The sequence below is a fragment of the Ciceribacter sp. L1K22 genome (genome assembly GCF_017599385.1).
Taxonomy (GTDB): Bacteria; Pseudomonadota; Alphaproteobacteria; order Rhizobiales; family Rhizobiaceae; genus Allorhizobium.
The window spans coordinates 1190200-1295034 of the sequence record NZ_JAGFPK010000001.1; the positions used below are offsets into that span (position 1 = coordinate 1190200).

At 62.7% G+C, this 104835-nt stretch carries 135 protein-coding genes and 2 pseudogenes (1 of these 137 only partly in view); 73 read left to right on the forward strand and 64 right to left on the reverse strand.

From position 1 onward, the window contains the following. Both J5J09_RS05820 and J5J09_RS05825 read left to right on the forward strand, forming a co-directional pair. Window positions 1–3: the 3' portion of a L,D-transpeptidase gene (locus J5J09_RS05820; RefSeq protein ID WP_208548737.1), read on the forward strand. It extends 798 nt beyond the left edge of the window; the window shows 3 of its 801 coding nt (coding positions 799–801); its start codon lies beyond the left edge, outside the window; the stop codon is at window positions 1–3. A gap of 185 nt (window positions 4–188) precedes the next feature. Continuing rightward, entirely contained in the window at window positions 189–914 is a 726-nt protein-coding gene (locus J5J09_RS05825) for a L,D-transpeptidase (RefSeq protein WP_208548738.1), read from the forward strand. Here J5J09_RS05825 and J5J09_RS05830 read toward each other — a convergent pair. Beyond that, window positions 898–1371 (reverse strand): MarR family transcriptional regulator, encoded by a 474-nt coding sequence (locus tag J5J09_RS05830; protein WP_208548739.1) that lies wholly within the window; start codon window positions 1369–1371, stop codon window positions 898–900. The two genes, J5J09_RS05825 and J5J09_RS05830, sit on opposite strands and share 17 nt — an antisense overlap. Before the next feature lie 129 nt (window positions 1372–1500). Here J5J09_RS05830 and J5J09_RS05835 point away from each other — a divergent pair, with 129 nt between their 5' ends. The 3 genes from J5J09_RS05835 to J5J09_RS05845 all read left to right on the forward strand — a co-directional run bounded on the left by J5J09_RS05835 (window position 1501) and on the right by J5J09_RS05845 (window position 3138). After that, entirely contained in the window at window positions 1501–1923 is a 423-nt protein-coding gene (locus tag J5J09_RS05835; RefSeq protein WP_208548740.1) for an organic hydroperoxide resistance protein, read from the forward strand. A 107-nt stretch (window positions 1924–2030) separates the two neighbouring features. Further along, on the forward strand, window positions 2031–2414 hold the full coding sequence (locus tag J5J09_RS05840) for an MbcA/ParS/Xre antitoxin family protein (RefSeq protein ID WP_208548741.1): 384 nt from the start codon (window positions 2031–2033) through the stop codon (window positions 2412–2414). Continuing rightward, on the forward strand, window positions 2374–3138 hold the full coding sequence (locus tag J5J09_RS05845; protein WP_208548742.1) for an RES family NAD+ phosphorylase: 765 nt from the start codon (window positions 2374–2376) through the stop codon (window positions 3136–3138). Before J5J09_RS05840 ends, J5J09_RS05845 begins: the two co-directional genes overlap by 41 nt. An 86-nt stretch (window positions 3139–3224) precedes the next feature. Here the strand turns inward: J5J09_RS05845 and J5J09_RS05850 are convergent, their stop codons facing one another. Beyond that, window positions 3225–3701, reverse strand: a complete 477-nt coding sequence (locus J5J09_RS05850) for a MarR family transcriptional regulator (protein ID WP_208548743.1) — start codon at window positions 3699–3701, stop codon at window positions 3225–3227. 59 nt (window positions 3702–3760) lie between these two features. Between J5J09_RS05850 and J5J09_RS05855 the strand changes: the two genes are divergently transcribed. The 4 genes from J5J09_RS05855 to J5J09_RS05870 all read left to right on the forward strand — a co-directional run bounded on the left by J5J09_RS05855 (window position 3761) and on the right by J5J09_RS05870 (window position 6460). After that, window positions 3761–4489, forward strand: coding sequence for a thioredoxin family protein (locus tag J5J09_RS05855; protein WP_208548744.1), 729 nt, complete (start codon window positions 3761–3763; stop codon window positions 4487–4489). Between the two features lie 25 nt (window positions 4490–4514). Next, window positions 4515–5003, forward strand: coding sequence for a DUF1579 domain-containing protein (locus J5J09_RS05860; protein WP_208548745.1), 489 nt, complete (start codon window positions 4515–4517; stop codon window positions 5001–5003). Between the two features lie 34 nt (window positions 5004–5037). Continuing rightward, window positions 5038–5814, forward strand: coding sequence for a VOC family protein (locus J5J09_RS05865; protein ID WP_208548746.1), 777 nt, complete (start codon window positions 5038–5040; stop codon window positions 5812–5814). Between the two features lie 151 nt (window positions 5815–5965). Beyond that, the gene (locus J5J09_RS05870) at window positions 5966–6460 is read left to right on the forward strand and encodes a histidine kinase (RefSeq protein ID WP_208548747.1); all 495 of its coding nucleotides are present in this window, start codon (window positions 5966–5968) and stop codon (window positions 6458–6460) included. Between the two features lie 79 nt (window positions 6461–6539). Here J5J09_RS05870 and J5J09_RS05875 read toward each other — a convergent pair whose 3' ends face one another. From J5J09_RS05875 to J5J09_RS05910, 8 genes are all read right to left on the reverse strand, one after another. Then, window positions 6540–6794 carry a hypothetical protein gene (locus tag J5J09_RS05875; RefSeq protein ID WP_208548748.1) on the reverse strand — a complete coding sequence of 85 codons (255 nt, stop codon included), beginning with the start codon at window positions 6792–6794 and terminating at the stop codon, window positions 6540–6542. 116 nt (window positions 6795–6910) lie between these two features. Further along, window positions 6911–7144: a 30S ribosomal protein S21 gene (rpsU, locus tag J5J09_RS05880; RefSeq protein ID WP_208548749.1), complete on the reverse strand. Its 234-nt coding sequence runs from the start codon at window positions 7142–7144 to the stop codon at window positions 6911–6913. Between the two features lie 157 nt (window positions 7145–7301). Next, window positions 7302–7511 (reverse strand): cold-shock protein, encoded by a 210-nt coding sequence (locus tag J5J09_RS05885; protein WP_208548750.1) that lies wholly within the window; start codon window positions 7509–7511, stop codon window positions 7302–7304. 268 nt (window positions 7512–7779) lie between these two features. Continuing rightward, window positions 7780–8208 carry a PACE efflux transporter gene (locus J5J09_RS05890; RefSeq protein ID WP_208548751.1) on the reverse strand — a complete coding sequence of 143 codons (429 nt, stop codon included), beginning with the start codon at window positions 8206–8208 and terminating at the stop codon, window positions 7780–7782. 135 nt (window positions 8209–8343) lie between these two features. Continuing rightward, window positions 8344–8652 carry a BrnA antitoxin family protein gene (locus J5J09_RS05895; protein ID WP_208548752.1) on the reverse strand — a complete coding sequence of 103 codons (309 nt, stop codon included), beginning with the start codon at window positions 8650–8652 and terminating at the stop codon, window positions 8344–8346. After that, a complete protein-coding gene (locus tag J5J09_RS05900) occupies window positions 8649–8897 on the reverse strand; it encodes a BrnT family toxin (RefSeq protein WP_208548753.1) in 249 nt (82 codons plus the stop codon). The genes J5J09_RS05895 and J5J09_RS05900 overlap by 4 nt, the downstream gene beginning before the upstream one ends. A 66-nt stretch (window positions 8898–8963) precedes the next feature. Then, the gene (locus J5J09_RS05905; RefSeq protein WP_208548754.1) at window positions 8964–9284 is read right to left on the reverse strand and encodes a YnfA family protein; all 321 of its coding nucleotides are present in this window, start codon (window positions 9282–9284) and stop codon (window positions 8964–8966) included. Between the two features lie 30 nt (window positions 9285–9314). Then, a complete protein-coding gene (locus J5J09_RS05910; protein WP_208553129.1) occupies window positions 9315–10874 on the reverse strand; it encodes a helicase HerA-like C-terminal domain-containing protein in 1560 nt (519 codons plus the stop codon). A 237-nt stretch (window positions 10875–11111) separates the two neighbouring features. On the opposite strand from J5J09_RS05910, the gene J5J09_RS05915 reads away from it, so the two are divergent. After that, window positions 11112–11501 (forward strand): hypothetical protein, encoded by a 390-nt coding sequence (locus J5J09_RS05915; protein ID WP_208548755.1) that lies wholly within the window; start codon window positions 11112–11114, stop codon window positions 11499–11501. 74 nt (window positions 11502–11575) lie between these two features. Here the strand turns inward: J5J09_RS05915 and J5J09_RS05920 are convergent, their stop codons facing one another. Genes J5J09_RS05920 through J5J09_RS05930 form a run of 3 tightly spaced genes read right to left on the reverse strand, consistent with a single transcriptional unit; the run spans window position 11576 to window position 14208 of the window. Beyond that, window positions 11576–12346: an NAD(P)-binding domain-containing protein gene (locus J5J09_RS05920; protein WP_208548756.1), complete on the reverse strand. Its 771-nt coding sequence runs from the start codon at window positions 12344–12346 to the stop codon at window positions 11576–11578. 42 nt (window positions 12347–12388) lie between these two features. Beyond that, window positions 12389–13729 (reverse strand): GAF domain-containing protein, encoded by a 1341-nt coding sequence (locus tag J5J09_RS05925; protein WP_208548757.1) that lies wholly within the window; start codon window positions 13727–13729, stop codon window positions 12389–12391. After that, window positions 13726–14208: a hypothetical protein gene (locus tag J5J09_RS05930; protein WP_208548758.1), complete on the reverse strand. Its 483-nt coding sequence runs from the start codon at window positions 14206–14208 to the stop codon at window positions 13726–13728. The genes J5J09_RS05925 and J5J09_RS05930 overlap by 4 nt, the downstream gene beginning before the upstream one ends. A gap of 161 nt (window positions 14209–14369) precedes the next feature. Here J5J09_RS05930 and J5J09_RS05935 point away from each other — a divergent pair, with 161 nt between their 5' ends. Further along, complete coding sequence (locus J5J09_RS05935; protein WP_208548759.1) at window positions 14370–15077, forward strand: hypothetical protein; 708 nt, start codon at window positions 14370–14372, stop codon at window positions 15075–15077. 276 nt (window positions 15078–15353) lie between these two features. Here the strand turns inward: J5J09_RS05935 and tam are convergent, their stop codons facing one another. Then, a complete protein-coding gene (gene tam, locus J5J09_RS05940) occupies window positions 15354–16127 on the reverse strand; it encodes a trans-aconitate 2-methyltransferase (RefSeq protein ID WP_208548760.1) in 774 nt (257 codons plus the stop codon). 1 nt (window position 16128) lies between these two features. Next, window positions 16129–16791, reverse strand: a complete 663-nt coding sequence (locus tag J5J09_RS05945) for a haloacid dehalogenase type II (RefSeq protein ID WP_208548761.1) — start codon at window positions 16789–16791, stop codon at window positions 16129–16131. A 267-nt stretch (window positions 16792–17058) separates the two neighbouring features. Here J5J09_RS05945 and J5J09_RS05950 point away from each other — a divergent pair, with 267 nt between their 5' ends. The 4 genes from J5J09_RS05950 (at window position 17059) to J5J09_RS05965 (ending at window position 20876) form a co-directional block, all read left to right on the forward strand. Continuing rightward, entirely contained in the window at window positions 17059–17940 is an 882-nt protein-coding gene (locus tag J5J09_RS05950) for a branched-chain amino acid aminotransferase (protein WP_208548762.1), read from the forward strand. An 82-nt stretch (window positions 17941–18022) separates the two neighbouring features. Further along, entirely contained in the window at window positions 18023–19303 is a 1281-nt protein-coding gene (locus J5J09_RS05955; RefSeq protein ID WP_208548763.1) for a hypothetical protein, read from the forward strand. Between the two features lie 83 nt (window positions 19304–19386). Then, on the forward strand, window positions 19387–20562 hold the full coding sequence (locus tag J5J09_RS05960; RefSeq protein WP_208548764.1) for an MFS transporter: 1176 nt from the start codon (window positions 19387–19389) through the stop codon (window positions 20560–20562). A gap of 5 nt (window positions 20563–20567) precedes the next feature. Next, window positions 20568–20876 carry a YkgJ family cysteine cluster protein gene (locus J5J09_RS05965; RefSeq protein WP_208548765.1) on the forward strand — a complete coding sequence of 103 codons (309 nt, stop codon included), beginning with the start codon at window positions 20568–20570 and terminating at the stop codon, window positions 20874–20876. Window positions 20877–20884: 8 nt separating this feature from the next. Here J5J09_RS05965 and J5J09_RS05970 read toward each other — a convergent pair whose 3' ends face one another. After that, window positions 20885–21202: a hypothetical protein gene (locus J5J09_RS05970; RefSeq protein ID WP_208548766.1), complete on the reverse strand. Its 318-nt coding sequence runs from the start codon at window positions 21200–21202 to the stop codon at window positions 20885–20887. Here J5J09_RS05970 and J5J09_RS05975 point away from each other — a divergent pair. Together J5J09_RS05975 and J5J09_RS05980 are read left to right on the forward strand one after the other, a co-directional pair. Then, window positions 21201–21404: a hypothetical protein gene (locus J5J09_RS05975; protein ID WP_208548767.1), complete on the forward strand. Its 204-nt coding sequence runs from the start codon at window positions 21201–21203 to the stop codon at window positions 21402–21404. The two genes, J5J09_RS05970 and J5J09_RS05975, sit on opposite strands and share 2 nt — an antisense overlap. A 4-nt stretch (window positions 21405–21408) precedes the next feature. Continuing rightward, window positions 21409–22011, forward strand: coding sequence for a superoxide dismutase (locus tag J5J09_RS05980; RefSeq protein ID WP_208548768.1), 603 nt, complete (start codon window positions 21409–21411; stop codon window positions 22009–22011). A 249-nt stretch (window positions 22012–22260) separates the two neighbouring features. Here the strand turns inward: J5J09_RS05980 and J5J09_RS05985 are convergent, their stop codons facing one another. The 4 genes from J5J09_RS05985 to J5J09_RS06000 form a co-directional block, all read right to left on the reverse strand. Further along, window positions 22261–23484, reverse strand: coding sequence for an MFS transporter (locus J5J09_RS05985; RefSeq protein WP_208548769.1), 1224 nt, complete (start codon window positions 23482–23484; stop codon window positions 22261–22263). Window positions 23485–23660: 176 nt separating this feature from the next. Then, window positions 23661–24047, reverse strand: coding sequence for a type II toxin-antitoxin system VapC family toxin (locus tag J5J09_RS05990; protein WP_208548770.1), 387 nt, complete (start codon window positions 24045–24047; stop codon window positions 23661–23663). Further along, window positions 24047–24301 carry a type II toxin-antitoxin system VapB family antitoxin gene (locus tag J5J09_RS05995; protein WP_208548771.1) on the reverse strand — a complete coding sequence of 85 codons (255 nt, stop codon included), beginning with the start codon at window positions 24299–24301 and terminating at the stop codon, window positions 24047–24049. Before J5J09_RS05995 ends, J5J09_RS05990 begins: the two co-directional genes overlap by 1 nt. An 86-nt stretch (window positions 24302–24387) precedes the next feature. Next, window positions 24388–24942, reverse strand: a complete 555-nt coding sequence (locus J5J09_RS06000) for an NADPH-dependent FMN reductase (protein ID WP_208548772.1) — start codon at window positions 24940–24942, stop codon at window positions 24388–24390. A gap of 266 nt (window positions 24943–25208) precedes the next feature. Between J5J09_RS06000 and J5J09_RS06005 the strand changes: the two genes are divergently transcribed. Next, window positions 25209–25772: an NADPH-dependent FMN reductase gene (locus J5J09_RS06005; protein WP_208548773.1), complete on the forward strand. Its 564-nt coding sequence runs from the start codon at window positions 25209–25211 to the stop codon at window positions 25770–25772. Window positions 25773–25835: 63 nt separating this feature from the next. Here the strand turns inward: J5J09_RS06005 and J5J09_RS06010 are convergent, their stop codons facing one another. Further along, window positions 25836–26441, reverse strand: a complete 606-nt coding sequence (locus J5J09_RS06010) for an alpha/beta hydrolase (RefSeq protein WP_208548774.1) — start codon at window positions 26439–26441, stop codon at window positions 25836–25838. A 246-nt stretch (window positions 26442–26687) separates the two neighbouring features. After that, a complete protein-coding gene (locus tag J5J09_RS06015; RefSeq protein WP_208548775.1) occupies window positions 26688–27620 on the reverse strand; it encodes a VOC family protein in 933 nt (310 codons plus the stop codon). 124 nt (window positions 27621–27744) lie between these two features. Between J5J09_RS06015 and J5J09_RS06020 the strand changes: the two genes are divergently transcribed. Then, window positions 27745–28647: a LysR family transcriptional regulator gene (locus J5J09_RS06020; protein WP_208548776.1), complete on the forward strand. Its 903-nt coding sequence runs from the start codon at window positions 27745–27747 to the stop codon at window positions 28645–28647. A gap of 41 nt (window positions 28648–28688) precedes the next feature. On the opposite strand, the gene J5J09_RS06025 is transcribed toward J5J09_RS06020, so the two are convergent. From J5J09_RS06025 to J5J09_RS06035, 3 genes are all read right to left on the reverse strand, one after another. Further along, window positions 28689–29192: a hypothetical protein gene (locus J5J09_RS06025; protein ID WP_208548777.1), complete on the reverse strand. Its 504-nt coding sequence runs from the start codon at window positions 29190–29192 to the stop codon at window positions 28689–28691. 30 nt (window positions 29193–29222) lie between these two features. Next, a complete protein-coding gene (locus J5J09_RS06030; RefSeq protein WP_208548778.1) occupies window positions 29223–29861 on the reverse strand; it encodes a hypothetical protein in 639 nt (212 codons plus the stop codon). 409 nt (window positions 29862–30270) lie between these two features. Continuing rightward, entirely contained in the window at window positions 30271–30435 is a 165-nt protein-coding gene (locus J5J09_RS06035) for a hypothetical protein (protein ID WP_208548779.1), read from the reverse strand. Between the two features lie 259 nt (window positions 30436–30694). Here J5J09_RS06035 and J5J09_RS06040 point away from each other — a divergent pair, with 259 nt between their 5' ends. Continuing rightward, a complete protein-coding gene (locus tag J5J09_RS06040; protein ID WP_208548780.1) occupies window positions 30695–31180 on the forward strand; it encodes a hypothetical protein in 486 nt (161 codons plus the stop codon). A gap of 161 nt (window positions 31181–31341) precedes the next feature. On the opposite strand, the gene J5J09_RS06045 is transcribed toward J5J09_RS06040, so the two are convergent. The 3 genes from J5J09_RS06045 to J5J09_RS06055 all read right to left on the reverse strand — a co-directional run bounded on the left by J5J09_RS06045 (window position 31342) and on the right by J5J09_RS06055 (window position 33227). Beyond that, window positions 31342–32139, reverse strand: coding sequence for an SDR family oxidoreductase (locus tag J5J09_RS06045; protein WP_208548781.1), 798 nt, complete (start codon window positions 32137–32139; stop codon window positions 31342–31344). A gap of 156 nt (window positions 32140–32295) precedes the next feature. Then, window positions 32296–32832 carry an SRPBCC family protein gene (locus J5J09_RS06050; RefSeq protein WP_208548782.1) on the reverse strand — a complete coding sequence of 179 codons (537 nt, stop codon included), beginning with the start codon at window positions 32830–32832 and terminating at the stop codon, window positions 32296–32298. Further along, on the reverse strand, window positions 32832–33227 hold the full coding sequence (locus J5J09_RS06055) for a metalloregulator ArsR/SmtB family transcription factor (protein WP_208553131.1): 396 nt from the start codon (window positions 33225–33227) through the stop codon (window positions 32832–32834). Before J5J09_RS06055 ends, J5J09_RS06050 begins: the two co-directional genes overlap by 1 nt. Before the next feature lie 147 nt (window positions 33228–33374). Here J5J09_RS06055 and J5J09_RS06060 point away from each other — a divergent pair, with 147 nt between their 5' ends. Continuing rightward, complete coding sequence (locus J5J09_RS06060; protein WP_208548783.1) at window positions 33375–33767, forward strand: GFA family protein; 393 nt, start codon at window positions 33375–33377, stop codon at window positions 33765–33767. 6 nt (window positions 33768–33773) lie between these two features. Here the strand turns inward: J5J09_RS06060 and J5J09_RS06065 are convergent, their stop codons facing one another. Both J5J09_RS06065 and J5J09_RS06070 read right to left on the reverse strand, forming a co-directional pair. Further along, window positions 33774–35693: a glycosyl transferase gene (locus tag J5J09_RS06065; RefSeq protein WP_208548784.1), complete on the reverse strand. Its 1920-nt coding sequence runs from the start codon at window positions 35691–35693 to the stop codon at window positions 33774–33776. Window positions 35694–35771: 78 nt separating this feature from the next. Next, window positions 35772–36569: a type II CAAX endopeptidase family protein gene (locus J5J09_RS06070; protein ID WP_208548785.1), complete on the reverse strand. Its 798-nt coding sequence runs from the start codon at window positions 36567–36569 to the stop codon at window positions 35772–35774. A 139-nt stretch (window positions 36570–36708) separates the two neighbouring features. On the opposite strand from J5J09_RS06070, the gene J5J09_RS06075 reads away from it, so the two are divergent. Together J5J09_RS06075 and J5J09_RS06080 are read left to right on the forward strand one after the other, a co-directional pair. Beyond that, window positions 36709–37554 (forward strand): metallophosphoesterase, encoded by an 846-nt coding sequence (locus tag J5J09_RS06075; RefSeq protein ID WP_208548786.1) that lies wholly within the window; start codon window positions 36709–36711, stop codon window positions 37552–37554. 95 nt (window positions 37555–37649) lie between these two features. Next, on the forward strand, window positions 37650–38444 hold the full coding sequence (locus tag J5J09_RS06080) for a class I SAM-dependent methyltransferase (RefSeq protein ID WP_208548787.1): 795 nt from the start codon (window positions 37650–37652) through the stop codon (window positions 38442–38444). Window positions 38445–38468: 24 nt separating this feature from the next. Here J5J09_RS06080 and J5J09_RS06085 read toward each other — a convergent pair whose 3' ends face one another. Then, window positions 38469–39158 (reverse strand): YafY family protein, encoded by a 690-nt coding sequence (locus J5J09_RS06085; protein WP_208548788.1) that lies wholly within the window; start codon window positions 39156–39158, stop codon window positions 38469–38471. Between the two features lie 120 nt (window positions 39159–39278). On the opposite strand from J5J09_RS06085, the gene J5J09_RS06090 reads away from it, so the two are divergent. The 5 genes from J5J09_RS06090 to J5J09_RS06110 all read left to right on the forward strand — a co-directional run bounded on the left by J5J09_RS06090 (window position 39279) and on the right by J5J09_RS06110 (window position 42418). Beyond that, on the forward strand, window positions 39279–39917 hold the full coding sequence (locus J5J09_RS06090) for a LysE family translocator (protein WP_208548789.1): 639 nt from the start codon (window positions 39279–39281) through the stop codon (window positions 39915–39917). Between the two features lie 151 nt (window positions 39918–40068). After that, the gene (locus J5J09_RS06095) at window positions 40069–40512 is read left to right on the forward strand and encodes a cytochrome c (RefSeq protein WP_208548790.1); all 444 of its coding nucleotides are present in this window, start codon (window positions 40069–40071) and stop codon (window positions 40510–40512) included. Between the two features lie 84 nt (window positions 40513–40596). After that, a complete protein-coding gene (locus J5J09_RS06100) occupies window positions 40597–41514 on the forward strand; it encodes a cytochrome c (RefSeq protein ID WP_208548791.1) in 918 nt (305 codons plus the stop codon). Between the two features lie 179 nt (window positions 41515–41693). Beyond that, window positions 41694–42116, forward strand: a complete 423-nt coding sequence (locus J5J09_RS06105) for a VOC family protein (RefSeq protein ID WP_208548792.1) — start codon at window positions 41694–41696, stop codon at window positions 42114–42116. Between the two features lie 77 nt (window positions 42117–42193). Beyond that, complete coding sequence (locus tag J5J09_RS06110) at window positions 42194–42418, forward strand: hypothetical protein (protein WP_208548793.1); 225 nt, start codon at window positions 42194–42196, stop codon at window positions 42416–42418. A gap of 12 nt (window positions 42419–42430) precedes the next feature. Here J5J09_RS06110 and J5J09_RS06115 read toward each other — a convergent pair whose 3' ends face one another. Both J5J09_RS06115 and J5J09_RS06120 read right to left on the reverse strand, forming a co-directional pair. Next, window positions 42431–42997: a DJ-1/PfpI family protein gene (locus tag J5J09_RS06115; protein ID WP_208548794.1), complete on the reverse strand. Its 567-nt coding sequence runs from the start codon at window positions 42995–42997 to the stop codon at window positions 42431–42433. A 20-nt stretch (window positions 42998–43017) separates the two neighbouring features. Further along, window positions 43018–43506, reverse strand: a complete 489-nt coding sequence (locus tag J5J09_RS06120) for a GNAT family N-acetyltransferase (protein ID WP_208548795.1) — start codon at window positions 43504–43506, stop codon at window positions 43018–43020. 245 nt (window positions 43507–43751) lie between these two features. On the opposite strand from J5J09_RS06120, the gene J5J09_RS06125 reads away from it, so the two are divergent. After that, complete coding sequence (locus J5J09_RS06125) at window positions 43752–45290, forward strand: cryptochrome/photolyase family protein (RefSeq protein ID WP_208548796.1); 1539 nt, start codon at window positions 43752–43754, stop codon at window positions 45288–45290. Window positions 45291–45298: 8 nt separating this feature from the next. Here the strand turns inward: J5J09_RS06125 and J5J09_RS06130 are convergent, their stop codons facing one another. The 4 genes from J5J09_RS06130 to J5J09_RS06145 all read right to left on the reverse strand — a co-directional run bounded on the left by J5J09_RS06130 (window position 45299) and on the right by J5J09_RS06145 (window position 47303). Next, window positions 45299–45757, reverse strand: coding sequence for a cupin domain-containing protein (locus J5J09_RS06130; RefSeq protein ID WP_208548797.1), 459 nt, complete (start codon window positions 45755–45757; stop codon window positions 45299–45301). Between the two features lie 4 nt (window positions 45758–45761). Beyond that, window positions 45762–46175: a helix-turn-helix domain-containing protein gene (locus J5J09_RS06135; protein ID WP_208548798.1), complete on the reverse strand. Its 414-nt coding sequence runs from the start codon at window positions 46173–46175 to the stop codon at window positions 45762–45764. 137 nt (window positions 46176–46312) lie between these two features. After that, window positions 46313–46606, reverse strand: coding sequence for a hypothetical protein (locus J5J09_RS06140; RefSeq protein ID WP_208548799.1), 294 nt, complete (start codon window positions 46604–46606; stop codon window positions 46313–46315). A 172-nt stretch (window positions 46607–46778) separates the two neighbouring features. Further along, window positions 46779–47303, reverse strand: coding sequence for a DUF1697 domain-containing protein (locus J5J09_RS06145; RefSeq protein WP_208548800.1), 525 nt, complete (start codon window positions 47301–47303; stop codon window positions 46779–46781). Window positions 47304–47543: 240 nt separating this feature from the next. On the opposite strand from J5J09_RS06145, the gene J5J09_RS06150 reads away from it, so the two are divergent. Next, window positions 47544–48161 carry a glutathione S-transferase N-terminal domain-containing protein gene (locus J5J09_RS06150; protein WP_208548801.1) on the forward strand — a complete coding sequence of 206 codons (618 nt, stop codon included), beginning with the start codon at window positions 47544–47546 and terminating at the stop codon, window positions 48159–48161. A 39-nt stretch (window positions 48162–48200) separates the two neighbouring features. On the opposite strand, the gene J5J09_RS06155 is transcribed toward J5J09_RS06150, so the two are convergent. From J5J09_RS06155 to J5J09_RS06170, 4 genes are all read right to left on the reverse strand, one after another. Continuing rightward, on the reverse strand, window positions 48201–48500 hold the full coding sequence (locus J5J09_RS06155; RefSeq protein ID WP_208548802.1) for an addiction module antidote protein: 300 nt from the start codon (window positions 48498–48500) through the stop codon (window positions 48201–48203). A 1-nt stretch (window position 48501) separates the two neighbouring features. Next, window positions 48502–48876 carry a type II toxin-antitoxin system RelE/ParE family toxin gene (locus J5J09_RS06160; protein ID WP_348646421.1) on the reverse strand — a complete coding sequence of 125 codons (375 nt, stop codon included), beginning with the start codon at window positions 48874–48876 and terminating at the stop codon, window positions 48502–48504. Next, the gene (locus J5J09_RS06165; RefSeq protein ID WP_208548803.1) at window positions 48842–50950 is read right to left on the reverse strand and encodes a S9 family peptidase; all 2109 of its coding nucleotides are present in this window, start codon (window positions 50948–50950) and stop codon (window positions 48842–48844) included. Before J5J09_RS06165 ends, J5J09_RS06160 begins: the two co-directional genes overlap by 35 nt. Before the next feature lie 197 nt (window positions 50951–51147). Then, window positions 51148–51393, reverse strand: coding sequence for a hypothetical protein (locus J5J09_RS06170; RefSeq protein WP_208548804.1), 246 nt, complete (start codon window positions 51391–51393; stop codon window positions 51148–51150). A gap of 115 nt (window positions 51394–51508) precedes the next feature. Between J5J09_RS06170 and J5J09_RS06175 the strand changes: the two genes are divergently transcribed. Both J5J09_RS06175 and J5J09_RS06180 read left to right on the forward strand, forming a co-directional pair. Then, window positions 51509–51910 (forward strand): DUF930 domain-containing protein, encoded by a 402-nt coding sequence (locus J5J09_RS06175; protein ID WP_208548805.1) that lies wholly within the window; start codon window positions 51509–51511, stop codon window positions 51908–51910. A gap of 308 nt (window positions 51911–52218) precedes the next feature. After that, on the forward strand, window positions 52219–54006 hold the full coding sequence (locus J5J09_RS06180; protein WP_208548806.1) for an SLC13 family permease: 1788 nt from the start codon (window positions 52219–52221) through the stop codon (window positions 54004–54006). A gap of 70 nt (window positions 54007–54076) precedes the next feature. Here the strand turns inward: J5J09_RS06180 and J5J09_RS06185 are convergent, their stop codons facing one another. Together J5J09_RS06185 and J5J09_RS06190 are read right to left on the reverse strand one after the other, a co-directional pair. Next, on the reverse strand, window positions 54077–55366 hold the full coding sequence (locus J5J09_RS06185) for an FAD/NAD(P)-binding oxidoreductase (protein ID WP_208548807.1): 1290 nt from the start codon (window positions 55364–55366) through the stop codon (window positions 54077–54079). 111 nt (window positions 55367–55477) lie between these two features. Then, complete coding sequence (locus J5J09_RS06190; protein WP_246745792.1) at window positions 55478–56371, reverse strand: VOC family protein; 894 nt, start codon at window positions 56369–56371, stop codon at window positions 55478–55480. Between the two features lie 184 nt (window positions 56372–56555). Here J5J09_RS06190 and J5J09_RS06195 point away from each other — a divergent pair, with 184 nt between their 5' ends. The 6 genes from J5J09_RS06195 (at window position 56556) to J5J09_RS06220 (ending at window position 61965) form a co-directional block, all read left to right on the forward strand. Then, window positions 56556–56966 (forward strand): universal stress protein, encoded by a 411-nt coding sequence (locus J5J09_RS06195; protein ID WP_208548808.1) that lies wholly within the window; start codon window positions 56556–56558, stop codon window positions 56964–56966. 47 nt (window positions 56967–57013) lie between these two features. Next, window positions 57014–57334, forward strand: coding sequence for a TraR/DksA C4-type zinc finger protein (locus J5J09_RS06200; protein WP_208548809.1), 321 nt, complete (start codon window positions 57014–57016; stop codon window positions 57332–57334). 153 nt (window positions 57335–57487) lie between these two features. Beyond that, the gene (locus J5J09_RS06205) at window positions 57488–58408 is read left to right on the forward strand and encodes a metal-dependent hydrolase (RefSeq protein WP_208548810.1); all 921 of its coding nucleotides are present in this window, start codon (window positions 57488–57490) and stop codon (window positions 58406–58408) included. Window positions 58409–58422: 14 nt separating this feature from the next. Further along, on the forward strand, window positions 58423–59244 hold the full coding sequence (locus tag J5J09_RS06210) for a class I SAM-dependent methyltransferase (protein ID WP_208548811.1): 822 nt from the start codon (window positions 58423–58425) through the stop codon (window positions 59242–59244). A 118-nt stretch (window positions 59245–59362) separates the two neighbouring features. After that, window positions 59363–61663, forward strand: a complete 2301-nt coding sequence (locus tag J5J09_RS06215) for an FdhF/YdeP family oxidoreductase (protein ID WP_208548812.1) — start codon at window positions 59363–59365, stop codon at window positions 61661–61663. Further along, a complete protein-coding gene (locus J5J09_RS06220; protein ID WP_208548813.1) occupies window positions 61660–61965 on the forward strand; it encodes a hypothetical protein in 306 nt (101 codons plus the stop codon). Before J5J09_RS06215 ends, J5J09_RS06220 begins: the two co-directional genes overlap by 4 nt. Here J5J09_RS06220 and J5J09_RS06225 read toward each other — a convergent pair. After that, window positions 61949–62839: a LysR family transcriptional regulator gene (locus J5J09_RS06225; RefSeq protein WP_208548814.1), complete on the reverse strand. Its 891-nt coding sequence runs from the start codon at window positions 62837–62839 to the stop codon at window positions 61949–61951. The two genes, J5J09_RS06220 and J5J09_RS06225, sit on opposite strands and share 17 nt — an antisense overlap. 107 nt (window positions 62840–62946) lie before the next feature. Here J5J09_RS06225 and J5J09_RS06230 point away from each other — a divergent pair, with 107 nt between their 5' ends. Then, a complete protein-coding gene (locus J5J09_RS06230; protein ID WP_208548815.1) occupies window positions 62947–63672 on the forward strand; it encodes an SDR family oxidoreductase in 726 nt (241 codons plus the stop codon). 26 nt (window positions 63673–63698) lie between these two features. Continuing rightward, window positions 63699–64058, forward strand: coding sequence for an Atu4866 domain-containing protein (locus J5J09_RS06235; RefSeq protein WP_246745793.1), 360 nt, complete (start codon window positions 63699–63701; stop codon window positions 64056–64058). Between the two features lie 76 nt (window positions 64059–64134). On the opposite strand, the gene J5J09_RS06240 is transcribed toward J5J09_RS06235, so the two are convergent. Further along, on the reverse strand, window positions 64135–65067 hold the full coding sequence (locus tag J5J09_RS06240) for an MYG1 family protein (RefSeq protein ID WP_208548816.1): 933 nt from the start codon (window positions 65065–65067) through the stop codon (window positions 64135–64137). Between the two features lie 113 nt (window positions 65068–65180). Beyond that, window positions 65181–65663 carry a transcription elongation factor GreA gene (gene greA, locus J5J09_RS06245; RefSeq protein ID WP_208548817.1) on the reverse strand — a complete coding sequence of 161 codons (483 nt, stop codon included), beginning with the start codon at window positions 65661–65663 and terminating at the stop codon, window positions 65181–65183. 141 nt (window positions 65664–65804) lie between these two features. Between greA and J5J09_RS06250 the strand changes: the two genes are divergently transcribed. Both J5J09_RS06250 and J5J09_RS06255 read left to right on the forward strand, forming a co-directional pair. Continuing rightward, window positions 65805–66212 (forward strand): GNAT family N-acetyltransferase, encoded by a 408-nt coding sequence (locus J5J09_RS06250; protein ID WP_208548818.1) that lies wholly within the window; start codon window positions 65805–65807, stop codon window positions 66210–66212. A 152-nt stretch (window positions 66213–66364) separates the two neighbouring features. Beyond that, window positions 66365–66997 carry a hypothetical protein gene (locus tag J5J09_RS06255; RefSeq protein WP_208548819.1) on the forward strand — a complete coding sequence of 211 codons (633 nt, stop codon included), beginning with the start codon at window positions 66365–66367 and terminating at the stop codon, window positions 66995–66997. Window positions 66998–67054: 57 nt separating this feature from the next. Here J5J09_RS06255 and J5J09_RS06260 read toward each other — a convergent pair whose 3' ends face one another. Further along, on the reverse strand, window positions 67055–67540 hold the full coding sequence (locus J5J09_RS06260; protein ID WP_208548820.1) for a YetF domain-containing protein: 486 nt from the start codon (window positions 67538–67540) through the stop codon (window positions 67055–67057). A gap of 224 nt (window positions 67541–67764) precedes the next feature. Here J5J09_RS06260 and J5J09_RS06265 point away from each other — a divergent pair, with 224 nt between their 5' ends. Further along, window positions 67765–68415: a pyridoxamine 5'-phosphate oxidase family protein gene (locus J5J09_RS06265; RefSeq protein WP_208548821.1), complete on the forward strand. Its 651-nt coding sequence runs from the start codon at window positions 67765–67767 to the stop codon at window positions 68413–68415. 27 nt (window positions 68416–68442) lie between these two features. Here the strand turns inward: J5J09_RS06265 and J5J09_RS06270 are convergent, their stop codons facing one another. Beyond that, window positions 68443–69330 carry a LysR family transcriptional regulator gene (locus J5J09_RS06270; protein ID WP_208548822.1) on the reverse strand — a complete coding sequence of 296 codons (888 nt, stop codon included), beginning with the start codon at window positions 69328–69330 and terminating at the stop codon, window positions 68443–68445. Between the two features lie 204 nt (window positions 69331–69534). Here J5J09_RS06270 and J5J09_RS06275 point away from each other — a divergent pair, with 204 nt between their 5' ends. Then, complete coding sequence (locus tag J5J09_RS06275) at window positions 69535–70401, forward strand: NmrA/HSCARG family protein (RefSeq protein WP_208548823.1); 867 nt, start codon at window positions 69535–69537, stop codon at window positions 70399–70401. 82 nt (window positions 70402–70483) lie between these two features. On the opposite strand, the gene J5J09_RS22995 is transcribed toward J5J09_RS06275, so the two are convergent. Then, a complete protein-coding gene (locus J5J09_RS22995) occupies window positions 70484–71080 on the reverse strand; it encodes an MAPEG family protein (protein ID WP_348646422.1) in 597 nt (198 codons plus the stop codon). On the opposite strand from J5J09_RS22995, the gene J5J09_RS06285 reads away from it, so the two are divergent. Continuing rightward, window positions 71079–71735, forward strand: coding sequence for a hemolysin III family protein (locus tag J5J09_RS06285; protein WP_208548824.1), 657 nt, complete (start codon window positions 71079–71081; stop codon window positions 71733–71735). The two genes, J5J09_RS22995 and J5J09_RS06285, sit on opposite strands and share 2 nt — an antisense overlap. A gap of 10 nt (window positions 71736–71745) precedes the next feature. Here J5J09_RS06285 and J5J09_RS06290 read toward each other — a convergent pair whose 3' ends face one another. Beyond that, window positions 71746–72261: a hypothetical protein gene (locus tag J5J09_RS06290; protein ID WP_208548825.1), complete on the reverse strand. Its 516-nt coding sequence runs from the start codon at window positions 72259–72261 to the stop codon at window positions 71746–71748. A 132-nt stretch (window positions 72262–72393) separates the two neighbouring features. Between J5J09_RS06290 and J5J09_RS06295 the strand changes: the two genes are divergently transcribed. Next, window positions 72394–72894, forward strand: coding sequence for a GNAT family N-acetyltransferase (locus J5J09_RS06295; RefSeq protein ID WP_208548826.1), 501 nt, complete (start codon window positions 72394–72396; stop codon window positions 72892–72894). Window positions 72895–72898: 4 nt separating this feature from the next. Here the strand turns inward: J5J09_RS06295 and J5J09_RS06300 are convergent, their stop codons facing one another. Both J5J09_RS06300 and J5J09_RS06305 read right to left on the reverse strand, forming a co-directional pair. Beyond that, window positions 72899–73489, reverse strand: a complete 591-nt coding sequence (locus J5J09_RS06300; protein WP_208548827.1) for a hypothetical protein — start codon at window positions 73487–73489, stop codon at window positions 72899–72901. A 120-nt stretch (window positions 73490–73609) separates the two neighbouring features. Continuing rightward, complete coding sequence (locus J5J09_RS06305; RefSeq protein WP_208548828.1) at window positions 73610–74347, reverse strand: hypothetical protein; 738 nt, start codon at window positions 74345–74347, stop codon at window positions 73610–73612. Window positions 74348–74489: 142 nt separating this feature from the next. On the opposite strand from J5J09_RS06305, the gene J5J09_RS06310 reads away from it, so the two are divergent. Further along, window positions 74490–75551, forward strand: coding sequence for an AraC family transcriptional regulator (locus J5J09_RS06310; RefSeq protein ID WP_208548829.1), 1062 nt, complete (start codon window positions 74490–74492; stop codon window positions 75549–75551). Here the strand turns inward: J5J09_RS06310 and J5J09_RS06315 are convergent. Next, window positions 75533–75766 (reverse strand): hypothetical protein, encoded by a 234-nt coding sequence (locus J5J09_RS06315; RefSeq protein ID WP_208548830.1) that lies wholly within the window; start codon window positions 75764–75766, stop codon window positions 75533–75535. The two genes, J5J09_RS06310 and J5J09_RS06315, sit on opposite strands and share 19 nt — an antisense overlap. A 220-nt stretch (window positions 75767–75986) precedes the next feature. Between J5J09_RS06315 and J5J09_RS06320 the strand changes: the two genes are divergently transcribed. Next, window positions 75987–76244 (forward strand): hypothetical protein, encoded by a 258-nt coding sequence (locus tag J5J09_RS06320; RefSeq protein ID WP_208548831.1) that lies wholly within the window; start codon window positions 75987–75989, stop codon window positions 76242–76244. A gap of 126 nt (window positions 76245–76370) precedes the next feature. Here J5J09_RS06320 and msrB read toward each other — a convergent pair whose 3' ends face one another. After that, window positions 76371–76778 carry a peptide-methionine (R)-S-oxide reductase MsrB gene (gene msrB, locus J5J09_RS06325; RefSeq protein ID WP_208548832.1) on the reverse strand — a complete coding sequence of 136 codons (408 nt, stop codon included), beginning with the start codon at window positions 76776–76778 and terminating at the stop codon, window positions 76371–76373. Between the two features lie 60 nt (window positions 76779–76838). Continuing rightward, entirely contained in the window at window positions 76839–77279 is a 441-nt protein-coding gene (locus J5J09_RS06330) for a helix-turn-helix domain-containing protein (protein ID WP_208548833.1), read from the reverse strand. Window positions 77280–77363: 84 nt separating this feature from the next. Between J5J09_RS06330 and J5J09_RS06335 the strand changes: the two genes are divergently transcribed. The 11 genes from J5J09_RS06335 (at window position 77364) to J5J09_RS06385 (ending at window position 86206) form a co-directional block, all read left to right on the forward strand. Beyond that, complete coding sequence (locus J5J09_RS06335; protein WP_208548834.1) at window positions 77364–77771, forward strand: hypothetical protein; 408 nt, start codon at window positions 77364–77366, stop codon at window positions 77769–77771. A 147-nt stretch (window positions 77772–77918) separates the two neighbouring features. Continuing rightward, window positions 77919–80318: a putative monovalent cation/H+ antiporter subunit A gene (locus J5J09_RS06340; protein WP_208548835.1), complete on the forward strand. Its 2400-nt coding sequence runs from the start codon at window positions 77919–77921 to the stop codon at window positions 80316–80318. Further along, a complete protein-coding gene (locus tag J5J09_RS06345) occupies window positions 80315–80734 on the forward strand; it encodes a Na+/H+ antiporter subunit B (protein WP_208548836.1) in 420 nt (139 codons plus the stop codon). The genes J5J09_RS06340 and J5J09_RS06345 overlap by 4 nt, the downstream gene beginning before the upstream one ends. Beyond that, window positions 80734–81111: a Na+/H+ antiporter subunit C gene (locus tag J5J09_RS06350; protein ID WP_208548837.1), complete on the forward strand. Its 378-nt coding sequence runs from the start codon at window positions 80734–80736 to the stop codon at window positions 81109–81111. Before J5J09_RS06345 ends, J5J09_RS06350 begins: the two co-directional genes overlap by 1 nt. 81 nt (window positions 81112–81192) lie before the next feature. Continuing rightward, window positions 81193–82752 carry a Na+/H+ antiporter subunit D gene (locus J5J09_RS06355; RefSeq protein WP_208548838.1) on the forward strand — a complete coding sequence of 520 codons (1560 nt, stop codon included), beginning with the start codon at window positions 81193–81195 and terminating at the stop codon, window positions 82750–82752. Then, window positions 82749–83222, forward strand: a complete 474-nt coding sequence (locus tag J5J09_RS06360) for a Na+/H+ antiporter subunit E (protein WP_208548839.1) — start codon at window positions 82749–82751, stop codon at window positions 83220–83222. The genes J5J09_RS06355 and J5J09_RS06360 overlap by 4 nt, the downstream gene beginning before the upstream one ends. Next, entirely contained in the window at window positions 83222–83575 is a 354-nt protein-coding gene (locus J5J09_RS06365) for a cation:proton antiporter (protein ID WP_208553147.1), read from the forward strand. Before J5J09_RS06360 ends, J5J09_RS06365 begins: the two co-directional genes overlap by 1 nt. Beyond that, window positions 83572–83934, forward strand: coding sequence for a monovalent cation/H(+) antiporter subunit G (gene mnhG, locus J5J09_RS06370; RefSeq protein ID WP_208548840.1), 363 nt, complete (start codon window positions 83572–83574; stop codon window positions 83932–83934). Before J5J09_RS06365 ends, mnhG begins: the two co-directional genes overlap by 4 nt. 437 nt (window positions 83935–84371) lie before the next feature. After that, window positions 84372–84800, forward strand: a complete 429-nt coding sequence (locus J5J09_RS06375; protein WP_208548841.1) for a MucR family transcriptional regulator — start codon at window positions 84372–84374, stop codon at window positions 84798–84800. 201 nt (window positions 84801–85001) lie between these two features. Further along, window positions 85002–85391 (forward strand): helix-turn-helix domain-containing protein, encoded by a 390-nt coding sequence (locus tag J5J09_RS22790; RefSeq protein ID WP_246745794.1) that lies wholly within the window; start codon window positions 85002–85004, stop codon window positions 85389–85391. Continuing rightward, complete coding sequence (locus J5J09_RS06385) at window positions 85388–86206, forward strand: DUF6456 domain-containing protein (protein ID WP_208548842.1); 819 nt, start codon at window positions 85388–85390, stop codon at window positions 86204–86206. Before J5J09_RS22790 ends, J5J09_RS06385 begins: the two co-directional genes overlap by 4 nt. Here the strand turns inward: J5J09_RS06385 and J5J09_RS06390 are convergent. Then, window positions 86203–86631, reverse strand: a complete 429-nt coding sequence (locus J5J09_RS06390; RefSeq protein ID WP_208548843.1) for a SufE family protein — start codon at window positions 86629–86631, stop codon at window positions 86203–86205. The genes J5J09_RS06385 and J5J09_RS06390 overlap by 4 nt on opposite strands. Window positions 86632–86957: 326 nt before the next feature. Then, window positions 86958–87278: pseudogene (locus tag J5J09_RS06395) on the reverse strand (DUF5330 domain-containing protein); the annotation flags it as partial. Between the two features lie 437 nt (window positions 87279–87715). Here J5J09_RS06395 and J5J09_RS06400 point away from each other — a divergent pair. The 3 genes from J5J09_RS06400 to J5J09_RS06410 all read left to right on the forward strand — a co-directional run bounded on the left by J5J09_RS06400 (window position 87716) and on the right by J5J09_RS06410 (window position 91759). Continuing rightward, window positions 87716–89290: a HAMP domain-containing sensor histidine kinase gene (locus J5J09_RS06400; protein ID WP_348646423.1), complete on the forward strand. Its 1575-nt coding sequence runs from the start codon at window positions 87716–87718 to the stop codon at window positions 89288–89290. Continuing rightward, window positions 89265–90182: a peptidoglycan-binding domain-containing protein gene (locus J5J09_RS06405; RefSeq protein ID WP_208548846.1), complete on the forward strand. Its 918-nt coding sequence runs from the start codon at window positions 89265–89267 to the stop codon at window positions 90180–90182. The genes J5J09_RS06400 and J5J09_RS06405 overlap by 26 nt, the downstream gene beginning before the upstream one ends. Window positions 90183–90289: 107 nt before the next feature. Then, the gene (locus tag J5J09_RS06410; RefSeq protein ID WP_208548847.1) at window positions 90290–91759 is read left to right on the forward strand and encodes a methyl-accepting chemotaxis protein; all 1470 of its coding nucleotides are present in this window, start codon (window positions 90290–90292) and stop codon (window positions 91757–91759) included. 3 nt (window positions 91760–91762) lie between these two features. On the opposite strand, the gene J5J09_RS06415 is transcribed toward J5J09_RS06410, so the two are convergent. Both J5J09_RS06415 and J5J09_RS06420 read right to left on the reverse strand, forming a co-directional pair. After that, window positions 91763–92050, reverse strand: a complete 288-nt coding sequence (locus tag J5J09_RS06415; RefSeq protein ID WP_208548848.1) for a hypothetical protein — start codon at window positions 92048–92050, stop codon at window positions 91763–91765. Window positions 92051–92127: 77 nt separating this feature from the next. Beyond that, a complete protein-coding gene (locus J5J09_RS06420) occupies window positions 92128–92469 on the reverse strand; it encodes a DUF1491 family protein (RefSeq protein WP_208548849.1) in 342 nt (113 codons plus the stop codon). A gap of 83 nt (window positions 92470–92552) precedes the next feature. Here J5J09_RS06420 and J5J09_RS06425 point away from each other — a divergent pair, with 83 nt between their 5' ends. The 5 genes from J5J09_RS06425 (at window position 92553) to dmeF (ending at window position 95438) form a co-directional block, all read left to right on the forward strand. After that, on the forward strand, window positions 92553–92903 hold the full coding sequence (locus J5J09_RS06425) for a DUF1778 domain-containing protein (RefSeq protein ID WP_208548850.1): 351 nt from the start codon (window positions 92553–92555) through the stop codon (window positions 92901–92903). Next, entirely contained in the window at window positions 92891–93412 is a 522-nt protein-coding gene (locus J5J09_RS06430) for a GNAT family N-acetyltransferase (protein ID WP_208548851.1), read from the forward strand. The genes J5J09_RS06425 and J5J09_RS06430 overlap by 13 nt, the downstream gene beginning before the upstream one ends. A gap of 98 nt (window positions 93413–93510) precedes the next feature. Beyond that, window positions 93511–94137 (forward strand): FMN-binding negative transcriptional regulator, encoded by a 627-nt coding sequence (locus tag J5J09_RS06435; protein ID WP_208548852.1) that lies wholly within the window; start codon window positions 93511–93513, stop codon window positions 94135–94137. A gap of 60 nt (window positions 94138–94197) precedes the next feature. After that, window positions 94198–94476 (forward strand): metal/formaldehyde-sensitive transcriptional repressor, encoded by a 279-nt coding sequence (locus tag J5J09_RS06440; RefSeq protein WP_208548853.1) that lies wholly within the window; start codon window positions 94198–94200, stop codon window positions 94474–94476. After that, window positions 94473–95438: a CDF family Co(II)/Ni(II) efflux transporter DmeF gene (dmeF, locus tag J5J09_RS06445; RefSeq protein WP_208548854.1), complete on the forward strand. Its 966-nt coding sequence runs from the start codon at window positions 94473–94475 to the stop codon at window positions 95436–95438. Before J5J09_RS06440 ends, dmeF begins: the two co-directional genes overlap by 4 nt. Window positions 95439–95444: 6 nt before the next feature. On the opposite strand, the gene J5J09_RS06450 is transcribed toward dmeF, so the two are convergent. Next, complete coding sequence (locus J5J09_RS06450; protein ID WP_208548855.1) at window positions 95445–96347, reverse strand: LysR family transcriptional regulator; 903 nt, start codon at window positions 96345–96347, stop codon at window positions 95445–95447. A gap of 115 nt (window positions 96348–96462) precedes the next feature. Between J5J09_RS06450 and J5J09_RS06455 the strand changes: the two genes are divergently transcribed. From J5J09_RS06455 to J5J09_RS06470, 4 genes and pseudogenes are all read left to right on the forward strand, one after another. Continuing rightward, a complete protein-coding gene (locus J5J09_RS06455; protein WP_208548856.1) occupies window positions 96463–96861 on the forward strand; it encodes a cupin domain-containing protein in 399 nt (132 codons plus the stop codon). A gap of 75 nt (window positions 96862–96936) precedes the next feature. Beyond that, window positions 96937–97989, forward strand: a complete 1053-nt coding sequence (locus J5J09_RS06460) for an NAD(P)-dependent alcohol dehydrogenase (protein WP_208548857.1) — start codon at window positions 96937–96939, stop codon at window positions 97987–97989. 162 nt (window positions 97990–98151) lie between these two features. After that, window positions 98152–98793, forward strand: a complete 642-nt coding sequence (locus tag J5J09_RS06465) for a glutathione S-transferase family protein (protein ID WP_208548858.1) — start codon at window positions 98152–98154, stop codon at window positions 98791–98793. A 110-nt stretch (window positions 98794–98903) separates the two neighbouring features. Beyond that, a pseudogene (locus tag J5J09_RS06470) lies at window positions 98904–99540 on the forward strand (AAA family ATPase). A 13-nt stretch (window positions 99541–99553) separates the two neighbouring features. Here J5J09_RS06470 and J5J09_RS06475 read toward each other — a convergent pair. Together J5J09_RS06475 and J5J09_RS06480 are read right to left on the reverse strand one after the other, a co-directional pair. Next, entirely contained in the window at window positions 99554–99949 is a 396-nt protein-coding gene (locus J5J09_RS06475; protein WP_208548859.1) for a rhodanese-like domain-containing protein, read from the reverse strand. Between the two features lie 32 nt (window positions 99950–99981). Beyond that, window positions 99982–100176 carry a hypothetical protein gene (locus tag J5J09_RS06480; RefSeq protein WP_208548860.1) on the reverse strand — a complete coding sequence of 65 codons (195 nt, stop codon included), beginning with the start codon at window positions 100174–100176 and terminating at the stop codon, window positions 99982–99984. A gap of 104 nt (window positions 100177–100280) precedes the next feature. On the opposite strand from J5J09_RS06480, the gene J5J09_RS06485 reads away from it, so the two are divergent. Both J5J09_RS06485 and J5J09_RS06490 read left to right on the forward strand, forming a co-directional pair. Then, complete coding sequence (locus tag J5J09_RS06485) at window positions 100281–101156, forward strand: LysR substrate-binding domain-containing protein (protein WP_208548861.1); 876 nt, start codon at window positions 100281–100283, stop codon at window positions 101154–101156. A gap of 247 nt (window positions 101157–101403) precedes the next feature. Beyond that, window positions 101404–103014: a BCCT family transporter gene (locus tag J5J09_RS06490; protein WP_348646476.1), complete on the forward strand. Its 1611-nt coding sequence runs from the start codon at window positions 101404–101406 to the stop codon at window positions 103012–103014. A 225-nt stretch (window positions 103015–103239) separates the two neighbouring features. Here J5J09_RS06490 and J5J09_RS06495 read toward each other — a convergent pair whose 3' ends face one another. Next, window positions 103240–104466, reverse strand: a complete 1227-nt coding sequence (locus tag J5J09_RS06495; protein WP_208548862.1) for a DUF6596 domain-containing protein — start codon at window positions 104464–104466, stop codon at window positions 103240–103242. Further along, on the reverse strand, window positions 104463–104819 hold the full coding sequence (locus J5J09_RS06500; protein WP_208548863.1) for a YciI family protein: 357 nt from the start codon (window positions 104817–104819) through the stop codon (window positions 104463–104465). The genes J5J09_RS06495 and J5J09_RS06500 overlap by 4 nt, the downstream gene beginning before the upstream one ends. Window positions 104820–104835: the final 16 nt, after the last annotated feature.

Genomic DNA, 104835 nt, shown 5'->3' on the forward strand with positions numbered 1-104835 from the left:
TAGCGACTTCCCTCCGCTGATACGGAATCTTCACGGACACGCGCCATGATCGCCGTGGCGATGCCTGTTGCAAGTTTGCCACCGTCCTGCTGCATTGCGGAAAGGGGCGATGGCGGGGCGGAACATTGCCATAATTGCGGCATTTATGATTTCACGCCTTCCGGTTTTCACGAGGTTCCCCCAAGCCCATGACGTCGTCCTTTTCTTCTTCGCGCCGCAGCTTTTTGTCTCTGTCCGCCGTCGGTGCCGCCAGCCTGCTGGCCGGCTGCGCATCATCCTATCCATCGCGCGGTCCGGTGCAGACGACGATCACCTATCGTGACGGCATGCCGCGCCCAGCTCCGCTTGCCGGCGGTCGCTCGCCGGAACTCGACGCGATGTATGGCGAGACCTTCGATGGCGGTTATGTCATTCCGGCCGTGCCCTATCAGCGCATCGAGCCCCGTTTCTATCGCCAGCGGGTTGTGGATCCGACGGGCGAGCGTCCCGGCACGATCGTCGTGGATACGCCGCGCCGCTTCCTCTATCTCGTCGAGCCGGGCGGCACGGCGATGCGTTACGGCGTCGGCATTGGCCGTCAGGGCTTTTCCTGGAGGGGCGAGGGTGTGATCCAGTGGCGGCAGAAGTGGCCGAAGTGGACACCGCCCACGGAAATGATCGCGCGACAGCCCGAGCTTGCGAAATACTCGGCGGAAAACGGCGGCATGTCGCCAGGCTTGAACAATCCGCTGGGCGCCCGTGCGCTCTATATTTTCCAGGGCGGCGAAGACACGCTCTACCGTCTGCACGGCTCGCCGGAATGGAATTCGATCGGCAAGGCGGTCTCGTCCGGCTGCGTGCGCCTGATGAACCAGGATATCATCGATCTCTATGATCGCGTGCCGAACAAGGCCCGCATCATCGTTCGCCAGTAGCGAGCCCGGCATTCTCGAGGTTGCTCGTCAGCGCTTTCAGCCTCTCGCGCAACTCCACGAGTTCGCCGACGGGGCAGCCGGCTGCGGCGCCGATTGCCTGCATGATCCGCGCTGATTCCGGCTGCAATGCCCGGCCTCCCTCGGTCAAGGTCACGAGGACCTGCCGTTCGTCGTCGGCGGCGCGCCGCTTCTCTATCCGTCCGGCCTGTTCCAGGCGCTTCAGAAGCGGCGAGAGCGTGCCGGAGTCGAGGCCGAGCTTCTCGCCGATCTCCTTTACCGTCAGTCCGTCCTTTTCCCAGAGCGTCATCATCACGAGATACTGCGGGTACGTGAGGCCCAGCGGCTCAAGCAGAGGCTTGTAGGTTCGGTTGAAGGCATGTGCCGCCCCGTAGATGGCGAAGCACACCTGCTGGTCCAGCGTCACCTTGGTGTCGGGGCACTTCTGGTTGTCGGTCATGTCGATCTCCGCATTCCTCGTATTGTTGCAATTCAAGTGGCTCGGCGCAATCGTTCAAAAAATATATTGCGCACAATTTAATTTTGCATTATGTAATTTAAATCATCACCGCAAACAAGGAGTTCAGCAATGCCGATTCTCTATACTGCTCATGGTCACGCCACCGGCGGCCGCTCCGGCCATGGTGCCAGCGACAATGGTGTTCTCGACGTCACGCTCACGACGCCGAAGGAACTCGGCGGCGACGGCGCCACCGGCACCAATCCCGAACAGCTTTTCGCCGTCGGCTATTCGGCGTGCTTCCTCGGTGCCCTGAAGTTTGTCGCCGGCAAGGAAAAGGTGAAGATCCCCGAAGATGCCAAGGTTCATGCCGATGTCGGCATCGGTCCGCGCGACGACGGTCAGGGCTTCGGGATCGAAGTGAAGATCTCTGTCGAAATTCCGGGTCTGGAACGCGAGCTGGTGGAACGTCTCGCGGCTGCCGCCCACATCGTCTGCCCGTACAGCCATGTCATGCGCACCTCGACCGAAGTTCCGGTCACGGTGCTCTGATCTCTCCTTGATCCACCGCCCGAAGGCCGGCTTCCGAGCCGGCCTTTACCTTGATCTTGTCTGTGGATGATTTTTTCCCTATATTCTTTCTCAGGAAAGGATTAGTCATGCTTCATTCAGCAGATCAGGTGAGAATTCCGGCAACGGAAGGCGCGACGGTCACCAAGGCCGTTGTCTCGGCGGCGGACAGGCTGGGCCTTTCGGCACGGCAACTCTCAGCCGTTATCGGTGTATCGGAAGCCACCGTCTCGCGCATGAAGCGGCTGGACTTCCTGCTGGAGCGCGGCACCAAGCCTTTCGAGCTGGCCCTGCTTTTCATCCGCCTGTTCCGTTCGCTGGATGCCGTGACCGGTGGCGATGAGGCGGTCGCCAAAGCCTGGCTGCGCGGCTCCAATACCGCTTTGGCTGCAGCACCGCTCGATAAAATCTCCTCCATAACCGGCCTGGTCGATGTCCTTGGATACCTGGACGCCCGCCGCGCTCTCGTCTGAAGCGCATCCGCTGGCTGGTGCGTTCTGGCGGCTCGTCGAGGCGCAGCATCAGGTCTCGACCATGAAACTCGTCGACAGCGTCGAGGAGCAATCCCTGCTGGAAACCTTGCTGGAGGAGACCAAACCGTCGGTCCCGCCGGAATGTGCAGGCCTCGATTACCTGCTCGCCACGCCGTTCCGTTATGGCTCGGTCTATCCGCACGGCTCCCGATTCCGGAAGGCAGGGCGGACCCCGGGTGTCTTTTACGCCGCCGCTGCCGTCGAGACCGCGCTGGCCGAAATGATCTTCTATCGCCTTCTCTTCTATGCGGAGTCGCCCTCCACTCCTTTGCCGGCCAATGCCGCGGAGTACACGGCGTTTTCGGCGTCGGTCGACACCAAGAGGGCGATCGACCTGACGCTGGCGCCCCTGAACAGGGATGCGGCCCACTGGCACCATCCGACAGACTACACCGCTTGTCAGGCGCTCGCCGACGCCGCACGGGACGCGGATATCGAGGCGATCCCCTACCAGTCGGTTCGCGATCCACGCGGTGGGCGAAATCTCGCGCTATTGACGGCGAAGGGCTTTGCCGCGCCAGAGCCGGTCGAACGCCAGACCTGGCGCATCCGTCTTGGTTCGGCATCGGTTCAGGCCCTGTGCGAGTTTCCGCGCCGGCTCGTGGGTTTCTCCGTCAGCGAGATGGTTTCCGGAGATGCCCGCCTGTCCAGGCGGTTCGTATAAAAAAAAGCCTTCTCTCCACCCTCGACGGATCGAGAGCGGAGAGAAGGTGCCGGCCGGCGATGCGAATTTCGGATGTTGCTCAGGCGTCAGGCGGCGCGGGGGCGGGTAAGTTCAGGTGCGCCGAGCTCGAGAAGATCGCGGCGAAGGGAGTCCGGATTTCCCGACGACAGCTCGGCTTCGATTTCCCTGTGCGTGTCGGTCCAGATCGGCAGCGCCGCCGACAGCACCGCCATTCCTGCGCTCGTCAGCTTGAGCAGTTTCCCGCGACGATCTTCCGGATCGGGATCTACCGCCACCCAGCCCCGGCTCGTCAGCGGTTTCAACGCTGCCGTCAGTGTCGTGCGATCCATCGCCAGAAGTCGCGCAACCGGCGCCATGGATGGCGGCTTCGGGCGGTTCAGCGACATCATCAGTGAGAATTGCTGGTTGGTCAGCCCCAGACTCTTCAGCGCGACATCGAACCGACGCGCCAGCACCCGTGCCGCCCGCTGCGCATGCAGGCACAGGCAGGTGTCCTTCACATGGATCGTCGTCGAATAGGGAATCATCGGCTGATTTGACATGCCTCAAATATGTTGATATCAACGTAAATGTCAAGCGCAAAGAAATGAGGAGGAAGGCCATGAATGCTGTGGTTTCGAGGGAGGAGTGGCTGGAGGCGCGCAAGGTGCTTCTTGCCCGCGAGAAAGAGGTCACGCGTCTGCGTGATCGCGTGAGAGCCGAGCGGCTGGAACTGCCCTGGGTGAGGGTTGAGAAGGACTATATGTTTGATACGCCGCAGGGGCGGCGGTCGCTTTCCGATCTCTTCGACGGCCGTAGCCAATTGCTCGTCTATCATTTCATGTTCGGGCCGGATTGGGATGCCGGATGTCCCGGATGTTCGTTCTTCGCCGATCATGTTGACGGCATGCTGCCGCACCTCAACAATCACGACGTGACGCTGCTGACGGTATCGCGTGCGCCGCTCGATAAGATCGAGGCCTACAAGCGCCGCATGAACTGGCATTTCCCCTGGGTTTCCTCCTATGGCAGCGACTTCAATTTTGACTACCACGTCTCCTTCACGCCCGAGCAGCTGGCCTCCGGTTCGGTCGATTACAATTTTCGCCAGACGCCGCGCGAGCAGGCGCATGACGAGCTGCCGGGCATGTCCGCCTTCTATCGGAACGAAATGGGCGAGATCTTCCATACCTACTCGCAGTATGCACGGGGAGGGGAGGAGGCTCTCGGCGCGCTCATGATGCTCGACCATACGCCTCTTGGCCGCAACGAGACGGGTACGCTGAGCTTCGTGAAGCGCAAGGACGAGTACGAGGTGAAGCCCCAGGCGGCGTCGTGCTGCCACTCATGACAATGTTCTGGGAGCAAAGACTATGATGGAATCGTCGAAACCCCGCGCCGAGCATCGTTTTCTCGAGCGCCTCGTTGGCGACTGGCTCGTGACCTCGACCAACACCCAGCCGGATTACGATCCGGGTGATCCGAAAAAGCGCTGGACGGAAAACGTACGATCGATTGGTGGTCTCTGGTTCATCGCCGAGGGTGGTGGATGCATGCCGGACGGTGAGCGTGCCACCATGATCATGACCCTCGGATACGATCCATCGGCTGGCCAGTATGTCGGAAGCTGGATCGGGTCGATGATGGACAAGTTCTGGATCTACCGCGGCTGGGTGGAGGCCGACGGCCAGACCCTCACGCTCGAAGCTGAGGGCCCGGATTTCGACGACTCGTCGAAGACCTGCGTTTATCGGGATGTCATCAGCTTCCTTGATGATGATCGCCGCACCTTTTCGGGCAGCGTCCGCAAAGAGGACGGTAGTTTCCAGACTTTCATGACGAGTGAAATGAAGAGGGTACGCTGAGGCCGCTCGAACGAATAATAACGGAGATACGCCAATGCACGGCAGTTTTATCTGGCATGAGTTGATGACCCCCGACCCCGAAGGAGCGAAGGCTTTTTATTGCGAGCTGATCGGTTGGGGAACCGAGGAAACGCAGATGCCCGGCTTCACCTATACCAGCTTCACCCTGCCGGGCTTTTCCTCCGGCGTTGCAGGCATGATGCCGCTGATGCCGGATATGAAGGAACAGGTCGTTCCGCCGAACTGGACTGGCTACATCGCCGTTGACGACGTCGATGCGATGGTCACCGACTATGAAAAGGCTGGAGGCACCATCTGTCGCCCGGCGGAAGACATTCCAGGCATCGGCCGTTTCGCGGTGGTTGCCGACCCGCAAGGCGCGGTCGTCTGCATCATGACGCCGCAGATGCCGGAGGGCGGAACCGGCGAATGGCCGCAGCCGGGAAGCGTTGGCACGGTCGGCTGGAACGAGTTGATGGCCGGCGACTGGGAAAAGGCCTGGGACTTCTATTCCGCGCGCTTCGGCTGGGAAAAGGACATGGCGGTCGATATGGATGCCATGGGCATCTACCAGACCTTCAAGCTCGGTGACCGCGGCATTGGCGGCATGATGACCAAGCGTCCTGAAATGCCGATGCCTTATTGGGGATTCTACTTTATCGTCCCCGCGATCGATGCGGCTGTGGCAAAGGTCGAGAAACTCGGCGGCAACGTCCTCATGGGACCGCATCAGGTTCCGGGTGGATCATGGATCGCCGCATGCCAGGACCCGCAGGGAGCCTATTTCAACCTGACATCAGGGTCGCGCTAAAAAGGAGAAGGGGCCGGTGGCGACGCCGGCCCGACTTTGTTTGGGTTGATAGGCTGATTCATATCGGGATGGCTCGATTTTCTAATGGATTCCGCTAGAGCTTGGTGCGCGACGAAGCCTCGTCGCTTGTTTTCAACTCTGGGGACACTCCGTGAAATCGATCCTCCTTGCCGCCATGCTGGCTTTCGCGCTGCCGGTATCCGGCTTTGCCGCAACCCTGAATCTTCCCTCCGACGACGCGCCGGTCGCGACCGTTACCATTCCCGACAAATGGTCTCCGACCGAGATCGACCACGGCATCGAGGCCGTATCCGAAGACGAGGCCGTCTACATTTCCTTTGAGGTCGCCGACGAAAAGTCGATGGACAAGATCATCGAGGATATCTTCGCTTTCCTCGAGGACAACGGCGTCACCGTCGATCCCAAGTCTCAAGGCGAGAGCGACAACGAGATCAACGGCATGAAGGTCTCGACGATCGAATGGGAAGGCGAGGACGAGAGCGGCGCGATCAACGTCGGCGTGACGATCTTTGCTCCGACGCCCGGCAAGATCGTGATCATGACCTACTGGGGCAACAAGGAAGAGCAGGAAAAGCATCTCGACGATTTCGTCGCGATTCTCGCCTCCGTAAAGCCCGCGAAATAGTCACGGCCAAACCGCGGTGTCCGGCGACTGGCCGGGCATCGCTTCAAGCCGCTTGAAAAAAACTTGCTTCAGCCCTGGATTACCGCTGGCTGCGGCTGCGTGCGACAGTCCGCCGGACCGGCGTCTTGCGCACCTTCTTTTCTTCGGCGGCTGGGGCTTCCGCCTCAAGCTTCAGTCGTGCAGCGCGAAGTGCTTCCGTCTTCCGTTCACGCTCCGCCGCTTCGGCATTGATGATCGACCAGGCTGCATCGTCTGTTGCCGCTGCTTTGTCACGGGGCGAAACGCGCGTCGGCTTGGCTTTTGTTTCGATCTCGGTTTCCGTGGAAATCGTCATTCCGCTTTCTCCTGTCGTTCCGAGGTTCCGGGAGGCGCATCCGCCTCGAACCGGATTGTCATGCTGTCGGCACCCGATCGGCAAAGCCGAGATGCGGGACCGTCAGTCGTGGCACCTTAGCGGCTGGCGCTCTTGCGCGGGCTCGGCAGCAGGCCTTCGCGCTGCATCTTCTTGCGAGCCAGCTTGCGCTGACGGCGGATCGCCTCGGACTTTTCCCGAGCCCGACGCTCGGACGGCTTCTCGTACGACGAGCGCGCCTTCATCTCGCGGAACACACCCTCGCGCTGCAGCTTCTTCTTCAGAACCCGCATGGCCTGTTCAATATTGTTGTCTCTGACGAGGACCTGCATCTTCGTCCTTTCCGGGGAAATCCCCTTGTCTCGATCTTTGGGAACGCGGCGGGGGGCGCCGCACGAAACAAAAAGGTCGGGCGTTACCCCGACCTCTCCAATGTCACTCTAGCCTTCGCTGCCAGTACATCCGTGGTCAGCAGTGGCGAATGACAAATTAAGCCGCGCGGAGGTTGTCCGCAGAGCTCTTGCCCGAACGCTTGTCCTGGACGATGTCGTACGAAATCTTCTGGCCTTCGACGAGCTGGCGCATGCCTGCACGCTCAACGGCAGAGATGTGAACGAATACGTCGGTAGAACCTTCGTCCGGCTGAATGAAACCAAAACCCTTGGTCGTGTTAAACCACTTTACGGTACCAGTCTGCATAACGATCTCCTTTCAATCGTTTGTAGTGCACCGGAAGAGACATTCTCCCGGCAAGATCGACGTTGAAGGAAATCTGACGGAGCGTTCTGGACGCGTAGGCAAAGGTCGCAACAAATCTTCGATGACCCAAAGATAGTCGCTTTGGCTTCCAAAAGCAAGGAAACGGGGTGATATATTTCAGTTGGTTCGAAGCGGCGTGGCTTCCCGCTCGCGACCCCACACTGTCATCATCCCGTCGGTGACCAGCGGGATTGGGTAGGTGGCTTGCCTAGGTGTGTCGTGGGCGAGCCGATTCCGGCAGGCCGAAAATCCGGTCGAAGCCAAGGTTGAAGATATAGGTGTAGGCCAGGAAATAGAGCAGCAGGCCGGCATTTGTAACAAAAGCCTCCCGTACCGGAACGCCGAGCGCCAGAACCAGCACCGGGGTGAGCACGATGGTCAGGCCGCTTTCAAACAGCAGGGCGTGCACCACCCTGCGCTTCGTCGACCGTCCCTTCACCGGATTGCCGCTCTCCCACCACTCGAAGAGTGTCGTGAACACGAAATTCCAGGCCATCGCGACTGCCGAAGACGCCACGGCGGCGACGCCGGCCGATAGACCCTGATGCCCCAATGCCATGAGGATCAGCCCGCTCGACAGGATGGCAAGGCCCTCATACGTGATGACATAGATGATGCGGCGGAGGACGGGAGACATGAGCGGCCGGGGTTGGAATGGGGGCGGCAGGTTTCTGTTCCCGCCATCGGAGATCGGACGATGGAAGCTGGAGATGAAGGTGTCCAGTTTTTTCTCGGACGCCGTCTATCTTCGCATCACCTCGAATCGCGGAACTTACAGCCCCACCGCCTTGCGCAGCGCCTCGTTGATCCGCGACTGCCAGCCTTCACCGGTGGCCTTGAAACGCTCGACCACCTCGGCGTCAAGCCGGATGCTGATCGCCCGTTTGGGATTGTCCGATTTCGGCCGACCGAGCTTTCGGTCGATCTTCTCCGCCAGATCGGGAAACACCTCGCGGAACGGCCGCGCTTGCGCGAGCTGTTCATCGGTTGCTTCCGGGTTGTCGGAGACGTCGTCCCAATCTGTACGGCTGTATCCGCGCCCCTCCTGAAATGCGCTCAGGATTTCCTTACTTCGAGTCATGGAAGCAATCTCCTTTCCGTCGCCTTGGCCGGTCGCATTGAAATCACAGAAAGTCCTTCCGTTCCCAATCGAGCGAAGATCACCGTTATTGTTCCGTCAGCAAGGCGTCCTATCGCCTGAAACCGGCTCCGCTTTGCGGCAATAACGACCGCGCTCTCGAAGAACGTCAGTGTCAGGTCCGCGAAGTCGAGGCCATGTTTGTCGATATTCGCGAGCCGCTTCGGCTCGTCCCAGACGATTTCCATAATTTATGTATATACGGAAAATTTGCAAGACCTACCGTCAAAGGGTGGGGCTTTCACTGGGCAAGATCAACCGCGGGATGGCAGCAGTATGATCGAAGCGCCCACCAGGCAGATCAGCGCGCCGCCGATATCGAACCGGTCGGGCCGCTGGCCCTCCGCCAGCCACAGCCACGCGAGGGACATGACTATGTAGATCCCGCCATATGCCGCATAGGCGCGGCCGGCAGCTTCGGCCGGAACAAGGGTCAGCAGGTAGGCGAACAGCGCCAGCGACGCCACGCCGGGCATGATCCACCACGCGGACCTATCCAGCCTGAGCCAGGCCCAGAAGGCGAAGCAGCCTGCGATTTCGGCCAGAGCGGCAGCGCCGTAGATGAGGTAGACCATTCCTCTCCCTTCGTGAGGCGGCCGGTTGGCCTAGCGCCTCAGGCTACCCAGAATGCCACGCACGATCGCTCGTCCGAGCGAATTGGCGACGGAACGGGCGGCGCTCTTCATGGCAGCCTCCACCACCGTCTCGCGCTGGTAGGATCGTCTGGTGGAGGTTTTCGAACTCGGCTGAGATGGCCCCTCGTCGTTGCCGAAGCCGGGCAGGGTCCAGCGACCGGCAGCACTGTCGTCTTTGCTGGCCTTTTCCTCGGCCGCGCGTTTGGCCGCCTCTGCTTCAGCAGCTTTTTGAGCGCGCTGCGTGAGGATTTCAAAAGCTGATTCCCTGTCGACATCCTTGTCGTACTGGCCGGCGACGGGGCTGACATTCATGACCGATTGCCGTTCGGCATCGGTGATCGGGCCCACACGGCCCGCCGGCGGGCGGATCAGCGTACGCTCGACCATTGAGGGCACGCCCTTGCTCTCCAGCGTCGAGACCAACGCCTCGCCGATGCCGAGCGTGGTGATGGCCGTGGCACAGTCGAAGGCGGGGTTGGGACGGAATGTGTCGGCAGCCGTTCTCACCGCCTTCTGCTCGCGCGGGGTATAGGCGCGCAGGGCGTGCTGCACGCGATTGCCCAACTGCGCGAGAATGGTTTCCGGAACGTCGAGCGGGTTCTGCGTGACGAAATAGACGCCGACGCCCTTGGAGCGGATCAGCCGGACCACCTGCTCGACCCGCTCGATCAGTACCTTCGGCGCATCGTTGAACAGAAGATGCGCCTCGTCGAAAATGAAGACGAGCTTCGGCTTGTCGGGATCGCCGACTTCCGGCAGTTCCTCGAACAGTTCCGACAGCAGCCAGAGCAGGAAGGTCGCATAAAGCCGCGGGTTCATCATCAGCTTGTCGGCGGCGAGCACCGAAACGGCGCCGCGCCCATCCGGTGTGGTTCGCATGATGTCGGTGATCGACAGCGCCGGCTCGCCGAAGAACTGTTCCGCCCCCTGTTGCTCCAGCACCAGCAGTCCTCGCTGCAGCGAGCCGACGGAAGCCTTGGAAATCAGTCCAAACTGCCCGGAAAGCTCGCTTGCATGTTCGGCCATGTAGTTGAGCAGGGCCTGGAGGTCTTTCAGGTCGAGAAGCGCCAGTCCACCCTGGTCGGCGATCTTGAAGGCGATGTTGAGCACACCCTCCTGCGCTTCGGAGGCATCCATCAGCCGTGCGAGCAGCAACGGCCCCATCTCCGCGATCGTGGTGCGAACGCGGTGTCCCTTTTCGCCGAACAGGTCCCAGAAGATGACCGGGAACTCCTGCGGCTGCCATTCCGTGAGGCCGATCTGCTGCGCGCGCGCGGTGATCCAGTCTTTGGGTTCGCCCATCGCCGCGATGCCGGAAAGATCGCCCTTGATGTCGGCGCAGAACACCGGCACGCCGGCGTTCGAGAAACTCTCGGCCAGGCCCTGCAGCGTCACGGTCTTGCCCGTGCCGGTGGCGCCTGTCACGATCCCGTGGCGGTTGGCGTATTTGAGGTCGAGATATTCGCCCTTGTTCAGGCTTTCGTCCGGATTGCGGCTGGTGCCGAGAAAGATCTTGCCGTCGACGAGCATCTGGTCCCGGTCCTCCTGGACGTTTGTAGGCGGCGCCGCGTCGTTTTGGCGCCAACTCCATCTTTTCATTGAATCATCGTAGTGCTCTTATAAGGATTGTGTAAACCACCGATAACAACAGCCGCGTCCATTCACGGGCTGTGGGGATTGCCTGTGGCGAACGTGGTGGCGGCTTGTCGCGACCGGGAAAATCAATTACGTTGACGTTAACGTCAAATAATGCGCCAGGAGGGCCCAATGAACGAACTCGTCACCCGCATCGCCAACAATGTCGGCCTTGAACCCGAAGTCGCCGAAAAGGCGTTGGGCATGATGCTTGGCTTCCTTCAGCGCGAGGCCGCCGACGGTCCGGTCGCCAAGATGATCGAATCGCTTCCCGGCGCTATCGACCTCGTTGCCAAGCACAACGGCGAAGGCTCCGGCTCCGGTCTTCTCGGCGGCCTGATGAGCGCGATCGGCGGCGGCGGCATCATGGGCCTCGGCCAGCAGTTGATGTCCCAGGGTCTCGGCATGGGCGAAATCACCGCGCTCGCCAAGGAAACGATTGCCGCTGCGCGCGAATATGCCGGTTCGGACGTCGTCGACGAAGTCGTCGCCTCGGTTCCTGGTCTCAGCCAGTTCGTCTGATTTTTATTGCATCGAATGAAAGGCCGCCGGGGCTAACACCCTGGCGGTTTTTTGCGGTCTGTCCCGGTTGCAGTCTACTGGAGCTCCGACCGTGAAAACTGTCGCACCGAGTCCAGCGCCTTTGCGATCTGGTCGAACCAGCCGTTTTCCCTAAGATGACGGCGCGTGCGCTCGTTCAGCCCGCCTTTGGTTTCGTGCTCGTCCGCCAGCCCGAGAAGCGGTTCTGTCGACACCAACCCGGTTTCCGCAAGGCCTGAAAGCATCGACCGCACGTAAAGGTTCGCCGCCTCCTCCGAAACACCCTTGCCGCCGAGCCAGGTGACGAGGCTTTCCTGCATTTCGAAGTAGGTGGACATGAAGCCGCTCGCGCTGCCCATGGCGACGAGTTCGTCTTCAGAATGTGGTATGACGACGTCGCCCAACGGCGCGATCAGTCGCTCGATGTCAGGCACCGCGGGGAAATGCACGACCGGTCCCTTGCGGGTGGCGATGGCGGGCAGGGGTAACACGCGGCAGACGGTCGAGGAGGGTGCGATACCGCCAAGTTCGGGAAGCCTCAGCCCCGTTATGAACGAGCAGACGATCTGACCGGGCCGGAAGCGAACATCCTGCAATGCTTCTTCTACCTGTGCCGGGCGCACGCCGAGAAACACGATGTCGCTCTCCTCGGACACCTCGGCATTTGACCGCGCGCGTGTCACCGTTTCGAACCGGTCGGCGAGACTCAGCGAGAGATCTTCCGACCGCGGCGATACCAGTATGGGATTGCGGTGGCCGGCAGCCAGAAGTCCCTCGATAAAGTAGGTCGAGATCGCGCCCGTCCCGATGAAGCCAAGTCGTCTCATGCATGTCTCTCTGTTTGCGCAGTCGATCGTGCTGCGCTGTTCCTAGGTGTCGACCACCTGCAGCTCCGGCAGACCGTCGACCTCCAGCCGCATCCGACCGCGCTCCGGGCGGGTCAATCGAATCGGCCCACCCTTCTCGTCCAGCCGGCGGCGTAGCAGGATGAGGCGTGTCTCGAGATTGTCCTTGAAATCCGGTAGCTGCAGGCTTTTGTCGCGCCGTATCTCCCGGTTCAGGAAGTCCTGGCGCCCGCTTGTCGAGTACTGTTCCAGCATGTGCCAGAGCAGCCGCCCCGGCACGCCGCGGATCAGATACTCGCCATCCACGAAAAGCGATGCATCGCGGGGATAGAAGCGGAGTGCCACAACGCTCTTGCCGCCCGCATGGATCGGTGCCGACGGCGCGGCGTGTCCCGTCTCCGGCTCTTGGCGCTCCCGTTCGTTCATGGCGTAGGAAAGCGAGAGCGCGAGCTGCGCGGCAATCACCCGCAAGGATTGCTCGTCGGCGTGGCGGAAGGTGAAGGCCTTCTCGGATTCGGTAAACAAGACGCCGATCAGCCTGCCTTGCGCCGACATCGGCACGGCGAGCTGGCTCAGCGGAGCAGGGAGCGCCGGCAGCGGGATATGCACGCCTCCCTCGGATCCGGACATGGCCCGAACCGCCGCCACGTAGCGGCGTCCTCGACTGAAATCGGTCACCCTGACAGGTTCCATGGCCTTCGCCGCCAGACCGATTACCCCATCGCCGAAGGCGATTTCCGACCCGAAGCCGAACTGTTCGTAACCCCGGCTGGCGATTGTCGTCAGCCGCGAGCGGCTCTCGTCAGGCACCAGCACCATGCTGTGGCGGAAGCCGAAGAGTTCCTCCAGTCCTTCCAGCGCGCAGTCGAGCAGCTTTTCCGGATCGCTTTCCTCGCTCAGGCATTGGGTCAGCCTCGCGGTCTGGGAGATGTGATCACGGCCCGCCTCCAGTTGTGAGGGAAGTTCCAGCGGATGAGCCGCCGGCACCGGCCGGCAGTCCTCGACCCGATAGATATCGACCGCCTTCAGCTTCATGACATGGCTCATGCCTTGCTCAAGCAGCGCCAGATGGCGTTCCACCTGATTGAAGATGCGCCCGCTGTCTTCGGAACCGGAAAAGACGAGATCGAGGATATGCTGCTGGCCGGTTAGGCCGTCGACGACCATGACCGTCGCCAGCCCGTTCGCCGCGACGTTGTCGGCTGTCTTGGAAAAGAACTGGTTCGAGAGCGCGACATGCTGCTCGTCCACATAATAGACGTGGGAGAGGTAGGAGACGTTCGGCACGCCATACCGGTCGGTCGTCGCGATGATCGAGGGAATGACACCCTCAAAGCTGTCGCGAATGGTTGAAAGCGGAATCATGCCGCCGCTTCTCCTCTCGCGTTGATTTTCTGGCCTGCGCCGGGACCCGGGGTCTGCCGGAATATGTCGAGTGGACGGAAGGTCACGACGACGAGATCGCGATCGCTGAGCGTGCTGGAAAGCTGCAGCCGGCTGACGCCGACCGAGGTCATCAGCTCCAGCTGCTCGCGGACATAGCGTGCGCCCCATTCGCTTTCGGCGCTGTCGGCCGGGTGTGTCTCGGTAATCACGCCTTTGATCTGGTAGGCGTGATATGTCTCCGGATTGACATAGGTGGTCGCGACCGGCAGGCCAGCGCGGGCGTTTGCCACCGCGCGCGGCCACTGGCTTGACGAGACGAGGACGGAGACGAGCCCCGTGGCCGCGTCAAATCGGGCTCCGGAACCGCGTCCGATCATCGGTCGATGTGCTTCGTCGCGTGTGGCAAACAGCATCATCACCCTGCCTTCGATGAAGGCCACAATATCGGATGAGAGCAATTCGATTCTCCCGGAACAACTTTAAATACTTAGGAAGCTTTTAGCAGAAGCGCGAGACGATTAGGAAGCATTTAGGAAGCGTGCGCCACACAACAGGTCTATTCAGCCGCCGATCGCTGGCCGTCAACGGGACGGCTGCAACCGAAAAAGGCAGCAAGACCATGACCCATCACATATCGCTTACCGACATACCGGATCTCAACGGTCGCTATGACCTCTATGGCGCCGTTCACAAAGGTCTCCGAAAGGCCGGATGTGACCTCCTGTGTCGCCTCGGCTCGACCGACTTCGACAACGCGGACGAATGCGAGGCTGTGCTCGGCGACCTCAGGACCTACCTGATGCTTGCCGCCTCCCATGTGGTCCACGAGGACGACAATATCCATACTGTCCTGCAGGGCCGGGGTGTTTCGACGGGAACCGTCGACGACCAGCACGATGAGCATCGGGAAGCCTTCGCCGATCTCGAGAAGCTCGCCGTTTGCGTCAGCAGGGCGATCCCGATTGCAAGGCGTGCCGCTGGGCGCAAGCTCTATCTCGCCTTCGCGGCCTACATCGCAGAAGACCTCGCCCACATGCACGAGGAAGAGACGCAGACGGCGCCTATGCTGTGGCAGCATTTTTCCGACGCCGATCTCGCGGCTGTCGAAATGCGGATCGTCAGCTCCATGTCGCCGGAAAAGAACATGGCCTTCATGCGCATCATGATCCCGGCGATGAATCCCGCGGAGAGAGCGGCCTTGCTTGGCGCCATGCGCAAAGGTGCCCCTCCGGAAGTCTTCGAGGCTGTCATGGATTTTGCCGTCCGTCCGTCCCTGCCGCCCAAGGCCGTGGACGATCTGGTCGACCGCCTGAAGCTTGCGGCGTAAGCGATCATGAGACTGCTTGCCATTTTGCCGTTCTTGCCTGCAGCGCGCGGGTTGGTCGCCAAAGGACCCCATCTGCGGCCGAGGACCGACGAGCCTCCAGTTGGGGGTCCCGTGACCCGCACATCGCCGGTCTCTCCTGCAAGAGGCTTGCCGCTCCGCATCCGCCGCCCCGTCAGGGCGTCCGGGCTCTGATCAAGCCCAATATCTTGAAGGACTGATCCCCCGCAGTCTTTCCGCTCGTCTCCGACATTCCCCGATGTCGGGGACGTTGCCCTTTCAGCGCCTGATAGCCACGATGAAAAGCCGGGGAAATTTGAGCAGAGAACGTCCGTCCGCTATGGGAGGATAGGCCTTCGCGATGCGTGCGGAATAGTCGGCGAGAAAGCCCGCCTCGTGTTCCGCTCCGGCCGCCTGGAGATACGGACGAAGGCCCGTGCCCTTGACCCATTCGACGATCGCCTGCGGGTTCGCCATCGGGTGATAGTAGATGGTGTGCCAGACATCCACCCGGGAGGAGACAGGCGTCAGCGCATCCATGTATTCAGCCGGCGAGGGCAGGTGGGCCCGCCGGATGCGCCCGCCGGCAAAGGCTGCGGACCACGGCCCGGCCAGGCCCGTCTCTTCCATGGCGAGGTGGCTCGGCTCTCCAAGATTGTCAGGCATCTGGATTGCCAGCACGCCACCCGGTTTCAGCTCCTTCATCAGGCGGACGAGCAGGCCGAGGTGATCGGGCAGCCATTGGAAGACGGCATTGGCATATAGAAGGTCCGGCGGTTCCGGCGGCAGCCAGGTCGACAGGTCCGCTTTGTCGAACCCGGCATCCGGTAGCCGCTTCCGCGCCTTCTCCAGCATGTCGTCATCGCTGTCGAGGCCCCGCACAGCTTCGGCACCGAACCGGTCCACCAGCAGTTCCGTCGAATTGCCCGGACCGCCGCCCATGTCCCAGACGACCTCGGCGTCGCCAAGCGGCACCTGTGCAAGGAGATCGCGGGCGGGCCGCGTCCTCTCGTCTTCGAACTTCAGATACTGCGCCGCCGACCATCCAGGCATGTCAGGCGCGCTCCGGCAGGCTGTCGAGCGATGGCAGGATCAGGTCCGGCGGCAGGTCGCGGTATTCGTCGGGCATGCCGGTGCGGTTGATCCAGACGGTGCGGAAGCCGAACTTCCTTGCACCCGCAATGTCCCAGCGGTTCGATGACTGGAAGGAGACAGCGCTTGGATAAACGCGATAGCTCGTCGCCACCAGATCGTAGACAGCGGGTGCCGTCTTGTAGGTTCTCAGATCATCCACCGAAAACACGTCGTCGATCACGGCGTCCAACGCCGCGTTCTTGACTGCGGCCGCCAGCATGCTCGGCGAGCCGTTGGAGAGGATCGCGATCCGTGCGCCGCGCGCCTTCAACCCGCGCAGCACCGCCGGCACTTCCGGATAGCAGTCTAGCACCCAATAGGCTTTCAGCAGATCGGCCCTGAGGCCCCGGTCGATCGACGGCATCCGGTCGAGGCAATGGTCGAGCGCTTCCTCCGTCAATTGCCAGAAGTCGGCATAGGCTCCCATCAGCGCCCGCACCCAGGAGTATTCGAGCTGCTTGGCCCGCCACATCTCCGACAAACGCACATAGTCCGGACCGACCCTCTCCGCGTGGCGCCGCACCGCGGCGTGCACGTCGAACAGCGTGCCATAGGCGTCGAAGACATAGGCGGAATGGGTCATGGCATGCGATCCTCGCGGCGTCGTGGGTTGCGCCACACGTCTTTTCGGCTCCAGTATCGCATGCCCGATCCTCCCGGCGAAGAGGGGCCGCCTATCACTTTAGTTGATCGACCGATCAGCCAAGCTTCTGATTTGCCGGAAAATTCTTGCGCGGGCGAAAGGCACGCGGTTGCTTTCTTGCCAAATGAGGGCGTAGGAGGGTTTGTCCTTGACCGCAGCGATCCTGCTGGCTTTGCTGCCGGGCATGTTTTTCCTGGAGACCCTGACATGGCTGTTGATACCGCGCCCCGCTCAACCACCTGGACCTATGTCGATGGCGACTGGGTGACCGGAAATCCACCGCTGATCGGGCCGACCTCGCACGCCATGTGGCTGGGCTCGACGGTATTTGACGGCGCCCGCTGGTTCGATGGCATCGCACCCGATCTCGACCTGCATTGCCAGCGCGTCAACCGCTCCGCCGTCAACATGGGCATGAAGCCGGTCAAGACGCCGGAGGAGATCGAGGCGCTCGCCTGGGACGGCGTGAAGAAGTTCGACGGCAAGACCGCGATCTACATCAAGCCGATGTATTGGGCCGAGCACGGCGCTCCGTTCTCCGTCGTTGCCGCCGATCCGGACTCGACCCGCTTCGCGCTCTGCCTGTTCGAGGCGCCGATGCACACCGCCAAGCCCTCGTCGTTGACGGTTTCGCCGTTCCGCCGTCCGTCGCCGGAGGTCGCCATGACCGCGGCCAAGACCGGCAGCCTCTACCCGAATTCCGGCCGCATGATCATTGAGGCCCGCAATCGCGGGTTCGACAACGCCCTGGCGCTCGACATGAACGGCAATGTCGCCGAGACCGCGTCTTCCAACATCTTCATGGTCAAGGACGGTGTCGTCATGACGCCGATGCCGAACGGCACCTTTCTCTCCGGCATCACCCGCGCCCGCATCATCGGCCTGCTGCGCCAGGCCGGCTTCGAGGTCCGCGAATGCACGCTGACGGTCGCCGATTTCATGGATGCCGACGAAATCTTCACCTCCGGCAACTATTCCAAGGTCGTGCCGGTGACGAAGCTCGATGCGCGCGAACTGCAGGAAGGCCCGGTCACCCGCAAGGCGCTGGAACTCTACATGGACTGGGCCCGCTCGCCCGGCGACGCGTGATCGACCGGATTGCACAGCTCCAGCGGTTGTGATCCTTTGTAATTTCAACTAGAGTTCCTCTGCTTGGGCAGGGGGAGCCGGGTTGAAACGGATAGAGGCAGCCGAACAGGGTTTTTCGCAAGCCAACGCCTATTATCTATTGATGTGGGTGCTGACGGCGATCGTCGCTCTCACGAGCTTTTTCGAGTATCGGGCGATCGGCAAGGAGCGACGGGACGCCGAGGCCATCATTGAGCGTCATGATCCGCTGCTTCGACCCGCCGAGGACGTCGCGGTCGCGCTTCGATCGGCTCTTTTTGTTGCAGACACCGACACGGCAACGGAGGCCGAGGCGCTGCGGTTGTTGCGCGCCCGGCATATCGCCGCACGGGACTTGCTGACCCGCATCAGCGCCAATGTCGCAAAGCTGCCGCTCACCGACGTTGAGAACCGAGTGGCGGTCAACAATGCCCTGAACTGGCTTCTGGCCATGCAGTACTATAATGCGGTTGATGCGCAGCATGGACCCGCGCCATTTCAGAGTGACGAAAAATCCTTGCAGACCGCCGAGTTCCCGTTCGGAACCCTGCTCGTTGCCGACAGCGTCGAGGGGTTGCGGATGGAGGATGCTGCGCGGCTGCTTTGGATCGCGCGGGAGCCGCAGGCCGAACTGCTGTCCCGTTCGGCGGAGCTTGTGACCCTTTCGGAAGCTGCCGAGGGGCAGGTCGCCTTGCTGGATATCATTCGGCCGCTCGCCGATCGCGGACGGGCCGCACGAGAGCGCGATCTCGCCCATGCGCTCTGGGTCGCATGGCTGCAGTCCGGAGATTGGAAGAGCGGCCCGGATGCCTATCTGCGGGAACTGGCCCATCGCGATCTGAAGCTCGGCGAGCCGCAGGCACAAACGGTGGACGCCTATCGGAGGCTCGTCGCGATCAATGCCAAGGCGAGCGGCGAAAAGACCAGTCTCAAGCTCCCCGTGGTGGACGTGCCTGTGGCCCTGTCAGATGCGGTGGTGGTGCTGCCGCTGGCGCTTTGCTTCTGCCTCGTGGTCATTCTGATCTATACCGAACGCGGCATGCGTTATGCCCGGGAGGCAAAGCGTGCAGCCGAAGAGGTGGTCGGAAGCGTGCCGGTCTTCTACACCGGCTACGGCATCCACCCGCTCCTCGGACAGGTGGTGTCGACATTCCTTCTGGCACTACCGTCGCTGCTTGCTGCCTCGCTCTCGCTGATTGCGCCAGACATGACGCGCAGCACCGCGGCACTGTGGCTTTACTGGTCAGGTCTCGGCCTCGCCGCCGTGCTGACGCTCATCGCGATCCGCCAGACACGGCACGTCTTCCGCCTGATGGATGAGAACATCGTCGTCAAGGCCAAATAGGCCGCCTCTCGACTTCCCGGGCCTGCTCCGATAGACCGGAGGCCACCGGCTGAGCCGGCTTTCTCGTTTCTGGCAGGTTCAACATGCAGGCCTCCGCACTCGCCGAGGATTTCGCGCCCGACTGGGCGGCGATCGCCGTGGTCATCCTTGGCGTCACGGCCTTTGCCGTGGGGCAGGGGCTGACCTATCCGCTGATTTCGCTGCTGCTCGAAAGCCGGGGCGTGTCGTCGACCATGGCTGGCCTCAACGCCTCCGTCTTCGCCTTCGGTCTTGCCTCCTCGACGCTTCTGATCGGCCGGCTGACGCAGACGATACGCGGTGACCGACTGATCGTGGCCGCGCTCTGCGGCGTCTCGATGGCGCTTGCGACCTTCTCGCTCTTCGACAACCTCGCCGTTTGGTTCGTTGCCCGCTTCCTGCTCGGCTTCTGCACCTCGATCATTTACACCGTCAGCGAGGCATGGCTGAACACCGCCTGTCCCGACCGCCTCCGCGGCCGAGTCTCCGGAGCCTATAGCGCCGGCATGTGCGCAGGCTTCGCGGCCGGGCCGCTCGCCATTCCGTTGATTGGCATCGAGGATGGCTTCGCTTTCGCGCTCACCGCAGCCTATGTCGCCCTCGTCGCCTTCGCCTCCGTCATGCTCGGCCGCTACGCGCGCACCAAGCCGGAGGCGTCGGAAGCCGGTGGCATCGTCACCTTCGTCAAGCTCGCCCCCGTTCTGACTCTGATGGTGCTCGCGTTCGGCTTCTCGGATATCGCCGCGATCTCCATGATCCCGCTCTATTTCGTCGAGCGCGGTTATTCCCAGAACTTCGCGGCCTATGTCGTTACCATGGTGGCGCTGCCGACCGCGCTTGCCCAGCCCTTCGTCGGCTGGCTGCTCGACCGCGTCTCGCGACCGGTCATCGCCGTCGTCGGCTCGCTGCTGACAGCGGCCGCCTTTCTCGTTTTGCCGTTCATGACATCGCAAGTCGCGCTGCTCGTCACGATTTCGGTGCTCGGCGCAGCCAGCTTCTCGCTGTATACCGCAGCTCTGACACTGCTTGGCGAGCGGTTCCGGAGTGGCCTGCTGGTCTCCGGCAGCGCCGTCTTCGCGCTCTCCTACGCGATCGGCAGCGCGGCCGGCTCAGGCGCGACCGGTGCGATGATGGACCTTATGTCGGTCGACGCCGGCCCCGTCTTCACCGGCCTCTTCATGGTCGGCTTCACCGCCATCTTCGCCCACAATCTGCTGCGCGGCGACAAGAGGCGGGGCTGACCGCCATGCCGCAAAGCCCATCGCCCGACATTTACGACTGCCAGGCTTGCGGCGCGTGCTGCGCCTACTCCGAAGACTGGCCGCGCTTCTCGCTGGAAACCGACGAACAGCTGGACGCGATCCCGGAAGCCATGGTCGCCACCGATCTCTCCGGCATGAAGTTCGAAAACGGCCGCTGCGTCGCGCTCAACGGCGAACTCGGCAAATGCGTCGGCTGCACAATTTATACCGTCCGCCCCATCGTCTGCCGCGACTGCATGCCCGGCGACCCGGAATGCCTCATGGCGCGAGAGGCAATCGGTCTCCCGGTCTGACGACTGCTTCAAGGCACCGTCACGCCCACCACATCCGCTGTCAGCTCGCTGCCGAGTTCCACGGTGCCGGCCTGCTTGTCCATCACGCAGATATAGCTGACGATTGCATCGGCGCCCTTCGCCTTGCCGGTCAGGATCGCGAGGCCGAAGCGCTCGCTGCCGAACGGATCGACGGCAATTTTCGCATTTTCGAGGTTCGGAGCGGCCGTATTGAGGCACTTCGCCTCGACCTCTTTGGCGAACTCATCCCAAGCTTCGTCGGAGGAGGCAAACGCTGGAGAGGCAGCGAGGAGGACGGCGATCGTGAGACCGGAAAGGCGGTGCATGGCTGGCTCCGTAAAAGCTGTTTTGGGTGCTTTCCGGCATTTGCCGGACGCGCCGCAACTCTGTTCCGCATCGCGCGGTTTTTCCAGCCTAAACTTTGCAGGGATGGGAACAATTTTGATGTTTGCGAGGTTGCCTCTCCTGAGTTCCCCTCCTATGTTCCCGGTCACCATTGACCGCATTCCGTTGCCAAAAGGAGATTGACGCCATGGCCTTCGAATTGCCTGAACTTCCCTACGCTTACGACGCTCTTGCCCCCTACATGTCGGCCGAGACGCTGGAGTTCCACCACGACAAGCACCACAAGGCCTACGTGGACAACGGCAACAAGCTCGCCGCCGAAGCCGGCATGGCGGACCTGTCGCTCGAGGAAATCGTCAAGAAGTCCTACGGCACCAATGCCGGCCTCTTCAACAATGCCGGCCAGCACTACAACCACATCCATTTCTGGAAGTGGATGAAGAAGGATGGCGGCGGCACCAAACTGCCGGGCAAGCTTCAGTCCGCGATCGACAGCGATCTCGGTGGCTACGACAAGTTCAAGGCTGATTTCGTTGCCGCCGGTACCACGCAGTTCGGCTCCGGCTGGGCATGGCTGACGGTCAAGGACGGCAAGCTCGCCATTTCCAAGACCCCGAACGGCGAAAACCCGCTGGTCCACGGCGCCTCCCCGATCCTCGGCGTCGATGTCTGGGAACACTCCTACTACATCGACTACCGCAACGCCCGTCCGAAGTACCTTGAGGCCTTCGTCGACAGCCTGATCAACTGGGATTACGTGCTGGAAATGTACGAGGCCGCCACGAAGTAAGCTTTGGCTGCTTGGTGATTTTTGACGAACCCGGTGCCGAAAGGTGCCGGGTTTTTCTTTGCGCGAACGGCGCCATGCGGAAGATTGAAAATTGGAACGGCCAGCGTGATCTCGCGGCAGCCGCCTGACGTCAATCAGCGGCCCGACCCCGTTCTTAAGTTAACGGCAGTCGCGTCCCGCGGGCCTTCTGACAGAAGCCGGTGGTCGTGTCCAGAAGGGTGCGGAACGCGCGGGCGATGTTTTCAGCGCTCAGGTGGCACCCGCCAGCGTCGGTTCCGCATCCTCTTTCCTGCGTGGCGCCGGGAAGGCGAGCGCCATGGCAGCCGCTGCCAGGCCGACGGCGGCTGAGGCGAGATAGAGCCAGTCATAGGTGGCGAAGGTGTCGTAGAGATAGCCGCCGCCGATCGGACCGAACGCCATGCCGATGCACGATGTCATGACCGCCGCGCCCATGACCGTCCCCATCACATGCGGGCCGAAATAGTCGCGCGCGATGACGGCGTAGAGCGGCATGACCCCGCCATAGGCCATCCCGAGCACCATCGCCAGCATGTAGAACTCGGTGAGCTGCGAGACATGCACATAGGTATAGATACCGACTGCCTGTAAAACCAGGCCGGCGACCAGCACGCGCCTGACGCCGAGACGGTCGGCGGCAAGCCCGAAAAACAGACGGCCGAACAGCCCCGCCACGCCCTCGACGCTGTATATGGTCGCCGCCGCGATCGGCGTGGCGCCGCAGATCATCGCATAGCTGACGGTATGGAAGATCGGGCCGGAATGGGCTGCGCAGCAGAGGAAAAAGGTGCCGGCGAGCACCACGAACTGCGGCGTGGCGAGCGCCGAGAATGCGGATGCGGGCCGGGCAGGGGCATCGCTGCCGGCAGGCGTCAACGCAGGCTCCATAACGGCCGGCGGTCGGCGGATAAGGAAGCTCGCCGGCGCGATGATCACGAGCGCGGCGATTGCGATCATCGTCATCGCGCTGCGCCAGCCATAGGTTTCGATCAGTACGCTGGCAAAGGGCGTGATCACCATTGGAGCGATACCGGTACCGATCGACACCAGCGAGACTGCCAGGCTGCGGTGCTTGTCGAACCAGCCGACGGTCGCCGCCATGATCGGCGCGAAAAAGGCGCCGCCCGAAGCGCCGACGAGACCGCCATAGGCGATCTGGAAGGTCAGGAGATCGGTGGCACGGCTGGCGATCAGAAGCCCGGTGCCAAGCATGAAAGCGGCGATCAGCACCACCGGCATCGCGCCGATGCGGTCGCTGAGAGTTCCCCAGCCGAAGCCCGCAACGCCCATGGTGAGGAACCCGACCGTCATCGCCGCCGATATGCCCGCGCGCGTCCAGCCGGTATCGTCGGCGATGGGCTGGAGATAGACCGGCAACGAAAACATCGCGCCCATGGCCACACACGTGATCAGCGCTCCCGCCGCCACCACGACCCAACCGTAATTCCTCTCCATGGAAATATCCTCCAGACGGCCACGGCAACGTTACAGCTGCCGGGTCCCGTCGTCAAACAGGTTGCAATACGCAATCAGGTTGGCGCGGCATATGGAGAATGTAAATCGTGAACAACGATTGTTTTTTGCAGGTGACACTGACTGCTGACAGCTTTTGGCTAGTGAGGCGGGGTGTTTTAGGCGACACGAATATCGGTGAGTGTGAAGTCCCGCCCTTTGAACAAAAGAGGCTCGCCTGTGGCCGTGGCAAGCGCATAGGAAAAGCAGTCACCATAGTTGAGACCGGCAAGGTGCCGGCCTTTGCCATATCGTCGCCACGCCCGGCGGGCGATCTCGACCTGATCGATGTCGACGCCAACAAGTTCGACACTGGCCGCGCGGAGCCAATGATCAAGTTCCACGGAGCCGGCTTCTCCGAGGCGTGTCTCTATAACGATGGAGAGCTCGAGCAGGGTAGCAGTCGACATCAACCTGACCGGGTCGTCTGCGATCTTGCGTTCCAACTCATCCGCGTCCGGCTCGTCCAGCGCGATGGCGACGACCGCAGAACTGTCGATGACCATCAGGACGGCGATCCGTTTTTATCGTATCCGAGGATATCGTCGCTCGACCGGTCGTCGAGCTTAGGCAGGGCGGCGAAACGCCGGCGGCTCGCAACCAGCTCCTCCAATCTGGCCTCCCGTACCGGCGTCTCGGCGAGACGACTAAGGCGTTCCTCCAGAGCCCGCCGCGTCGCGATCGCGACGGACTCTCCGGTGCGTTCTGCAAGTGCTTGTGCCAGACGTTCCGTTTCCAAATCCTTGATGCTTAGTGCCATCGCTTATCGTTCCGGTTAGACGCCGCTAGTCTAGCGCAATAGATCGTTACGACAAGCCGATCGCCAAGAAGTTGCCGGTCGCCAGTCTACCGTCGCCCGACAAACGCCACGAATCCCTCCATGAACCCGCGCAGCTGTTCCTTGACCTTCTCGTCCACCATCGTGCCCTCGGCGTCGAAGACGCTGCCGGCGCGCGATACCAGCATGCGTTTGCCGTGCCAGAGGTCGGTGCCGAGCGTGTGCATGACCGGCAGCCAGGCGGTCTGGGAGAGCACGGTGCCGAAGCCGCCCGGCGAAGCGCCCATGATCGCCGTCGGCCGGCCACCGAAGACGCGGCTGATGTCGTTTGACGGGCGAGACAGCCAGTCGATCGCGTTCTTGAACACGCCGGGAATGGAGTTGTTGTATTCGGGCGTGACCAGCAGCAGTCCATCGGCGGAGGCGATCTTCTCCTTCAGCGTTGTCACGGCATCCGGAATGCCCTGGTCGGCTTCCAGGTCGCCGTCATAGAGCGGAATGCCGCGGATTGTACCGATCTCTAGGGTCGATCCATCCGGCATCAGCCCGGCTGCCGTCTTCAGGAGCGCCGTGTTGAGAGAGCCCTTGCGCAGGCTTCCCGAAATTCCGACGATCGTTACCATTGCGTCTGTCTCCTCATCTGGTGGCCGCGCGCTGCGTCATGGCGGGCGATGCCGATCTATCCATACATATCAGCGGAAGTCCAAGGGGCGGTCACGCATTGCCGTCGATCCGGCCTGTCAGGAACTTGAACACTGCGTCACCAACTTTGATATTGTTTTATCAGACAACATATAGTGTGCGTCTTTGTGTGCTGTGCGTCCCATCCTCCCGTCGGCGCGCCACGCTCCCAAGCGGAGCCTCACATACATACACAAGGATTGTATCCATGAAGCTGAACGTTATCGTTGGCAGCACCCGTCCGGGCCGCGTCGGCCCCACTGTCGCCGCCTGGTTCGAGAAATTCGCCCGCGAGCACGGCAAGTTCGAGGTCGAACTCGTTGATATCGCCGATTTCAACCTGCCCCTGCTCGATGAACCGAACCATCCCGTCCTGCAGAAATACGAACACGACCACACCAGGCGCTGGAGCGAGAGCGTCAACGCCGCCGACGCCTTCGTCTTCGTCACGCCGGAATACGACTTCTTCCCGCCGGCCTCGCTGATCAACGCCGTCCAGACCCTCGTCCGCGAATGGTCTTACAAGCCTGTTGGCGTCGTCTCCTACGCCTATGTCTCCGGCGGCCTGCGCGCCGCGCAGGAATTGCGGCTGCTGATGACATCGGTGAATGCCCATCCCATCCCGCAGTCGGTACCGGTGCCATTCTTCCCGCAGTTCATCGACGAGAATGGCGTCTTCACCGCCAACGAGCCAATGATCCAGGGCGCCGCCGTGATGCTTGACGAACTCGTCAAGTGGGCCGGTCCGCTGAAGCAGATGCGCGCGGCGTGAGAAAGTCCGGACCATGAGATACCGGCGCGGTCCTGAACCGCGCCGGGCTCTTGTCAGACGACCTCAGCTCTTGATGAAGCGGGCGATCGCCTCGATTTCGGATGCCGGAACCTCGTGCCCGCCCGGATGCAGCACGGTTTCGACCGCCGCCCCCTGCTTTTCGAGATAGGCGACGAGCGCCCGGGTGCCCGGAAGAGGGCAGATCGGATCGCGCTCTCCCGCGGTCACGAGGATCGGCCGATCCTTGAAGCCAGCCTGGTCTGCCGGCGTCCAGGGGATCAGCGGATGCATCAGCACCGCCCGGTCGATCAGGTCCGGCGCCTCGAACATCACCGAGGCGAGGATGTTCGCCCCGTTCGAATATCCGAGCGCATAAACCGGAACGCCCGGATGGCGATCCCGCTGGGCGCGGATGAAGGCGGCCATCGTCTTCGTCCGGGCGGCGAGGTCCGCCATGTCGTAGACGCCTTCGCCGGTCCGCTTGAAGAACCGGTTGGCGCCGTATTCCGACACGTCGCCGCGCGGCGAGACGATGCCGGCGCCCGGCAGGATCTGCTGCACGAGGCCGGGAAACTGATGTTCGTCGCCGCCGGTGCCGTGGAAGGTGAAGACGAGCGGCGCGGCGCCTTCCGGCGCGCGGTAGAGATGTTGGTAGCTGGTGAGGGACATCGTCTGGTCTCCTTCGGTGAGAATGGAATGGTCGGGCTGTCGTATTCAGGCTTGCCCCTCATCCGCCTGCCGGCACCTTCTCCCCGCAGGCGGGGAGAAGGGACCTGTGGCGGCGGTTCGTTCCTCTCTCCACGCAGAGCGGGAGGAACGGTGCCGGTGCGGCATGACCCTTCTCCCCGTCAAAACGGGGAGAAGGTGGCGGCAGCCGGATGAGGGGCTACCGCCGAAGCGATAGCCGTCGGCCGGTCAGTCCTTGATCGCGGGCAGGTGCGCCTCGATCTGCGAACGGTACTGCTGGTAGCGGGTCGGCAGCTTCAGCGCCGAACCGAGATTGGCGGTATCCTCGTCGCGGGCAAAGCCCGGCTCGTTGGTGGCGATCTCGAACAGCACGCCGCCTGGCGTGCGGAAGTAGATCGCCCAGAAGTAGTCGCGGTCGATGACGGGCGTGACGTTGTAGCCGGTGTCCATCAGCGCCTTGCGCACTTCGAGCTGGGCTGCGCGATCCTCGACGGCGAAAGCCACGTGGTGCACGGAACCGGCACCCTGCATCGCAGGCGCGGCACCGGGCAGCACTTCGAGGTCCACATAATCGGCGCCATTGCCGCCGGGCTTGACGTAGCGGACCATCTCGCCCTGCTTGTCGATGGCTTCATAGCCCATGAACTTCAGGAGTTCGGCCGAAGCGCCCTCGTCGCGCAGACGCATGGTCACGCCGCGGAAGCCGTGAATGCCGTCCGCGACCGGAACCGGGCCGCCGTCGAAAGGTACGCGCTCGTCGCCGTCCACTTCTGCCAGCGCGAAGCCGTCACCATCAGGGCCGGCGAAGCGCAGACGCTTCTCGCCGAACAGCTCATAGGTTTCGAGATTGCCGACGCCGAGCTTGGAGAGACGTTCCTGCCAGTAGGGCAGGGTGCCGCGCGGGATCGAGAAGACCGTTTCGGCCACTTCGCCGGCGCCGCGCTTGCCCTTGCCCATGTTGGCGAAGGGGAAATAGGTCATGATCGTGCCGGCATTGCCGACCTCGTCGCCGTAGTAGAGGTGGTAGACATCGGGAGCGTCGAAGTTGACGGTCTTCTTGACCCGGCGCAGGCCGAGTGTCTTGGTGAAGAAATCGTTGTTTTCCTGGGCGTCCGCAGCCATCGAGGTGACGTGGTGAAGCCCTTTGATCTGGGTAAGCATGGCGCTTTTCCTTTCCAACCGGTGCGGTGTGTTCGTTGCGTTGGCTGGAATATGGCCCATGGATTATCGCCATAGAATAGGTATAATCCGTCGAACACTATTGCGATTTTCGTAAAGGTCTCCGATGGGCGAACTAGAATCGATCCGTACGTTCCTGACGGTGGCCGAGCAGAAGAGCTTCAGCGCCGCAGCCCGTCTGCTCGGCACCACGCCTGCTTCCGTCACCCGCACGGTGGCAGCGCTCGAAGAACGCCTGGGGCTCCAGCTTCTCCTGCGCACCACGAGGCAGGTGTCGCTCACCTCGGCCGGCGCGGTCTATGCCGCCCGTGTCGCACCGCTCGCCGAGGGGCTGGCGAAGGCGACGGAGGAAACCCGCGACCTGCAGAAGGTCACGACCGGGTCGCTGCGGATTTCCGCCCCCATGTCGCTCGGCCTCAAGGTCCTGCCGCCGATCCTCAGCCAGTTCGCGCTGGTGCATCCAGGCACCACGGTGGCCGTCGATCTCTCCGACCGTTTCGTCGATATCGTCGAGGAAGACTACGATCTCGCGATCCGCATTTCCGGCCCGCCGACCGACAAGTCGACGATCTGGCGCAAGATCTGCCCCGTGCCGCGCGTGCTGGTCGCCTCGTCCGGTTATGTCGCGATCAACGGACGGCCCGAGCGGCCGGAAGACCTGGTGAACCACCAGTGCCTGAGCTACGACGACCGGACCCAGACGGAAACCTGGTCGCTCACCCGCGCCGGCGCCACCCGCACCATCGAGGCCAAGGGACGGTTCTCGGTCAACAACGGCGATTTCCTGATGCGGCTCGCGCTGGCAGGCGAAGGGATCACCCTGCTGCCCCGCTTCATTGTCGAGGATGACCTCGCCGCTGGCCGCCTCGTCACGCTGCTCGACGACTGGAAAGCCCCGGAAATCTGGCTCACCCTATACTACCCGCCCTACGAACACCTACCGCTGAAGGTCGCGACGTTTTCGGAGTTCTTCGAGGCGTTCGTGCTGGAGAGTTGGGCGGCGGGTTGAGGGGCGGACAAACCCCGATATTATTCAGAAGCCCATCCTACCTACTTTAGGAATGAAAGGATTCTATCTCTGTTTGTTGGGCCATTGAGTTCGTGGCTTGACAGTGTCGTGATCACATCTTCGAGCCACTGGGAATGATTTTCATCGAAGGCAATGTCTTCCCTTAGCTCTACGGCGTCGGCCCACGTTTCCAGTTCGACATCTGTTAATTTTCTGGACAGATATCTTTGCAAGATATCCTCTACGTATTTCTTTCTAAGTATGAATGGTGACCCATGATAATCCCATTCAAATTTAGAAACCGCAATCAGCACGTCGTCCAGCGGCCGCTCTAGACGGGCCAATGCGCGTACGGCCGTGATCCGATCTCTGTCGTCAATCATCGAGTTCATCATCAGTTTGTGTGGGCGTTGCACGCGACGAGCCATCAGATCTAGGAGGGACTTCAGGCTTTTGGGGGTGGGTAGTGAAAGTTTATCTTTATCCGAGATAATGGCGGCGAAATCGACAGAATTGGTGCAAAGATATTCTCGCAATCGAATCAAGGAGTGTTACGTATCGGAACGATATTTTGACTATTCATCGCATCCGAGGATGGGCACCAAGTGCGTCATCAAAAATTGATAGATGTTTCCCTCTCCGAAGTCCACTTCGTTGGCCTTCAAGAACTCCTTGAAGTATTCACATATTTCATATTTTTCGCCAAATTTTTCATCGAATTTCGAAATTAATGTGGGGTCGCCGTACACTATCGTAAAGTTGCAATCGAGTTCCGTGAACATGGAGAGTCTTCCATCGGAGCTCGTCATGCCGCAGGGAAGGCCGCTGTTTTCTATTTTAGCATACACATAAAGCCAATCGCGTCGTGCAGAACTATAAGGAGCCCAGCACAAAGGCTCAAAAGTCTGCTCTTTTTCCACTGACTCAACCCAAAGATAGCAGCCACCTGAAAGATGCTCCTCAAAGAACTCATCGAATTCCTTTTCGGTCCATCTCCCTTTATGCTCTCCGCCGATGCCAAGGCTGCCACCTAACACACGAGCTGGGACACCTTGCAGAGGGGCCAATATTGATCGATCAGGGACTAAATGGTCGCCCATAGGAGTAAACGATAAATATTTAGATATATTGACCTCCGTGAACTCCGCTTCTTCGGATGTCAAGGGTCTCATTCCGTCTGGAATTTGCTTAAGTTCGAAACGAACATTCGCCATGATCAGGGCCTTAACTATTCCTTTTCCCTCAGTCTTTGACAAATCTATCCAGGAATCTCAGCATATCCATGCTGTCGAAAAAATTTCCGTCAGTTCCATTTACTGGCATTGTTAAAAAAGTGCCATCTTCGGTTTTTATTATTATTTCGCGGCTTTGTTTTGCCGACGGTAAATATATCGGAGTTACATTTTTATAGCGAAACGAATTTTTCGGTTCTCCTTTGCCCTAGGAAATTCCTTCGTCAAATATTAGGAGTATATCGTGGTTTGGCGCAGGGTTTTTATATGTGCCTATTAGTAAGCCATATTCCTGATGCGAGGGATGTAAAGTGGGGTCCCTACGGCTTCGTAGGGTTTTAGGTTCTTCAATATCCTGGTTGCGCGAATCCTGGCGTTCATCGTATTCCTCTCAGAGGGATAGGAAACTGGTCAATTCATGTGCCGCCGCCGGCGATGTCTTGGCAAAACTATCGCTGGCCGACGAGAGCATCACCTTGCCACTTGCGTCGTCGCCGAGGAAGACCTCAGCTTCGTCCGCCTCGTCACGCTGCTCCGACTGGAAAGCTCCGGACATCCTCACCGTCTGCTACCCGCCTTACGAACACTTGCCGCGAAAGGTGGCGACGTTTTCGGAATTTCTCGAGGCGTATGTGCTGGACAGGTGGAGAGTGGGGTGAGGGGGCGGGTTGTCGTTGAGGTCCATCGACGCGTGACAAACCTCGGGAAAGAAAAACATCGCAGTGAGCTGACGGGAACTGGAAAAAAGATAGTCAAGAAAACGGCGACGGCACCGACAACAATCATCAAGATAGCGCCCAGCGAAAGCCAAATACATGACATTGATTTCAGTTAGTTCGATGATCCGGGGTGAATTTCACAGCCCCTTAGCTCCGCGAAGTAGGTTGGAGGATTTAGGTAAATTCCTGGGCGTTCCGGAGCGTTGGGATTTTGGTATTGAAGACGAATTCATCTGTCAGCTTGGGTATAAAGACTTTGAAATCAGCTTACGCGCCCGCAACAACAAGGTCGAAATAGAGCGTATCTGGATCGAGCTTTGGGATTCTCTCAACGATGTCTTAATACCCAAAAAACGTATTCGACTGACGAGGCACCTGAAGGTTGATTTTGGAGTTTTCCTGCCCGGCCTTCCAATATCAAAGGCTAAGATGGAATTGGAAAAATTGGATATACGATATCAAGAGATTGACATCTTGCACGACTCTGAATTCAGAAAGGTCTTAAAGACATCGAAGAAATCCGAATTATACTTTTACAGCGACGACAACGAGCAATCTCTCATGGAAATCCATTTTCTTTAATGAGGAAACTTGCCCCCACTGGACAATATCAGTGCGCGACACCCAAGCAGCCGATGGCGAAAATTCGTGAATAGGTAAGGCGATACAAGTCAATCCCTCTATTGGAAGTCCGCCACCGGTCCCGTCGTGCGCGGATCTATCGGTGCCGAAGCGCCTCCCCCTCAATCCATCGTCGCCCCCGCCGTCAGGTTCACCGTCGTGCCGGTCATGGTGCGGGCGGCGGGAGAAGCGAGGAAAAGGGCTGTTTCGGCCACCTCCGTGAGTGTCGGCAGGCGGTTCAGCAGCGTGGTGTCGGCCATCCCGGTCATGAATTGGTCGAGGGTTATCCCCATCTCGCGCGTCTTCCGGTAGAACAGGTGCCCGGTGTAGGACCCGGCCTCGGGCGCGTCGCTGATGCCGTGCGGGCGGATGCAGACGGCGCGGATGTTGCGGGGCCCGAGATCGGCGGCAAGGCAGCGCGTCAGGCTCTCGATGCCGGCGCAGGAGACGACGTGCCCCATGTGGCCGGCAAGCATCATGCGTCCCGCCGGCGCCGTCAGCGACAGGATCACGCCCCCGCGTTCGCCGCCCATATGCGGTGTCACCGCCTTCGCCGTATTGAACAGCGAGCGCAGGAATCGGTCGATCGGCTCCATGAAGTCCGCGAGGCTCAGCGTATCAATCAGGCTCCCCTGGTCATGCATGAAGCTCGTGGCGTTGACGGCGATGTCGATGCCGCCCTCCGCCTTGGCGACGGAGGCGGCATGGCTGGCGACCGCGGTGTCGTCCAGCACATCCACGGCGGCGGTTTCGACTACCCCGCCGCCATTGCGAAGACGCTCTGCCGCGCTGGCAAGACGATCCGGATTACGGCCCACGAGATACACTTTCGCTCCTTCGCGCAGGAAGGTTCCGGCGATGGCGGAGCCGATGGCGCCGCTGCCGCCGTGGATCACGGCGGTCTTTCCCTTGAGAATCATGGGGATGTCCTTTGAAAGAAAGTCGGAGCGACGCGTGCGGCACCGATCGGGCGGAACGATCTCGTCCGCGCCACGCCGTCCGATGGGGGGGTGGGTGAAATGCAATGCGCCGGCAGCCGCCTTGAGCTTGGCGACCACGGGCTTCAGGTGTCTGGCTTAAACCGGCAGCCGCCGGTCGTACTCGTCGCGCAGCCTTGTCCAGCCGGCCCAGAAGTTCTGGGTCGGTTTGCGGCCGGAGGCGACGGCAACGAGGATGTCGAGATGCATGTGCCAGCCGGCGCCGACCATCAGGATATTGGCGCGGTCGGAAATGCGGCGATGGATCACGGTCAGCAGCACCTCCTTGCCCATCGGTTCGAGATCGAACGTGACCTCGCCGCGCTCGCCCCAGGTGAAGGTCAGCCTGTGCGGCGGATCGGCCTCGACGATCGTGCTCGTCATCCGCATTTCCTCGGAAAAGCCATCGGGGCGGACACCCGCTATGTCGGTCAGCTCGTCATTGCGCCAGACGAGTTCGAAGCCGGAGCCTTTCGTCATCGCCATGGTGCCCCAGGCGAGCCACTTGGCGCGCAGGTCGCTGTCGGTGAGATAGGCCCAGATGCGCTCCACCGGGCCGGGCAGCATGCGCTCGATCTTGAGCGTGGCGGGTTCGATCAGCGCGCCATAGGCGTCCATCGTCGAAAGGTCAGTCATCATAACTCTCCTTCTTGGGGTTTGTCGGGCTTCGGTTTAGCAGGGGTTTCTCTAGCTGCGGTGCGCGCGTCCTCGTCGCGCAAAAGATCCTCGAGGACATCAAGACGATCGGTCCAGAAGCGCTTGTACCAGGCGAGCCATTCATGGGCGTGCGCCAGCGGTCCCGGTTCCAGCCGGCAGACATGGGTCCGCCCGCGAACGTCGCGGCGGATCAGCCCGGCGCCCTCCAGCACCTTGATGTGCTTGGAGGCGGCGGCAAGCGACATGGCGTGTGGCGCCGCCAGTTCGCTGACGGTGCGCTCACCATCGGCGAGTTGGCCCAGCATCCGGCGGCGCGTGGCGTCGCCGAGGGCGTGAAAAACGGTGTCGAGTTCGGGTGTCATTAATTCAACCATGTAGTTGAATATAGCAGGCAAAGAAATTTAGTCAACCGTATGGTTGAATATCGACTGCGGGCCTAGAAACATGCGGCGCAAGCCGTTGCATCGGCGGCGTCAAAAGGTGTAGCCCTTGGACCTGTCCAGTCAGGAGGAGGCGAAAGCATGGACCGTTTCACCGGCGGATGCCTGTGTGGCAATCTTCGTTTCGTGGCGTCAGGTCGCCCCTACAGGGTCGGCACCTGCCACTGCCTCGACTGCCGCAAGAACCACGGCGCTCTCTTCCATGCTTCCGCGATCTTCCCGGAGGATGCGGTAACGGTCGAAGGCGAGGCGCGCGACTATAAAGGGCGCTTCTTCTGCCCCACCTGCGGCTCTCCCGTCTACGCCCATTTCGGCGACGAGATCGGCATCAATCTCGGTTCGTTCGACGATGTCGATCAGTTCAAGCCGACCTATGAGCTCTGGACCATCCGCCGCGAATCCTGGCTGCCGCCGTTTCCCGGCATGAAGCACTACGAGCGCGACCGTGAAAGCGAAGGGCGAACCGAGGACTAACGGGGTTTACAGTGAGCCGAAGGCTTCCGTCCTTGGCGGCAGCGCCGGCACATCGAAATGGTCCGGTTCCAGCCCCGCTTTCGCCCGCTCCGCCATCATCTCATAGGCGGTTTCGAGGTGGCGGCAGAAGCGTTCGGAATCGAACAGCGGCTGCAAGAACCGGTTGTCGATCAGCCGCTTCCGAATGCCCGCCATCCGGTCCCGGTCGTTGCCGAGCGCAATGGCGAGATCGACATAGGCCTTGTCGTTGTCGGCCACCAGATCCGGCAGGCCGGCGGCGTTCAGCAGGCTTTCGCTAACACGCGAGGCGAAGTTCGTGCCCTTGTAGGTCAGCACCGGCAGGCCGCTCCACAGCGCTTCCGAGGTGGTGGTATGGCCGTTGCAGGGATAGGCGTCGAGCATCAGGTCGGCGGTCGCCATGCGGGCAATGTGCATCTCGTAGACGATGGTGGGCGCGAAGATAATGCGGACCGGATCGACCCCCCGTTCGGCGAAGGCCTTCGCAAGATTGGCGCGTTGCTTCTCGTAGGGCGCCATCAGCCAGAACACGCTATCAGGCGCACCCTTCAGGATGCGCGACCAGAGATCCACCATATGGCTGGTGATCTTCCGCACGCCGTTGAACGAGGAGTAGACGAACGGCCCCTCCGGCAGCTGCGCCAGCGTCCGCGACACATGACGCGGCGGCGGGCGGCTCACGGGGTCGTTCGGCTGGTAGCTCTCGGGCATCCGGCAGAATTTCTCGAGATAATGGGGCGCCGAACTCTCCGGCAGCACGAAGCGGTCGCCGATCGCATAGTCGATATCGACATTGGTGACGGCGCCCGGAAAGCCGAGCCAGGTCACCTGCACCGGCGCCAGCCCGAGGTTTAGCAGGCGGCTGCGATTGTCCTTGTTGTGGCCCTTGAGGTCGACAAGGATGTCGATGTTGCGGGCCCGGATCGTCTCGGCTGCCTCACCGTCAGAGAGGTGAGTGACTGTGACGATGTCACCCCAGACGCTGCGGTCGAAACCGCTTTCGGCGATCTTCTGCGGTGGCGTATGGCAGAACAGCGTCACCTCGAACCGCTCCCGGTCGTGCCGCTTCAACACGTCCTGCAGGAGCTTCATCGTCGCGTGGCCGGGCCAGAAATCGGCCGAGAGATAGCCGATCCTGAGCTTGTCGTCCCGCCATGTGTGCGCCATCTGCCGGCGCCGCGCCCGCTCTTCCCCTGTAAAAGCGGGCGTCGTCGCCATGGCGTGCTTGTTCTGCTTCTCGTTGCCGCACCAGAACACGTTGGAAAGCGGCTGTTCCTGGTTGAGAACCTTCAGGTTGCCGCGCTTCAATTCAGCCTCGATCGGCGCGAAGTTCTTGCGCATGCCCTCGAAGTCGCAGCGATCGCGCAGGATCATCTGCAGGTGGAAGCGCAAGTCGTTGCGGTGCGGGAAGTGTTTCAGCACGGCGCGCGCCGTGCGCTCGTCATCCGCGTTCTCCATGTCGCCGGTCATGAAATGCAGCGAGAACAGCACATGGCGCGGATCGGCGCTGTCGATCAGCGCGCCGCGCAAGGGAGCCACGATCTGCTTTTGCCCGCGCTTGACGAAAATCGAGGCGAGCACGAAGGCCACCTCGGCATCCTCCTTGGCGACGCCCATGAAGGTTTTGGCGACAAGCAGCGCCTTGTCGTCCTCGCCGGCCTCGAGAAAGAGGTTCATCGCCTTGCGCAGAAAGCCGTCGGCCTGTTCCGGCTCGACTTTGGCGGCGTTCTGGTAGGCGGTCGCCGCTTCCGCCTTCATGCCGACCCCGACAAGCGTCTTTGCGAGCAGATCGAACGTCTTGCCGTCCTGCTGTACGCCGAGCAACTGGTTCAGCGCCTCAAGCGCGCCCATGTAATCGCGCTTTTGATAGTGCTTCGAGGCGGCGCTGAAAATGGTTTCGGCGTTCATGATGGCGTCTCCACGGCATGCAAAATCCCGGAGCGGCAGCCCCGATTCCGTGTCGCAGGCTAACGGCCGAAACTTGTTTCAGGCTGCCGGCTGGGGCACGGCTCGGCTCGAGACGTCCGACATCCAGCCGAAATCCCGCTCGATACCCCGCATCAGGTAGATGCCGTATCCGAGCAGCGGTAGGATCATCAGCGCCGGTGCGATCAGCGTTGCCGGCGTGATCGTCACCGTTTCATTCACGCCGTCGCTCGCATGCACGAGCATGAAGAGGGAGAAGTTCCAAAGCGTGTGCAGCACGATCATCGGATAGACCGACTGCGTCCTGACCCTGATGACGTTGAACAGCAGCCCGCTCATGAAGGCGGCGACCGCTTGCGCGATTGCCACGTCCAGTTGACCGGTGGCAAACGTGTTGAGCGTGTGGATAAGACCGAAGGTCGCGGAGGTGAAGAAGATCGCCGGCAGCACCCGCATCGCCGACAGTGCCCCGCGGAAAAGAATGCCGCGAAACATCACCTCTTCGGAAAAGCCGACGAAGGCGCAGTTGATAAACACGATGGCCATCGTTGCGACGGGCGGAAGCCCAAGCGTGGTCGAAATCGCGAGGATTGCGACGATGTAGAGGGAAGGCAGCCACGTGACCAGCACGGATCGCGGCGGCTTCGGCCACTGAAGCCCAAGCCTGTCCCATTTCAGCAGCGCCAGCACGATCAGCAGGAAGATCGACGCGGCAATGATGCCATCCACCAGTCCCTCGCTGATCAGCACCGCCTGGTTGGCTGCCTGTCGGGGTCTGATAAAGCCCACGACGAGCGTCACGCCCATCCAGAGCGGCAGGATTGCGAGTGCGATCCAGAATTTGCGGTATTTCTTCATCGGGCGTCCGTTGCGAGTCTCGTCGTTGCACTGCACATTAATCGACGGAACCGGGAAGGGAAGCGCCCGCCGCCGTCACGAACCTGTCACAGGAGGCCGTTATCTCCGCCGCCATGTCTCGCCCGCCCGAATGCAATTCATGACCGCGCAATCCGTTCCGCAACTTCGCTTCGGCGTGATCGCCGATCCCCAGTATGCGCCCGTCGCGCCAAACCTTGCGCATGACAGGTATTACGCCAACAGCCTCGACAAACTCCGCGACGCGCTGTCCTTCTTCGAGCATGAGGACCTGGATTTCATCGTCACGCTCGGCGACCTGATCGACCACGGCTTCGAGAATTTCGATCCGGTGCTCGACGTCTATGCCGCATCGAGGCACGACTGCATCTTTCTCCCCGGCAATCATGATTTCGCGGTCGCGGCGGACCGCCTGGGCGCGGTGCATGGAAAGCTTTCCATGCCCGCGCCCTGGTACGATCGCGAGATCAAGGGCGTGCGCCTCATCGTCATCGATGGCAACGAGGTCTCGCTCTTCGCGCCGCCGCTTCAGGACCCGCGCCGGCTCGAGGCCGCCAGGCGGCTTAAGGCGTTGACGGATACCGGCGCACCCAACGCGATGGTCTGGAATTCAGGCATGTCGGAGACCCAGATCGCCTGGCTGGAGGGCCGCTTGCGCGCCGCCGAGGCCGCAGGCGAGCGGGCGGTCGTGCTCGGTCACTATCCTCTGCATCCCTTCACCGATCACAGCCTCTGGGATGCGCCTCGCGTGGCCGAAATCATCGCCAATTCACCGGCGGCTGTCGCCTATCTCTGCGGCCACTACCACCATGGCAATTACGGCGAACTGAACGGCACCCATTTCGTCAACTTCAAGGGCATGGTCGACACCGAAGACCGGAATGCCTTCGCCATCGTCTCGCTGTTTGCCGACCGGATTGAGGTTCAGGGTTTCGGCCGCGAGCTGGACCGTATGCTTACGCTTTAACCTTAATCTCTGAATTTCCACGGTTTTTCTGTGGAGAAAAATGACTTCCGTCAATGCTTGCCCTATGTCTAACGAAAGTTTAACGGGCAACGCACATGCACAAGATGGAAGAAATCAACCGCCGGACCTGGACCAGTCCGATCGAGCGGCGGCAATACCGGGCGGGTAACTTCTACCTAAACGAGGGCGAGCGGACCGTGATGGAACTCGGGCTCCAGCAGGCCCGCGGTGGACGTTTCCTCGATATCGGCGTTGGCGGCGGCCGCACCACCGGGCTTCTGCGCTCGCATGCCGGCGAGTACTACGGGATCGACTATACCCCCGAAATGATTGACCTGGCCCGCCAGAACCATCCGGGCGTACGCTTCGACACGATGGATGCGCGGGATCTATCCGCGTTTTCCGACAATTATTTCGATCTCGCGGTGTTTTCGTTCAACGGCATCGACTCCGTCGATGCGGAAGGGCGTTTGAAGGTGCTGGCGGAGGTCTCCCGCGTCCTGCGGCCGGGTGGCGCTTTCGCGTTCTCCACCTTCAATCGCGATTGGCACGGCTTCGATGACAATCATCGCGCCCGGGCGACCGTCATCTGGACCGCCAATCCCGTCAAGCTCGGCTTCCGGCTGCTGATGCACGGCGTCGGCATGCTGCGCCGCCGCCAATATCTTCGCTTCGAGGAGCGCGGCAACGACAAGGCCATCCTGCTCCATCCGGCTCATAATTTCGGCATCATGGTTCACACCACGACGCCGGGCCAGATGCGCGCCCAGCTTGTCGCGCATGGTTTCGATGGCGAGGTTCGTTTCTTCTCGATGGAGGGGCAGCCGATCGACGACCCGGCGCCGAAGCACGTCGAATGCTTCCACGTCTTCGCGGTCAAGAAGGCCTGAGGGTCAGGATTTCAGCGCGCCAGGTCACGCTGGCGGCTTGTCCCAGCTGTCGACCCAAAGACGCCGCAGCCTGTCGCCGTCGCCGCGGAAGCGGCGTTCGGTCGACGTCAGCGTCATGATCCGGTCTGTCCGGAAGTTGCGGATCGCGGCGCGCAGCTCGCACCAGCCGACCAGCGTCATCCAGCCGGAATAGTAGATCAGCGCGATGGGCCGCACACCGCGCTCCGTTTCCTGTCCATCTTCGCTACGATAGCGCATGTCGAGCACCTGCTCGTCCCGGATCGCCCGCCGGAGCATCGCCATGTCAGCGCCTTCCGGCGCCGGCGCCGGCTGGCCCCAGGCGTAGAGCGGCGCGGAAAACAGGTCGTGCCGGAGCGGATCGGGCACGGCGGATGCGATCTTGCCCCGTACTCTGAGGGCTGCGTGCTTAAGATCGGCATCGCCCGTCCGGTCGAGAAGGGCGAGCCCGAGCAGGATCGCTTCAGCCTCCTCATGCTCGAACATCAGCGGCGGCAGGTCGAAGCCCGGCCGGAGAATATAGCCGAGGCCGCGCTCGCCCTCGATCGGCACGCGCATCGCCTGGAGCGCGGCGATGTCGCGATAGATCGACCGCACCGTCACTTCCAGTTTCTCGGCGATCTCCGATGCGGTCACGACGCGGCGCGACAACTTGAGAATCTGGATGATCTCGAACAGCCGAGAGGCCTTCCGCATCTACTCTCCCATCGCAACTGACACAATGCTGTCAGTTGGTCTCCGCTAGTCAGTATTCCAACGATTTGATTTTCCGCCGAAAACGTTCAGGCGGATCACGCTTTCTGAGGATATACTGACATGACCTATGCCGATAGTCTCTGGCTTTTCCTGCTGCTCGTCGCCGGCATCATCATTGTGCCCGGCATGGACATGCTCTACGTGCTCGCCAATGGCCTGACGGGTGGGCGAAAGAGCGGCCTCGTCGCCACGTCGGGCATGGTGGCCGGCGGCGTGGTCCATTCGCTCTACGGCACCGTCGGCACTGGCCTTCTGGTGGCGCTGGCACCGAAACTCTTCCTGCCGCTGCTCATTGGCGGGGCGATCTACATGTGCTGGATCGGCTACACGCTGATCCGGAGTTCCATCACCGTCGATACCGTAGAGGGGGCGTCCGCCGTTCCGCTCCCCACCGTCTTCCGTCGCGCAGTGCTGACCTGCCTAATGAATCCCAAGGCCTACCTCTTCGTCATCGCAGTCTACCCGCAGTTTGTGCGCCCGGAATACGGTCCGCTCTGGCGGCAGGGCCTCGCCCTTGGCGCGATGACCGCGCTGACGCAAACCATTGTCTATGGCGCGGTCGCCCTGGCGGCCGGGAGGGCAAGGGGTCTGCTGGTCGGAAATCCGGCCGCGACGATCTGGACAGGTCGCGTTGTCGGGCTCCTGCTGATCCTCGTCGCCCTTTTGACGGCGTTCGAGGGGCTGCGCGGCTCGGTGTGACATAGCGACAAAAAATGATTGATATCAATACCATCTCTGGTTCCGCAGACTTCACCGCATTGTGACTTCAAACCGCCCCGTCCTTGTTGCAATCATCGAAAGTCACTGTCTCCCAACCGCCGGCGCGCCGGCCCTATCCCTGGAGTCCTCGATGAAGTTGAAACTCGTGTTTGCCGCCGCCACTGCCCTCTGTCTTGGCATCGGCGCCGCAATCGCCGCCGACGAGCCGCAGGTCGTGCGTCAGGAGATGATGAAGAAGGTCGGTGGCGCCATGGGCGCGATCGGGGCGATCGCCAAGGGCGAGAAGCCCTTCGACGCCGAGGTCATCAAGGCCTCGCTCGAAACCATGGCCGAGGTCGGCAAGACCTTCCCGGACCAGTTCCCGGCCGGCTCGGAAACAGGCATGGACAGCGAAGCGGCACCCGCGATCTGGGCCAACATGGAAGACTTCAAGGCCAAGGCTGCCGCTCTTGTGACCGCCGCCGAAGGGCAGCTTGCCCAGCTTCCGACCGACCAGGCCGGTGTCGGCGCCGTTATGAAGGCTGTCGGCAGCACCTGCGGCGCCTGCCACGAAACCTATCGTCTCAAGAAGTGACAACTTGTCCGCCGGTGATCTCTTGGGGTCACCGGTCTGATATCGCCGGGCCTGGTGCCCGGCGTCTTGCGTTTGGAGGACGGCATGGCTGTCAAATGGATCAGGGGTCTCGTGGCGGTGGCGGCGCTTGGCGTCGTCGGCGGCGGAATTTTTGTGACGGTAACGGCGCCCGAGCGTCAGCCGGCCGAACACTGGGCCAATCTCGGAGAACCCGACCTCGAAAACGGCCGACGCGTCTTTTTCGCGGGTGGTTGCGCGTCCTGTCATGCCCCCTCGGGTGCGGAAGGTGAGGCACGCCTCATCCTGTCCGGCGGGGCGCCGCTGACAAGTCCATTCGGTACCTTCCATGCGCCAAACATTTCGCCGGACCCGCAAGCCGGGATCGGCGCGTGGACGCTGGCGGAGTTCGGCGATGCGATGACCCGCGGCGTTGGTCGCGAGGGAGAACATCTCTATCCGTCTTTTCCCTACAATTCCTATTCGCGCATGAGCCCGAAGGACGTCAACGACCTGTTCGGTTTCCTGAAGACGCTGCCCGCAAGCGATGCGGTTGCTCCCGCGCATGAATTGCCGTTCCCCTTCAACATCCGTCTCGCGCTGGGCGGATGGAAGCTCCTCTACTTTTCCGACGAGCCCCATGTCGACCTCGCCAATGCCGACGAAAAGGTGCGGCGTGGCCAGTACCTCGTTGAAGGCCTTGGACACTGCGGCGAGTGCCACACGCCGCGCAACGCCATCGGCGGATTTCAGGTCGGGCGCTGGCTCGCCGGCGGACCAAACCCGGAAGGTGAGGGAACCATTCCCGACATAACCCCCGGATCGCAAAGCATCGGCTCCTGGAGCGAGAGCGATATCGCCAGCTACCTCGAAACCGGTTTCACCCCCGACTATGATAGCGTTGGAGGCTCCATGGTCGCCGTGCAGAAGAACATGGCAGAACTCCCGTCCTCCGACAGGGAGGCCATTGCCGCCTATCTGAAGGCGATACCGGCCGTGGAGTGAACGTTGTTGACGCACATAGGCGCTATTGTTTAACCTCGTGGGCGTGTCTGAAACGGTTAGGGCGGCACCTGGTTAGTCCTCCCGCCTTCCAACTGGAAGGTACCGACGAGTGTTCTAGGCTCGTCCCCTGACGTGAAACCGCTGCGCGGTGCGGCGGTCGACGTTAAGGGTATGGCCAAATGCAGCAACAGATTTCCGTCATCACGCTTGCCACCACCGATATGGAGTGCTCGCGCCGGTTTTATGCCGAGGGCTTCGGCTGGAAAACGGTGTTCGAGAACGAGTTCATCCATTTCTACCAGATGAACGGGCTGGTTCTCGGACTTTTCCGGGAGGACATGATGCTGGAGGATAGTGGTCGCGCCGCCTTCTCCCGGTCCGGCGGCTACGCGCTGGCGCACAATGTCCCATTGGCGGAAGACGTCGCGCCGCTGATGGAGCGCCTCGTCGCCGCTGGCGGGCGCATCATCCAGCCGGCCTCTGCGCCGCCGCATGGCGGCATGCGCGGTTATGTGGTCGACCCGGACGACCACGCCTGGGAAATCGCCTGGAACCCCGCGTGGCACATCGACCAACAAGGTCACGTCACCTTCGGCCTCTGATTGTCCTTCGGCGCCTGACCAGCCTCGGGCAAGTCGCCCGGGGCATGATGGCAAGGAAAAATGGGGTGGAGACTATGATGAGCCTTGAACGCAGGCGTATGGAGACGGCGCTCCGATCCCTGCTGGACAATCATCCGGATCCGGCGTTGCACGTCTGGGTCAACGAAACCATCCGCGCTTTCGAAACACGCCTCAAGGCCATTGTTGATCCGCGCGAGCGTGACGAGGCCCAGCGCGCTGCTCTCGTGCTGATCAAGGCCACCTTGCAGCAATGGTCGGAAAACCCGCCGCTGAGGCACTGAGCGGCGCTGCCTTCAGTGATGCTCCGCCGCGAAGCCGGAGAGCTCCGCTTCCGCCTCCGGCGTCCAGAGATCGAGCGCCTTCAGAACTTCCATGGCGAACGTATCCGGCGCAGACCCTGCCGCGGTCACGATGCCCCGGTCGAGAACGGCCTGCGGCTGGTTCCGATAAAGCGCACTGCCCCGATAGGCCTGATATCGCTGATGTGATACAAGCGAATTACCGGTATGCGCGACGTCGTCAAGTACGCCCGCCGCTGCAAGTGCGCTCGCTGCGGCACAGATGCCGGCCAGCACCTTGTTCTCGCTTCGGAACGCCTTCGCCATATCCGTAAAGTCGAAGGCCTCACCCTTCTCCCACGCATAGCCGCCGGGGATGACGAGCGCATCGAAGCGCTCCGGCGTAATCTCCGCAAAGCAAATGTCCGGCGTCACCTTCAGCCCGCCCATGGAGATCACCGGTTTGCCGTCCGGCGAGGCGGTCAGCACCTGGCAGCCAAGATAATAGCGGGCCGCGGCCATGAGCAGGGCGGGCTCCCAGTCGGCGAAATCGTTTTGCAATGCGACGACGATACGGGTCATGTCCGGTCCTCGAAAAGAAATCAGCCAATGGCCTGCATATACCGCATGCCTGTGACAGGGCGCGGCACGAAGTCCATGTGTTCGTAGAACCGGTGGGCGGCGAAATTCCCGGTGGCGGCGCTGACCGAAAGGTAGTCGCAGCCGGCCTTGCGGGCCATATCGCGGGCACGGTTGACGAGGTGCTGGCCGATGCCGTTGCCGCGCTGGCCGTCCTTGACGAAGAGGTGATGGAGATCCATGCCGCGCCGACCCTGCTCGGCCTTGTAGAGCGGAACAAGGATCGCGTAGCCGATCAGGTCGGTGCCGCTGTCGGCCACAAGGGCGTGGATCCATGGCAGGGGACCGAACAGGTCGCGCTCCAGCTTTTCCGGCGTGATCTCGGCGGCGTCGCCATGATGCTTGGCGAGCTCGGCGATCATCGCGTTGAGCGCCGGCAGGTCGCCGGGCCGTGCGGCACGGATGACCACCACGGGCGGGCGGGGCAGGGTGATGTCGGTATCTTCGGTCATGTCGCTTCCCTTTTTTCGTTTGCCGTCAGGGGAAGCTGTCTCTCAAACAACAAGGCCGCCTGACGGCGGCCTGTTGACAAAGTGATCTGTCGGGCCGCCGGTTACCGGTAGGCCCAAAAATACGTGCAGGAAATGGTTGCGCGTGCGTCGATCATGGCAGCTTCAATGCGCCGGTTTTAGTCCGTTGTCAACGGGGTCGCGCGTCGAGCGCTGATCCGCCCCGGCGCCCGCGGCGTAGAGCCGGCATGACCACGCTTCACCTCGTCCTTGGCGACCAGCTCTCCCGTTCGCTCTCCTCGCTGCGCGACATCGACCCGAAAACCACCCTGGTGCTGATGGCGGAGGTCATGGCCGAGGCGACCTATGTCCGTCACCACAAGAAGAAGATCGCCTTCCTGTTTTCCGCCATGCGCCATTTCGCAGAGGCCCTGAAGGAAGAGGGGCTCACCGTCCGATACGTAAAGCTCGACGATCCCGACAACACGCAGAGCCTCGCCGGCGAGGTAAAGCGTGCCCTTGCCGAAACCGGAGCTGACCGGCTCGTTGTGACGGAACCGGGCGAATACCGCCTGCTGCACGAGATGCAGTCATGGACCGATGAGTTCGGTATTCCCGTCGATCTGTGCGAGGACGATCGCTTCCTGATCACCCGTGCCGGCTTCGGCCGCTGGGCCGACAAGCGGCGGGAACCGAGGATGGAGTATTTCTACCGCGACATGCGCCGCCATTTCGACGTGCTGATGCGGAAGGACGGCACACCGGAGGGCGGACAATGGAATTTCGACAAGGAAAACCGCAAGTCGCCGCCTAAAGGGCTTTCCGGACCAAAGCGATTGTCGTGGAAGAAGGACAAGATCACCCGCGAGGTTCTCGATCTGGTCGAGCATCGTTTTCCCGATCACTTCGGCCGGCTGGAACCCTTCCATTTTGCCGTGACGGCGGAACAGGCGGACGCGGAACTTGAACAGTTCCTGACAGAGATACTGCCATCATTCGGCGACTGGCAGGATGCCATGGTTTTGGGCGAACCCTATCTCTTTCACTCGATGATCGCGGCCTATCTCAACGCCGGGCTGTTGACGCCGATGGATGTTATCCGCCGCGCTGAGCGTTGCTATTTCGATGGCACCGCGCCGCTCAATGCCGTCGAAGGCTTCATCCGCCAGATCCTCGGCTGGCGCGAATATGTGCGCGGCATCTACTGGCGCTTCATGCCCGACTACGCCGAACGGAATGCACTCGCGGCCGAGCGTCCGCTCCCCGCTCTGTACTGGACCGGCCGCACGAACATGGCCTGCATGTCGGCGGCCGTGAATGACACGATCGAGCATGCCTATTCGCACCACATCCAGCGGCTGATGCTGACAGGCAATTTTGCCCTGCTCGCCGGTCTCTCCGTCAGCGAGGTCTGCGAATGGTATCTGGCCGTCTATGCCGACGCCTATGAATGGGTGGAACTGCCGAATACGCTCGGCATGGCGCTCTTTGCCGATGGCGGCCTGATGGCGAGCAAGCCCTATGCGGCGAGCGGGAAATACATCGACCGGATGAGCAATTTCTGTGGCTCCTGCCATTATGACGTGAAGGACGGCGAGGGGGAGCGCGCCTGTCCCTTCAATTCGCTGTACTGGCGTTTCATCGCGGTCAACGAGGAGAGACTGCGCGGCAACCATCGCATGGCCAATATCCTCGCCGGATGGCGGCGCATGGGAGATGCGAAGAAGGCGGCCTTGCTGTCCCGCGCCGAACACTGCCTCAATCTCCTGGCGGATGACAAGCTCTGACAGAAACGTCAGCGCTTCACCGGATTGCCGGCCTTGTCCGTCAGGTGCTTGTGAAAGTTCACCTTGGTCAGGTGCAGGTCCTTGTCGGTGTAGTGGACCACCTCGTCTGGCGAGCGCGTGCCGACCACCAGATAGGTCGCCGGCTGGTCGGAGCGATTCTCCAGCCTGTGCCCGACCGGCACGCCGGCCTTGAAGGTCGCGGCATCGCCCGGCCGCATCTCCGTCAACGTGTCGCCTTCGTTGAGCGTCACGAAGCCTGATACCATGTAAATGAACTCGTCCTCCCGCTCGTGCCAGTGCTTGTGCGACGAGCGTGACCCCGGTGGCAGGGTTTCGAGAAAGGCGCCGAACTGGGTGAGGCCGCCGGCATCGGAAAGAAGTCGCGCGGTGTAAGGTCCGAGATCGGCGTTAAGGGCATCCGGCTTGCCGACCTCGAGCGGGGCGTCTTCGGTCCGAATGACTGGCATTGTCTCAGTGCTCCGTTTCGCAAAGTCCGTGGTCGGACAGCGCCCGGATCACGTAGCAGTCGCTCACCGTGTGGTGGTCGCAATGGTCGACGATCCGGTCCAGCTCGCTTTCGAGCTTGCGCAGCCGCGCGATCTTGTCGCGCACCTCGATCAGTTGTTCGCGGGCGATCGCATCCGCCCGCTCGCAGGGTTCGTCCGGATGCCGGCTGAGCGACAGCAACTCGCGGATCGCCTCGATCGGAAACCCAAGGTCGCGCGCGTGGCGAATGAATGTCAGCCGGTCGAGCTCTGCCCGCTCGTAGCGCCGTTGGTTGCCCTCGGTCCGATCCGGTGCGGTCAAAAGCCCCATCTGCTCATAATAGCGGATGGTCGGCACCTTCACACCGGTCCGCCGCGAGAGTTCTCCGATCGTGTACAAGCCACGCCTCCATATCTCCAGTCACTGGAGATAATGGCCTTGCCCGGTTGTCGATTCAAGACAGGGACTGTTGTCTGGGCAAGGAAAAGGGCGGTCGCCCGCCCCCTGGAGAAACTGAAGATGACGCTTTGTTCCGCCTATTCCTCGGAGAACTCGAGGTAAAAAGCTTCGACCTGCTCTGCTGCAGTCGGAATGTTCGGCGGCGTCCGGCTGGACGCGCTGTCGCTCTTTCCAGCGCTGCGGCCGCCCTCGATGACCCACAATGCGCTCGACAGGGACGGCGACAGCAGCGTGCTGCTGAAGGCCGGGTTCGATGCCGTGTTCGGCCGGCTTTTTGTCGCTGCGTCGTTCGCAGCCTCTTCCGGATCGGTCTGATCCTGCTGGAAGCGGCTGTTATAGTAATAATTGCTCAGGCTGCTATCAATCTTCATGACAGGCCTCGTGCGCTCTCGCGTTAATGGTCTCGTTAACCATTTGTTAACCATTGTGGCTTGCGTGAAGCTTGCGTCCATGCTGCAAGCCTTGATCCAGCCTCTGGATTTGTCGCGGAAGATGTGCTTGCCGGGCCAAATCACCCGCGATGGGAAGCGCGCTTCCCATTGGTCAGGACTTGGCTTCCAGCTTCCGCCCGAGATCGGCAAGCCTGATGATGGTCTCTATGCTTCTTGGTGTTCCCCGTTCGAGTATCGGCAGGCTGAAACGGTGTCGGTCGCTCCCAAGGGGATAATGGACGTAGATCTCGCGTTCTGCCGCGATCGCCTCTTCGCCTCCCGGAGCCATAATGCCGTTCAACGCGTCTGCGGGCAGGCGGCGTGAGAAGAAGCTGACGCTCACACGCGATTGATCCATGCCCGCGAAGGGATTGTCCGCGATGACGGCCCGCAGCTCCGCCGGGCTGCGTACCATCACGCCGGGCGCCCGTCCCATGCGGATTCCGAGCGCGATGTCCAGCATCGCCGCCACTTCCGCGCTGTCGCTTTCGTCGCGAAACACCAGGTTTCCGGATTGAATGTAGGAGGCGACGTCACGCAGGCCGATATCGCTGCCGATCATCCTCAACTCCCGCATGGAGAGCTTGCCCTCTCCGGGGATTTCGAGGGCGCAAACCAGCGCTACATGAACACGCATGCCCTTCTCCTTGATGGAGCCGTTACTGACGATAAAGCAGCCGTTGGCGAGGATGTCGTTGTCCTCTCGCTGCTCCTGTCGGGTAAACCCGCAGCCGGCGAATTGTTCCTCTCCGGGCCGAAAAAGACGGTGAAATCAGCGCTGTATCGAAAGATGTCGAAAAGCGTGACAGGACTTCCCTCTGGCATCTCCCGGTGCGGGCTGTTACGCAGGACGAAAGGAACGTCGAAGGAGGAAGACATGCTGAAGATTTTCGTCGCAAGGGGAAGCTGCTCGCTCGCATCCCATATCGCGCTGGAAGAGGCCGGAGCCGACTACAGCGCGGTCAAGCTCGACCTCGCCAAGGGCGCCCAGCGCGCCGACGATTACCTCGCGGTCAATCCCAAGGGCCGCGTGCCGGCATTGGCGACGGATCGTGGTGTGCTGACGGAAACGCCCGCGATCCTCACCTTTATCGCCCAGTCCTTTCCCGATGCCGGTCTGGCGCCGCTTGACGATCCTTTTGCCTTCGCCGAGCTCCAGTCCTTCATGAGCTACCTCGCGTCTACCGTGCACGTGGCGCACGCGCACAAATATCGCGGCAGCCGTTGGGCAGACGATCCGGCTGCGATCGAGGCCATGAAGGCCAAGGTGCCACAGACCATGGCCGACTGCTTCGAGCTGATCGAGACGACGATGTTCAAAGGCCCCTGGGTCATGGGCAACCGCTACACGATCGCCGACCCCTATCTCTTTACCCTTGCAGGCTGGCTGGAAGGCGACGGCGTCGACCCGTCCCGTTTCCCCAAGGTCGCCGACCACCGCCGGCGGATGGCGGAGCGTGAGGCGTTGAAGCGGGTGATGGAGTGGCTGGGATAAACTTCAATTTTGGAATGCGCCAAAACGCGCATGGCAATGCTAAAGCACCGATTCCGGCAGAGGCTCGACCACGAACTTGAGGCCTAGAGCCTTGGCGACCCCGAGAAGGGTGGAAAACTTGGGGTCGCCATTTTCGCTAAGCGCCTTGTAAAGCGCTTCCCGAGATACCCCCGCTTCACGAGCAACGCTCGTCATGCCCTTCGCCTTCGCGACAATGCCAAGAGCGTGTGCGATATATTTCGCATCGCCGGTCTCGAACGCGTCGTTGAGCAAGTCAGCCTGCGCCTGCGCGTCCGTAAAGAACTCAGAGGGATCAAAAGCTACAGTCTTAACGCTCATGTCATACCTCTTTCGCCAGCCCCTTGGCCCGGTCGATGTCTCTGATCTGCGATCCCTTGTCGCCACCGCACAAGAGAATGATGATGGCCTGGCCCTGGCGAATGAAATCCACCCTGTATCCGGGTCCGTAATCGATCCGCAGCTCTCCGATGCCATCGAAGAACTTGGCGTCACCTAGTAGCCCGGCTTGAACGCGGGTCAAACGTATAGCAATGCGCCTTTGGGCCTCTCGATCGCGCAGCTTCCGAAGCCAAGTTATGAACTCGGGATGCTGACGGACCTCAATCATGCGTGAACTATAGTTCACGCTTTGCAAGGGTGCAAGTTCTGTGAAGTCTGGTTCACATCTTCCCCGCCACCTTGATCGCAAACGCATAGTCGAACGCCTGCTCCTCCAGCCGCTGGAAGCGGCCGGATTTGCCGCCGTGGCCGGCGCCCATGTTGGTTTTGAGCAGGTAGGGGCCGGCGTCCGGTGCGCGGTCGCGCAAGCGGGCGATCCATTTGGTCGGCTCCCAGTAGGTGACGCGCGGGTCGGTGAGGCCGGAGAGCGCCAGGATCGGCGGATAGGGTTTGGTGCCGACATTGTCATAGGGGCTGTAGGCGGCGATCCAGGCATATTCCTCGGCCGACTCGATCGGGTTGCCCCATTCCAGCCATTCCGGCGGCGTCAGCGGCAGGGTGTCGTCGAGCATCGTGTTCAGCGCATCGACGAACGGCACGCCTGCGATCACGCCGCCGAACTTCTCCGGCGCCATGTTGGCGATGCCGCCCATCAGCATGCCGCCGGCTGAGCGGCCCTCGGCGACGATCTTGCCGTAGCTGGTGAATTTTTCCGCCACGAGGTGGTCGGCCGCGGCGATGAAGTCGAGGAAGGTGTTCATCTTCTTCGCCATCTTGCCGTCTTCGTACCAGTGATAGCCCTTGTCCTTGCCGCCGCGGATATGGGCGATGGCGTAGACGAAGCCGCGATCGACGAGCGACAGGCAGGAGGTGTTGAACGAGGCGGGAATGGTGATGCCATAGGCGCCGTAGCCATAGAGCAGACAGGGCGCCGAGCCGTCGAGCGGTGTGTCCTTGCGGTAGAGCAGGGTGACCGGCACGCTCTCGCCGTCATGCGCCTTGGCGAAGACGCGCCGCGTGACATAGTCGTCCGGATTGTGGCCCGATGGCACTTCCTGGGTCTTGAGCAGCACGCGCTCGCGCGTCGCCATGTTGTAGTCGTAGAGCTGGCTTGGCGTCGTCATCGAGGAGTAGGAGAAGCGGATGACGTCGGTGTCGTACTCCGCCGCGCCCTGCAGGCCGAGCGAATAGGCTTCCTCCGCGAAGGCGATCGCGTGCTCCTCGCCGGTCTTGCGGTCGCGGATGACGATGCGCGGCAGGCCGTCGCGCCGTTCCAGCCAGACGAGGTGGCGGGCATAGGCCGAATGGTCGAGGATCAGCCGGCCCGGCACGTGCGGCACGACATCCTTCCAGTTCGCCTTCTGCGGCGCCTCGACCGGGGCCTCGACGATCTTGAAATCCTTGGCGCCGGCATCGTTGGTCAGGATGTAGAAGACATCGCCGCCCTCCGTCATCGTGTATTCGATCGAAGGTTCGCGCGCTGCCACCAGCTTCGGCTCGGCAGTCAGGTCTTTGGTCGAGAGGATGCGGTATTCCGACGACTCGTGGTCGTGGATATCGATGTAGATGAAATCGTCGAGCAGTGAGCCGCCGACGCCCATGAAGAAGCCCGCATCCTTCTCCTCGTAGACCAGCCGGTCTTGCGACTGCGGCGTGCCGAGGATGTGGTGGAACACCTTCGACGGCCGGTGGTTCTCGTCCTGCAGCGTGTAGAAGAAGCTCTTGCCGTCAGGCGCCCAGACCCCGCCGCCGCCGGAATTTTCGATGACGTCGGCAAGGTCTTCCTTGGTCGAGAGATCGCGGACGCGCAGCGTGTAATATTCCGAGCCCTTGTCGTCATAGCCCCAGAGGCCAAGCGTGTGATCGCTCGTGCCGTTGATGCCGGCGAGCCGGAAATATTCCTTGCCGGCCGCTTCCTTGTCGCCGTCGAGCAGCAGGTCGCGGATCGTCTCGTCCTTATGGTCGCCGTCGCGCGGAATGCGGAAGTAGCGCGGCTGCTCGCCGCCGGTTACGAAGGCCGTGCCGTAGGCGAACGGCCCGTCCTTCACCGGAACGGACGAATCGTCCTCCTTGATGCGGCCCTTCATCTCGGTGAACAGCGTCTTGCGCAGCTCCGCCGTATCGCCCATCGCCGCTTCGACATAGGCGTTCTCGGCTTCGAGATAGGCGCGGATTTCCTTGTCCAGCAGGCTCGGATCCTTGAACATCGCCTGCCAGTTGTCGGCCCTCAGCCACGCATATTCATCGACACGGGTGATCCCGTGGCGGGTATCCGTCACCGGCCTCTTGGCGACGGAAGGAACGGCGGGCAGGGACTTAAAGGGGGACAAGGCGGCACTCCGATTTCAGCGGCGGGAGTGCCAGAGATAGGCGGCGACAGGGCCAGAGGCAAGCGGGGAAGACTATTGTTATTTATGTGGAGGCTTCTGGCCGGGGAGGACACCGTCCCACCAGCTTTGCAGCATGATCACTGCGACCACAAGGCACAAGCCGACAGCTGGTATGGCCAGCAAAAGCATCTGGTCCGTCATCTGTTCAATCCTCTCAGGATCCAACCTGCAACCATATGTAAGGCGACCCCAAGGGAAAAGCAAATCACGACCGGGATCGAGACGTGGCCGAACGGGGCACCAGCCGCGGGCGCATCGTAGAATGCTCGCGCTATCGGCGTGAAGACCCCGATCAGGATCACCCCGACGCCGATATTGTTGAGAAACGTCGCGCGCAGCTTGATCTGTTCCTTCTGCGCGTCGGTGAGTGCCTGCGCCGCCATGCATCGCGCTCCCTGAGCCCCTGACCTCGAAACTCTATTTCGCGCTCTGGTAGGTGGTCAACGGCCTCTCCATCTCCTAGTTTCGCCGACTTCGAGTCGATGACAAGAGGTGTTCATGAAGATCCCGAATGTTGCGATAGCTGCGCTGGTGGCACCTGTGGTGCTTGCCGTTTCTCCCGCGCTGGCGCTGGAAGCAGGTATCGTCCGTCAGCTTGAGGCTTTGACACCGGAAGAGCGTCTCGAACAGCGCTGCGACATGGAGGCTATGGACCGGATCCGTAAGGAGCAGGATGGCTTCCGGCCCGACAAGGTCATCGCCTACACCTTCTCCGACCCCGAGGTCGCAGACAACAGGATCAAGGCCCCCGGCGCCGTTTTCCGCTCCGGCGGTGACTGGTATCGCCTGAAGTTCAAGTGCGAAACCGGCCCGCGTCAGCTCACCGTCAAGTCGTTCAAATACCAGATCGGTTCGATCGTGCCGCGCGAGGAGTGGCAGGAGTATTATCTCTACAACTGAAGGCGGAAGGGCAGCCCGCTGTTCGGCGGCCAGCCTGTCATGGTCAGCCCTTTGCCCCCTTGGCGGGTGTCCGCTCAGTGCCGCATTGCCGACACCTTGGTGATGTTGGAAACAGGTGAGACAAGAAAACCGGGCTGCCGGCCATGCCCAACCGAAAACGCACGTCGCTACAATCTTGAATGGTTCGGCGAACCACTCGCAGAAAATTGATGCGGCGGAACTTTCCTCGCCTCGCCAAGTTACCCTCCGCCACTTTGCCAGCACCCGCTCAGAAGCTAGTTTCCGTGAGCGTGTTTCCGGGGGATTTGATGTTTTTCGCCGACATTCTGAAGGATTATTCCGCCCTGATCGGGCTGGCCGTGCTCGCGGCGATGTTTGTCGGTTTCGTCCGGGAGAAGACGCCGCCCGCCGCCATTGCCGCCACGGGAGCGGCCTTCATGATCGCCGTCGGTTATGTCGCGCCGGACGACGCGCTGTCGGTGTTTTCCAACGGCGCGGCGATCACCGTCGCCGCCATGCTGATCATCTCCGTCGCCTTTGCCCGAACCGGCATCCTCGAGGCGATGATCTCGCGCATCGTCAACCTCGCGCGCACCAGGCCACGTCTGGCGATCGTCGCGCTTCTCGGTCTGACGATGGTCGCATCGGCCTTCGTCAATTCGACGCCTGTCGTCGTCATGCTGATCCCGGTCATGACCTCGCTCGCCGCCGCCACCGGCGTGGGGCGCCGCCGGCTTCTGATCCCGCTCTCCTATTTCGCCATTTTCGGGGGCACCTGCACCCTGATCGGCACGTCGACCAACCTGCTGGTCGACAGCGTCGCGCGTCAGCAGGGCATGCAGGCGCTCGGAATATTCTCGATCACACCCATCGGACTCATGCTGGCCGCCGTCGGCGCCGCATTCCTGTTCCTCACGCAATCCTTCCTGCTGCCGGTGCGCAGCGAGGGCGATGAACCCGCCGAAGGCGATGCTAAGCCCGACATCATCACTGAACTCAGGATCGGCAAGGATTTTTCCGAGATCGGGAAAGCCTATTCCAAGGCCAAGACCTATGCGCCGCGCGGTATCGAACTTGTCTCCGCATGGCGTGCCGGCGAAAAACTCGATACGTCCGATCCCGAGGTTCTGGTTATGGAGCGGGACCGCGTTGTGTTGCGTGTGACACAGGAGGAACTGGCCACATTGCGGGATGTCTACGGGGTGGAACTTGGCCTCCAGGTTCGCTCGTCCTCTGCGACTCCGGAGGAAAAGGTCACCCGCATCGTTCTCGCCGCCGGCCACCGTGCCGTGGATCAGCGCATCGCCGAAGCGGACTTTCTCTCGCGCGTGCAGGTTCGCATTCTTGGCGCCAGCCGCCGCACCAATCCGGCCGGTCCCGACCTCGCCAATCTCCGCCTGAAGGCTGGCGATTCACTCTGGGTCGCCGGTCCACCAGACGCTCTGCAGGCGCTGCGCCAGGACGTCCGGCTCATTCAGTCCGAAACGCCCCTGGCAAAACCTTTCAGGCGTGACCGGGCAATCCTCGTGCTGATCACGCTCGCCGCCGTCATCGCGCTTGCGACCCTGGGCATCATGCCGATCGCGGCTTTGGCGCTCGTCGCCGTCGGTTTCCTGTTCGCCGTCCATGCCATAGACCCCTCCGATGCCTGGCGGGCGCTCGACGGCGACGTGTTGGCGCTGATCTTCTCGATGCTGATCGTCGGCATCGGCCTGCAAAACAGCGGCACGGTCGAGGCGATCATCAATGTTGTCCTTCCGGTACTCCAGAATGCGCCGCCGGTTGTGGTCGTGCTCGCGGTCTATGTGCTGACGTCGATCCTCACCGAAATGGTGACCAACAATGCGGTGGCCGTCATCCTTACCCCGATCGCCATATCGCTCGCTGCTTCCCTCGACATGCCGCCGCAGGCGATGGTGCTGGCGGTCTTGTTCGGCGCCAGCGCCAGTTTCGCCACCCCGATCGGCTATCAGACCAATACGCTGGTGGCGTCGGCCGGCGGCTATCGTTTCGCCGATTTCCTGCGCGTCGGCGTGCCGATGAACATCGTCGCCGCCATCGTGACAACGGTCGGCATCTGGGTGTTCTATCTCTGACAAGAGGGTGAGGCGTCCCGTACCACCAGCCGCGCGGCAAGCCGCGACGGCCGGTGGGGGGAGGGAGCTGTCAGGCATCCTCGAAGGTGACGGCCTTGAGCTTGTCGATGCCGAGTACCTGGAGGGCCAGTTTTTCATAGAACGGTTCGGACGTGCCGCTCCGGACCTTGTGCAGGAAGTATTTCTCAAAGCCGATTTTCGCCGCATGCACCCACTTGCCCTGCGACGACCAGTTGACGTTGCGAGGCGGAAGCTGCGGCTGGGCGACGAACGCGATGCCGCCGTCGCCGAAGTCGGCGAGGCAGACCGCGTTCCACGTCCCCTGCGCGTTCGGTTGTTCGCCGGAGAGGACACGGGCGATGTTCTTCGCCGTCGCCGTTACCATGCTCTCGATCATGAAGCCCGTTTTGGGAACGCCGACCGGAACAGGCGTCTTGCCCGTCGGCGGGATAGCGATGCACACGCCGACCGAGAAGATGTTCTTGAAGGCCTGATTCTGCTGATGCTTGTCCACCAGGATGAAGCCGCGCGGATTAGTAAGGCCTTCGATGTCGCGGACCGCCTCGACGCCCCGGAAAGCCGGCAGCATCATCGTGAAGGTGGACGGCACCTCGGTCACGGCCTTGGTCGATCCGTCGTGGTTGACCTCTTCGACCACAACCTTGTCGGCTTCGAAGCGCTGCACCTTGGCATTGGTGATCCACTTGATGTGCTTGTCGCGCATCGCGCTTTCCAGCAAGCCCTTGGTGTCGCCGACACCATCGAGGCCGAGATGGCCGATATAGGGCTCCGATGTGACGAAGGTCATCGGCACCCGGTCGCGCACCTTCGCGTCGCGCAGCGCCTTTTCCAGAATGAAGGCGAACTCGTAGGCCGGACCGTAGCAGGATGCTCCCTGGACCGCGCCAATCACGACCGGTCCCGGTTTCTTCACCAGTTGGTCGAATTTTTCCTTCGTCATCAGCGCGTGATCGATATGGCAGACCGAATTGGTGTGCGCCGCCGGGCCGAAGCCCTCGATCTCGTCGAAGGCCAGATCCGGTCCCGTGGCGATCACGAGATAGTCATAATCGAGCGATTTTCCGTCGAGAAGCTCGATCCGGTTCTCGGCCGGATGCAGCCTTTTGGCGCCCTGGGGATGAAGCGTTATGTCGCGCTTGCGGCAGGCCGCCGACAGATCGACCTCGATGCTCTCCCGATCGCGCCAGCCGACGGCCACCCAGGGATTGGACGGGACGAAGGAATAGACGCTGCCCTTGCTGACGACGCTGACCTTGTGGTCCCGTCCCAGATTGTCTCTTAGTTCGTAAGCCATGATGGTGCCGCCAAGTCCGGCACCCAAAACCACCACATGCGCCATGATCACTCCTCCTGACCGTCGACGGTGAATATCGGATATATATACAAAAAACTATATATATGTAAAACGATATCTTCCGTCTGCGCCGAAGGTAGGGGGAGACGCGACCGCTCAGGCGGAGAGCGTGACGCCGATGCTCCAGGGATCTTTCAGCGCATGGCCTTCCGCTGTCCGCTCAACCGCGATCTCCATCTCGTCGAGCGTCTTCAGCGCCGTTTCCAGCGCCTCCTTGTCGTTGAAGTGGATGCTGTAGCCCTGGAGGCCGGACATCTGGCCGGTTCTTTCCGGTGCCCCACGGCTGTTCCAGATATTGGCCGCGACGTGATGGTGGTAGGTGCCGGAACCGAAGAAGCTCGCGCCCGGATAGGTCGCCATCTTCTTGAGGCCTAACACGCCCTCATAGAATTTGTCGGCGGCGGGAATGTTGCCGACCTGCAGATGGATGTGGCCGATCGCGGCGCCGTCATCCATTCCGGTCCATGCGCCCTTCGGTGCGCTGTCATAGAGCGCCTGCAGGTCGAGCCGCAGCGTCGCCATTTCGACGGTGCCGTCGGGATGGAAGGCCCAGTCCCGCACCGGCCGGTCGGCATAGACCTCGATGCCGTTGCCTTCCGGATCCGCCAGATAGATCGCTTCGGAGACAAGATGGTCCGAAGCGCCTTGAAGCTGGACGCCGAGATTGACGGCATGCGCCAGCCAGTGCGCCAGCTCGCGCCGGTTCGGCATCAGGAAGGCGTTGTGAAACAGCCCGGCGGCCGACCGCGGCGCCTGGGCGACATCGCTCGACGTCGTGAGCGTCAGCAGCGGCGTATCACCAGCGCCGAGCGTGATGCCGCTTTCGCTTTTTTCAATCGTCTTCAATCCCAGCATCGACTGGTAGAACTGGGCGGTGCTGTCGAGGTCGCGCACCACAAGATGGGCGCGGCCCACATGGGCAGGACGGGTAAGAGCGAAGCTTGGTGACTGCTCGGTCATGGCGGTGTCTTCCAGTGGATCGTGTTGCATTGAATATGCTGCTCCCGCATCGTTCACGAAAGACGCGATGTTCTTGATTTATCGTTCGACGTCGGTTGACGGTGAAACCGTTCAAACTTGATCCTGATCAATGCGTTGAGGGTCCAGCGGGAGGAAGGTCGGCACTGTGAGAGGACCACCGGAGGCAAACGCTCCGGCCCAAGGAGACAAGATCATGTACAAGAAAATCATCGTTCCCGTTGATTGCGGCCAGCTCGACAAGGGCGAGAAGATTCTGCGCAAGGCCTCCGCGCTGCTCGATGCCGGTGGCGAAATCGTAATGCTCGCCGTCGTTGAGGACATGCCGGGCTACCTCGCCATCGACCTGCCCGTCGACATCGTTGAAAATGCCATCAAGGACGCCAAGGCGAAGCTCGTCGAACTGAAGGAAAAGACCGGCATCGCAGCCCGCGTCGAAATCCGCAACGGCGCCCCGGCCCGCGAGATCATCGCCGCCGCCCAGGAGCATGGTTCCGATCTTGTCATCATCGCTTCGCATGTCCCCGATTTCGGCAACTACTTCATCGGCGCCACCGCCGACCGGGTCGTCCGCCATTGCAAGTGCTCTGTCCTCGTCGATCGCTGACACCAGGCCCGCCATAAAAAAGAACTTGAACGGAGGACATGCGCCCGATGGACACGCAACGCTACGAGGAGATTCTGCGCCGGCGACAAAGCGAGCTCCACGCCCGCCTGCACCGGATCGACGACGATCTCGGGAGCCGCAAGAGCGACGACAGCGAGGAGCGCGCCACGGAGCGCGAGAACGATGAAGTGCTCGAGGAACTTGGCCAGGTCGGTGAAAACGAGCTGAAGGCCATCGATGCGGCGCTGGACCGCATCGCCGCCGGTACATTCGGCACCTGTGCCAAGTGCGGCGAGCCCATCGGCGAAGCCCGTCTCCACGCCGTCCCGTATACGCCCTTCTGCCAGGCCTGCGCTTCGGCCCATTGATCGACGCCGGGACGCTCGGCAGGGCGGGCCACCGGAAGATCTACGACGATCGCTTGGGCTCCTCCGTGTTGCTCCACCCGGTCCCTTTGGATAAGGTGCCGCCATTCACGCTAGTGCCCGCCAGTCATGGCGAGCCCTTGGGACGGAAAACCGATGAACATTGCGCAAAAGGCATCCGCCGATTCGAACGCCACCTGGAAGGGGGCCGCGCCCGCGGACGATAACGAGGATATCATCCCGCGCGACATCCGTTTCGGCATCCTCGAAAATCCGACGCGTCACTGGCTGGACGGCGATCCGCAGAAGACCGCGCTGATCGATGGCCTGTCGATCTTCCTTCCCGAAGGCGAGCGCTACTTCATCCGCTCGCTGAAGCACTATGCACCCAAGCTCAAGGACAAGCAGCTCGCCGCGGAAATCAACGGCTATGCGGTGCAGGAAGCCTTTCACACCCGCGAGCACGAGGACTATAACAAGGCGCTTTCGCAGCTCGGCTACGATGTCGAGACGATGGAGGCGCCTGTTATCAAGACGCTGCGCAGCGACAAGATCCCGATCTTCCGCCTCGCCGTGACCTGCGCCATCGAGCACCTGACCGCGACGCTGTCGACCGTGACGCTGCGCCATCCCGAACTCCTCGAAAACGCCGCCCCCGCCTACAGGCGCCTGTGGATGTGGCATGCGCTGGAGGAACTGGAGCACAAAGCCGTCGCGCTCGACGTTCTCGCCGCCGCGACGAAGAACTATTCCCCCTTCAAGCGCTACATGCTGCGCACCATGGCCTTTAACGCCGTCTGCTGGACCTTCCTGACGATCACGCTGAAGAACCTGACGCTGTTCGCCAAGGTCGACGGCATCAAGACCGGTCCGCGCTACTGGATGCGGCTTTTGTGGGTCCTGTTCGGCAAGCCCGGCTATTGGCGCAAATGCGCACCGCTGGTCATCAAATATTACCTGCCGGGCTTCAACCCGATCAACAAGGACGACCACGACCTGATCCGCAAGGGCCGCTCCTGGCTCTACGACGAATTCATGTCCCTCGAAGCGGCACGCTCCGTTCCGCAAGCGGGTTGAAAGCAAAATCCCTCATGAGCAGCAGCCTCTTTTCCAAGGTCCTCGACGTCGCCGGCCCCGGCAAGTTTCCGCGCGCCCAGAAATGGGTGTGGAAGCGCATCTATAACCTGTTGTCGCGCTTCTGGAGCGATGGCGACTGGCGCTTCATGAACTACGGTTTCGTGCCGGCCAAACCGTTCGAACTGAGGCCCGAGGACGAGGCCGAACGCGCCTTTATCGGTCTTTACCAGCAGGCGGTTGACGGCCTGCCGGTCGAGGGCGCCCGCGTTCTCGAAATCGGCTCCGGCCGGGGCGGCGGATCGCGCTATGTCGCACGTTATTATTCGCCCGCCGCAGTCACCGGTCTCGATTATTCACCGGAAACCGTGCGCCGCGCCCGTAAGCTCAATGCCGACGTGCCGGTTCTGTCGTTCACGACCGGTGACGCCGAGAACCTGCCGTTCCCGGACGGCTCCTTCGACATCGTCGTCAACATCGAATCCTCGCACTGCTATGGCGACGTGCCGGCCTTCGCGCGCGAGGTTTCCCGCGTTCTGAAGCCCGGCGGCTGGTTCACTTTCGCCGACATGCGCCCGAAGAGCCAGCTGGCCGCTCTCGACATCCAGCTCGGCGCGCCGGGCCTGGAACTGGTCGAGAACCGCAACATCTCCAAGGGTGTGGTCGCGGCACTCAACGCCGCCGAGACCCGCAAGAGCGAACGCATCGGCAAGGCCTTCCTCTTCCGTCGCTTCATCAGCGAGTTCTCCGGTTCCAAGGGCTCCATGCTTTACAAGGGTCTCAAGGGGGGCAGCGTCGTCTATGTGGCGAGACGCTATCGCAAGTCTGGCTCTGCCTGATCCTTTGTGTTGCGGCGCAGCGAAAAGATGCGCTGAAATGGGCTTTTAATAGAAATCGTCTATCGATCCATTCCATCTGTCGGCTTGATGTTTGTCATCTTTGGGCGATAAAGCGCCCATGGACACGACATTTATCGGCAAAAAATCGGCTGCGGCCGGCGGTTGGGGCGCTTTGAAGAGCTGCGGCAAGCAATTGCTGCAAAGCGGTATGCCGCTGAGCGGCGCCCGGACGATGTTAAAAGCCAATCAACCGGATGGTTTCGACTGCCCGGGCTGCGCCTGGGGCGATCCGGAACACGGTTCGTCGTTCGAATTCTGCGAAAACGGCGTCAAGGCCGTCTCCTGGGAAGCGACCGAAAAGCGCGCGACGCCTGAATTCTTCGCCGAACATACGGTCTCCGATCTGCGCAAGCTGTCTGACTATGAACTGGAGCTCAACGGCCGCCTGACGCATCCCATGCGCTATGACGCCGCCACCGACCGTTATCTGGCGGTCGCCTGGGAGGACGCCTTCGCCGAGATCGGCGCCATCCTCAAGGGCCTGGACAGCCCCGACCGTGCCGAATTCTACACCTCCGGCCGCGCCTCCAACGAGGCCGCCTATCTCTACCAGCTTTTCGTCCGTCTCTACGGCACCAACAATTTCCCCGACTGCTCCAACATGTGCCACGAGGCAAGCGGTGTGGCCCTGCGCCAGTCGATCGGCGTCGGCAAGGGAACGGTGCTGCTGGAGGACTTCGAAAAGGCCGACGCGATCTTCGTGATCGGCCAGAACCCCGGTACCAACCATCCGCGCATGCTGGGCGACCTGCGCCGCGCCGCCCTCCGCGGCGCCCGGATCGTCGTCCTCAACCCCGTCCGCGAGCGCGGGCTCGAAAAATTCTCCGACCCGCAGGACAAGATCGAGATGCTGCGCGGCGGCGCGACCGATATCGCCAGCCACTATTTCCAGCCGAAGCTCGGCGGCGACATGGCGGCCGTGCGCGGCATGGCCAAGGTCGTCTTCGCGGCAGAGGATGCCGCCGTCGCCGCCGGCCTGCCTTCGATCCTCGACCACGCCTTCATCGCCGAACACTGCGAGGGTTTCGCTGACTACCGCGCCGCCGTCGAGGCAACGGGCTGGGACCAGATCGAGGACCAGTCGGGCCTCACCCAGGCCGAGATCGAGCGCGCGGCCGATGTCTACATGAAGGCCGACAGCGTCATCTGCACCTGGGCCATGGGCATCACCCAGCATCTGCATTCGGTCGCGACGATCCGCGAAATCTCCAATTTCATGTTCCTGCGCGGCAATGTCGGCCGTCCCGGCGCTGGCCTTTGCCCGGTGCGCGGCCATTCCAACGTGCAGGGCGACCGCACGGTCGGCATCAACGAGAAGCCGCCGACCACCTTCCTCGATGCGCTCGAAAAACACTTCGGCTTCGCAGTCCCGCGCAAGCACGGCCACAACGTGCTGGCCGCGATCGGCGCCATGCTCGACGGCTCCGCCCAGGCCTTCATCGGCCTCGGCGGCAATTTCGCCCGCGCGACACCTGACAGCGCGCTGGTGGAAAAGGCGCTGCGCGGCCTCAAGCTCACCGTCAACGTCGCCACGAAGCCCAACCATTCGCATCTGGTGCCCGGCGAAGTATCGTTCATCCTGCCCTGCCTTGGTCGTACCGAACTGGACATGGGTGCCAACGGCACCTCGCAGCTGGTCAGTGTCGAGGATTCCATGAGCATGGTGCACGGCTCCGCCGGCATCAATCGTCCGGCCTCGCCGCACCTGCTTTCCGAGGTCGGCATCATCGCCGGCATCGCCGAGGCGACCGTCGGCAATGGGGTCGTAAACTGGAGCGATCTCGCCGGCGACTACGACCTGATCCGCGAGCACATCGAGGCGACCATTCCCGGTTTCGAGGACTACAACAGGCGCCTGCGCAAGCCGCGCGGCTTCCACCTGCGCAACGCCGCCGCCGAGCGCGAGTGGAACACGCCGGCCGCCAAAGCCACCTTCTTCGCAGGCCCTCTTCCTCAAGAGACCGTTCACCAGAAGGCCATCAGGGGCGAGGGTCGTTACGCGCTCCAGACCTTCCGCTCGCACGACCAGTACAACACCACGGTCTATGGCCTCGACGACCGCTATCGCGGCGTCTATGGCGAACGCCAGGTGATCTTCATCCATCCTGATGACCTGAAGGCGCTCGGTGCCGAGGCCGGCGAGCGCGTCGACGTGATCGGCGAATTCGACGACGGCGTCGAGCGCATTGCGCCAGACTTCCGCTTCGTGCCCTACGATATCCCGCGCGGCAGCATCGCCGGCTACTATCCGGAGCTCAACGTGCTGGTGCCCGTCGGGAGCGCCGGGGATGAAAGCGATACGCCGACCTCGAAGTCGATCATGGTCTCCTTCCGCAAGCGCCAGGCCGCCGCCGCGTGAGCGGGGACGCCGAGGCCGCCGACCGCTTCCTCTCGCGCGTCGCCGAACGGCAGGCGCGGGAGCCGGCGCTGAGCGGACTGCAGGCGGGCCTCGTCGTCGCGGCGGAAGAGGGCATTGCCACGGACAGCCGCAGCTTCGCCCGCATCTTCGACGTCGCTCATGCCCTGGTTCTGCGCGAACTCAATGACTTGACCGAGCCGGGCGGACCGCTCGAGATCATCAGGCGCGATGCAAGGACCATGCGTGTTCACTACGCGGTCCGCAATACCGATCCGGATCGGTCTGTCACCGGAAATCCTTGATGAAATCGAGCAGCGCCCGCATCTTCGGCGCCATGTTCCGCCGGTTCGGATAGTAGAGGTAGAAGCCCGGAAAATAGGGGCAGAATTCCTCCAGCAGCGGCACCAGCCGCCCGGCCGCGATGTCCGCGCGAAAGCTCTCCTCCATGCCGAAGGCGATGCAGGCACCGGACCGGGCGAGCTTCACCATCAGCGCCATGTCGTTCGTCGTGAAGCCCGGCCCAACGGTGACGACGAACTCCCGTCCATCCTCGGCGAATTCCCAGCGGAATGGCGCAACATCGGGCGCCGGCCGCCAGTTGACGCAGCGGTGGTCGGCGAGATCGCGCGGATGGAAGGGACGCGACATCCGTTCGAGATAGGCTGGCGAACACACCGGGACCTGCCGCTGCTGGCCGGATACGGGCAGGGCGATCATATCCTGCGCGATCACCTCGCCGAGCCGCACCCCGGCATCGTAACCCTCCGCCACGATGTCGAACTCCTCGTCGGTCACGTTGATGTAGATTTCGATCTCGGGATAGGCGATCGAGAAGGCGCCGAGCATGCGCCCCGACAGGAATTCCTCCGCGATCGACGAGACCGCAAGCCGCAATTGACCGCTCGGCTGGTCCGGGCGGTCGCGGATCGTGGCGAGAGAGGCGGTGATGTCGGCGACCGCGGGCGCGACCTCCCGATAGAGCCGTTCACCTTCCTCCGTCAGGCTGACGCTGCGCGTCGTCCGCCGGATAAGCGCCACGCCGACAGTTTCCTCTAGCTTGCGGATCGCCTGGCTGACGGCGGAGCGGGTTACACCCAGACGATCCGCCGCCGCACGGAAACTATGCTCCTGCGCCACCAGGACGAACACCGAGACCGAGTTCAGCTCTGCCTGCATTGGTTAGTTTTCCTTGCCATTGTGCAAACGAATAGGCGGCTTATCGCGACAATATGCTGCCACTACCTTCCCTGTCGACCGCAAGGTTTCAAGAGAAGGAGCAGAACATGTCGAATGAAAAAGTCGTCCTCATCACCGGTGCATCGAGCGGTATCGGCGCTGGCATCGCCCGGGAAATGGCAGCCGCCGGCGCGAAACTCATGCTCGGTGCCCGCCGCACCGAACGCCTCGAAACCCTCGTCGCCGAGATCCGCGCCAATGGCGGAACCGCCGAATTCCGTCGCCTTGACGTGACCGACCGGGCAGACGTCGAAGCCTTCGCCGAGGCCGCCCGCCAGGCCTTCGGCCGCGTCGACGTGATCGTCAACAATGCCGGCGTCATGCCGCTTTCGCCGATGGACTCGATGAAGGTCGACGAGTGGATGCGCATGGTCGACGTCAACATCAAGGGCGTCCTCCACGGCATCGCCGCCGTGCTCCCCGAGATGACCGGGCGCGGCTCCGGCCACGTCATCAACATCGCCTCCGTCGGTGCGTTGCGGGTCTATCCGATGGCCGCCGTCTATTGCGCCACGAAATACGCCGTCCGCGCGATCTCGGAGGGCCTGCGCCTGGAGCGGCAGGATATCCGCGTCACCTGCATCCATCCGGGCGTCGTCGAGAGCGAGCTGGCCGACACGATCACCGATCTCGCCGCCGCAGAGGCGATGAAAAGCTTCCGCGCGGTGGCGCTCACCCCCGACGCCATCGGCCGCGCCGTTCGCTATGCGATCGAGCAGCCGGACGACGTGAATGTCGGCGAGATCGTCGTCACCCCCACAGCCAGCACCTGAACCCGAAGCCTAAAAGGAGAAGACCGATGAACACGCCCCTCAGAACCGTTGCCATGGCCTTCCTCACTGCCGGTCCGGCGACGCTTCTCGCACCATCCAACGGAGTAGCAAACATGGAGAACCAGACGACCGCCCCCGCCGAAATGGCGCAGAACCACCCCTTTGTCGGCATGTGGGTCACCGCCGACGGCCGCATCCGCCAGGAACTCCTGCCCAACGGCCGTTACGACGAGGCTCGAGGCAGTCGCCAGAGCGCCTACCAGGGCCGCTATGAGGTGACCGGAAACGATATCTATTATTGGGATGACACCGGCTTCACCGCCGACGGCCGCTTCGAGGGCGACGTGCTCTACCATGGCGGCATGGTGTTCCACCGCGAGAAGTGAGCCGCCCGCGCTTTTCCCCTTCCCGTGGAAACGGGGAGGGGACCGACAGGTCGACGAGCTTCATCGCGCTGGCTGCTTACGCACCCTTCGCCAGCGCTTCCTTGACAGCGATATCCGCCATCGCCAGCACCGCCTCGCGCGTCCTCGCGGCGGCAATGAATAGGCCATTGTGACAGAAGGTGGCGCCCATGACGCCGCAGGCGGCTTCCAGCGCCTCGCCGGTGAGACCGGCCCAGGCGGCGGGCAGGTCGGCCCGCTGCTCGAAACTGTCCTCGTTCAGGCGAATACCCGTGACGCACCAGTCCTTGTCGCCGCGCGGATGGACGACGAACAACAGATGGTCTGCGCCGGCCTTCACGATCGCCGGGCGGAACGGCATTCCTGCCGGCAGTTCCAGCACACGGCTTTCACCCGCCGCCTCGATGGCCTTCAGCACGATCGCCTCGGCCCGGAGCTTCGCCGCCATGCCCGATATCTTCGCCTCGACGAAGCTCTGCGCGATGGCCCGCGCCGCCTCGAAGCCGCGCGTTTCGGCCTGAGGATCTTTCTCGTCGAACACCGGCTTCAGCGTTTCGAGCAAGACCGGCAGCGTCAGACCGGCGAGCGGACCGGCGACGGAGGGATCGATCGCGCCGTTGTCGGCAAGATCGATCGGCAGCACGAAGCTCGCGTCGAACGAGGCATGCAGGGCCTCGACCTGGCTCTCCGGCAATCCGAGCGCCTTCAGATAATCGAGGCCGAAATGCTTCCAGACGAGGCCGAACGAGCTGTAGGGCTGTCCGTCGTCGCGCTTCGGCGCGCCCCGCTGGTGGTGGTCGAAGATGCCAACCGCCGCGTCGTAGGCACCGCCGACATCGTAGATGATCCTGTCATCCGCCGGCGTGATCCACTCCGGAGCCCGGCTGCGCACGAGCTTCGCCTCGGGAAACAGCCGGCCGAGCACGACGGTGGAAAGCAATTCGTCGGCATGGAAACCGCCGGAATGGGTGACGAGAAAAGCTGGTGTCATGAAGAATGCGGCCCCGTGCTTCGTTTGCAACCCTTCCGACCACAACCGGGCGTGCGAGGCAAGTGGTAACGTTGCAGGAGGAGCGAACTGTCACGATACTGGAGCGCCGCAGGTTAGCCGATCGCGACGATCTCCAGCTCATGCTGGCCCACAGTCACCAGATCGCCGACCGCCTTGCCGGACAGCGCCCGTGCCACCGGGGAGACATAGGAAATCGAGCCGGCCTTCGGATCGGCCTCGTCCTCGCCGACGACCCTGTAGGTCTGTACGCGGCCATCGTCGCGGCTGAAGGTGACGGTGCTGCCAAAAGCCACGACCGATTTATCCTCCGGCACCGGCATCACCTGGGCCGTGCGCACCCGTTCGGTGAAATAGCGCGCATCGCGCAACGGTCCCGCCGATTGCCGCCGCCGCTCGTTGACGTCCTCGATCGCGTTTGCCGTCTCATAGGCGTCCCGCGCCGCCTGGAGTTGCGCTTGCAGCGCTTTCAGCCCGTCCTCGGTCACGAGGTTCGGATGCGGCGAAACCGGCCGGTCCGGCAACAGGGTCTCCTGCGCCGCTTCCGCGCTCTCTTCCTTCACGAAGGCGACGCTCACGTTCAAATCCTTGTTGTCATGTCTCCGTCATAACGCTTGTACGACCAGAACGATCCGTACGCCAAGTGCGGACCGCTGCCGTGTTTTCCCGTTGTGGGATGATAGGGTAGGGATGACGATGAAAGACAGGAGGCGAGCGCAATGACCAAAACCGAATACTCCTTCGAAAGACCCGTTTCCGTTGCGCCCCTCCAGGTCCTCTTCCGACAGACCGACTGGGCCGACAGGCGCTCGGATACCGACGTCGCTCTCATGATCCGCCAGACGCCGGTGCAGATCGGTGCCTGGCAGGGCGACCGCCTCGTCGGCTATGCGCGGGTATTGACCGAAGGCCGCTTCCGCGCCCTGATCGACGACGTGGTGGTCGACGCGGCACATCGCGGTGCCGGCATCGGCAGCGAGATCATGCGCCGCCTGCTCGCCCGTCTCGACGGCGTGGAAGAGGTTTTCCTGCTCACCGGCGACGACAAGGTCGACTACTACGCCCGCCTCGGCTTCCACCCGAGTGGCGCCAAATGCCTGCGCTGGCGGGCGGATGCGTCAGCGTGAACTGGCTCGGATGATCCCCGCCGGACGCTGTTAACCTTTGATTAGGATCGGCCGAATACCATAGGTTGCGTAGCATGCTGCCAGTCGCATGATGCAGTCCGTCGAACCGGACGCTGGCCCATTTCCAGAACGAAGTCTTTTCGAGGAAACCCATGGTCGCCGGCATCAGTTCACTCTCCGCAAGTTCGATTCCGCTCCTATTCGGCCCTTCGGCGACGTCGTCGTCCGCCGATATGTCCAGCCCCGCCACCGTCTCTGGCGATCCGACCGGCAACACGGACGACGTCTTCAAGGCCGGCAATGCCATCGGCAAGATCATCGAGATCGTCGCCGGCATGAATGCCTCCGAGCGCCTGTGGACCATGGAAGGTGCCGAGCGAATCGACAGCGCCAACGGTGATTACCGCCTGACCAAGACGGGTACTGGGCAGTTCAGCACCGACAGCGAGCAGATTTCGAGACAACTGGAGATTTTCGAGGAACAGGCAAAGGGCACCGGCCCCCACGCCGAACGCGCCCGCGCCTATGTAAAGGCCTCCGAGGAAGGCACTCTCGAGCGCTACGACATGTCGAAGATGGGTGTCACCTCCATCTATACACAGACCGATTTCTATCGCGCTGACGGATCGCAAAGCGGTTCCGTCGGCCGCTGGAACACCACCGGCATGGACGAATTCCTCGAAAAATACGTCGTGATCGAAAACGAGATGATGTTCGACAAGGCAACCGGAAAGCAAGCCGGCATCACCCAGAACGGCACGGCTTTCCACTACTGGGTCTGGTGAGACAGGGGCGCGGTCGGCCGGTCACCATCCCGACCGTCCCGTTTTCGCCCAGCCCTGTCACGCGGTCCTGAAGATCACGCTCATCGAGCCGTCGCTTTCGAGCACCAGCGACTCCACCTTGTCGACCCCGGCTCCGCCGGCGGTGCGGATGGCGCTCAGTGCCTCATCCCGGGTGATCCGCTCCCGCACCATCGCCTTCTCGCAAAACGCGCCCTGGTGCGCCAGCAGCGTGGGTTCAGAGCGCACGGCGCTTGCGAAGCGCGGCGAGCGCACCGAAACGAACGTCACGAGAAACTGCAAGAGGATGAGAAGCGCAAGCGCGGTCACACCCGTCGCCAGCGGTATCGAGGCCTGCAGCATGATCGCCGACAGCGTCGAGCCGAGCGCCACCGTCACCACCAGGTCGAATGCGTTCAGTTTGGCGAGTGTCCGCTTGCCGGATATCCTCAGGAAAAGCACCAGCGCCGCATAGGCGAGTACCCCCACCAGAACCGTCCGCCAGATGCCCGACCAGTTCTGGAACAGCATGCCTTGCCAGTCCATGACCTCTCCCTTCCATTGTTGTGTCTGGACGCAACGGCGCAGGACGCGGAAAGTTCGGTTGACGTGGTGCGGGTAACAACGATCGCGCCACCGTCCCTTCGTGAAAAGTCGGGCATGCCCTTGCACCGGGCAACGCGGGACAGTATGGATAGTCATGAGGTACGTACCTCATATCATCGTCCGAAGACGATGTTGGCGACGAAACCGCATCGGGAGGAGAGACGATGACGGCCTACGAGATCAATCAGGCTCACGCGATCAGGGAGGAGGAGGCGCTCCGCGCCCTGTTCGAACCGACCCATGATTTGGCCGTCCGGAAATGCCTTCCGGCCCTTGGGCCCCATGCGCGGGAGTTCATCCGCCGCTCACCCTTCGTCTGCATCGGCACGCAGGACGGAAAGGGCAGGGCCGATGTGAGCCCGCGCGGCGATCCGGCGGGCTTCGTCCAGGTCCTTGATGCCCGCACGCTGGCGATCCCCGACCGCCCCGGCAACAATCGGCTCGACACCCTGGCCAACATCCTTGCCAACCCGTCGGTCGGCCTCCTCTTCATGATCCCCGGCTTCGATGACACGCTGCGCATCAACGGCCGCGCCACGCTCACCAGGGACCCGGCGCTGCTCGACACCATGGCCGTCGACAACCGCCGCCCGAAACTCGCGATCATCATCGACATCGCCGAAGTCTTCTTCCACTGCGCGAAGGCCTTCCGCCGCGCCGGCCTCTGGAACCCCGCCCACCACCAGCCCCGCTCCGACATGCCCTCGCTGGTCAAGATGATCCTAGACGATATCGGCGAGCCGCCGGTCGCGGAGGGCGAGCAGAGGGTAAAGGATGCGGAACTGGAAGAGGACTACAGGCGGACGATGTATTGAGAAAGCCTTCCAGCCCGCTTCCCTCCGTCAGTCGATGAATGCCGCCAGTTCGTCGGGCGTCCCCATCGGGAACCTCTGCTTGAGGTAGTCGAGAAAGGCCGAGACGCGGGCGCTGAGCAGTCGGCGCGAGGGATAAAGCGTCCAAAGCGCGATGGCGGGACCGTCCACGTCGCCCCAGTGTATCAGCGTACCACGCGCAAGATCATGACTGACGAGCGACAATGGCAGGCGCCCGGCACCCGCGCCGGCCCGAACCGCATCCCTGACCATGATCATTGATGACACCGCCAACACGGGCTCGACGGCGATTTTTTCCTCTCCGTTCGGACCCCTGATGGTCCACGGCATTCGGTCGCCCGCCGAGCGCACCACGGCCGGGACGGTTCGTCCGGCTGCTGGGCGTGCAAGCGCCGGATTGGCCGCGACAATCAGCCGGTCCCGCAGGAAGATACGGCCGACCAGGCTCTCGTCCGGATCGGGGTTGACCCGGATCACCAGATCGAAACCCTCCTCGATCATGTCGACCTCGCGGTCTTCCGTCGTCACCTCAAGTCTCACCTCGGGATACATCAGCGAAAACTCGGCGGCGATCTTTCCCATGGCCGTCTGCGAGAACAGCAAGGGCACGCTGATCCGCAGCCGGCCTTTCGGCCGCTCCCCGCCGGACGCGATGGCGGTCGCGGTTTCCTCCAGCTCGGTCAGCAGATGGCCCGCGCGCTCGTGCAGGGCACGTCCTTCCTCGGTCAGTTTCAGCGACCGGGCGCCGCGCTCGAAGAGGCGGATGCCAAGGCTCGCCTCCAGCTCCGATACGCGGCGGGACAAGGTCGCCTTAGGGCGGCCGGAGGCGCGAGCAGCCTTACCGAAACCGCCATGGCGGGCAACCAGAGTGAAATCGGCGAGGGCAAGCAGGTCCATGGATGTTCCGTGGTTGGGACAATGTGGTCTTTTACAGCACGCATCGGCGCGCCGGTAGATCACTGATCCGGAAGCCGACGGTCGTGCCTGCACATCGATCGTTCCACAAGTGAGACGATGCGTCCAGATTATCTGTCTATTGGATCGTCAATGGTCCGTCCATATTCGGGGCGTCAACAACAACACCGCACCGGAGAAACCAACATGACCATCCTCGTAATCGGAGCCACAGGCCGCGTCGGCCGCCATGTCGTGGACCAGCTCGTCAAGCGCAATGCCAAGGTTCGCGCCTTCACCCGCGACGCCTCGAAGGCGGATTTCCCCGCAGGCGTCGAGGTCGCCGAGGGCGACCTGCTCGATCTCGACGCCCTGCGCGCCGCATTTAATGGCGTCCGCACGCTCTTCCTGCTCAATGCCGTCACCGGCGACGAATTCACCCAAGCGATCATCACGCTCAACATCGCCCGCGAGGCAGGCGTCGAGCGGGTCGTCTATCAGTCGGTGTTCGATGCCGACGGGGCCGTCAACGTCCCGCACTTCGCTGTGAAATCAGGTGCCGAGCGTATGCTCGCGCGAATGGGCTTTTCCGCCACCATCCTGCGTCCCAGCTATTTCATCGACAACGAGGTCATGGTCCGCGACGTCATTGTCAACCACGGCGTCTACCCCATGCCGATCGGCAGCAAAGGCGTCGCCATGGTCGATGCCCGCGACATCGCCGAACTGGCCGCAATCGAACTCATCCGCCGCGATCAGGCGCCGGGCAAGCTGCCCATAGAGACCATCAATGTTGTCGGTCCCGATACCCTGACAGGCCCGGACGTGGCCGCGATCTGGTCGGACATCCTCGGCCGCCCGATCGCCTATGGCGGCGACGACCCGACCGGTTTCGAACAGAACATGGCGACCTTCATGCCCCAATGGACGGCCTATGAAATGCGCCTGATGGCCGAACGCTACGTCAGCGACGGCATGATCCCGGACGATGGCGACGTCGAGCGCCTGACCCAGATACTCGGCAGGCCGCTCCACGGCTACCGCGACTTCGCGGCGGCGCTGGTGAAAGCATAACGGACATCGGTGGGGCGGCGGGTCTTACTCGCCGCCTCGTGTCTGATGCCCGAAGATCCCAAATCCGCGCGGTCGCCGGAGTTCACCCCGTCCTGATCAACGCCCCCACCGTGCCGCCCACCAGGAGCGTCAGCGCCACCACCCACGTCACCGCGGCACCCGGTCCGCGTTTCTTGGCGTCGGCGTAATATTCCACCGCATAGAGCGCCCGCCCGCCCGTCCAGATCAGGCCGAGGGTTCCGGCGAAGACGTCGGAGACATAGGTGCCGAACAACCAGAGCGAGGGCAAAAACAGCACCATCTGCTCCACCGTGTTCTGCTGCACCCGGAAGATCCGCTCGAAATGCACGTTGCCGGTCGTCTTCGGCGCCTCGATGCCATATTGCTGGCGCGCCTGGCCCACCTTGATGAAGAAGAAGGTATAGGCGATCAGCGCGGCGAAGGTGGCAAGCACGGTATAGCGCATCGGCGGCTCCTGGTTCGGTGGCGGCGCCGGCGAGGCGACGCTGTTCCATCTGACCCGGTCCGCTTTTGCGAACGTGAGGGCAGGCAGGCTTAACCGGCCAAACCGGAGCGACGCTTGCGCACCACGTTTGGTCAGCTTGCCGGCCTTGCTTATGACGGATTGCTTGCGCATCATGGAGGCGAAGCAGTGCATGGAGGAAAGAGGACCGCGCATGACCGAGTATTTCCGTTTTAGCCGGGCCTATGACGTTCCCGAACTGGTCGCCGACGGCATCGTCCATGGCGTGGGCGTGGTCTTCGCGCTGATCGGCGCTACCGCGCTGATCTTCTATGCCACGGTCTGGTCGAGCCATGGCGAGCTTGCTGCCGCCTGGATCTACGGCCTCGGCCTCGTTCTCGCGCTCGCAGCTTCCTTCACCTACAACATGTGGCCGCATTCGCGCACCAAGTGGATCCTGCGCCGGCTCGATCATTCGGCGATCTTCGTCCTGATCGCCGCCACCTATACGCCCTTCCTGCAGCGCGGCGCGGAGAACCCGTTCATCCTGACGTTGCTGATCGGCATTTGGGTGTTCGCCGCTCTCGGCATTGCGGTCAAATGCATCTTCCCCGGCCGCTATGATCGCCTCGCCATCCTGCTCTATCTCGGCATGGGTTGGAGCGGTCTGATGGCTGTCGGGCCGATTTCCGAGTATTTGCCGATGGTCTCGCTGGTGCTGATCGTCGTCGGCGGCGTCATCTATTCGGCCGGTGTCATCTTCCACGTCTGGGAAAAACTGCGCTTCCAGAACGCGATCTGGCACGGCTTCGTCGTCTCGGCCGCCGCTGTACACTATACGGCGGTATTCACCACTTTCAGCCTCAGCTGAGCAGACCCCGTCACGGTTCGCAACCGTCCGCCGGTTTCAACGTGTCCACAAGGTGCGACACGACGGCGTCATAGACCGCAAGCTGCGCCTGAGGATAAACGAGCTGGAAAAAGGCGGCTTCCCCGTCGCAGAGCGCAATGCCGCGCACGTAGATCACCCGTCCGTCCTTCGTGCCCGAATAGCTGGTCCAGCGATCGGTCGTCTTCTCATAGCTGATCTGCCATCCGTCGACGAACGCTGCCGTGTTTCGCCGGTCGTCCGCCTCCGCCCGGAAATCGCCCTCGGCAACGCTGGTTCCCCACACCCTGAGTTCCGCAGTCTTGTCGGCGCTCTCGAAGGTGTCGCCGTCGCCATTGTCGGCGCTCGACGCGATCAGGAAATCCGCCGGCACCTCGATCTCGTAGCCGAACCGCGCATTGGCGTGATGGCGCCATTCCACCGCCATCGCTGCCGATGCCGCAAGGTGCGCAGCCACAAGACCTGCGGCCCAAAGCGTCACGCCCGCTCTCCTCTTTCGCCTCGTCATGCCATGTCCTCCTCGTCTTGCCGCGCGATTTTATCGGCCCTTTGCGCGCCGTGCCAGCGCCGCTTTCGTCTGGACAGGCGGGCAGGGGGCTGTCTATGAGAGGCGGCAATCCCGCCGTATTTGAGACAGCCCATGCCCAGCCCGCTCACCATCCGCCCCGCCGTCGAAGCCGACCTGCCGGTCATCCGTGACATCTATAACGACGCGGTGGCAAACACGACCGCGATCTGGAACGAGGTCCTGGTCGATCTCGACAATCGCCGCGACTGGTGGCGGCTGCGGACCGAACGCGGCTTCCCGGTTCTGGTCGCCGAGCGAGACGGTCAGACGATAGGCTATGCCTCCTACGGCGACTGGCGCGCCTTCGATGGCTACCGCCACACGGTCGAGCATTCCGTCTATGTGGACCGCACCTGCCGCGGCGGCGGCATCGGCAAAGCGCTGCTCTCAGCGCTCATCGAGCACGCTCGCGGCAACGACAAGCACGTGATGATCGCCGCCATCGAGGCCGGTAACGCCGCCTCCATCGCGCTGCACGAGAAGCTCGGCTTCACCCTTGTCGGCATCCACCGCGAGGTCGGAACCAAGTTCGGCCGCTGGCTGGATCTGGCGATGATGGAACTCAGGCTCTGACGCCTCACTGCGACGGCGCCGCCGTGGGCACGACGCCCGCCGGAGCGACCGTTCCCGGCGCCGGCGCGCCCCAGACCGTGATCGGCTGGCCGTCCTTCGTCAGCACGCGGGAATCATAGAACGACAGAGCCGCCTGCAATTGCGCCGTATCGCTGCAGCGGTTGATGATGCCGCCGATATAGGTCACGCAGTCGCTGGTCGCGCCCTGAACCGAGCCTGTTGCCCAATCCTTGACGATGCCATCAGGTCCGACCAGGAAATAGGAGAGGCGGTTGTTCGTGCTGACCGTTTCCCGGCCGACGAGGCCGCCGAAGCTGCTGCCCGTCTCCGTCCGCGCCGCCGGGGCCATGTGGCGGTAAATCGTCATGCCATTCGCAAGCTGCGTCGAGCCCAGCATCGGGCCGAAGGTCGCGCGGTCGTTGCCGGCAAGCTGGTCCATCGGAGATTGCCCGAGGCCCGCCACCTGGGCATAGGGCCGTCCCAGCGCGTAGCTTGTGAACGAGCGATTGGCCGCGCCTTCGGCCTTTTCCGCGACTGACGAACATCCAGAAAACGCAAGCACAATCGCCAGCGACGCCACGACCGAAAGACGCATGCCCGTTCCCCTTTGCTGTTCCGCCCATCACAACCGCAAAACGCCGGTCGCACAAGTCTCGCGCGATCGGCGGGCAAGGGTTTTCCAAAGGTCAATCGATTACTTAGGCGTCATGCTGCCTCATTCGATCCGGACCCGCGCCATCTCGCCCTTTATCCGGATCGAAGGCCTGGCGCCGGGCGTATTGGGCAGGGCGCTGTCGACATACGAGGCGATGGTCTCCACCGCATAGCTGACCGGCGTCGGGGTCAGGAACCGCAGCGTCGCGTCGAGCATCTTGCCGGAGATCGCGATCACCTCGTCGTTCGCCACCCGCTCGAAGGCAAGCCGTGCCCGGAGAGCGGCGCCCGCGACATCGATCTCGTGCGCATGACCGGTGAAGTGAAAGTCGCCGGCATCGCTGTTCACCTGGACTAGCGAAAACTCGCCGTCGAGCGTCATCCGCGCTGCCTTCTGGTCGATGATCACGGCTGTTCCCGCACGCGCGTTGGCGCTCAGCGTCATCCTGCAGTCGCTCCAGTCGAGGAAGTGCGGTGCCCGGCCGACATCGACAAGCAAGGTGTCGCCGTCCACGGTGAGCGACCCTTCCGCCGGGCAGGCATCGGAAAACCAGCTCGATCGCCAAAGAGCAGCCCAGCCATGCCGCTCGCCGGAAAGCTCGGCGGTCAGCGGCCCCTCGGATTTTGTCGTGATCTCGATCTCGCTTGCCGTGCCGGTGACGCGGATCTTTGACACCGCAGCAAGATCGAGCGGTCCGGCCGCCGCGTCACGGGTGCTGACCAGCGAGACGAGGCCGTCGATAGTGGCGACGGCGATTGCCGCGCCGGCGATGGAAAGAAGGATGGTTCGGGTGCGCATTTTGAGGCTCCTTGTTGGCCGTTTCGATGCCTCCATCCACCATCAGTGCACGCCGCCGGCGACCTGAAACGCGTTTCAGGTCGACCTTGATCGCGCATAAGGGCATGATCGGTCTCTCAAAACGTCCCGGAATGCCGCTCGCATGATCTTCGTCCCGCTTTCCTTCCTCGTCTCGCTCTATCTGCTCGTCTTTCTCGTCCGCCTCGCTTGGCAGGGGCGCGGCGGCGGTGGCGGAAACGGACTCTTCCTGCTGCTTCTGTCCGTTCACATTGTCCAGAGCCTGCTGGTCGGTCTGCGCTGGGGTTATGGCGTCACGGCGATCCTGCCGCTTCTGTCAACGCTTGCCGGCCTCGTGCCGCCGCTCTCATGGCTCGCCTTCCGCGATCTGGCGCAGGAGCGGCGGGGATTGACCTGGCGGGACGCGATTCACCTGCTGCCCATGCTGCTCGTCCTCGTGCTGCTGTTCGTCTGGCGCAGCGGCGTGGATATCGTGATCGTCGCCACCTTCGTGGGCTATGGCGGGGCGCTGCTGTGGCTTTCCCGCCTTGGGCCTGATGGCCTCGTCGCCTCGCGCCTCGACGGCTCGCTCAGGTCCTGGCGCGCCCTGCAACTGACGGGCGTCGTCCTGGTCGGTTCGGCGGTGGTGGACGTGCTGATCAGCCTCGACATGCTGGTCGGCGGCGGCCGTCATTCCCCCGCCGTGGTTTCGGTCGCGACCACGATCGTGCTTCTGCTGCTCGGCATCGCAGCCGTGGCCGTCGGTCAGGTGGAAAGCGAGGACGATGAGGAGGAGGCGGCAGGTAGCGCCACGGCGGCGGTGGTGGCGCCGGAATCAACCGGACCGTCCGACGAGGATCAAAGGCTCGCCGCCGAACTCGACCGACTGATGGCCGAGCGCCGGCTTTATGCCGATGCGGGCCTCAACCTGTCGCGGCTTGCCCGCCGGCTCGGCTCACCCGCCCGCGCCGTCTCCCATGCGGTCAATCGCGTTCACGGCATGAGCGTCTCGCAATACGTGAACGAGCGGCGCGTGGCCGACGCCTGCCGACTGCTGTCGGCAACGGACATGCCGGTCACGAGGGTCGCCTATGAGGCGGGCTTCATGACCAAATCGAATTTCAATCGGGAATTCCTGCGCGTCACGGGCATGAACCCGAGCGACTGGAGAAAGGAGAAGGCGAGCGGTCAGATGACGTCGGTGTGACGTGTCAGCACCGGCGGCTTGCCGCGATGGCTGCGGGCGTGGACCAGCGATCCGATGATCAGGGCCGGGAGGGTCACCGGCCAGATGAGGCAGGCGAGCAATCCCACAAGTCTGCTGCCATCGAAACGGTTGCCGCCCGCCATGCCCTCGGCAAACGTCATGCCCAGCATCAGCAGGGCAGGCACGAGCCAGAGAAGGGTCAGCGGCAGGGTCATTTGATTTCACGTCATGAAAATATATTGAACGTTAACCATGTTGACTGATTTGCTCCACTTCGTCCACCCGTGAAAATTGGCAGATGTGAAGTTGGAACAACGGCTTGATGAAAGATCGCCGGAAATGATCGGATCTCGCCTCAATTCCGCGTGAATTGCAGGGTTTTGTGAACTTATTCTTAGCTCCGCCATTGTATCCTGACCATGGAGGAGCCAAATCATGGGCATGGAAACGATGCTGATCATCGCCGCGTTTGCGGCAGTCGCCACGACCCTCGTGGCCGGTTCGATGGGGTGTGCCGTTTATGGAATGGCAAAGGCCCAGAGCCGGATTCACCGCGAGGAGCGATCGGTGGCCGAAGCGGTCCAGAAGGCCCGCAAGGCCGCAGCCCGCCGGGCACGTAAGCCCGCCGTCCGCAAGCCTGCCGTCAAGATCCGCCGGCCGGTTGCCGATCCGGTGCATCACGCCGCGATGTGACGGCCGACCGATGGGGTGACGACAACAGGATGCGTGGACAGCGCACCCTCGTCCTCGGCCATTGCCCACGAAAATGAAGAGGATGACCGGAGCGCGAAGGCGCTCCGATCTTGTTTCGGCGTCCCGTTATGTCGCCTCGAAGACCATGGCATGGCCGTTGATGCAGTAGCGCAGGCCGGTCGGCTTGGGGCCATCCGGGAATACGTGGCCAAGATGGCCACCGCAATTGGCGCAGCGGATTTCCGTGCGTATCATGCCGTGCGAGGTGTCCTTCAACTCGACGACGGCATCGGGCTTCACCGGCTCGAAATAGCTCGGCCAGCCACAGCCGGAATCGAACTTCGTGTCGGAATAGAAGAGCGGCTCGTCGCAGGCTGCGCAGCGATAGAGCCCTTTCTCGTGACTGTTCCAGAACGGCCCGGTGAAGGCGCGTTCGGTGCCCGCCTGCCGCAGGATGTAATACTGCTCCGGCGTCAGCTGCTCGCGCCACTCGGCGTCGGACTTCTCGATCTTCGGCTTCAGTTGTTCGGTCATGGCGTTTCTCCTTTGGCACATAGATAGGATCAGGCGGCCCTCCGGACAATCACCGCCCGATCAAGAGCGCGTGGTCATCGTGTCTTTCGCGCGGGCCGCATTCCAGTCGGCAATGATACGGGTGGCAAAGCCGGAAGGGTCGGCCTGCATCGCTGCCACCAGTTCGGCCGGCGCATCCGTCGCGGTATGTTTTGCCGACCAGAGAACCAGCGACACCAGCACCGGCGCGAGGTCCACGCCCTTTTCCGTGAGCCGATAGATCGTCCGCCGCCGGTCGTCTGGATCGTGCCGCCTTTCGATCAGGCCGTACGTCTCCAGGCGCGACAGCCGCGTTGCGAGAATGTTGGTGGCGATACCTTCGCCGGCCGCCAGAAACCCGTTGTAGCTCTCGATGCCCTTGAACATCAGGTCGCGGATGATGAGCAGAGACCACGCGTCGCCGAAAAGCTCCAGCGCGAGGCTGATCGGGCAGAGCGAGCGGGGTGATTCTTTCACGGTCATGATGGTCCGCTCATAGGCAAAACACTTGCAAAATGCAAGTTAACATGCAGTATAGCCCCATTCGTATCCGGATGGGGGCTTCGCATGGACAAGGCATTCTGGCTGGGCGTCGCGGCTTATCTCGTGCCGACGTTTCCACTCGGGTATTTCTGGCATCTCAAGACCTTTGCCGACCGCTACGAGGCGCTCGGCATGTACCGTGACGATGTGATCATCCCGCTCGGCTTCCTGTCGATGCTTTTGCAGGCGCTGGTGTTCTCCTGGGCCTATCCACGGCTGTTTTCCACCGCGGCTGACGATGTCTGGAAAAGCGCCTTCCAGTGTTTCGTCGTCTTCGGCGTGCTCGCCGTCTCGTTCGTCGTCCTGCCGGTGGCGGCGAAGTACCGGACGAACTCCGTGGCCGGTTTCATGATCTTGGAAACCGTTTTCACCGCGATCCAGTTCGCCGTGGTCTCGCCGTTGATGGCCCTTGCGCACCACCAGCCGGGCTGATTTTCCCGTTCACGACCTGTTGTCCTGACTGCGACGAATTGTGGTATGTCAAAAACATGTCAGGCTCTTGAGAGCGCGCTTTCTTTGCCATAACAACAGGGCCACCCTTTTTGGGGAGGCCGCGCTGGTGCGGTGACGAGGAAAGCAATGTTCGACGTTCTCGCCGATATGACATTCCTGGCCATGATCCTGCCGTTTCTCGGCGCGCTGATCGCTCCGGCCCTGACCCGAAGCATGGGGCACACTGCCGCCTGGCTGCTGGCACTTGCGCCGGCGCTCGCCTTCCTGCATTTCGCCGGGTTCCTGCCGGAGATCGGCAATGGCGAGGTGGTGACCGGCGGATTTGCCTGGGTTCCCAGCATCAACCTGTCCTTTTCCTGGTTCCTCGACGGCCTCTCGCTCACCTTCGCCCTGCTGATCACAGGCATCGGCACGCTCATCGTGCTCTACTCGGGCGGCTATATGAAGGGTCACCCGCAGCAGGGCCGCTTCATCGCCTTTATCCTGCTGTTCATGGGCGCTATGCTCGGCGTCGTTGTTTCCGACAGTTTCCTGATGCTCTTCGTCTTCTGGGAACTGACCTCGATCACCTCGTTCCTGCTGATCGGCTTCGACCATGAGCGGGAGGCCTCCCGTCGTGCTGCGCTGCAGGCGCTTGTCGTCACCGGCGGCGGCGGGCTCGCCCTTCTGGCGGGCATGATTTTCATCTGGAACATGTCGGGCGTCACCCAATTGTCGCTGCTCGTCCACAGCGGCGATATCCTGCGGGAAAGCCCGTTCTACCTGGCGGCGCTGCTTCTGGTGCTCGGCGGGGCCTTCACCAAGTCGGCGCAGTTCCCGTTTCATTTCTGGCTGCCGAACGCCATGGAGGCGCCGACCCCGGTGTCCGCCTACCTGCATTCCGCCACCATGGTGAAGGCCGGCGTCTATCTGCTGATGCGCCTCAATCCGGTGCTCGGCGAAACGCCCGCCTGGGAAATCCTGTTGCCGCTCTTTGGCGGTATCACGCTGATCGTCGGCGCGACGATGGCGATCCGCCAGACCGATCTGAAGCTGATGCTCGCCTACACCACCGTCGCCTCGCTCGGCCTGCTCGTGATGCTCACCGGTTTCGGCACCGAATATGCCGTCATCGGCGCGGTGCTCTATCTGGTGGCGCATTCGCTCTTCAAGGGCGCGCTCTTCATGGTCGCCGGTCTCATCGACCACGAGGCCGGCACGCGCGACGTTACCAAGCTCGGCGGCCTGCGCTCCGCCATGCCGATCACCTTTGTCGCCGCTCTCTTCGCGGCGATCTCGATGGCCGGCCTGCCGCCCTTCTTCGGCTTTTTCGCCAAGGAGGAGATCTACCTTGCGCTCGCCGGAGCCGACCCGCGCTCGATCCTCTTCACCATTGTTGCCATCGTCGGCAATGCGCTGATGTTCGTCGTCGGCTTCGCGGTGGCGCTGAAGCCGTTCCTCGGTCCTCATGTCGATACGCCGAAACATGCGCACGAAGGGCCGGCGCTCTTGTGGCTGGGACCGCTCGTTCTGGCGATGGTCGGCCTGCTCGCCGCAATCTTTTCGGGCACGGCGCATTACTACATATCGTCCCCCATGGCGTCCGCCGTCGGCGGAGTCGCCAAGCAGGTGACGATCAGTCTCGTGCCGCATATCGGCGTGCCGCTGCTGCTGTCGGTCGTCACTGTCGTCCTGGGTGTCGTCCTCTTCCTGCAACTCGATCGCGCCCGTGCCGTCATGGGTCGGATCCTGGCGACCCTCGGCCCCGGTCCCGATCGTGGCTTCGATCACTTCGTCACTGGGCTCGTCCGGATTGCCTTCGGCATCACCCGCGTCGTTCAGCACGGCCGGCTCGATTCCTACGTCACCTTCACCTTCGCCATGGTGGCGCTCGTGCTGCTGATGCCCCTGGCCATCTACGGCGAGCTCCCGGCCATGCCCTCATGGCCTGAGGACGCGCAGTTCCACGAGCTGATCTTCCTTGCGATCGCCGTGATCGGCCTCTTCGCCGTGCTGCGCGCAAAGGACCGGTTGACCGCCATCGTCTCGCTCGGCATCCAGGGTTTCGCCGTCGCGGTGCTCTTCCTGCTGTTCGGCGCGGCTGACCTTGCCTTCACCCAGTTCATGGTCGAGACGCTGTCGGTGGTCATCCTGGCGCTGGTGATGACCAGGTTGCGGCTTGCCGCCGCCGATCACCGCCCCTTCGGCCAGTTCCTGCGCGACGCCATCATCGCGATCGCCTGCGGCCTGGGCTTCACGCTGATGCTGCTGAAAGCCACCGAGGCGCCGTTCGACTCGACGCTGACCGAGTTCTTCAACACCTATTCCAAGATCATCGCCCACGGTGCCAACGTCGTGAACGTGATCATCGTCGACTTCCGCGGCGTCGACACGCTGGGCGAGATCGCGGTCGTCATGATCACGGGACTTGCCATCCTGGCGCTCATTCGTGTTCGTTCGCCGCAGGCGGTGAGCGAGCCGCCGGCCGAACCGGTCGTCAAGGCGGATGTCGCCAAGAGCCGTGCGCGCAAGAGGGCCAAGGCATGAACACACTGATCTTCCGCACCGTCGCGCCGTTCCTCACCCCGCTGATGGTGCTCTTTTCGATCTTCGTCCTGCTGCGCGGCCATAACGAGCCCGGCGGCGGCTTCATCGGCGGGCTGATCGCCGCCTCCGCCTTCGCGATCTACGGTATTGCCTTCGGTGTCCAGTCGGTCCGCCGCGCGATCATCTTTCACCCCATGTCGATTGCCGGCTGCGGGCTGTTCATCGCCTGCCTGTCCGGCCTGTTGTCGGCCTTCTTCGGCGTGCCGTTCATGACAGGGCTCTGGATCTACCCGACATTCGCCGGCATCGAAGTGCCGCTCGCCACGGTCATCTCGTTCGATATCGGCGTCTATCTTGTCGTGGTCGGTTCGATTACCTCGATCGCGCTGGCCCTTGAAGAAAAGGATCACGACTGATGGAAGCCCTGTTCGCCGTCGTCGTCGGCATCTTTCTCGCCTCCGCCTTCTACCTGATGATGTCCAAGCGGATCGTCCGCGTGTTGCTGGGAGTCGCCATTCTCGGCAATGGCGTCAACCTGCTGCTCTTCACCTCCGGACGCCTGACTCGCGAGGTGCCGCCGATCATTGGCGCCGATGCAGACACGCTTGCAGCTGGCGCGGCCAACCCACTGCCGCAGGCGCTGATCCTCACAGCGATCGTGATTTCCTTTTCCTTCTTCTGCTTCCTGCTGGTGCTCGGTTACCGCGCCTACCAGGAACTGAAGAGCGACGACACCGATGAAATGCGCGTGGCCGAGCCGGAAGGCCAGCCGCTGCCGCCGCTGGGGTATTGAGATGACGCGTAGCATGAGTTTCACCGGCGGCACTCACGTCGTCACGAAGGGCCCGATCGGCTCCGGTGGAGGTAAAGCCTGATGGCCGCGCCGTCCTCCGTCGATCTCTCGCTCGCCCTGGTCATGGAGCCAACCGCCGCCACGCAGTGGCTGGCGATCCTGCCGGTTGCACTCTGCCTGACCGCTGGCGCCGGCTTGATGATGGTGCGCCACGCGATCCATCGTCATCCCCCGGTCGCGATCGCAACACTCGTCCTGCTCGTGATCATCGACCTGCTGCTTGTGGTCCAGGTGGCCCAGCACGGGCCTGTGACCATGATGATGGGCCGCTGGCTGCCGCCCTTCGGCATAGCGTTCACCGTCGATCTGACAGGAGCGCTGTTCGCACTGTCAGCCGCCATCGTGGCGCTGGCAGGCGGCATCTATGCGACGGTCGACATCAACGGGTCGGGCCGCCGCTACGGCTTCTATCCGTTCCTGCTGGTGCTGATGGCCGGCGTCTCCGGCGCCTTCCTGACCGGCGACGTCTTCAACCTTTATGTCTGGTTCGAGGTTCTGCTGATTTCTTCCTTCGGCCTGCTCATCCTCGGGTCGGAGCGCGAGCAGATCGACGGCGCGGTGAAATACGCGATCCTCAACCTGATCGCCACGACGCTGTTCCTCATCACCGTCGGCTACCTCTACGCGATCTTCGGCACGCTCAACATGGCCGACATCGCCCGCAAGGCCGAGGGCCTTCGCGGCACCGCGCCGATGATGACGCTCGCAGCGCTGTTTGTACTGGCCTTCGGCATGAAGGCGGCCGCATTCCCGGTAAATTTCTGGCTGCCGGCCTCCTATCACACGCCGAGGCTCGTGGTGTCGGCACTGTTCGCGGGGCTGCTCACCAAGGTCGGCGTCTACGCGCTGCTGCGGATCATGGTGACGCTCTTCCCCGTCGAGCGCGAGGAACTGAGCTTCGTGATCGCCGTCCTGGCTGCCTTCACCATGGTGCTCGGCGCCCTCGGTGCGCTCGCCCAGAGCGATCTTCGTCGCATGCTCGGGTTCGTGGTGATCTCCGGCATCGGCTATCTGCTGGCGGGTGTCGCCATTGGCGCCGTCGGCAGCCTGTCGGCTGCGCTGTTCTATGCGCTCCATTCGATCGTTCTGATGACGGCGCTCTATTTCATCGCCGGCGAGGCGCGCCAGCTTGGCGGCAGCTATTCGCTCGTCGCCCTGGGTGGGCTCTGGCGCACGGCGCCGGCGTTTGCGGCGGTCTCGCTCGCGCTGTTCTTCGCCGCCTCAGGTCTGCCGCCGTTCTCCGGCTTCTGGCCAAAGGCGCTGCTGGTCAAGGCCTCCATCGACATCGGCGCCTGGTGGCTGGCCGCCTCCATCCTGGTTGCCGGCTTCGTCACGACGATCGCGTTTGGTCGTGTCTTCCTGCTGGCCTACTGGCGCCCGGCCGGTGAGACGGCAACGACGCCCGAAAGCGCCGGTATCGCCTGGGTCCGGCTGGGTCCGCTTCTGGTGCTCTCGCTGCTCGTCGTCTGGTTCGGCCTGTTCCCGGAAAGACTTCTGGTCCTGACCCAGACGGCTGCCGAGGGCCTTATCGATCCGACCGCCTACCTGAACTCGGTCTTCCCTGCCGGAGGAACGCCATGAACCTCTATGCCATCGCTGTCGTCATGGCCGTGATCTGGGTCGCCGTCACCGGCAGCCTGACGATCCACAATCTGCTGTTCGGCTTTCTGTTGTCCACCCTCGCGCTCGGTCTGATCCGCGAACAGGTGGATGGAGCCGGTTATGTCACACGCACGATCCGCTTCATCTCGCTTGTCTGGCTCTTCCTGGTCGAACTCGCCAAGTCCGCCTGGAAAGTCGCGGCCATGGTGATCTCGCCGAACATGAACCTGCAGCCGGGTATCTTCGCCTATCCGCTCACCGTGCAGCGGGATTTCGAGATCACGCTGCTCGCCAATCTCATCACGCTGACGCCCGGCACCCTGTCGGTCGACGTGTCCGAGGATCGCAAGATCCTCTACGTCCATGCCGTGGATTGCTCCGATGTCGAGGGCACCATCCGCGATATTCGCGAGGGTTTCGAGCGCAAGATCATGGAGACCTTCGAATGATGGCCCCCGAAGCGCTCATCCAGACCGCCTGCTATGTCGCCCTTGCGCTGCTCGGCGCGGCCTTCTTCCTGACCGTGTACCGCGTGATCAAGGGACCGACGCTCCCCGATCGCGTCGTCGGGCTGGACATGCTCGTCGGCATCGCGCTCGGCTTCATTGCCGTGATCGCCATCCGCACAGGCTATACGCTCTATATCGACATCGCGATCTCCCTCGGCCTCGTCGGTTTTCTGGCGACGGTCGCCTTCGCAAGGTTCATCATCACCCGCGGCACCCGCGAGGCTGCGGAGGGTCAGTCCGATACCCCGCGCAAGCCGCCGGCAGGTGCAAAGGCAGGAAGGAAATCCCGATGACGGCCTATCTCGTTGCGATCCTCACCTGTTTGCTGATCCTTGGCGGCGCGGCCTTCGCGCTGATCGCGGCGATCGGCATCAACCGCCTTCCGGATCTCTACACGCGCATGCATGCCGCTTCGAAGGCCGGCACGGTCGGATCCGGCCTGCTTCTGGTCGCGGTGGGCATCCATTCCGGCGATCTTTCGACCTTCAGCCGCGCCATCGCGGGTGTCCTGTTTTTCATCCTGACGGCGCCCATCGGCGCGCATCTTCTCGCCAAGGCGGCGCATCAGGTCGGTTATCCGCTCGATCCTCTGTCGGTTCGCGATGATCTCAAGAAGCCGGAAAATAAAAAGGCGGCAGCGGAGCCTCGTTAGGCGCGGTCATCTCCAACTAAAGTAGCTGTCTGCTCATTTTTCAGCGTCCGTTTGTATTGAATATTTCGCAATTGCAATATTTATCCTCCCTTTTTTTGGGAGGTTGGTACGCTGGACTTTTTCTCCAACGGTGATATTCCAAATAGATAAGCTCTGATCGCGGGACATATGGTTGCCTGATGCGACGGATGATTTGCTTTCCACAGTAAAAAACGAGTCTTCGACTCTGTGGACAGCAATTTAACGTTGTTGCGGGCAAATGTTACTGGATCGGGCAGTTGCGCTCTCGCGTTGCACCTTGGGATTTAGGGGTAAATTCCATATCGGGTGCAACGAGGTTTCGGCCATGGGAGGGGACTGTCGGCTTTGTTGAACGAAACGTGTGTCGGCAATTCGGTCGATGCGCGGGGCAAGTACGATTGAACAGGAGAACTGTAATGAACGAAACTGCACAAGCGTCCGACCGCAATCTGCTGGTCGAGCTGACTGCGGATATCGTTGCCGCCTATGTCGGCAACCACGTCGTACCGGTCGGAGACCTTTCCGGTCTGATCGCCGACGTCCACACCGCGCTGAGCAATACCAATGCGCCGGCTCCGGTCGCAACGGTACAGGAAAAGCCGAAGCCGCCGGTTCCGATTCGCAAGTCGATCGAGGACGATTACCTGATCTGCCTCGAGGATGGCCAGAAGTTCAAGTCGCTGAAGCGCCACCTGATGACCCACTACAACATGACTCCGGAAGAATACCGCGAGAAGTGGGGTCTTCCTGCGGACTATCCGATGGTGGCCCCGGCCTACGCCGAAGCGCGTTCGCGCCTCGCCAAGGAAATGGGTCTCGGTCAGCGCCGCAAGCGCGGCAAGTAAGCGGTTTCACATCGCCAGCAGCAAAAGCCGGGTCGTCGATCCGGCTTTTTTGTATCCAAAATAAAGGAAAATATTCATATAAATTCAAGGGTGGTATTGCCCGGAACGCTTGAAAAACAGAGGTATAGGTAATTTTACGCCTGAATGCCTCCTATTGCTTCCGATGGAATTATGAATTAATTCCTATTTTGGGAGTGCGACATGCATCAGGTGATCCTTTCAACTCAAAGCCAGATTCCCTTCCGACGCGCCGATCCCCGTCGACGCGACGCGGCGACGACGAACGTCATCTGCGTGACGGTGGCGCTCGCCACGGAAGAGGCTCTGACGAGGCCAGTCTTTGAAAAACTGCGCCGCTTCGGGGTGCCCTGTCTGGAATGCCTGCGACGCCAGGTTGCAATGTATCTGTGCCATGTGGTCTTCCGTCTGACCCACGACGATGTCGGCCACGCCTTCGAGCGGGATCGATCGACCGTCGGTCACGCCTGCCGCCGCACCGAGGACCGGCGCGACCATCGGCTCTTCGACGACATCCTGACGGCGATCGAAGAGGATGTTGTGGAGCGTTTACAGGAAAGGGGTATCCAATGACCGGCAGCAAGAAGCCGCAGCGGAGAAAAACCGCATCGGTCGCCAGCGACAGGGCGCTCGCCCGGCTTATCCGTTTCGCCCTTGCCTCCGGGCCGCTTCAGCCGACGGCCGATGGTGCGCTGCGCGGCCTCGATGGCACGCGTCGGGAGGTGATGCCCGTTGTTGTGGCGGAAGCCCTGCGGCGGGGACTCGTGCAGGAAGTGGAGGGCAGGCTGAAGGCGGCACCGACGGCACGCGCTTTCCTCCATCGCCATGCCGCCGAACTGGAGGACGAAGCCTTCCAGGCGCAGCACCGCGATCTGTCGACGAGGGAGGTCCGCATCGGTGGACGACGCGAGACGGTGCGTGTGAACCTTGCCGAATCGCCGCTCGGGCCACTCACCCGTCTCAAGGATCGCGACGGCGCGGCCTATTTTTCCGATGATGCGCTGGCAGCCGGCGAGCGGCTGGCGCGGGAGTTCGAGCGTGCCGGCCTGCAGCCGCGCATAACCTCCACCTGGGAACCGCGCCTGTCGCAGGCACCGCGCCGCCGCGCGGCACCCGAGCCGACGATCTCCGACAGCGCCGCCGCCGCGCGAAAGCGCCTGGGTGACGCGCTCGATATAATCGGCCCCGATCTCGCCGGCGTGGCACTCGATGTCTGCTGTTTCGGCAAAGGTCTCGAACTGGTGGAACGGGAGCGTCAATGGCCGGCGCGGTCGGCGAAGCTCATGTTGAGGACCGCGCTCTGCGCGCTCTCCCGCCACTACGCGCCGCCACAGCCTGGCCCCCGCACGCGCCACTGGGGCGCCGACGGTTACAGGCCGGAGCTTTAGCTCTGCGTCGCTGCCAGATGCCTTGCCGCTTCCTCGCGGATGCGCTGGACCATGGAGCGCAGGCCGTTGGCGCGCTGGGCGGAGAGATGCTCGATCAGGCCAAGCGTGGCAAAGAGCTCGAGCGCGTCGAGCTTGACAATCTCGGAGGCATGGCGGCCGGAATAGGCGGCAAGCACGATCGCAACCAGCCCGCGCACGATATGCGCGTCGGAATCGCCTTCATAGGTGATGATGGGGTCGGCGCCGTCCCCGGCATGCGGTACGAGCCACACTTGGCTGGCGCAGCCGCGAACCTTGCTCTCGGCCGTACGCTTTTCCTCCGGCAGGTCCGGCAGCGCCTTGCCGAGCTCGATCACATAGCGGTAGCGGTCTTCCCAGTCATCGAGGAAGGCGAAGTCTTCTTTGATCTCTTCGAGCGTTGCCATGGGTCCGGTCCGCGATATCGCTTAAGTCCTCCGCGATATAGGCCATGCGCTCTGCCAAGAGAACCGCCCACACAAAAAAAGACCGCGAGGAACCGAAGTTCCTCGCGGGCCAGCAAAGAGCTGAAGCAACATGCGGGACAGGCACGACAGGCTCCGGGCGGGTCCGCGAGCGGACCACCGGGGCATGTTTGGGAGGAGGGGCGGTCTCGCCCTTCCGAATTTCGGACTATTCGAGTGCGGTTCCCGGCTTAAGGGGCCGCAGGCTTGGCGCGCGGCAGCGGCACGCCGGGGGACTGTGTTGCGACCGTCCCCGTGACGATCGCCTCTTCAGGCGTCGCTGCCTTGATGGCTGCGGCCGGCTGGCCTTCGTCGGCAAGCTGTTTGTCAAGCAGTTCGAAGGCAACGAGCGCGCCTTCGCGGGCCCGGTGTCCGAGAGCGGTCAGCGTTTCCGCGCCCTTCTCGCATACCTCGGGTTTTTCCAGGCAGATCTTGCTGAGATACTGGTAGGCCTCGCTGGCCGCGGCCACCGCGTCGGTCATCTCGAAGCGTGACCCGGTTGCTTCCTCGGTCGCCTCGCGTCCGCTGAAGAACGACAATGCCACCAGCATCATCGTGAACCAGAACGTTCCCTTGATCAGAAACCACATTGTCTTGACCCTGTCCCATTTCGACCGGTTTGCCCGGTTCTCGTCCGGTTTCTTCCGGCGTCGTGGCTGCACCCTAGCGGCCGTCCGCAAAAATCGCTTTGCCAAAAACGTTCGGGTTTTCGGAAAGTTTGCATAAAATTCGAGTGATTTGCCGATCCCGGCCCGTTTCGCGACAATTCGAACGATCACCGTTAAGCATGTTTGCGGCGTCAATGCGTCCGCGCAAGGGATGACGGCCGGCTCGTCCCCGGGAAAGGTTAACATGGACCCGCAAAACCCGATTACCCCCCATTAACCACGATCCGCAAAGCCCTCCCAACCTGTGCCGAAATGGCCCTTTTCAGCTGTGGGAAAGGGGAACATCGGGGTCGACTTTATCTTTTGGTTAAGCGGCCAAGCCTATGGTCGGACATAGAAAAACTGTCGCGGAAAGTGGCGTGTCTGTATTGAGTAACATAGCTGCGGCGGCTCTCGGAGCCTGCGATCGGATCGCCGGTCACTGCCTGTCTCGCGTCCATGGCGGACAGGTACCTGCGCGTGACGTGCGACGCCTGTCGGCGCTGATAACGGTCGGCCTGCCGTTGCTCGTCGCCTTCCCGTTTGCGCTCAGTTTTCTTGTCGATCCCTCCATCGCGCTGCCTTTGGGGTTTGCTCTCGTGCTGTGCGCGCTGCTCGCCGGCGCCGGCCTCGTCCTGCTGCTTGGCCGTGGGACCGAGCACGAGGACGCGATCCCCGCTGCGCCGTACGCGATCGGATTGTCCGTCTGCCCCGGTCTCGTTCTCGTTCTCGATCCGCAGGGCCACGTGCTGGCGCTCGGTGGCCGCGATCACGATACCTATCTGCCCTGCCTGCGCGAACCCGAAACGCGTGCCTTCGCCGACCAGGTTCACGTCTCCGACCGCATCGGTGTGCTCCAGGCCCTCGACGGGTTGCGGCAGGGTGCGGATGCCGCCGTGGTCGAACTGCGGCTCGAGCGTCCCGCCCTCGGCCGCCGCCAGGGCCAGTTCATGACCGTGCGCATGGACATGACGGCCGAACGCGACGAAAGCGGCGAGTTGACCTCCGTCGTCGCGCAGATCCTCGACATCGGCTCGGAAACGACCGCCCGCGCCGAGATGCAGCGTCTGTCGGTCGAGACGGAAGAAGCCAACGACGCCAAGTCGCGCTTTCTCGCAGCCGTCAGCCATGAACTGCGCACGCCGCTCAACGCCATCCTCGGCTTTTCCGACATCCTCGCCGGCGAATATTTCGGCAAGCTCGAGAACGATCGCCAGCGCGAATACGTGCAGCTGATCCGCCAGTCCGGCGCCCATCTTCTCTCGGTGGTCAACGCCATGCTCGACATGTCGAAGATCGAGGCCGGTCGCTATGAGCTGATCACCGAACCCTTCGAGATCGGCGGGACGATCCGCGAATGCGAGAGCATGCTGGGCCTCCAGGCCCGCGAAAAGGGTGTGCTGCTGACAAGCCGCTTCAGCCGCAATATCGGCGAGGTGGTCGCCGACCAGCGCGCCGTCAAGCAGATCCTGATCAACCTGCTCAGCAACGCCATCAAGTTCACAGAGGCCGGCGGCGCCGTCATGGTCGATGCCGATATCGCCGACAACCGGCTGGTCATCGCTGTCTCCGACACGGGCATCGGTATCCCGGCGGAAAAGCTCGATCTGATTGGCCGGCCGTTCACGCAGATCCACGACGACTACGCGCGCCGCTACGACGGCTCCGGCCTCGGCCTCTCGCTCGTCAAGGGCCTCACGGCTCTGCATGGCGGCGGTTTCGCGCTGGTCAGCCGTCCGGGCGAGGGAACCGTTGTGACGATTACGCTACCGGCCGACGGCAGTGGCAGCCTGGGAACGGATGCCGACGCCGACCTCGCCGCCGTCGAATTTCCGCCACGGCTGCGCGATAGTGCCTCGGCCGCAAGCGATCTCTTCGCGCTGTCGAGGGAAATGGCGCGGGCCGCAATGAATGAGGACAGGATCACCGATGGCGCGCAAGCGAAAATCGCCTAACCGGAAACCGACGCCGCTGGTGCTGCGCTGGTTGATGGCCGGCACCGCCGCGATCAACCGCCAGGTCGCACGCCATCCGGCTGCTGTCGGCGGCGCAGTGTGTTTCTTCGTGGTCTTCGGCTTTGTCGCGGCCAATGCGCTCTGGTACCAGCCGGGTCGCCATCCCTCGCCGGTGTTGCGTACGCGTGACGCCGAGGATTTCACGGCCTTCGCTGGCCTTCGGCGCAACCTGATGACGGAACGCGACCCGGCCGAGGTCACGACGTTCCGTATCGAACGCGAGTCGGAGAACCGTCCGGGTCAGAGCGAGGTGACCGATGCGCCGGTATCGTCCGAAACCGGACAGGTCTCGCTGACGAAGTCTGTGCAGGAGGAACTGATCAGGCTCGGCCTGCTGGCCGGCACCGCCGATGGCGTCGCCGGGCCGGTGACAGCCGCCGCGATATCCGCCTTCGAGGCGTCGGTCGGCATGTCCGTGACCGGGCAGGCGACACCCGAGCTGCTGGCTGCTCTCAAGGTGGATCGCAACGCCACCGCCGCGGTCCCGAAGCAGCGTCCCGCCGGGGATGACCTGACGCCCGGCGTCGCCGTCGATCCCGTCGCGGCAGCCATTCTGTCCGCTGAAAAGACAGTGGTCACCCAGCCCGCCAAAAAGCCGGCCGCCACCCCTGTCTCGCTCCCGGCCGGCGAGACGATGGCCGCGAGCAATATGGTGATGCAGATCCAGCGTGGTCTGTCCAACATCGCCTATGCCGAGATCACCGTCGATGGTGTCGCCGGCGAACAGACCAAGGCCGCCATCCGCCACTTCGAGCGGCACTACCGCCTGCCGGAAACCGGTGAGCCGAACGAGCGCGTGCTCGCCAAGCTGAAATCCATCGGCGCCCTCTGACCGAATCGTTTGGCAGGGTTAAAAGGCAGTAAACTTACTTATTAGAACGTTTGCAAATCCTTAACTTCAACCGCAGATATTTGCGGGATAGCGGAGGATTTTTATTCATGAATATTGCGAACAACGCCGTCGAGCCCGAGTGGGAGCGGGACCCGGAACAGGACGATGAGAGGGTTGCCAAGCCGGAGATCAGCGCCGAAGCCCTGCGCGAGATCATCGGTGAAATGGCCCGTGATGCCTCCTCCCTGGGCGTCGATCTGGTGGATATCGCTGGCGCCATCCAGGACATGGCCGCGATGTCGAAGCGCCATGCGCAGACCTTCGAAAACGTTACCCGCAACGCCCTGTCGATCGCCGAAACCAACAAGTCGGTGGCGACCGCATTGCGCGCGACCGACGAGACGGCCTCCAATGCCCGAGAGATGCTGAAGCAGTCGTCCGAGCGTCTCGCCGGCGCCGTGCGCGAGATCGACCACATGGTCGAGGCTTCCGCCGAGATCACCACCGAAATCGGCTCGTTCGACAATTCGCTCGCCAATGTGGACAAGGTTGCCGAGGAGATCGGCACGATTGCCCGCCAGACCAACCTGCTCGCGCTCAACGCCGCGATCGAGGCGGCCCGCGCCGGCGAGGCCGGCAAGGGTTTCGCTGTCGTTGCCGCCGAAATCCGCGCACTCGCCCTGCAGACCTCGCAGGCCACCGGCTCCATCCAGCAGATCCTGACCGAAATCCGCAGCAAGATCACCAGACTGTCCGAAGCCGGGCAGGGGGCGAGCACCAGCGCCATCGGCGTCAAGGATACCTCCCAGGCGATGAACCAGTCCTTCAGCGCCATGGAGGAGGTGATCACCCGCATTCTCGACGGCTCGTCCGTGATGGCCAATACCACCGAGACGGTCAACCGCCAGTGTTCGGAGTTCGTCGGCGTGCTGAGCGAGATGGCTTCGGACGTAGTCAACTCCGACAAGGCGCTGCAGCAGGCCGCCGGCCGTGTCGAGAAGGTCGTCGGCCTTTCCGAAACGCTGATCCAGCTGACCGCCAGCGCAGGGATCGAGACCGAGGACAGCCGCTGGATCGAGCTTGCGCAGTCGACCGCCGCGCGCATCTCAAGCGCCTTCGAGCAGTCGCTCGCCTCCGGGCAGACCTCGATGGCTGCGCTCTTCGACCGCAACTATCGCCCGATCGCCGGCACCGATCCGGTGCAGATGATGACCGGCTTTACCGAACTCACCGACCGGCTGTTCCCGCCGATCCTCGAACCGATCCTCGACATCAGCGACCGCATCGGCTTCTGCGCCGCCGTCGATGAAAACGGCTACCTGCCGACCCACAACAGGAAATTCTCCGCCCCGCAGCGCCCGAATGACCCGGTGTGGAATACGGCCAACTGCCGCAACCGCCGTATCTTCAACGACCGCGTCGGCCTTTCCGCCGGCCGCTCGAAGGCGCCGTTCCTCGTTCAGACCTACCGCCGCGACATGGGCGGCGGCAATTTCGTCGTGATGAAGGACATCTCCGCCCCCATCTTCGCCGGCGGCCGCCACTGGGGCGGCCTGAGGCTGGCGGTGAAGGTGTAACGGTCAGTCGTCGCAGAACGGGCCGCGGCAGACCTTGCGGCTGACGATCTTCAGGCTGCGGTCGGGTTCGATGACATAAACCTCGTCGACCCGCTGGCCAAGCTCGTTGCGGAACGTATGGCGCACGATGCTGCCGACCGGTGAGCGGGTCAGCTTGGTGCGCGGCTGGCCGCCATAGGTGATGCTGCCCGGGATCGGCTCCAGTCCGGCTCGTGTATCCATTTGCCCGGACGCTACCGTGCATCCGGAGAGGACTAGGGCGAGGGCGGCAATCGCGATGGCGGTCTTCATGAGGACGGTCCTTCCATGGGAGAGGTGCGCTTGCCGCTGTAACTTCCGCCGAACGGTGAAGTTCCGCAAGCCCGGCATCAACCCGTGACCGGAAAGAGCTCGCCGAGCTCGTCGATCTCGAGCTCCAGCACCCAGAGATCGGAATCCCATTTTCGCTCGCGCTCGATCACGGCATCGACCTCCGTCGCCTCGGCATGCTTGAGACGCACCTCGAAATGCCGCCCCGCATCCGCCTCGTCGTCCATCGCATAGGCCTGCGGCGCCGGCCCGTAAAGCGTTTCGGTCCCGTCGCGGAAGCGCTGGCGAATGAACACCGCGCCTGCCTCCGCCGCCCCCTTGCGCTCAACGGCCGCAAAGCCGCCCATCCCGAACACACGGCGGACGAGGGCGGAAACATAGATGTCGGTCTTGAGGCGCATGAAGATTATCCAGTTCGACAACAATGATGAATACGCCGGGCAACCTGTATTGACAACGTCTACACAGATGCCATCTTACGCCCATGAGCAAGAAGCACGGTTCCCTCGCGGAGAAAAGCGAAACGCCAGGCCCAAAGGGCGCAAGAGTACGTGTCGCGAAGGTCGACGGGGACCAGCGTAGCAGCATCAACCTGCGCATCGAGGGGCGGACACGCGAGTTGATCGACGCCGCTGCCAGCGCTCTCGGCAAGACTCGAACCGAATTCATGGTCGAGACGGCACGAAAGGCCGCCATAGATGTGCTGCTCGACGAGCGACTTTTTGCGCTGGATGACACTCGCTATGACGAATTCGTGTCCATGCTGGATTCGCCATCCGAGCCGGCTCCGAGGCTTGACGCACTGGTCCGGCGTACGCCCGCATGGAAGAGCTAGACGCAAGCGGAAATACGCCGATCTCCGCCCCTGAGCCGCTCGGCTCGGCCCATGATGTTGCCGCCTTTGACTGCGGCGAAAACATTCTCAACGATTGGCTGAAACACCGTGCCACCCGCAATGAGGGGCGATTTTCTCGCACCTATGTCGTTGCTGCTGCCGGTAGGGTTGTCGGCTACTATTGCATTTCGAGCGGAGCCGTCGAGCGCGCGGCGGTGCCAGGTAATATTCGCCGCAACGCGCCCGACGTCATTCCCGTCGCGGTGCTGGGGCGGCTCGCTGTCGACCGGCAATTCGCCGGCAAGGGACTCGGTGCTGACCTCCTCGCCGATGCACTCAAGCGCATCGCCGCGGCCGCCGACGCGATAGGGATGGCGGCTGTTCTCGTGCATGCAAAGGACGATCGCGCCAAAGCGTTTTATCGCGCCTGTGCCGAGTTCAGCGAGTTTCCCGCAGATAGCCGGACGCTCTTCCTGGCCATCGATACGGTCAGGAAAGCGCTCGCTTGATCCACGGGCCTGCATTGGTCCACGGAAATCGACCGTCATTGGACGTATCCCCGATCCAATTCCCGCTCTATTCTCCTGAGACATCCTGGAGACCGCCAATGTATACCCCGCCCGCCTTCCGCGAGGACGACCGTCCGACGCTCCTTGCCATGATCCGCGAAAGTCGTCTCGCGACCTTCGTCACCGCCACCCCCGGCGGGCCGATGGCGACGCCATTGCCGCTCTTCCTCGACGAAACCGAGGGGGAACACGGCACCCTCTACGGCCATCTCGCCCGCGCCAATCCGCAATGGCAGGCGGAGGTGATCGGGCAGGGGCTCGCGATCTTTTCCGGCCCCGACGCCTATCTCACGCCCTCCTGGTATGCGGCGAAAGCCGAGCACGGCAAGGTCGTTCCGACCTGGAACTACACGACGGTACAAGCTTCCGGCCCCGTCGAGTTCTTCGAGCATGCCGACCGGCTGCACGACGTCGTCACCCGTCTGACCGACCGGCACGAAGCCGGTCGCCCAGCGCCATGGAGCGTCTCCGACGCCCCCGAACCCTTCATCGCCGCCCAGCTGCGCGGCATCGTCGGCCTGCGCATGCCGATCACGCGCCTCGAAGGCAAGCGCAAGCTCAGCCAGAACCGCAGCGCCGCCGACCGCGCCGGCGTGGCGGATGGTCTGGCCGAAAGCGAGCGACTGCAGGAACGGGTGATGGCCGCAATGATCCCTCGGGGGTGAGCGCAAGCGCGCTGCTGCGAGGATTGCTCCCCGAGCTGATATAGGGTACACCCCTATCCTATGTCGCACCTGATCAAAAACAAGTCGAAGCTGTCTGCCCGGGTCAGCCGTCTGCAGGGCCAGATCGAGGCCGTGCAGCGGGCGCTGGATGCGGAAAAGCCGTGTGGCGATATCCTCAATCTCGTCGCCTCCATTCGCGGCGCGGTCAACGGACTGACCGCCGAACTGATCGAGGAGCATATCCGCGAGCATGTCTCCAATCCACAGACCGATCCCGATCCTGAACGCGCCAGGGGTGCGGAGGATCTGATCGCAGCCGTGAGGACCTATCTCAAATGACCGAAGCGTCACCCCGTCACGCATCTCCGCATGATCATGTATTCCTCGGCAAGGACCACGGACGCAATGAGCGTCGGACATGGTTCGTGATCGCGCTGACGGCCGTCACGATGGTCGTCGAGATCGTCGCGGGGACCGTCTTCGGCTCCATGGCGCTGGTCGCCGATGGCTGGCACATGTCCACCCACGCGGCCGCAATGCTGGTTGCGGCGCTGGCCTACATGTATGCGCGCCGAAACGCGGACAATCCGCGCTTCACCTTCGGGACCGGCAAGTTCGGCGACCTCGCGGCCTTTGCGAGCGCCATCCTGCTGGCCCTCGTCGCGGCGCTGATCGCCTGGGAAAGCCTGATGCGCTTCCGCAATCCGGTCGCGATCGATTTCAGCCAGGCGATGATCGTCGCCGTGCTCGGCCTCATCGTCAATCTCGTCAGCGCCTGGCTTCTGCATGGCGGGGCGCATCACCACGGTCACCACCACCATCATCATCATGACCACGGCGACCATCACCACCACGATCATGGCCACCATGCGCATGCCGCCGACAACAATCTCCGGGCCGCCTACCTGCACGTGCTGGCGGACGCCCTGACCTCGGTGCTCGCCATCGTCGCTCTGGTGTTCGGCGCGCTCTATGGCTGGTCGGCTCTCGACCCGCTCATGGGCATCGTTGGCGCGGCCGTGATCCTGCGCTGGTCAGTCGGTCTGATCCGTCAGTCCGGCGCGGTTTTGCTCGATTACGTCGGCGTGGACGATGGCCTGCCTGCCGAGATCCGCGAGGCGATCGAGGGCGAGGGCGGGACCGTGACGGATCTTCACATCTGGCGCCTCGGTCCCGGCCATCATGGCGCGATCGTTTCGATCACGTCCCAGGAGGCGCGAGACACGGATTACTATCGCCGCAAGCTGTCCCACATTCACGAAATATCGCATCTGACGATCGAGATCGATCGCGCGGCCTGACGTTCCCTACCGCCCCCGCCCGCTTTGCCGGAGCGCGTCGATGATGATGCCGAAGGCAGGCGAGACGTGGCGTCGGCTGGGATAGTAGAGGTGGTAGCCGGCAAAGGGCGGTGTCCAGTCGTCGAGCACGGATACCAGTCGTCCGGCCGCCAGATGTTCGTCCACCATGTCCTCGAACAGGAAGGCCAGCCCATGGCCCTCTAGCGCCGCCCGCAGCACGTGGCCGACATCGTTGAAGGCGAGCCGCCCGTCGACGCGGACCCGCAGTTCCTGGCCGTCCTTCTCGAATTCCCAGGCATAGAAGCCGCCATAGGTCGGCAGCCGCGTGTTGATGCAGTCGTGCTGGGTCAGGTCACGCGGCGTCTGGGGGCGCGTGCGGTCATTAAAATAGGAGGGGGCGCCGACCACCACCAGTCGCGCGTCCGGCGCGATCCGCACCGCCACCATGTCCTTGTCCATCTGTTCGCCGAACCGTACGCCGGCATCGAAGCGCTGCGCCACGATGTCGACGAGAGCGAGATCGGAGAACAGCTCGACCCGGATGTCGGGATAGGTAGCGAGAACCGGCGAAAGCTTCGGCCACAGCACGGTATCGATCGCGTGTTGCGTCGCCGTGATCCGGAAACTGCCGGCCGGCCGTTCGCGGTACTGGCCGAGCGCCTCCAGTTCCTCCTCGATGCTACCGAACGCCGGCGTCAGGGCCGCCAGCAGCCGTTCACCGGCTTCCGTCGGCGCGAGGCTCCGCGTCGTGCGGGTCAGAAGCCTGACGCCCAGCCGCTCCTCCAGCCGCCGGACGATCAGGCTGAGCGAGGATTGCGAGGTGCCGAGCCGGGCAGCGGCGCGGGTGAAGCTGCGCTCCTCGGCCACGGCCTGGAAGGCCATCAGGTCGGGCAAATCTTCCCGTTTCATTCATTGATACCCGATATAAGTGAAATCGATTTATATAGTCTAATCGAAATAAACGGGTGCCGCTATAGTGCCGTTGTTCGCCGGATCTCCCGGCGCTCGCCCAAGGGAGCATCTCATGGAAATCAGAAGAGCGGGGTCGCAGCCTTCCGGCAAGGGACCGGCCGATTGGTTCACCGGCCAGGTGCGCCTCGACCCGCTGTTTGCCGCCGCCGCGCCGGCGCGCGTCGCCATGGCGCAGGTCACCTTCGAACCCGGCGCCCGCACCGCCTGGCACACTCATCCGCTCGGCCAGACCCTGATCGTCACCTCCGGCCTCGGGCTCGTCCAACGCGAAGGCGGTCCCGTTGAGGAAATCCGGCCGGGCGATGTGATCTGGTTTCCGCCGGGCGAGAAACACTGGCACGGCGCCCCGGCCACGACCGCGATGACCCACATCGCCATCCAGGAGGCCCTGGACGGCAAGGCCGTCGACTGGCTCGAACACGTGACCGACCAACAATATTCCGGCGGCTGATCCGCCGCCGATCAGCTCCGTCAAAACGAAGCCGATCCTCCCCTATCGATAACCCCTAGCATTGGAGAGACCACCATGTTGACCAGGGCCTTCGGCGCGCATGCCGCCGACAAACCACTCGAAGCCATCGAGATCTTTCGCCGCGAACCCGGCGCCAACGACGTGCAGATCGAGATCGCCTATTGCGGCGTCTGCCATTCCGACCTCCACACCGTCCGCTCCGAATGGGCCGGCACGCTCTACCCTTGCGTTCCGGGCCACGAGATCGTCGGCCATGTGACGGCTGTCGGCTCCGCCGTCGATAAGTTCAAGGTCGGCGACACCGTCGGTGTCGGCTGCATGGTCGACAGCTGCCAGAGCTGCTACGCCTGCGACGACGGTCTCGAACAGTATTGCGAACACGGCTTCACCGGCACCTATAATGGCAAGACCCCGGACGCGCCGGGCCACACGCTGGGCGGCTATTCGCAGTCGATCACCGTCCGCGACAAGTTCGTCGTCAAGGTGAGCCACCCGGCCGAAAAGCTCGCCGCCGTCGCCCCGCTGCTCTGCGCCGGCATCACGCTCTGGTCGCCGCTCAAGCACTGGAACACCGGCCCCGGCAAGACGGTCGGCATCGTCGGCATCGGCGGTCTCGGCCACATGGGCGTGAAGCTCGCCCGGGCGCTCGGCGCCCACGTCGTCGCCTTCACCACCTCGGAGAGCAAGCGGCAGGATGCGGTCGCGCTCGGCGCCCACGAGGTCGTTGTCTCGCGCAATGCCGAGGAGATGCAGGCCCACGCCAACTCTTTCGACCTGATCGTCGATACCGTCGCCGTCAGCCATGACCTCAACAGCTTCATCAATCTCCTGAAGCGCGACGGCACGCTGACGCTGGTGGGAGCGCCCGAACATCCGCACCCGTCACCGATGGTCTTCCCGCTGATCATGAAGCGCCGCTCGATCGCCGGCTCCACCATCGGCAGCATCGCCGAAACCCAGGAAATGCTGGATTTCTGCGCCGAACACGGCATCGTCTCGGAGATCGAGATGATCAAGGTGCAGGACATCGAGACCGCCTATGCCCGCATGCTGAAGAGCGACGTGAAGTACCGCTTCGTGATCGACTCCAAAACGCTGGCCGCCTAAGCTCCGCGATGAAGTCCCTTCTCCCCGGCAGCCGGGGGAAGGGATCTGGGACGATCGGGGATGCAATTCGCCCTCAAATCCCGGTTCCGGACCTGACTGCTCCTTGCTCTCGGCAAGAGACGCGCGCTAGGCTGCTTGCGTCCGTTTTCCGGGAAAGCCAAGATGCTCCAACTCCACTACTTCCCCGACAATGCCAGTCTCGCGCCTCATTTTCTGCTGGTCGAGACGGGTGTCGAATACTCGCTGGTCCTCGTCGACCGACAGTCGAATGCGCAGAAATCCGAGGAATACCTGAAGCTCAATCCGGCCGGCCGAATTCCGACGCTGGTGCACGACGACCTCGTTTTGTTCGAGAGCCCTGCCATCTGCACCTATATCTGCGAGTTGGACCCCGCCTCCCGCTTCATCCCGCCGCTCGGTCACCAGAGCCGGCCCCTCTTTTTCCAATGGCTCGCCTTCCTCAACAACACGCTCCAGGCGGAGTACATGATGTGGCGATACGCGGAGAACCACACGACCGACCCGGGCGGCGTCCAGGGCATCAAGGCCGCCCAGGAACTGCGGTTGGAACGGTTCCTTGCGCTTCTCGACCAACAGCTGGGAAAGAACAGGTTCCTGCTCGGCGACGCCGTCAGCGGCTGCGACCACTTTCTGTTCATGCTGGCGATGTGGAGCGAGGAACTTTCACGCCCACCCACGTCATTTGAAAACCTGCCGCGCTTCATGCGCGACATGGCGGCGCGACCTGCCGTCCAGCAGGTCTGCGCGATTGAGGAGATCGGACTGGAGCGGTACCTCGGCTGAGGGCGGGAGACGAAAACCGCATGGTTCCGGCTGCTTGATAAGGCCGCAATTGGCTGGCACGCCTCACCAGCCCCGGACCTCATGAACAGCAAACAGATTGCCACGTGCCCATGTCCGCCATGCGAAAGACGAGAACGACAAATCTGCCGGCTCCCTATCTGAAGCGCCTCTCGGTGAAGGACGATGCGAGCCTCGGCGGGCAGTATCCGTTCGACCTGCCATGGCTGAATATGGATTTCACTCTCGATTTCCAGACACCCGTGACCATCATCGTGGGCGAGAACGGTACCGGCAAATCCACCCTGATCGAGGCCGTGGCCGCCTTGTGTGGCTATGACGAGGCCGGCGGCGGCAAGGGCTATAGGCCGGTCGACCATTCCCGCGCCGTCGACCGCAGCGGCGCCCTTCTTGCGGGCGTCCTCAGGGCGGCCTGGCTGCCAAAGGTCACCGCCGGCTGGTTCTTCCGCGCCGAATCCTTCTTCTCGGTGGCGCGCTACCTCGATGAGGCTGCAAGGGACGCGTTCGCCGCGCCGCCGGATTTCCTGTCAGCAATCGGCGAGCGCCCAGATCATTATGGCCACGCATTCTCCGATCCTGATGGCCGTTCCAGGTGCGCGCCTCATGGAAATCACCCGCGCCGGCCTCGCGGAAACATCGCTGCGCGAAACGCCGCATTTCAGGCTCTACAAGGATTTCACGGCCGATCCGGACGACTTCGTTGAGCGGGCCTTGCGCGAGGAGATATGAGGGCGGGGCTGACTCACTTCCGCTCCACCGCCTCAACGTCCCCGCCCACCGCCTTCCACGCCGAAAACCCGCCCTCGACATGGCTGACTTTCTCAAGCCCCATGTCCTCGGCCGTCTTCGCCGCCAGCGCCGAGCGCCAGCCGGAGGCGCAGAAGAAGACGAAGCGTTTGTCTTCCTGGAAAACCGGCTTGGCATAGGGACTGTCAGGATCGATCCAGAATTCCAGCATGCCGCGCGGGCAGGAGAAGGCGCCGGGGATGGTGCCCTCGCGCTCGCGTTCGCGCGGATCGCGCAGGTCGACGAACACCACGTCGCCTGCGTCCGCAAGGGACCGCGCCTCGCCGGCCGGCACCGCGGTCACCTGGGCATTCGCCTCCGCCAGCAGCTCCTTGTAGCCCTTCTTCAGCATGGTTTTCCTCCCACGTTGCTCCTGTCGCCAGACTAGAGTGCCGGATGGCGCGGCTCAAGCCGTTCCCTGAAGGAGAGGGTGCCGTCCGTCTTCGGGTCGCGATCAAGGCCGGCATCGCGCAGGAGATGATCGTTGGCGCGCGCCCGGATCAGGCGCAACTGGTCGCGGCCGTCCTTCGCCGCCGACCAGTCACGTACAACCGTTGCCAGATGGCGAAACCACGTCATGACCCGACTCCTCGACCTGTTTGGCCTCATGATCGCCGCCGCTGGACATTCCACAAACGAATAGTGATTATGCCTGTCATCAGGAAATCCGATTGCGAGGCCGGATGTCACCGCCGCTTGAAAGCGATCTGCTGCGCACCTTTCTCATCGTCGCCGAAAGCGGTAACGTCACCCATGCAGCAATTCAGCTCGGCCGCACCCAGTCGGCCGTCAGCATGCAGGTCAAGCGGCTGGAGGAACTGGCGGACGCGCCGCTGTTCGAGCGCGGTCCCCGCGGTGTCCGGCTGACGGGGGAGGGCGAGCGGCTTTTGCCCTTCGCGCGTCGTATTGTCGGTCTCGTCGATGAAACCACGGCCGCCATGCGGGTGGCGCCGCTCGATGGCCCGGTCCGGGTCGGCATTCCGCCTGAGTACAGCGAGACCATCCTGCCGGCCGCACTCGCCGCCTTTTCCGAGCGTCATCCGGCGACCGAGGTCACGGTGTTCTGCGGCTATTCTGCCCAGCAGGCGGCGGCCTTGACGAATGACGAGATCGATCTCGCCGTGGTCTTCGACAGCGCCAACAATGCTTCGGGCGAGGTCCTGGCGATCGATCCGACCGTCTGGGTGACATCGGAGCTGCACGACCGTCATACCCTGCGGCCGGTGCCGATCGGCGTCTACTGGAATTCCGACTGGTGCCGGGAATTTGCCATCCGCTCGCTCGAGCAGCATGCCATTCCCTACCGCATCGCGTTTACCTGCGACACGGCCGGCGGCCTGCGCTCGGCTGTCGCGGCCGGCCTTGCCATCGCCCCGCTTGCTCGCAGCCACATCCCGCCCGGCTGCCGCGCGCTGACTGCAACGGACGGCTTCCCGCCGGTCGATTCCTCCCGCGTCGTGCTCAAACGCAGCCGCCACCGCTCGTCGGCGACGATCGAGGGGCTGGCGGCGATGATCCGAGAGGCATTCTATCCCCTTTCGCGCATCCAGCTGGCGTGATCCGCCCCGGCTGAGGCACGGCCACTATCATCGGGCGCCTACATGTTTCGGAACATCGGGACGGATTACGTATCCGCGATCGGAACCTTTTTGTTCCATCCGAATTTGCAATTTCATGTTTCCGCTGCAATAAAGCCGCCGTTACGTCGCAATTGAGATAGGATGACGCAAAAAGGAGATCCGTGTGACATTGAACACGACCGTGAACGATACCGTCAGGGAGCCGCAGGTCGATGACGTCGAAGCTGTGCCGGCGCCGGAGGGGCCGACCGAGATCATCGACACCGACTATGAAATCGGCCAGGACAACATCAACTACCGTCGTCGTTTTGTCTTCGAACTCGACATCCACAACATCGTCTTCAGCGTTTCGGCGCTGACGATCATCGCATTCACCCTGCTGACGCTGATGTTCCAGACGACGCTTGATCCGTTCTTCGTCGGGCTGCGCGATACGCTGACAGCCAATCTCGACTGGTTCTTCCTGCTCGCGGGCAATGTCTTTCTGCTTCTGTGCGTGGCGCTGATCGTCCTGCCGCTCGGCCGTATTCGGCTCGGCGGCCCCGATGCGCGGCCGGATTATGGCTATCTCTCCTGGTTCTCGATGCTCTTTGCCGCCGGCATGGGCATCGGCCTGATGTTTTACGGCGTGTCCGAGCCGCTGGGCCACTACACCTCGGCCTTCGGCGGGCCGGTGATCGAGAACGGCGTTCGCACCGACTGGGCGCCGCTCGATGGTGCAGCCGGCGACGCGGAGGGCGCACGCCGACTGGCGATGGCCGCCACCATCTTCCACTGGGCGCTGCATCCCTGGGCGATCTATGCGGTCGTTGCCCTGTCGCTGGCGCTCTTCGCCTACAACAAAGGCCTGCCACTGACGCTTCGCTCGATCTTCTATCCGCTTCTGGGCGAGCGCGTCTGGGGCTGGCCGGGCCACATCATCGACATCCTCGCCGTCTTCGCGACCATCTTCGGCCTGTCGACCTCGCTCGGCATCGGCGCCGAGCAGGCCTCCGCCGGTCTCGACTTTCTGTTCGGCATTGCCTCGTCGACCGGCGAGATGATCTTCCTGATCATGATCATCACAGGCATCGCCACCGCCTCGGTCATCGCCGGCATGGATAGCGGCGTCAAAAGACTCTCGGAGATCAACATGGGTCTCGCGCTCCTGCTGCTGCTGTTCGTGATCTTCTTCGGTCCGACCATGCAGATCGCCTCCGGCTTCTTCCTCAACCTCTCGGCCTATGTCCAGCATCTGCCGGCACTGTCGAACCCGTTCGGCCGCACCGACGACAACTTCCGCCAGGGCTGGACCGCCTTCTACTGGGCCTGGTGGATCAGCTGGTCGCCGTTCGTCGGCATGTTCATTGCCCGCGTCAGCCGTGGCCGCACCGTGCGCGAGTTCTTGGTGGCCGTCCTGCTGATCCCGTCGCTCGTCTCCGTCCTCTGGATGACCGCGCTTGGCGGCACCGCCATCAGCCAGGTGGTCACAGATGGCCTGACCTCCGTTCAGGACGCGGCGCTTGAAATCCAGCTCTTCGAAATGCTGGCGCACCTGCCGCTCACCTGGCTCACCTCGCTCGTCGGCATCGTTCTGGTGATCGTCTTCTTCGTCACCTCGTCGGATTCGGGTTCGCTGGTGATCGACACGATCTCCGCCGGCGGCAAGGTCAATGCCCCTGTGCCCCAGCGCGTTTTCTGGGCCACGTTCGAGGGTCTCGTCGCGATCGCGCTCCTGCTCGGCGGCGGGCTTGCCGCGCTGCAAGCCATGGCCGTCTCCACCGGCCTGCCATTCGCCCTCGTCCTGCTCGGCGCGGCGGTGGCCCTCGTCATGGGGTTGCGCGCCGAACCGCGCTGACAAAATCCGCCGTCGGGCGTGAGGTGGAATTGACCAACGGCGGCAGCCGTGCGCGGCTGCCGCTAAGCCGCCCGCCAGCGCCTTTTCGACCGGGGTTCAGGCAGGGAATCGAATGTCGCTGCCTGGCCCCGCGGCGGAAACGAACCAGCAAGAATTGTTGCCGTCCTTGCCGCCTGGGCGTCTGTCGCCAAACCGGATGGCCCATTCCATACCTTTGGCGCCTTGTCACGAAGACAGCAAAAGCGCTTTCCGGCGCGCCAGAAACGTGCGCGTGGCCGGATCGGGGCTCAACGTGATCGCCTGATCGTAGGCGGCGCGGGCGTTCGCCTGGTCTCCAACAACCGCCAGGAGGTGGGCGCGCACCGCCCACCAAGGCTGATACTGGCGTGCTTGGGCGGTCTCGGCATCGTCAAGTATCGCAAGGCCCGCCGCCGGTTCCCCGCACTCGCCAAGGGCAGCGGCGAGGCCGGTTAAGGCTCCCGTCGTCGGGTACAAGGCCACCAGCCCCCGATAGAGTGCGGCGATTGCCTGCCAATCCGTCGTGAGGCCATGGCGCCTGGCGACATGTGCGGCAGCGATCGCGGCTTCGATCTGATAGCGCCCGAGGCTGGCCTCGCTTGCGGCGAGCCGGAGCGCCATGTCGGCGTCATCGAGCAGGCGAGCGTCCCACAAACACATGTCCTGCTTGTCTAGCGGGACAAGGCAGCCCTCCGCATCCACCCGCGCGGGTCTGCGGGCCTGGGTGTGGAGCATGAGCGCGAAAAGCGCCTGCGCCTCGGCTTCGCGGGGCATCTGGGCGGCGACGAGACTCCCGAGCCAGATTGCCTCGCGTGCCAGGGAGGAGGATTTGGCGTCCCCTGCGCCCTCGCCATCGGTACCCACGGTAAAGGCAACATAGATTGCATCCAGCACATGGCTCAGCCGTGGCGCGAGGTCAGCACCCTCGGGAATCGAAAAACCGATCCGCGCCGCTTCGATTTTAGCGCGGGCCCGCGTCAGCCGCTGGCCCAGTGTCCCCGGCGGTATCAGGAAGGCGCCGGCCATGCGTCGCGCATCAAGCCCGAGCACGAGTTGTAGCATCAACGGCGTGCGCATCCGCGCATCGATGGAGGGGTGGGCGCAGACGAACATCAGGTTCAGCGTGCGGTCTGGGGTGACGGCCTGTCCCATATCGGCGCGTTCCTCTTCCAGGATAGCAAGGGTGTCGGCCGCCCGCGCCGCACGCGCTGACCTGCGGGCGGTATCGGCCGCGCGATTGCGCGCGGTTGCCACAAGCCAGCCCTCGGGATTGTCGGGGACGCCCCGAAGTGGCCAGACTTCCAGCGCGCGCAGCACCGCATCCGAGAGGGCGTCCATGGCGTCGGTCACACCGCCTGTCCGGGCGGCGAGGATGGCGACGAGCCTGCCATGAGACAGGCGCGCCACCTTCTCGATCTGTTCGGCCGTGTTCACGCAGCCCCGCGCGTCACAACAGGACGCACCTCTACCGCTCCGGAGGACGCGGCGGGGTTCAACGCCGCCCAGTGCAGCGCAGCGTCCAGGTCGGGCACCTCGATGAGGTAGTAGCCACCGAATTGTTCCTTGCTGGCGGCATAGGGGCCGTCTTGGATGTCGCGTGCTTCGCCGCGTACACGCAGAGTGGTTGCCGTGTGCGGCGGGTGCAGGGCGTTTCCGCCAACGAACACACCAGCCTCCATGAGGGCACGGGTATAGGCACCCCAGACCTCGCCTTCTGCAGCGGCGGCGACCGCAGCGGCATCGGCATACTCCGAGGGCGGGGTATAGTTGAGGATCATGTACTGCATGGTTACGATCTCCTTC

Bases quoted from the DNA above. Each gene is read 5' to 3' on its own strand.
- J5J09_RS05965 (WP_208548765.1), top strand. From the start codon at position 20,568: ATGCCGCAAAGCCCATCGCCCGACATTTACGACTGCCAGGCTTGCGGC.
- J5J09_RS06410 (WP_208548847.1), top strand. From the start codon at position 90,290: ATGAATATTGCGAACAACGCCGTCGAGCCCGAGTGGGAGCGGGACCCG.
- J5J09_RS06070 (WP_208548785.1), bottom strand. From the start codon at position 36,569: ATGAAGAAATACCGCAAATTCTGGATCGCACTCGCAATCCTGCCGCTC.
- J5J09_RS06340 (WP_208548835.1), top strand. From the start codon at position 77,919: ATGTTCGACGTTCTCGCCGATATGACATTCCTGGCCATGATCCTGCCG.
- J5J09_RS06430 (WP_208548851.1), top strand. From the start codon at position 92,891: ATGGAAGAGCTAGACGCAAGCGGAAATACGCCGATCTCCGCCCCTGAG.
- J5J09_RS06140 (WP_208548799.1), bottom strand. From the start codon at position 46,606: ATGAAGATTGATAGCAGCCTGAGCAATTATTACTATAACAGCCGCTTC.
- J5J09_RS06110 (WP_208548793.1), top strand. From the start codon at position 42,194: ATGAGCCTTGAACGCAGGCGTATGGAGACGGCGCTCCGATCCCTGCTG.
- J5J09_RS06275 (WP_208548823.1), top strand. From the start codon at position 69,535: ATGACCATCCTCGTAATCGGAGCCACAGGCCGCGTCGGCCGCCATGTC.
- mnhG (WP_208548840.1), top strand. From the start codon at position 83,572: ATGACGGCCTATCTCGTTGCGATCCTCACCTGTTTGCTGATCCTTGGC.
- J5J09_RS06455 (WP_208548856.1), top strand. From the start codon at position 96,463: ATGGAAATCAGAAGAGCGGGGTCGCAGCCTTCCGGCAAGGGACCGGCC.
- J5J09_RS06100 (WP_208548791.1), top strand. From the start codon at position 40,597: ATGGCTGTCAAATGGATCAGGGGTCTCGTGGCGGTGGCGGCGCTTGGC.
- J5J09_RS05905 (WP_208548754.1), bottom strand. From the start codon at position 9,284: ATGGTCTACCTCATCTACGGCGCTGCCGCTCTGGCCGAAATCGCAGGC.
- J5J09_RS06230 (WP_208548815.1), top strand. From the start codon at position 62,947: ATGTCGAATGAAAAAGTCGTCCTCATCACCGGTGCATCGAGCGGTATC.
- J5J09_RS06360 (WP_208548839.1), top strand. From the start codon at position 82,749: ATGAACCTCTATGCCATCGCTGTCGTCATGGCCGTGATCTGGGTCGCC.
- J5J09_RS06080 (WP_208548787.1), top strand. From the start codon at position 37,650: ATGCACAAGATGGAAGAAATCAACCGCCGGACCTGGACCAGTCCGATC.
- J5J09_RS06005 (WP_208548773.1), top strand. From the start codon at position 25,209: ATGAAGCTGAACGTTATCGTTGGCAGCACCCGTCCGGGCCGCGTCGGC.
- J5J09_RS05950 (WP_208548762.1), top strand. From the start codon at position 17,059: ATGGCTGTTGATACCGCGCCCCGCTCAACCACCTGGACCTATGTCGAT.
- J5J09_RS06355 (WP_208548838.1), top strand. From the start codon at position 81,193: ATGGCCGCGCCGTCCTCCGTCGATCTCTCGCTCGCCCTGGTCATGGAG.
- J5J09_RS06295 (WP_208548826.1), top strand. From the start codon at position 72,394: ATGCCCAGCCCGCTCACCATCCGCCCCGCCGTCGAAGCCGACCTGCCG.
- J5J09_RS06015 (WP_208548775.1), bottom strand. From the start codon at position 27,620: ATGCTTACCCAGATCAAAGGGCTTCACCACGTCACCTCGATGGCTGCG.
- J5J09_RS06475 (WP_208548859.1), bottom strand. From the start codon at position 99,949: ATGCTGAAGAAGGGCTACAAGGAGCTGCTGGCGGAGGCGAATGCCCAG.
- J5J09_RS06330 (WP_208548833.1), bottom strand. From the start codon at position 77,279: ATGACCGTGAAAGAATCACCCCGCTCGCTCTGCCCGATCAGCCTCGCG.
- msrB (WP_208548832.1), bottom strand. From the start codon at position 76,778: ATGACCGAACAACTGAAGCCGAAGATCGAGAAGTCCGACGCCGAGTGG.
- J5J09_RS05860 (WP_208548745.1), top strand. From the start codon at position 4,515: ATGGAATCGTCGAAACCCCGCGCCGAGCATCGTTTTCTCGAGCGCCTC.
- J5J09_RS05840 (WP_208548741.1), top strand. From the start codon at position 2,031: ATGCTTCATTCAGCAGATCAGGTGAGAATTCCGGCAACGGAAGGCGCG.
- J5J09_RS06010 (WP_208548774.1), bottom strand. From the start codon at position 26,441: ATGTCCCTCACCAGCTACCAACATCTCTACCGCGCGCCGGAAGGCGCC.
- J5J09_RS06210 (WP_208548811.1), top strand. From the start codon at position 58,423: ATGAGCAGCAGCCTCTTTTCCAAGGTCCTCGACGTCGCCGGCCCCGGC.
- J5J09_RS22790 (WP_246745794.1), top strand. From the start codon at position 85,002: ATGCATCAGGTGATCCTTTCAACTCAAAGCCAGATTCCCTTCCGACGC.
- J5J09_RS06105 (WP_208548792.1), top strand. From the start codon at position 41,694: ATGCAGCAACAGATTTCCGTCATCACGCTTGCCACCACCGATATGGAG.
- J5J09_RS06030 (WP_208548778.1), bottom strand. From the start codon at position 29,861: ATGGCGAATGTTCGTTTCGAACTTAAGCAAATTCCAGACGGAATGAGA.
- J5J09_RS06365 (WP_208553147.1), top strand. From the start codon at position 83,222: ATGGCCCCCGAAGCGCTCATCCAGACCGCCTGCTATGTCGCCCTTGCG.
- J5J09_RS06460 (WP_208548857.1), top strand. From the start codon at position 96,937: ATGTTGACCAGGGCCTTCGGCGCGCATGCCGCCGACAAACCACTCGAA.
- J5J09_RS05885 (WP_208548750.1), bottom strand. From the start codon at position 7,511: ATGCAGACTGGTACCGTAAAGTGGTTTAACACGACCAAGGGTTTTGGT.
- J5J09_RS06130 (WP_208548797.1), bottom strand. From the start codon at position 45,757: ATGCCAGTCATTCGGACCGAAGACGCCCCGCTCGAGGTCGGCAAGCCG.
- J5J09_RS06215 (WP_208548812.1), top strand. From the start codon at position 59,363: ATGGACACGACATTTATCGGCAAAAAATCGGCTGCGGCCGGCGGTTGG.
- J5J09_RS05855 (WP_208548744.1), top strand. From the start codon at position 3,761: ATGAATGCTGTGGTTTCGAGGGAGGAGTGGCTGGAGGCGCGCAAGGTG.
- J5J09_RS05915 (WP_208548755.1), top strand. From the start codon at position 11,112: ATGAACGAACTCGTCACCCGCATCGCCAACAATGTCGGCCTTGAACCC.
- J5J09_RS06000 (WP_208548772.1), bottom strand. From the start codon at position 24,942: ATGGTAACGATCGTCGGAATTTCGGGAAGCCTGCGCAAGGGCTCTCTC.
- J5J09_RS06035 (WP_208548779.1), bottom strand. From the start codon at position 30,435: ATGTCCGGAGCTTTCCAGTCGGAGCAGCGTGACGAGGCGGACGAAGCT.
- J5J09_RS06270 (WP_208548822.1), bottom strand. From the start codon at position 69,330: ATGGACCTGCTTGCCCTCGCCGATTTCACTCTGGTTGCCCGCCATGGC.
- J5J09_RS06020 (WP_208548776.1), top strand. From the start codon at position 27,745: ATGGGCGAACTAGAATCGATCCGTACGTTCCTGACGGTGGCCGAGCAG.
- J5J09_RS06310 (WP_208548829.1), top strand. From the start codon at position 74,490: ATGATCTTCGTCCCGCTTTCCTTCCTCGTCTCGCTCTATCTGCTCGTC.
- J5J09_RS06150 (WP_208548801.1), top strand. From the start codon at position 47,544: ATGCTGAAGATTTTCGTCGCAAGGGGAAGCTGCTCGCTCGCATCCCAT.
- J5J09_RS06390 (WP_208548843.1), bottom strand. From the start codon at position 86,631: ATGGCAACGCTCGAAGAGATCAAAGAAGACTTCGCCTTCCTCGATGAC.
- J5J09_RS06385 (WP_208548842.1), top strand. From the start codon at position 85,388: ATGACCGGCAGCAAGAAGCCGCAGCGGAGAAAAACCGCATCGGTCGCC.
- J5J09_RS06175 (WP_208548805.1), top strand. From the start codon at position 51,509: ATGAAGATCCCGAATGTTGCGATAGCTGCGCTGGTGGCACCTGTGGTG.
- J5J09_RS05890 (WP_208548751.1), bottom strand. From the start codon at position 8,208: ATGTCTCCCGTCCTCCGCCGCATCATCTATGTCATCACGTATGAGGGC.
- J5J09_RS06075 (WP_208548786.1), top strand. From the start codon at position 36,709: ATGACCGCGCAATCCGTTCCGCAACTTCGCTTCGGCGTGATCGCCGAT.
- J5J09_RS06085 (WP_208548788.1), bottom strand. From the start codon at position 39,158: ATGCGGAAGGCCTCTCGGCTGTTCGAGATCATCCAGATTCTCAAGTTG.
- J5J09_RS05985 (WP_208548769.1), bottom strand. From the start codon at position 23,484: ATGGAGAGGAATTACGGTTGGGTCGTGGTGGCGGCGGGAGCGCTGATC.
- J5J09_RS06240 (WP_208548816.1), bottom strand. From the start codon at position 65,067: ATGACACCAGCTTTTCTCGTCACCCATTCCGGCGGTTTCCATGCCGAC.
- rpsU (WP_208548749.1), bottom strand. From the start codon at position 7,144: ATGCAGGTCCTCGTCAGAGACAACAATATTGAACAGGCCATGCGGGTT.
- J5J09_RS06265 (WP_208548821.1), top strand. From the start codon at position 67,765: ATGACGGCCTACGAGATCAATCAGGCTCACGCGATCAGGGAGGAGGAG.
- J5J09_RS05945 (WP_208548761.1), bottom strand. From the start codon at position 16,791: ATGACCCATTCCGCCTATGTCTTCGACGCCTATGGCACGCTGTTCGAC.
- J5J09_RS06145 (WP_208548800.1), bottom strand. From the start codon at position 47,303: ATGCGTGTTCATGTAGCGCTGGTTTGCGCCCTCGAAATCCCCGGAGAG.
- J5J09_RS06440 (WP_208548853.1), top strand. From the start codon at position 94,198: ATGTCGCACCTGATCAAAAACAAGTCGAAGCTGTCTGCCCGGGTCAGC.
- J5J09_RS06405 (WP_208548846.1), top strand. From the start codon at position 89,265: ATGGCGCGCAAGCGAAAATCGCCTAACCGGAAACCGACGCCGCTGGTG.
- J5J09_RS05895 (WP_208548752.1), bottom strand. From the start codon at position 8,652: ATGACTCGAAGTAAGGAAATCCTGAGCGCATTTCAGGAGGGGCGCGGA.
- J5J09_RS06315 (WP_208548830.1), bottom strand. From the start codon at position 75,766: ATGACCCTGCCGCTGACCCTTCTCTGGCTCGTGCCTGCCCTGCTGATG.
- J5J09_RS05970 (WP_208548766.1), bottom strand. From the start codon at position 21,202: ATGCACCGCCTTTCCGGTCTCACGATCGCCGTCCTCCTCGCTGCCTCT.
- J5J09_RS06065 (WP_208548784.1), bottom strand. From the start codon at position 35,693: ATGAACGCCGAAACCATTTTCAGCGCCGCCTCGAAGCACTATCAAAAG.
- J5J09_RS06190 (WP_246745792.1), bottom strand. From the start codon at position 56,371: ATGCAACACGATCCACTGGAAGACACCGCCATGACCGAGCAGTCACCA.
- J5J09_RS06435 (WP_208548852.1), top strand. From the start codon at position 93,511: ATGTATACCCCGCCCGCCTTCCGCGAGGACGACCGTCCGACGCTCCTT.
- J5J09_RS06155 (WP_208548802.1), bottom strand. From the start codon at position 48,500: ATGAGCGTTAAGACTGTAGCTTTTGATCCCTCTGAGTTCTTTACGGAC.
- J5J09_RS06045 (WP_208548781.1), bottom strand. From the start codon at position 32,139: ATGATTCTCAAGGGAAAGACCGCCGTGATCCACGGCGGCAGCGGCGCC.
- J5J09_RS06250 (WP_208548818.1), top strand. From the start codon at position 65,805: ATGACCAAAACCGAATACTCCTTCGAAAGACCCGTTTCCGTTGCGCCC.
- J5J09_RS06185 (WP_208548807.1), bottom strand. From the start codon at position 55,366: ATGGCGCATGTGGTGGTTTTGGGTGCCGGACTTGGCGGCACCATCATG.
- dmeF (WP_208548854.1), top strand. From the start codon at position 94,473: ATGACCGAAGCGTCACCCCGTCACGCATCTCCGCATGATCATGTATTC.
- J5J09_RS05960 (WP_208548764.1), top strand. From the start codon at position 19,387: ATGCAGGCCTCCGCACTCGCCGAGGATTTCGCGCCCGACTGGGCGGCG.
- J5J09_RS05980 (WP_208548768.1), top strand. From the start codon at position 21,409: ATGGCCTTCGAATTGCCTGAACTTCCCTACGCTTACGACGCTCTTGCC.
- J5J09_RS06465 (WP_208548858.1), top strand. From the start codon at position 98,152: ATGCTCCAACTCCACTACTTCCCCGACAATGCCAGTCTCGCGCCTCAT.
- J5J09_RS06160 (WP_348646421.1), bottom strand. From the start codon at position 48,876: ATGCGTTTGCGATCAAGGTGGCGGGGAAGATGTGAACCAGACTTCACA.
- J5J09_RS06285 (WP_208548824.1), top strand. From the start codon at position 71,079: ATGACCGAGTATTTCCGTTTTAGCCGGGCCTATGACGTTCCCGAACTG.
- J5J09_RS05925 (WP_208548757.1), bottom strand. From the start codon at position 13,729: ATGATTCCGCTTTCAACCATTCGCGACAGCTTTGAGGGTGTCATTCCC.
- J5J09_RS05835 (WP_208548740.1), top strand. From the start codon at position 1,501: ATGCCGATTCTCTATACTGCTCATGGTCACGCCACCGGCGGCCGCTCC.
- J5J09_RS05990 (WP_208548770.1), bottom strand. From the start codon at position 24,047: ATGGTCATCGACAGTTCTGCGGTCGTCGCCATCGCGCTGGACGAGCCG.
- J5J09_RS05900 (WP_208548753.1), bottom strand. From the start codon at position 8,897: ATGGAAATCGTCTGGGACGAGCCGAAGCGGCTCGCGAATATCGACAAA.
- J5J09_RS06500 (WP_208548863.1), bottom strand. From the start codon at position 104,819: ATGCAGTACATGATCCTCAACTATACCCCGCCCTCGGAGTATGCCGAT.
- J5J09_RS06060 (WP_208548783.1), top strand. From the start codon at position 33,375: ATGGACCGTTTCACCGGCGGATGCCTGTGTGGCAATCTTCGTTTCGTG.
- tam (WP_208548760.1), bottom strand. From the start codon at position 16,127: ATGCCTGGATGGTCGGCGGCGCAGTATCTGAAGTTCGAAGACGAGAGG.
- J5J09_RS06320 (WP_208548831.1), top strand. From the start codon at position 75,987: ATGGGCATGGAAACGATGCTGATCATCGCCGCGTTTGCGGCAGTCGCC.
- J5J09_RS06180 (WP_208548806.1), top strand. From the start codon at position 52,219: ATGTTTTTCGCCGACATTCTGAAGGATTATTCCGCCCTGATCGGGCTG.
- J5J09_RS06485 (WP_208548861.1), top strand. From the start codon at position 100,281: ATGTCACCGCCGCTTGAAAGCGATCTGCTGCGCACCTTTCTCATCGTC.
- J5J09_RS06345 (WP_208548836.1), top strand. From the start codon at position 80,315: ATGAACACACTGATCTTCCGCACCGTCGCGCCGTTCCTCACCCCGCTG.
- J5J09_RS06350 (WP_208548837.1), top strand. From the start codon at position 80,734: ATGGAAGCCCTGTTCGCCGTCGTCGTCGGCATCTTTCTCGCCTCCGCC.
- J5J09_RS05995 (WP_208548771.1), bottom strand. From the start codon at position 24,301: ATGGCACTAAGCATCAAGGATTTGGAAACGGAACGTCTGGCACAAGCA.
- J5J09_RS06120 (WP_208548795.1), bottom strand. From the start codon at position 43,506: ATGACCGAAGATACCGACATCACCCTGCCCCGCCCGCCCGTGGTGGTC.
- J5J09_RS06050 (WP_208548782.1), bottom strand. From the start codon at position 32,832: ATGACTGACCTTTCGACGATGGACGCCTATGGCGCGCTGATCGAACCC.
- J5J09_RS06225 (WP_208548814.1), bottom strand. From the start codon at position 62,839: ATGCAGGCAGAGCTGAACTCGGTCTCGGTGTTCGTCCTGGTGGCGCAG.
- J5J09_RS06235 (WP_246745793.1), top strand. From the start codon at position 63,699: ATGAACACGCCCCTCAGAACCGTTGCCATGGCCTTCCTCACTGCCGGT.
- J5J09_RS06095 (WP_208548790.1), top strand. From the start codon at position 40,069: ATGAAGTTGAAACTCGTGTTTGCCGCCGCCACTGCCCTCTGTCTTGGC.
- J5J09_RS06420 (WP_208548849.1), bottom strand. From the start codon at position 92,469: ATGCGCCTCAAGACCGACATCTATGTTTCCGCCCTCGTCCGCCGTGTG.
- J5J09_RS05975 (WP_208548767.1), top strand. From the start codon at position 21,201: ATGGCTGGCTCCGTAAAAGCTGTTTTGGGTGCTTTCCGGCATTTGCCG.
- J5J09_RS06205 (WP_208548810.1), top strand. From the start codon at position 57,488: ATGAACATTGCGCAAAAGGCATCCGCCGATTCGAACGCCACCTGGAAG.
- J5J09_RS06125 (WP_208548796.1), top strand. From the start codon at position 43,752: ATGACCACGCTTCACCTCGTCCTTGGCGACCAGCTCTCCCGTTCGCTC.
- J5J09_RS06290 (WP_208548825.1), bottom strand. From the start codon at position 72,261: ATGACGAGGCGAAAGAGGAGAGCGGGCGTGACGCTTTGGGCCGCAGGT.
- J5J09_RS06415 (WP_208548848.1), bottom strand. From the start codon at position 92,050: ATGAAGACCGCCATCGCGATTGCCGCCCTCGCCCTAGTCCTCTCCGGA.
- J5J09_RS06115 (WP_208548794.1), bottom strand. From the start codon at position 42,997: ATGACCCGTATCGTCGTCGCATTGCAAAACGATTTCGCCGACTGGGAG.
- J5J09_RS05830 (WP_208548739.1), bottom strand. From the start codon at position 1,371: ATGACCGACAACCAGAAGTGCCCCGACACCAAGGTGACGCTGGACCAG.
- J5J09_RS06375 (WP_208548841.1), top strand. From the start codon at position 84,372: ATGAACGAAACTGCACAAGCGTCCGACCGCAATCTGCTGGTCGAGCTG.
- J5J09_RS06305 (WP_208548828.1), bottom strand. From the start codon at position 74,347: ATGCGCACCCGAACCATCCTTCTTTCCATCGCCGGCGCGGCAATCGCC.
- J5J09_RS06170 (WP_208548804.1), bottom strand. From the start codon at position 51,393: ATGGCGGCGCAGGCACTCACCGACGCGCAGAAGGAACAGATCAAGCTG.
- J5J09_RS06335 (WP_208548834.1), top strand. From the start codon at position 77,364: ATGGACAAGGCATTCTGGCTGGGCGTCGCGGCTTATCTCGTGCCGACG.
- J5J09_RS06195 (WP_208548808.1), top strand. From the start codon at position 56,556: ATGTACAAGAAAATCATCGTTCCCGTTGATTGCGGCCAGCTCGACAAG.
- J5J09_RS06450 (WP_208548855.1), bottom strand. From the start codon at position 96,347: ATGAAACGGGAAGATTTGCCCGACCTGATGGCCTTCCAGGCCGTGGCC.
- J5J09_RS05850 (WP_208548743.1), bottom strand. From the start codon at position 3,701: ATGTCAAATCAGCCGATGATTCCCTATTCGACGACGATCCATGTGAAG.
- J5J09_RS05920 (WP_208548756.1), bottom strand. From the start codon at position 12,346: ATGAGACGACTTGGCTTCATCGGGACGGGCGCGATCTCGACCTACTTT.
- J5J09_RS05875 (WP_208548748.1), bottom strand. From the start codon at position 6,794: ATGACGATTTCCACGGAAACCGAGATCGAAACAAAAGCCAAGCCGACG.
- J5J09_RS05910 (WP_208553129.1), bottom strand. From the start codon at position 10,874: ATGCTCGTCGACGGCAAGATCTTTCTCGGCACCAGCCGCAATCCGGAC.
- J5J09_RS06255 (WP_208548819.1), top strand. From the start codon at position 66,365: ATGGTCGCCGGCATCAGTTCACTCTCCGCAAGTTCGATTCCGCTCCTA.
- J5J09_RS06480 (WP_208548860.1), bottom strand. From the start codon at position 100,176: ATGACGTGGTTTCGCCATCTGGCAACGGTTGTACGTGACTGGTCGGCG.
- J5J09_RS22995 (WP_348646422.1), bottom strand. From the start codon at position 71,080: ATGCGCGGTCCTCTTTCCTCCATGCACTGCTTCGCCTCCATGATGCGC.
- J5J09_RS05865 (WP_208548746.1), top strand. From the start codon at position 5,038: ATGCACGGCAGTTTTATCTGGCATGAGTTGATGACCCCCGACCCCGAA.
- J5J09_RS06200 (WP_208548809.1), top strand. From the start codon at position 57,014: ATGGACACGCAACGCTACGAGGAGATTCTGCGCCGGCGACAAAGCGAG.
- J5J09_RS05845 (WP_208548742.1), top strand. From the start codon at position 2,374: ATGTCCTTGGATACCTGGACGCCCGCCGCGCTCTCGTCTGAAGCGCAT.
- J5J09_RS06260 (WP_208548820.1), bottom strand. From the start codon at position 67,540: ATGGACTGGCAAGGCATGCTGTTCCAGAACTGGTCGGGCATCTGGCGG.
- J5J09_RS06425 (WP_208548850.1), top strand. From the start codon at position 92,553: ATGAGCAAGAAGCACGGTTCCCTCGCGGAGAAAAGCGAAACGCCAGGC.
- J5J09_RS06040 (WP_208548780.1), top strand. From the start codon at position 30,695: ATGACATTGATTTCAGTTAGTTCGATGATCCGGGGTGAATTTCACAGC.
- J5J09_RS06300 (WP_208548827.1), bottom strand. From the start codon at position 73,489: ATGCGTCTTTCGGTCGTGGCGTCGCTGGCGATTGTGCTTGCGTTTTCT.
- J5J09_RS05825 (WP_208548738.1), top strand. From the start codon at position 189: ATGACGTCGTCCTTTTCTTCTTCGCGCCGCAGCTTTTTGTCTCTGTCC.
- J5J09_RS05935 (WP_208548759.1), top strand. From the start codon at position 14,370: ATGACCCATCACATATCGCTTACCGACATACCGGATCTCAACGGTCGC.
- J5J09_RS06090 (WP_208548789.1), top strand. From the start codon at position 39,279: ATGACCTATGCCGATAGTCTCTGGCTTTTCCTGCTGCTCGTCGCCGGC.
- J5J09_RS06055 (WP_208553131.1), bottom strand. From the start codon at position 33,227: ATGGTTGAATTAATGACACCCGAACTCGACACCGTTTTTCACGCCCTC.